This window comes from Hominiventricola sp. (assembly GCF_057604405.1).
This window is the reverse complement of sequence record NZ_DBLYVB010000001.1, coordinates 287,117-402,459: the sequence shown is the minus strand read 5'-3', so window position 1 is coordinate 402,459 and position 115,343 is coordinate 287,117. Positions and strand designations below refer to the sequence as shown.

The 115,343-nt window shown below is 46.5% G+C and carries 110 protein-coding genes, 2 tRNA genes and 2 pseudogenes (2 of these 114 running past the window's edge); 100 read left to right on the top strand and 14 right to left on the bottom strand.

Going from position 1 to position 115,343, the window contains the following annotated elements:
- The 20 genes from cbiD to ACZMB2_RS01820 form a co-directional block, all read left to right on the top strand.
- Positions 1-532 carry the 3' end of a cobalt-precorrin-5B (C(1))-methyltransferase CbiD gene (gene cbiD / locus ACZMB2_RS01915; RefSeq protein WP_487595257.1) on the top strand. The gene continues 644 nt to the left of window position 1, outside the view, so only the last 532 of its 1,176 coding nucleotides appear in the window; the start codon falls outside the window, past its left edge; the stop codon is at positions 530-532.
- Positions 529-1,584: a cobalt-precorrin 5A hydrolase gene (locus tag ACZMB2_RS01910; RefSeq protein WP_487595256.1), complete on the top strand. Its 1,056-nt coding sequence runs from the start codon at positions 529-531 to the stop codon at positions 1,582-1,584. Before cbiD ends, ACZMB2_RS01910 begins: the two co-directional genes overlap by 4 nt.
- Positions 1,585-1,587: 3 nt before the next feature.
- Positions 1,588-3,660, top strand: coding sequence for a precorrin-6A reductase (gene cobK / locus ACZMB2_RS01905; RefSeq protein ID WP_487595255.1), 2,073 nt, complete (start codon positions 1,588-1,590; stop codon positions 3,658-3,660).
- The gene (locus tag ACZMB2_RS01900) at positions 3,657-5,030 is read left to right on the top strand and encodes a cobyrinic acid a,c-diamide synthase CobB (RefSeq protein ID WP_487595254.1); all 1,374 of its coding nucleotides are present in this window, start codon (positions 3,657-3,659) and stop codon (positions 5,028-5,030) included. The genes cobK and ACZMB2_RS01900 overlap by 4 nt, the downstream gene beginning before the upstream one ends.
- Entirely contained in the window at positions 5,024-5,563 is a 540-nt protein-coding gene (locus ACZMB2_RS01895; protein WP_487595253.1) for a bifunctional adenosylcobinamide kinase/adenosylcobinamide-phosphate guanylyltransferase, read from the top strand. The genes ACZMB2_RS01900 and ACZMB2_RS01895 overlap by 7 nt, the downstream gene beginning before the upstream one ends.
- On the top strand, positions 5,560-6,324 hold the full coding sequence (locus tag ACZMB2_RS01890) for an adenosylcobinamide-GDP ribazoletransferase (RefSeq protein ID WP_118769325.1): 765 nt from the start codon (positions 5,560-5,562) through the stop codon (positions 6,322-6,324). Before ACZMB2_RS01895 ends, ACZMB2_RS01890 begins: the two co-directional genes overlap by 4 nt.
- On the top strand, positions 6,321-6,701 hold the full coding sequence (locus ACZMB2_RS01885; RefSeq protein WP_118769326.1) for a bifunctional adenosylcobinamide kinase/adenosylcobinamide-phosphate guanylyltransferase: 381 nt from the start codon (positions 6,321-6,323) through the stop codon (positions 6,699-6,701). Before ACZMB2_RS01890 ends, ACZMB2_RS01885 begins: the two co-directional genes overlap by 4 nt.
- On the top strand, positions 6,694-7,311 hold the full coding sequence (locus ACZMB2_RS01880) for a histidine phosphatase family protein (RefSeq protein ID WP_487595252.1): 618 nt from the start codon (positions 6,694-6,696) through the stop codon (positions 7,309-7,311). The genes ACZMB2_RS01885 and ACZMB2_RS01880 overlap by 8 nt, the downstream gene beginning before the upstream one ends.
- Positions 7,287-8,255, top strand: a complete 969-nt coding sequence (cbiB, locus tag ACZMB2_RS01875) for an adenosylcobinamide-phosphate synthase CbiB (protein WP_487595251.1) — start codon at positions 7,287-7,289, stop codon at positions 8,253-8,255. The genes ACZMB2_RS01880 and cbiB overlap by 25 nt, the downstream gene beginning before the upstream one ends.
- On the top strand, positions 8,243-8,776 hold the full coding sequence (locus ACZMB2_RS01870) for a cob(I)yrinic acid a,c-diamide adenosyltransferase (RefSeq protein WP_118769329.1): 534 nt from the start codon (positions 8,243-8,245) through the stop codon (positions 8,774-8,776). The genes cbiB and ACZMB2_RS01870 overlap by 13 nt, the downstream gene beginning before the upstream one ends.
- On the top strand, positions 8,776-9,693 hold the full coding sequence (locus ACZMB2_RS01865; RefSeq protein ID WP_487595250.1) for a radical SAM protein: 918 nt from the start codon (positions 8,776-8,778) through the stop codon (positions 9,691-9,693). The genes ACZMB2_RS01870 and ACZMB2_RS01865 overlap by 1 nt, the downstream gene beginning before the upstream one ends.
- Positions 9,690-11,243 carry an ABC-F family ATP-binding cassette domain-containing protein gene (locus ACZMB2_RS01860; protein ID WP_487595249.1) on the top strand — a complete coding sequence of 518 codons (1,554 nt, stop codon included), beginning with the start codon at positions 9,690-9,692 and terminating at the stop codon, positions 11,241-11,243. Before ACZMB2_RS01865 ends, ACZMB2_RS01860 begins: the two co-directional genes overlap by 4 nt.
- Positions 11,244-11,337: 94 nt before the next feature.
- Positions 11,338-12,360: a UDP-glucose 4-epimerase GalE gene (gene galE, locus ACZMB2_RS01855; protein WP_487595248.1), complete on the top strand. Its 1,023-nt coding sequence runs from the start codon at positions 11,338-11,340 to the stop codon at positions 12,358-12,360.
- Between the two features lie 33 nt (positions 12,361-12,393).
- Positions 12,394-12,717: a PTS sugar transporter subunit IIB gene (locus tag ACZMB2_RS01850; protein WP_487595247.1), complete on the top strand. Its 324-nt coding sequence runs from the start codon at positions 12,394-12,396 to the stop codon at positions 12,715-12,717.
- A 224-nt stretch (positions 12,718-12,941) separates the two neighbouring features.
- Positions 12,942-13,598 (top strand): signal peptidase I, encoded by a 657-nt coding sequence (gene lepB, locus ACZMB2_RS01845; RefSeq protein WP_487595246.1) that lies wholly within the window; start codon positions 12,942-12,944, stop codon positions 13,596-13,598.
- A 17-nt stretch (positions 13,599-13,615) separates the two neighbouring features.
- Positions 13,616-17,380, top strand: coding sequence for a SpaA isopeptide-forming pilin-related protein (locus tag ACZMB2_RS01840; protein ID WP_487595245.1), 3,765 nt, complete (start codon positions 13,616-13,618; stop codon positions 17,378-17,380).
- 57 nt (positions 17,381-17,437) lie between these two features.
- Positions 17,438-18,862 carry a SpaH/EbpB family LPXTG-anchored major pilin gene (locus ACZMB2_RS01835; RefSeq protein WP_487595244.1) on the top strand — a complete coding sequence of 475 codons (1,425 nt, stop codon included), beginning with the start codon at positions 17,438-17,440 and terminating at the stop codon, positions 18,860-18,862.
- Between the two features lie 85 nt (positions 18,863-18,947).
- Positions 18,948-19,730, top strand: a complete 783-nt coding sequence (locus ACZMB2_RS01830; protein ID WP_487595243.1) for a class C sortase — start codon at positions 18,948-18,950, stop codon at positions 19,728-19,730.
- A 10-nt stretch (positions 19,731-19,740) separates the two neighbouring features.
- Complete coding sequence (locus tag ACZMB2_RS01825; protein WP_487595242.1) at positions 19,741-20,481, top strand: hypothetical protein; 741 nt, start codon at positions 19,741-19,743, stop codon at positions 20,479-20,481.
- Positions 20,468-21,058: a sortase gene (locus ACZMB2_RS01820; RefSeq protein WP_487595241.1), complete on the top strand. Its 591-nt coding sequence runs from the start codon at positions 20,468-20,470 to the stop codon at positions 21,056-21,058. Before ACZMB2_RS01825 ends, ACZMB2_RS01820 begins: the two co-directional genes overlap by 14 nt.
- 37 nt (positions 21,059-21,095) lie before the next feature.
- Here the strand turns inward: ACZMB2_RS01820 and ACZMB2_RS01815 are convergent, their stop codons facing one another.
- Entirely contained in the window at positions 21,096-22,736 is a 1,641-nt protein-coding gene (locus ACZMB2_RS01815) for an ABC-F family ATP-binding cassette domain-containing protein (RefSeq protein WP_487595240.1), read from the bottom strand.
- A gap of 349 nt (positions 22,737-23,085) precedes the next feature.
- Between ACZMB2_RS01815 and ACZMB2_RS01810 the strand changes: the two genes are divergently transcribed.
- The 10 genes from ACZMB2_RS01810 (at position 23,086) to glgA (ending at position 32,986) form a co-directional block, all read left to right on the top strand.
- Positions 23,086-24,081, top strand: a complete 996-nt coding sequence (locus tag ACZMB2_RS01810) for a C-terminal binding protein (RefSeq protein WP_487595239.1) — start codon at positions 23,086-23,088, stop codon at positions 24,079-24,081.
- A 27-nt stretch (positions 24,082-24,108) separates the two neighbouring features.
- Positions 24,109-24,786, top strand: coding sequence for an RraA family protein (locus tag ACZMB2_RS01805; protein ID WP_487595238.1), 678 nt, complete (start codon positions 24,109-24,111; stop codon positions 24,784-24,786).
- 18 nt (positions 24,787-24,804) lie between these two features.
- On the top strand, positions 24,805-25,839 hold the full coding sequence (locus ACZMB2_RS01800; RefSeq protein ID WP_487595237.1) for a TRAP transporter substrate-binding protein: 1,035 nt from the start codon (positions 24,805-24,807) through the stop codon (positions 25,837-25,839).
- Positions 25,840-25,892: 53 nt separating this feature from the next.
- Positions 25,893-26,375 carry a TRAP transporter small permease gene (locus ACZMB2_RS01795; protein WP_487595236.1) on the top strand — a complete coding sequence of 161 codons (483 nt, stop codon included), beginning with the start codon at positions 25,893-25,895 and terminating at the stop codon, positions 26,373-26,375.
- Positions 26,375-27,658, top strand: a complete 1,284-nt coding sequence (locus tag ACZMB2_RS01790) for a TRAP transporter large permease (protein WP_487595235.1) — start codon at positions 26,375-26,377, stop codon at positions 27,656-27,658. The genes ACZMB2_RS01795 and ACZMB2_RS01790 overlap by 1 nt, the downstream gene beginning before the upstream one ends.
- Before the next feature lie 17 nt (positions 27,659-27,675).
- Positions 27,676-28,689 (top strand): 2-dehydro-3-deoxygalactonokinase, encoded by a 1,014-nt coding sequence (locus ACZMB2_RS01785; protein WP_487595234.1) that lies wholly within the window; start codon positions 27,676-27,678, stop codon positions 28,687-28,689.
- A 3-nt stretch (positions 28,690-28,692) separates the two neighbouring features.
- Positions 28,693-29,994 carry a nickel pincer cofactor-dependent isomerase, group 22 gene (locus tag ACZMB2_RS01780; RefSeq protein ID WP_487595233.1) on the top strand — a complete coding sequence of 434 codons (1,302 nt, stop codon included), beginning with the start codon at positions 28,693-28,695 and terminating at the stop codon, positions 29,992-29,994.
- Between the two features lie 18 nt (positions 29,995-30,012).
- Positions 30,013-30,693 (top strand): FadR/GntR family transcriptional regulator, encoded by a 681-nt coding sequence (locus ACZMB2_RS01775; RefSeq protein WP_487595232.1) that lies wholly within the window; start codon positions 30,013-30,015, stop codon positions 30,691-30,693.
- 15 nt (positions 30,694-30,708) lie between these two features.
- Entirely contained in the window at positions 30,709-31,368 is a 660-nt protein-coding gene (locus ACZMB2_RS01770; RefSeq protein WP_487595231.1) for a bifunctional 4-hydroxy-2-oxoglutarate aldolase/2-dehydro-3-deoxy-phosphogluconate aldolase, read from the top strand.
- A 166-nt stretch (positions 31,369-31,534) separates the two neighbouring features.
- Positions 31,535-32,986, top strand: coding sequence for a glycogen synthase GlgA (gene glgA / locus ACZMB2_RS01765; protein WP_487595230.1), 1,452 nt, complete (start codon positions 31,535-31,537; stop codon positions 32,984-32,986).
- A gap of 864 nt (positions 32,987-33,850) precedes the next feature.
- Here glgA and ACZMB2_RS01760 read toward each other — a convergent pair.
- A tRNA-Thr gene (locus ACZMB2_RS01760) sits at positions 33,851-33,923 on the bottom strand.
- A gap of 244 nt (positions 33,924-34,167) precedes the next feature.
- Between ACZMB2_RS01760 and ACZMB2_RS01755 the strand changes: the two genes are divergently transcribed.
- From ACZMB2_RS01755 to ACZMB2_RS01710, 10 genes are all read left to right on the top strand, one after another.
- A complete protein-coding gene (locus tag ACZMB2_RS01755; protein ID WP_487595229.1) occupies positions 34,168-34,944 on the top strand; it encodes a formate/nitrite transporter family protein in 777 nt (258 codons plus the stop codon).
- Positions 34,945-35,080: 136 nt separating this feature from the next.
- Positions 35,081-36,457 carry an argininosuccinate lyase gene (gene argH, locus ACZMB2_RS01750; RefSeq protein ID WP_487595228.1) on the top strand — a complete coding sequence of 459 codons (1,377 nt, stop codon included), beginning with the start codon at positions 35,081-35,083 and terminating at the stop codon, positions 36,455-36,457.
- Between the two features lie 124 nt (positions 36,458-36,581).
- Positions 36,582-37,667, top strand: a complete 1,086-nt coding sequence (asd, locus tag ACZMB2_RS01745; protein WP_487595227.1) for an aspartate-semialdehyde dehydrogenase — start codon at positions 36,582-36,584, stop codon at positions 37,665-37,667.
- 148 nt (positions 37,668-37,815) lie between these two features.
- A complete protein-coding gene (gene recA, locus ACZMB2_RS01740) occupies positions 37,816-38,919 on the top strand; it encodes a recombinase RecA (protein WP_487595226.1) in 1,104 nt (367 codons plus the stop codon).
- Positions 38,834-39,367: a regulatory protein RecX gene (locus ACZMB2_RS01735; RefSeq protein WP_487595225.1), complete on the top strand. Its 534-nt coding sequence runs from the start codon at positions 38,834-38,836 to the stop codon at positions 39,365-39,367. Before recA ends, ACZMB2_RS01735 begins: the two co-directional genes overlap by 86 nt.
- Before the next feature lie 112 nt (positions 39,368-39,479).
- Complete coding sequence (gene rny, locus ACZMB2_RS01730) at positions 39,480-41,027, top strand: ribonuclease Y (protein ID WP_487595224.1); 1,548 nt, start codon at positions 39,480-39,482, stop codon at positions 41,025-41,027.
- A gap of 91 nt (positions 41,028-41,118) precedes the next feature.
- Entirely contained in the window at positions 41,119-41,913 is a 795-nt protein-coding gene (proC, locus tag ACZMB2_RS01725; RefSeq protein ID WP_487595223.1) for a pyrroline-5-carboxylate reductase, read from the top strand.
- A 52-nt stretch (positions 41,914-41,965) separates the two neighbouring features.
- On the top strand, positions 41,966-42,502 hold the full coding sequence (locus tag ACZMB2_RS01720; RefSeq protein WP_487595222.1) for a hypothetical protein: 537 nt from the start codon (positions 41,966-41,968) through the stop codon (positions 42,500-42,502).
- A 67-nt stretch (positions 42,503-42,569) separates the two neighbouring features.
- A complete protein-coding gene (locus ACZMB2_RS01715; protein ID WP_487595221.1) occupies positions 42,570-43,451 on the top strand; it encodes a tyrosine recombinase in 882 nt (293 codons plus the stop codon).
- A 98-nt stretch (positions 43,452-43,549) separates the two neighbouring features.
- A complete protein-coding gene (locus ACZMB2_RS01710; RefSeq protein ID WP_487595220.1) occupies positions 43,550-46,615 on the top strand; it encodes a gamma-glutamyl-gamma-aminobutyrate hydrolase family protein in 3,066 nt (1,021 codons plus the stop codon).
- A 67-nt stretch (positions 46,616-46,682) separates the two neighbouring features.
- On the opposite strand, the gene ACZMB2_RS01705 is transcribed toward ACZMB2_RS01710, so the two are convergent.
- Positions 46,683-47,711, bottom strand: a complete 1,029-nt coding sequence (locus tag ACZMB2_RS01705; RefSeq protein WP_487595219.1) for a 3-deoxy-7-phosphoheptulonate synthase — start codon at positions 47,709-47,711, stop codon at positions 46,683-46,685.
- A gap of 277 nt (positions 47,712-47,988) precedes the next feature.
- The gene (locus ACZMB2_RS01700; RefSeq protein ID WP_487595218.1) at positions 47,989-49,476 is read right to left on the bottom strand and encodes an oligosaccharide flippase family protein; all 1,488 of its coding nucleotides are present in this window, start codon (positions 49,474-49,476) and stop codon (positions 47,989-47,991) included.
- A gap of 476 nt (positions 49,477-49,952) precedes the next feature.
- Between ACZMB2_RS01700 and ACZMB2_RS01695 the strand changes: the two genes are divergently transcribed.
- From ACZMB2_RS01695 to mnmA, 4 genes are read left to right on the top strand one after another with little or no spacing between them, the layout of a single operon-like run.
- Positions 49,953-50,417: an RrF2 family transcriptional regulator gene (locus ACZMB2_RS01695; protein WP_118769347.1), complete on the top strand. Its 465-nt coding sequence runs from the start codon at positions 49,953-49,955 to the stop codon at positions 50,415-50,417.
- A 6-nt stretch (positions 50,418-50,423) separates the two neighbouring features.
- Positions 50,424-51,614 carry a cysteine desulfurase NifS gene (nifS, locus tag ACZMB2_RS01690; RefSeq protein ID WP_487595217.1) on the top strand — a complete coding sequence of 397 codons (1,191 nt, stop codon included), beginning with the start codon at positions 50,424-50,426 and terminating at the stop codon, positions 51,612-51,614.
- A gap of 47 nt (positions 51,615-51,661) precedes the next feature.
- Positions 51,662-52,099, top strand: coding sequence for a Fe-S cluster assembly scaffold protein NifU (nifU, locus tag ACZMB2_RS01685; RefSeq protein WP_118769349.1), 438 nt, complete (start codon positions 51,662-51,664; stop codon positions 52,097-52,099).
- 1 nt (position 52,100) lies between these two features.
- Positions 52,101-53,180 (top strand): tRNA 2-thiouridine(34) synthase MnmA, encoded by a 1,080-nt coding sequence (gene mnmA / locus ACZMB2_RS01680; RefSeq protein WP_487595216.1) that lies wholly within the window; start codon positions 52,101-52,103, stop codon positions 53,178-53,180.
- Between the two features lie 63 nt (positions 53,181-53,243).
- Here the strand turns inward: mnmA and ACZMB2_RS01675 are convergent, their stop codons facing one another.
- Positions 53,244-54,050 carry a histidinol-phosphatase HisJ family protein gene (locus tag ACZMB2_RS01675; protein WP_487595215.1) on the bottom strand — a complete coding sequence of 269 codons (807 nt, stop codon included), beginning with the start codon at positions 54,048-54,050 and terminating at the stop codon, positions 53,244-53,246.
- 212 nt (positions 54,051-54,262) lie between these two features.
- Between ACZMB2_RS01675 and gap the strand changes: the two genes are divergently transcribed.
- The 15 genes from gap (at position 54,263) to rseP (ending at position 69,018) form a co-directional block, all read left to right on the top strand.
- Positions 54,263-55,276 (top strand): type I glyceraldehyde-3-phosphate dehydrogenase, encoded by a 1,014-nt coding sequence (gene gap, locus ACZMB2_RS01670; protein WP_487595214.1) that lies wholly within the window; start codon positions 54,263-54,265, stop codon positions 55,274-55,276.
- Between the two features lie 89 nt (positions 55,277-55,365).
- Positions 55,366-56,589 carry a phosphoglycerate kinase gene (locus ACZMB2_RS01665; RefSeq protein WP_487595213.1) on the top strand — a complete coding sequence of 408 codons (1,224 nt, stop codon included), beginning with the start codon at positions 55,366-55,368 and terminating at the stop codon, positions 56,587-56,589.
- 39 nt (positions 56,590-56,628) lie between these two features.
- Positions 56,629-57,378: a triose-phosphate isomerase gene (gene tpiA, locus ACZMB2_RS01660; protein WP_117497228.1), complete on the top strand. Its 750-nt coding sequence runs from the start codon at positions 56,629-56,631 to the stop codon at positions 57,376-57,378.
- A 75-nt stretch (positions 57,379-57,453) separates the two neighbouring features.
- Entirely contained in the window at positions 57,454-58,305 is an 852-nt protein-coding gene (locus ACZMB2_RS01655; RefSeq protein WP_487595212.1) for an aldo/keto reductase, read from the top strand.
- 127 nt (positions 58,306-58,432) lie between these two features.
- The gene (gene gpmI / locus ACZMB2_RS01650) at positions 58,433-59,971 is read left to right on the top strand and encodes a 2,3-bisphosphoglycerate-independent phosphoglycerate mutase (RefSeq protein ID WP_487595211.1); all 1,539 of its coding nucleotides are present in this window, start codon (positions 58,433-58,435) and stop codon (positions 59,969-59,971) included.
- Between the two features lie 13 nt (positions 59,972-59,984).
- Positions 59,985-61,346 (top strand): SH3 domain-containing protein, encoded by a 1,362-nt coding sequence (locus tag ACZMB2_RS01645; RefSeq protein ID WP_487595210.1) that lies wholly within the window; start codon positions 59,985-59,987, stop codon positions 61,344-61,346.
- Between the two features lie 69 nt (positions 61,347-61,415).
- Positions 61,416-62,720 (top strand): phosphopyruvate hydratase, encoded by a 1,305-nt coding sequence (eno, locus tag ACZMB2_RS01640; RefSeq protein ID WP_487595209.1) that lies wholly within the window; start codon positions 61,416-61,418, stop codon positions 62,718-62,720.
- A 73-nt stretch (positions 62,721-62,793) separates the two neighbouring features.
- Positions 62,794-63,375 carry a Maf family protein gene (locus tag ACZMB2_RS01635; protein ID WP_487595208.1) on the top strand — a complete coding sequence of 194 codons (582 nt, stop codon included), beginning with the start codon at positions 62,794-62,796 and terminating at the stop codon, positions 63,373-63,375.
- Between the two features lie 21 nt (positions 63,376-63,396).
- The gene (gene dtd, locus ACZMB2_RS01630; RefSeq protein WP_118769357.1) at positions 63,397-63,846 is read left to right on the top strand and encodes a D-aminoacyl-tRNA deacylase; all 450 of its coding nucleotides are present in this window, start codon (positions 63,397-63,399) and stop codon (positions 63,844-63,846) included.
- An 88-nt stretch (positions 63,847-63,934) separates the two neighbouring features.
- Positions 63,935-64,630 carry a UMP kinase gene (pyrH, locus tag ACZMB2_RS01625; protein WP_118769358.1) on the top strand — a complete coding sequence of 232 codons (696 nt, stop codon included), beginning with the start codon at positions 63,935-63,937 and terminating at the stop codon, positions 64,628-64,630.
- A 15-nt stretch (positions 64,631-64,645) separates the two neighbouring features.
- On the top strand, positions 64,646-65,200 hold the full coding sequence (gene frr, locus ACZMB2_RS01620) for a ribosome recycling factor (RefSeq protein ID WP_487595207.1): 555 nt from the start codon (positions 64,646-64,648) through the stop codon (positions 65,198-65,200).
- Positions 65,201-65,313: 113 nt separating this feature from the next.
- Positions 65,314-66,009, top strand: a complete 696-nt coding sequence (gene uppS / locus ACZMB2_RS01615) for an undecaprenyl pyrophosphate synthase (RefSeq protein ID WP_308458875.1) — start codon at positions 65,314-65,316, stop codon at positions 66,007-66,009.
- A complete protein-coding gene (locus ACZMB2_RS01610; protein WP_487595206.1) occupies positions 66,006-66,815 on the top strand; it encodes a phosphatidate cytidylyltransferase in 810 nt (269 codons plus the stop codon). Before uppS ends, ACZMB2_RS01610 begins: the two co-directional genes overlap by 4 nt.
- A 27-nt stretch (positions 66,816-66,842) precedes the next feature.
- On the top strand, positions 66,843-67,985 hold the full coding sequence (locus tag ACZMB2_RS01605; RefSeq protein ID WP_487595205.1) for a 1-deoxy-D-xylulose-5-phosphate reductoisomerase: 1,143 nt from the start codon (positions 66,843-66,845) through the stop codon (positions 67,983-67,985).
- Between the two features lies 1 nt (position 67,986).
- Positions 67,987-69,018 (top strand): RIP metalloprotease RseP, encoded by a 1,032-nt coding sequence (gene rseP, locus ACZMB2_RS01600; protein ID WP_487595204.1) that lies wholly within the window; start codon positions 67,987-67,989, stop codon positions 69,016-69,018.
- A 168-nt stretch (positions 69,019-69,186) separates the two neighbouring features.
- On the opposite strand, the gene ACZMB2_RS01595 is transcribed toward rseP, so the two are convergent.
- From ACZMB2_RS01595 to ACZMB2_RS01580, 4 genes are all read right to left on the bottom strand, one after another.
- The gene (locus ACZMB2_RS01595; RefSeq protein WP_487595203.1) at positions 69,187-70,461 is read right to left on the bottom strand and encodes an SLC13 family permease; all 1,275 of its coding nucleotides are present in this window, start codon (positions 70,459-70,461) and stop codon (positions 69,187-69,189) included.
- 111 nt (positions 70,462-70,572) lie between these two features.
- Complete coding sequence (locus ACZMB2_RS01590) at positions 70,573-71,481, bottom strand: LysR family transcriptional regulator (protein WP_487595202.1); 909 nt, start codon at positions 71,479-71,481, stop codon at positions 70,573-70,575.
- Positions 71,482-71,734: 253 nt separating this feature from the next.
- Positions 71,735-72,502: an ATP-binding protein gene (locus ACZMB2_RS01585; RefSeq protein WP_487595201.1), complete on the bottom strand. Its 768-nt coding sequence runs from the start codon at positions 72,500-72,502 to the stop codon at positions 71,735-71,737.
- A complete protein-coding gene (locus ACZMB2_RS01580) occupies positions 72,499-72,840 on the bottom strand; it encodes a hypothetical protein (RefSeq protein WP_487595200.1) in 342 nt (113 codons plus the stop codon). Before ACZMB2_RS01580 ends, ACZMB2_RS01585 begins: the two co-directional genes overlap by 4 nt.
- On the opposite strand from ACZMB2_RS01580, the gene ACZMB2_RS01575 reads away from it, so the two are divergent.
- The 10 genes from ACZMB2_RS01575 (at position 72,834) to ACZMB2_RS01530 (ending at position 82,998) form a co-directional block, all read left to right on the top strand.
- Positions 72,834-73,397 carry a TetR/AcrR family transcriptional regulator gene (locus ACZMB2_RS01575; protein WP_487595199.1) on the top strand — a complete coding sequence of 188 codons (564 nt, stop codon included), beginning with the start codon at positions 72,834-72,836 and terminating at the stop codon, positions 73,395-73,397. The two genes, ACZMB2_RS01580 and ACZMB2_RS01575, sit on opposite strands and share 7 nt — an antisense overlap.
- A 101-nt stretch (positions 73,398-73,498) precedes the next feature.
- Complete coding sequence (locus ACZMB2_RS01570; protein ID WP_487595198.1) at positions 73,499-74,140, top strand: GNAT family N-acetyltransferase; 642 nt, start codon at positions 73,499-73,501, stop codon at positions 74,138-74,140.
- Positions 74,141-74,598: 458 nt separating this feature from the next.
- Positions 74,599-75,699 carry a redox-regulated ATPase YchF gene (gene ychF / locus ACZMB2_RS01565; RefSeq protein WP_487595197.1) on the top strand — a complete coding sequence of 367 codons (1,101 nt, stop codon included), beginning with the start codon at positions 74,599-74,601 and terminating at the stop codon, positions 75,697-75,699.
- A 145-nt stretch (positions 75,700-75,844) separates the two neighbouring features.
- Positions 75,845-76,726 (top strand): prolipoprotein diacylglyceryl transferase, encoded by an 882-nt coding sequence (gene lgt, locus ACZMB2_RS01560; RefSeq protein WP_487595196.1) that lies wholly within the window; start codon positions 75,845-75,847, stop codon positions 76,724-76,726.
- The gene (locus ACZMB2_RS01555) at positions 76,716-76,865 is read left to right on the top strand and encodes a hypothetical protein (protein ID WP_487595195.1); all 150 of its coding nucleotides are present in this window, start codon (positions 76,716-76,718) and stop codon (positions 76,863-76,865) included. Before lgt ends, ACZMB2_RS01555 begins: the two co-directional genes overlap by 11 nt.
- Before the next feature lie 218 nt (positions 76,866-77,083).
- The gene (mraZ, locus tag ACZMB2_RS01550; RefSeq protein ID WP_487595194.1) at positions 77,084-77,515 is read left to right on the top strand and encodes a division/cell wall cluster transcriptional repressor MraZ; all 432 of its coding nucleotides are present in this window, start codon (positions 77,084-77,086) and stop codon (positions 77,513-77,515) included.
- A gap of 10 nt (positions 77,516-77,525) precedes the next feature.
- A complete protein-coding gene (gene rsmH, locus ACZMB2_RS01545; protein WP_487595193.1) occupies positions 77,526-78,461 on the top strand; it encodes a 16S rRNA (cytosine(1402)-N(4))-methyltransferase RsmH in 936 nt (311 codons plus the stop codon).
- 32 nt (positions 78,462-78,493) lie between these two features.
- The gene (locus ACZMB2_RS01540; protein ID WP_487595192.1) at positions 78,494-78,982 is read left to right on the top strand and encodes an FtsB family cell division protein; all 489 of its coding nucleotides are present in this window, start codon (positions 78,494-78,496) and stop codon (positions 78,980-78,982) included.
- Between the two features lie 66 nt (positions 78,983-79,048).
- Positions 79,049-81,193: a peptidoglycan D,D-transpeptidase FtsI family protein gene (locus tag ACZMB2_RS01535; protein ID WP_487595191.1), complete on the top strand. Its 2,145-nt coding sequence runs from the start codon at positions 79,049-79,051 to the stop codon at positions 81,191-81,193.
- Between the two features lie 50 nt (positions 81,194-81,243).
- Positions 81,244-82,998 (top strand): peptidoglycan D,D-transpeptidase FtsI family protein, encoded by a 1,755-nt coding sequence (locus ACZMB2_RS01530; protein ID WP_487595190.1) that lies wholly within the window; start codon positions 81,244-81,246, stop codon positions 82,996-82,998.
- Positions 82,999-83,004: 6 nt separating this feature from the next.
- Here the strand turns inward: ACZMB2_RS01530 and ACZMB2_RS01525 are convergent.
- Positions 83,005-83,075, bottom strand: a tRNA-Gly gene (locus ACZMB2_RS01525).
- Between the two features lie 120 nt (positions 83,076-83,195).
- On the opposite strand from ACZMB2_RS01525, the gene mraY reads away from it, so the two are divergent.
- The 9 genes from mraY (at position 83,196) to sigE (ending at position 92,072) form a co-directional block, all read left to right on the top strand.
- The gene (gene mraY / locus ACZMB2_RS01520) at positions 83,196-84,152 is read left to right on the top strand and encodes a phospho-N-acetylmuramoyl-pentapeptide-transferase (RefSeq protein WP_487595298.1); all 957 of its coding nucleotides are present in this window, start codon (positions 83,196-83,198) and stop codon (positions 84,150-84,152) included.
- A 64-nt stretch (positions 84,153-84,216) separates the two neighbouring features.
- A complete protein-coding gene (locus tag ACZMB2_RS01515) occupies positions 84,217-85,299 on the top strand; it encodes an FtsW/RodA/SpoVE family cell cycle protein (RefSeq protein ID WP_487595189.1) in 1,083 nt (360 codons plus the stop codon).
- Between the two features lie 44 nt (positions 85,300-85,343).
- Positions 85,344-86,627 (top strand): UDP-N-acetylglucosamine 1-carboxyvinyltransferase, encoded by a 1,284-nt coding sequence (gene murA / locus ACZMB2_RS01510; protein WP_487595188.1) that lies wholly within the window; start codon positions 85,344-85,346, stop codon positions 86,625-86,627.
- A gap of 23 nt (positions 86,628-86,650) precedes the next feature.
- A complete protein-coding gene (locus ACZMB2_RS01505) occupies positions 86,651-87,388 on the top strand; it encodes a cell division protein FtsQ/DivIB (RefSeq protein WP_487595187.1) in 738 nt (245 codons plus the stop codon).
- A 126-nt stretch (positions 87,389-87,514) separates the two neighbouring features.
- Positions 87,515-88,654: a cell division protein FtsZ gene (gene ftsZ / locus ACZMB2_RS01500; protein WP_487595297.1), complete on the top strand. Its 1,140-nt coding sequence runs from the start codon at positions 87,515-87,517 to the stop codon at positions 88,652-88,654.
- Between the two features lie 100 nt (positions 88,655-88,754).
- Positions 88,755-89,624, top strand: a complete 870-nt coding sequence (locus tag ACZMB2_RS01495) for a quinate/shikimate dehydrogenase (protein WP_487595186.1) — start codon at positions 88,755-88,757, stop codon at positions 89,622-89,624.
- A gap of 22 nt (positions 89,625-89,646) precedes the next feature.
- A complete protein-coding gene (gene aroD, locus ACZMB2_RS01490) occupies positions 89,647-90,405 on the top strand; it encodes a type I 3-dehydroquinate dehydratase (protein ID WP_487595185.1) in 759 nt (252 codons plus the stop codon).
- A 135-nt stretch (positions 90,406-90,540) separates the two neighbouring features.
- Entirely contained in the window at positions 90,541-91,320 is a 780-nt protein-coding gene (locus tag ACZMB2_RS01485) for a sigma-E processing peptidase SpoIIGA (protein WP_487595184.1), read from the top strand.
- A gap of 11 nt (positions 91,321-91,331) precedes the next feature.
- Positions 91,332-92,072, top strand: a complete 741-nt coding sequence (sigE, locus tag ACZMB2_RS01480; protein ID WP_487595183.1) for an RNA polymerase sporulation sigma factor SigE — start codon at positions 91,332-91,334, stop codon at positions 92,070-92,072.
- 6 nt (positions 92,073-92,078) lie between these two features.
- Here the strand turns inward: sigE and sigG are convergent, their stop codons facing one another.
- Together sigG and ACZMB2_RS01470 are read right to left on the bottom strand one after the other, a co-directional pair.
- A complete protein-coding gene (gene sigG / locus ACZMB2_RS01475; RefSeq protein WP_487595182.1) occupies positions 92,079-92,855 on the bottom strand; it encodes an RNA polymerase sporulation sigma factor SigG in 777 nt (258 codons plus the stop codon).
- A 75-nt stretch (positions 92,856-92,930) separates the two neighbouring features.
- The gene (locus ACZMB2_RS01470; protein WP_487595181.1) at positions 92,931-93,197 is read right to left on the bottom strand and encodes a PRC-barrel domain-containing protein; all 267 of its coding nucleotides are present in this window, start codon (positions 93,195-93,197) and stop codon (positions 92,931-92,933) included.
- 106 nt (positions 93,198-93,303) lie between these two features.
- Here ACZMB2_RS01470 and nrdR point away from each other — a divergent pair, with 106 nt between their 5' ends.
- The 9 genes from nrdR to scpB all read left to right on the top strand — a co-directional run bounded on the left by nrdR (position 93,304) and on the right by scpB (position 101,594).
- Positions 93,304-93,753: a transcriptional regulator NrdR gene (gene nrdR / locus ACZMB2_RS01465; RefSeq protein ID WP_487595180.1), complete on the top strand. Its 450-nt coding sequence runs from the start codon at positions 93,304-93,306 to the stop codon at positions 93,751-93,753.
- Positions 93,754-93,865: 112 nt separating this feature from the next.
- Positions 93,866-94,423: an elongation factor P gene (efp, locus tag ACZMB2_RS01460; RefSeq protein ID WP_118769380.1), complete on the top strand. Its 558-nt coding sequence runs from the start codon at positions 93,866-93,868 to the stop codon at positions 94,421-94,423.
- 70 nt (positions 94,424-94,493) lie between these two features.
- The gene (gene alaS / locus ACZMB2_RS01455) at positions 94,494-97,133 is read left to right on the top strand and encodes an alanine--tRNA ligase (protein ID WP_487595179.1); all 2,640 of its coding nucleotides are present in this window, start codon (positions 94,494-94,496) and stop codon (positions 97,131-97,133) included.
- A 131-nt stretch (positions 97,134-97,264) separates the two neighbouring features.
- Positions 97,265-97,441: a 30S ribosomal protein S21 gene (rpsU, locus tag ACZMB2_RS01450; protein ID WP_021737899.1), complete on the top strand. Its 177-nt coding sequence runs from the start codon at positions 97,265-97,267 to the stop codon at positions 97,439-97,441.
- 126 nt (positions 97,442-97,567) lie between these two features.
- Positions 97,568-98,053, top strand: coding sequence for a divergent PAP2 family protein (locus ACZMB2_RS01445; RefSeq protein WP_487595178.1), 486 nt, complete (start codon positions 97,568-97,570; stop codon positions 98,051-98,053).
- Positions 98,054-98,172: 119 nt separating this feature from the next.
- The gene (locus ACZMB2_RS01440) at positions 98,173-99,399 is read left to right on the top strand and encodes a D-alanyl-D-alanine carboxypeptidase family protein (protein WP_487595177.1); all 1,227 of its coding nucleotides are present in this window, start codon (positions 98,173-98,175) and stop codon (positions 99,397-99,399) included.
- A 42-nt stretch (positions 99,400-99,441) separates the two neighbouring features.
- Positions 99,442-100,257, top strand: a complete 816-nt coding sequence (locus ACZMB2_RS01435; RefSeq protein WP_487595176.1) for a metallophosphoesterase — start codon at positions 99,442-99,444, stop codon at positions 100,255-100,257.
- Positions 100,258-100,260: 3 nt separating this feature from the next.
- Entirely contained in the window at positions 100,261-101,004 is a 744-nt protein-coding gene (locus ACZMB2_RS01430) for a segregation and condensation protein A (RefSeq protein ID WP_487595175.1), read from the top strand.
- Between the two features lie 20 nt (positions 101,005-101,024).
- Positions 101,025-101,594 carry an SMC-Scp complex subunit ScpB gene (gene scpB, locus ACZMB2_RS01425; RefSeq protein WP_487595174.1) on the top strand — a complete coding sequence of 190 codons (570 nt, stop codon included), beginning with the start codon at positions 101,025-101,027 and terminating at the stop codon, positions 101,592-101,594.
- A gap of 3 nt (positions 101,595-101,597) precedes the next feature.
- On the opposite strand, the gene ACZMB2_RS01420 is transcribed toward scpB, so the two are convergent.
- Positions 101,598-102,770, bottom strand: a complete 1,173-nt coding sequence (locus tag ACZMB2_RS01420; RefSeq protein WP_487595173.1) for a D-alanyl-D-alanine carboxypeptidase family protein — start codon at positions 102,768-102,770, stop codon at positions 101,598-101,600.
- Positions 102,771-102,965: 195 nt separating this feature from the next.
- Between ACZMB2_RS01420 and ACZMB2_RS01415 the strand changes: the two genes are divergently transcribed.
- From ACZMB2_RS01415 to rpsA, 10 genes and pseudogenes are all read left to right on the top strand, one after another.
- Positions 102,966-104,402: an acyl-CoA carboxylase subunit beta gene (locus ACZMB2_RS01415; protein WP_487595172.1), complete on the top strand. Its 1,437-nt coding sequence runs from the start codon at positions 102,966-102,968 to the stop codon at positions 104,400-104,402.
- Positions 104,403-104,417: 15 nt separating this feature from the next.
- Positions 104,418-105,230, top strand: a complete 813-nt coding sequence (locus tag ACZMB2_RS01410) for an OadG family transporter subunit (protein WP_487595171.1) — start codon at positions 104,418-104,420, stop codon at positions 105,228-105,230.
- Positions 105,231-105,253: 23 nt separating this feature from the next.
- A complete protein-coding gene (locus ACZMB2_RS01405) occupies positions 105,254-105,628 on the top strand; it encodes a biotin/lipoyl-binding carrier protein (RefSeq protein ID WP_487595170.1) in 375 nt (124 codons plus the stop codon).
- A 26-nt stretch (positions 105,629-105,654) separates the two neighbouring features.
- Entirely contained in the window at positions 105,655-106,806 is a 1,152-nt protein-coding gene (locus ACZMB2_RS01400; RefSeq protein ID WP_487595169.1) for a sodium ion-translocating decarboxylase subunit beta, read from the top strand.
- A 41-nt stretch (positions 106,807-106,847) separates the two neighbouring features.
- Complete coding sequence (locus tag ACZMB2_RS01395; RefSeq protein WP_487595168.1) at positions 106,848-108,260, top strand: oxaloacetate decarboxylase subunit alpha; 1,413 nt, start codon at positions 106,848-106,850, stop codon at positions 108,258-108,260.
- 59 nt (positions 108,261-108,319) lie between these two features.
- Entirely contained in the window at positions 108,320-108,868 is a 549-nt protein-coding gene (locus tag ACZMB2_RS01390; RefSeq protein WP_487595167.1) for a shikimate kinase, read from the top strand.
- 55 nt (positions 108,869-108,923) lie between these two features.
- Positions 108,924-110,153 carry a BaiN/RdsA family NAD(P)/FAD-dependent oxidoreductase gene (locus ACZMB2_RS01385; protein WP_487595166.1) on the top strand — a complete coding sequence of 410 codons (1,230 nt, stop codon included), beginning with the start codon at positions 108,924-108,926 and terminating at the stop codon, positions 110,151-110,153.
- Between the two features lie 15 nt (positions 110,154-110,168).
- Entirely contained in the window at positions 110,169-110,825 is a 657-nt protein-coding gene (gene cmk, locus ACZMB2_RS01380) for a (d)CMP kinase (RefSeq protein ID WP_487595165.1), read from the top strand.
- A pseudogene (gene ispH / locus ACZMB2_RS01375) lies at positions 110,816-111,668 on the top strand (4-hydroxy-3-methylbut-2-enyl diphosphate reductase). Before cmk ends, ispH begins: the two are co-directional and overlap by 10 nt.
- Positions 111,649-112,728, top strand: a complete 1,080-nt coding sequence (gene rpsA, locus ACZMB2_RS01370; RefSeq protein WP_487595164.1) for a 30S ribosomal protein S1 — start codon at positions 111,649-111,651, stop codon at positions 112,726-112,728. Before ispH ends, rpsA begins: the two are co-directional and overlap by 20 nt.
- A 142-nt stretch (positions 112,729-112,870) precedes the next feature.
- Here rpsA and ACZMB2_RS01365 read toward each other — a convergent pair.
- Positions 112,871-113,056: pseudogene (locus ACZMB2_RS01365) on the bottom strand (NAD(P)-binding domain-containing protein); the annotation flags it as partial.
- A gap of 145 nt (positions 113,057-113,201) precedes the next feature.
- Between ACZMB2_RS01365 and ACZMB2_RS01360 the strand changes: the two are divergent.
- The 3 genes from ACZMB2_RS01360 to ACZMB2_RS01350 form a co-directional block, all read left to right on the top strand.
- Entirely contained in the window at positions 113,202-114,062 is an 861-nt protein-coding gene (locus ACZMB2_RS01360) for a YitT family protein (RefSeq protein ID WP_487595163.1), read from the top strand.
- A gap of 20 nt (positions 114,063-114,082) precedes the next feature.
- Positions 114,083-114,595: a transcription repressor NadR gene (locus ACZMB2_RS01355; protein WP_487595162.1), complete on the top strand. Its 513-nt coding sequence runs from the start codon at positions 114,083-114,085 to the stop codon at positions 114,593-114,595.
- Between the two features lie 144 nt (positions 114,596-114,739).
- Positions 114,740-115,343 carry the 5' portion of a DnaJ C-terminal domain-containing protein gene (locus ACZMB2_RS01350; RefSeq protein ID WP_487595161.1) on the top strand. Its footprint extends 395 nt past the window's final position, so the window shows 604 of its 999 coding nt (coding positions 1-604); its start codon is at positions 114,740-114,742; its stop codon lies beyond the right edge, outside the window.

Here is a 115,343-nt window from a genome sequence, read left to right as displayed (position 1 = left end):
GGAGTATCTTCTGGTGGTGCCGGGCAATTACGGGATTGATTTTCTGGAGCAGTACGGACATGGATTGGACCTCAATGATGCTGTGAAATGCAGTAATTTTGTAGGCGAGGCATTGGATGCAGCCGTGGAATTCGGAGCAAAAGGTGTACTGCTGGTGGGCCACATCGGTAAATTTGTGAAGCTGGCGGGGGGCATTATGAATACCCATTCCCATAATGCGGATTCCCGCATGGAGCTTCTGACGGTCCATGCGGCACTTTTAGGAGCCCCCACAGAACTGCTTCAGAAGATGATGGAGTGTGTGACCACCGATGATGCATTAAAATATCTGAAAGAAGCGGGGCTGTTGAAGCCTGTTATGGACAGAATTATGGAGCGGATGGAGTTCTATGTCAATCACCGGACCCAGAGCTGTATCGAGCTTGGCGTCATTACCTTTTCCAATGTATTCGGAATTCTGGGACAGACTTCCAAAGTGCCGGATCTGGTGGAAAAAATCGGACATCAAAAGGGAGGACAGGCAGATTCATGAAAGCGGGAATCATCTGTTTTACGGAGCATGGAGTTTTGCTCGCTGAGCAGCTGGTAAATGGACTGGATGCTCACGGAATTCTATGTGAGGCATGGCTTAAGAAGAAAGAATACCGGTCAGCGCTGCCTGTGGAGGTAGCGTTTCTGGAAGGAACCCTGTCAGAATGGACGGCGGAGCAGTTCCGTTCCAAAGACCTTCTGATTTTTATCGGCTCCACGGGAATTGCCGTGCGGAGCATTGCCCCTTACGTGCAGAGCAAGAAGACAGACCCGGCGGTGATCGTGGTGGATGAGCAGGGACGGCATGCCATCTCTCTTCTGTCCGGCCATATTGGCGGAGCCAATGAACTGACCCTTCTGGTGGCAGAGCTTACCGGAGCGGAACCGGTGATTACGACGGCAACGGATCTTCATGGAAAATTTGCAGTGGACGCATTTGCGGCGAGGAGAAATCTGTATATGGATTCCATGCCTGCAGCGAAGGAAATTGCAGCAGCACTGGTGGATAATCTGAAAGTCGGCATGTGGAGCGCATTTCCGATAACCGGTGTAATTCCACCGGAACTGGACACGGAAGGGGAAGAGCCGCTGGGATTTTCCATAGATGTGCAAAAGACCAGCCCTTTTGAGAAGACGCTTCATCTGGTGCCGAAGGCAGTGGTGCTGGGAATTGGGTGTAAAAGAGGAACAGAGAGGTCGGTCATCCAGGAACTGGTGGAAGAAGTGCTGGAGGTCAACGGTATTTTCAGGGAAAGTATCTGTAAGATCGCTTCCATAGATCTGAAAAAAGACGAAACAGGGATTCTGGAGCTGGCGGAAAGCTATCAGGTTCCCTTTCTCACCTATCCCGCAGAGGAGCTGAAAAAAGCAGTGTGTGAAGACGGATTTGCAGAGTCAGCTTTTGTAGAATCCGTTACCGGAGTGGGAAATATATGTGAGCGTTCGGCCCTTCTGGCGGCAGGGGTACAGAAACTCCTGATTCCCAAGACGGCGAGAAATGGCGTGACAGTAGCAGCAGCTGTGATGGATCTGACCATCTGTATGGAGGACTAGCGTATGAGACCAGTGATTATATTTGCAGGAACAACAGAAGGAAGAAAATTGTCAGAATATCTGGCAGTGAGAAAAGTTCCGGTGACCGCCTGTGTGGCAACGGAATATGGAGAGACCCTCCTGACGGAAACGGAATACCTGAAGGTGCATGCCGGGCGGATGGACGAGGCAGCCATGGGGCAGTTTTTTGAGGAACAAAAGACGGAGCTGGTAGTGGATGCAACCCACCCCTACGCGGCGGTCGTGTCGGAAAATGTGGCAGCAGCCTGTAAAAAAGCAGGAGTGGAATATCTCCGCCTGATTCGGGAGTCCAGTACTTCTGAGACGGAAGATGCGGTTCTGGTGGATTCCGTGGATGAGGCGGTGAATTTCTTAAAAGAGACCGAAGGAAATATTCTGGCGACCACAGGGAGCAAGGAGCTTTTTAAATATACGGTGATTCCGAATTATGAGAGCCGGGTCTTTGCAAGGGTGCTGTCCACTGCGGAAGTGGCATCAGCCTGTGAAAAACTGGGATTTGTGGGACGAAATCTCATCTGTATGCAGGGACCCTTCAGCGAGGCATTGAATGAAGCCATGTTAAAGCAGTTTGACTGCCGGTATCTGGTCACTAAGGAGACGGGGAAAGCCGGTGGTTACGAGGAAAAGGTAGAGGCGGCAAAGCGTGCCGGAGCAAAACTGGTGCTGGTGGGACGCCCTCCGGAGCAGAAAGGCTTTTCCTATGACCAGGTGGTGGAGATGCTGAATGTGCGGTTCGGACTGGAACCGGAGCAGAAGGAAGCTGCCGGAAGTCATGTGCCGGGAGCACTGGAGAAACGGGCAGAAGAGTCAGGTGCCCGTCGTCAGGTGACTCTTATTGGCATCGGTATGGGCACTGCAGAAGGAATGACGGTGGAAGCAGCAGAAGAGATCCGGAAAGCAGATCTGCTTATCGGAGCCAGACGGATGCTGGACGCTGTACAGACGAAGGGCGCAGATCCGGCCTTTTATGAAGGCAAACAGGAGTTTGCAGCCTATGAGCCCCGGAAGATCGCCGATTATCTGGAGCTTCATCCGGAATATGGACGTGCGGTGATTCTGCTGTCCGGAGATATTGGATTTTACAGTGGGGCAAAGAAGCTTTATGAGGTGCTGGATCCTCAGAATTATGAAGTGAAAAGTCTGTGCGGTATTTCTTCCGTGGTATATTTCTGCGGAAAGCTGAAAACCTCCTGGGAAGATGTATGTCTTCAAAGTACCCATGGACGGAGTGCGAATCTTATAGGGGCTGTGAAAGCCCATGAGAAGACATTTACGCTTCTGAGTGCTCATGGAAGTGTGGAAGGACTGTGTAAAGAACTGAAGGAATATGGTCTCACGGATGTGACCCTTTATATTGGAGAGAGACTTGGCTACCCGGAGGAAAAGATCACCACTGGAACGCCGGAAGAACTGGAACAGGGAAGTTACGATGACCTTTGTGTGGCTCTCATTGAAAATTCCCACCCCTTCAAGGGAATCCGCTCCTGCGTGGAGGATGAAGAATTCCTGCGGGGCAAAGCGCCTATGACCAAGAGTGAGATCCGAAGTCTTTCCGTAGCAAAACTGCATCTGGAAAAAGATTCCGTGGTCTATGATGTGGGAGCAGGTACCGGTTCCGTGACCATTGAGCTGGCACTGGCTGCTGCAGATGGAATGGTTTATGCTGTGGAACGGAATCAGGAGGCGTGTGATCTCATTGAGCAGAACAAGCGGAAGTTTGGGACACCGAATATTGAGGTGATTCACGGACTGGCACCGGAGGCCATGGAAGATCTGCCCGCACCGACCCATGCCTTTATCGGCGGTTCTGCCGGTAACTTAAAAGAAATTCTGGAAAGCCTGCTGGCAAAGAATCCGAAGATCCGTGTGGTGATCAATACAGTGACGCTGGAGACCATCGGGGAAGTGACGGAGTGCTTAAAAGATCTGCCGCTGCTGGAGGAAGAGATCGTTTCCGTCAGTGTGGCGAAGGCGAAGAAACTTGGAAGCTATCATCTCATGATGGGACAGAATCCGATTTACATTATTACCTGCAGGGGGGCTGTGAAAGAGTGAAAAGACACATACCGAGAATCCTTCTGACCGCACCGGCCAGCGGAAGCGGCAAGACTCTGATTACCTGCGGGATTCTGCAGGCACTGGTGAACAGAGGGATGAAAGTAGCATCCTTTAAGTGTGGACCAGATTACATTGATCCGATGTTTCATGGAAGGGTCATTGGAACCCGGTCAAGAAACCTGGATACCTTTTTTACAGATACAGAGACCACCCGCTATCTCTTTGCAGAAAATGCATCGGACTGTGATATTGCCGTGACAGAAGGGGTTATGGGATATTATGACGGTCTGGGAGGTATCCGCACGGAAGGAAGCACCTATGATGTGGCGGCTGCCCTTGCCATACCGGCGGTACTGATTGTCAGCTGCAGGGGAGCCAGTCTTTCTATTCTGGCCATGATCAAAGGATTTCTGGAATACCGGCCAGACAGCCGGATCAAAGCCGTGATTCTGAATCAGATTTCTCCCATGATCTACGGGCAGTTGAAGCCCCTCATGGAAGAGGAACTGGGTGTGAAAGTACTTGGCTATGTGCCGAAGCTTACGGATCTTAATCTGGAAAGCCGTCATCTGGGACTGGTACTGCCGGGAGAGATCGAAGCCTTGAAGGAAAAGCTGAACCGGCTGGCAGCTGTGCTGGAAGAGACGCTGGATCTGGATGCCTTCTGCACACTGGCAGAAGACACGGAAGAACTGACCATACAGGTACCGGAGATACCGGTATTAGAAGCACCGGAAAAAATACGGCTGGCAGTGGCGGCAGATGATGCCTTCTGCTTTACGTACCAGGATAATCTGAAGCTTTTGGAAACCATGGGTGCAGAGCTTGTCTTTTTCTCGCCCCTTCAGGATAAAAAGCTGCCGGAAGAGGTGGATGGCATGATTTTAAGTGGTGGTTATCCGGAACTTCATGCAAAGACCTTGAGCGAAAATCACTCTATGAGAGAAGCCATCAGAAAAGTGATCGAGGATGGTATGCCCTGTATCGCGGAATGCGGCGGTTTTCTCTATCTTCACCGGGAGCTGGAAGGACAGGACGGTGTGTTCTATCCTATGGCAGGAGTATTGGATGCGAAGGCCTACAGGACGGACCGGCTGGGACGTTTTGGATATATTACCTTGACGGCAGAGGAAGACCAGCTTCTGGGAAAAGCAGGGATGAAAATTCGCGGACATGAATTTCATTACTGGGACAGTGAGCAGTGTGGAAAGAGTTTTCATGCGAAGAAACCAGTGGGAAAACGGGAATGGGACTGTGTGAACAGCAGTAAATCCCTGTATGCGGGATTCCCCCATCTCTTTTTCTGGTCCAACCCTGAGGCAGCTTACAAATTTTTAAAGAAATGTGAGGAATACCACGGATGTTAATGATGGTGACCGGAGGAAGCGGTAGCGGAAAATCAGAATTTGCGGAGTCGCTGGTAACCGGACTGGCGGACGGTCCGAATCTCTATATTGCAACCATGTTCCCCTTTGACGAGGAATGCCATAAGCGGATTGCAAGGCACCGGGAAATGCGGAAAGATAAGGGATTTGATACACTGGAGTGTTACACAGGGTTAAAACATGCAGATGTGTCTGGTTATCATACGGTGCTGCTGGAATGTATGTCCAATCTGACCGCCAATGAGATGTACCAGGAGAAGGGCAGCGGGGATCACTGCGTGGAGGAGATTCTTGCAGGAATCCGCCATGTAAAGGAACAGTGCCGGAATCTCATTATTGTGACCAATGAGATTTTCTCGGATGGAATGGACTACGACGAGGAAACCAGGCGGTATCAGAAGTATCTGGGAGAGATCAATGTCCGGATGGCTTCCATGGCGGATCTGGTGGCAGAGGTGGTATATTCCATCCCGCTGATTCATAAGGGAGACTTAAACGAGGTGTTTGGACGATGAAGAAAGTATGGAACAGTTTTTTAATTTCCTTTGCCATGTTTTCCAAGATTCCCGTGCCGCGGGCAGACTGGGATAAGGAAAATATGAAATATATGATCTGCTTCTTTCCGGCCATCGGTGTGATCATCGGTCTGCTGGAATGGGGTTACGGATGGGTGGCAATGAAGCTCGACTTTGGAAGCCTGATGCGGGCAGCAGGTTTTGTGCTGATTCCGCTCATTGTGACCGGAGGCATTCATCTGGATGGATTTCTGGACACGGTGGATGCCCTCAGCTCCTATCAGCCCTTGGAGAAAAAACTGCAGATCTTAAAGGATTCCCATGCAGGCGCCTTTGCCATTATTATGGGATGTGCTTATTTTACATTAGGACTGGGTGTATGGAGTGAGATGAAGACAGAGCTTCTGCCGGTGATGGCGGTGGCTTTTGCCCTGTCCCGGGCTTTAAGCGGACTGGCTCTTTCTACCTTCCCGAAGGCGAATAAGAGCGGATCTCTTAGCATGTTTTCTGATGCGGCCCAGAAAAAGATCCTGCTGGGGACACTGACCCTGTGGATTCTTGCCTGTGGGGCAGCGGCCCTTTGGCTGAATCCGGTGATCGGAGGAATTATGCTCCTGACCCAGGCAGCAGTGTTCTGGTATTACCATCATGTAGCCATGAAGGAATTTGGCGGAACGACGGGAGATATTGCAGGATTTTTTGTACAGGTATGTGAACTGGCATGTGCCTGTACGGTGATGCTGGGAGGAAAATTATTATGATTCTGGTGACAGGCGGATGCTTTCAGGGAAAGACAGATTATGCGTGTGAGACCTTTCACATTGCAAAAGAAGAAGCAGCAGATGGCATGGACTGCCCGATGGAAGCCATCTATGAGACAAAGCTTCTCTATCATTTTCATGAGTATATCAAACGGTGTATGGAAGCGAATCAGGAACTGGATCTTGAGGAGCTGGAAAGACGGAATCCGGACATTGTGCTGGTGACCAACGAACTTGGTTATGGGGTGGTTCCCATTGACAAATTTGACCGGGCTTACCGGGAGAAGACCGGAAGAGTCTGCTGTCAGGCGGCAAGGAGGGCATCAGAAGTACACCGGGTAGTCTGCGGAATCGGGACGGTGATCAAGCATGGCTGAACTTATCCTGATCCGGCATGGTAAGACCGCAGGAAATCTGCTGGGCCGCTATATCGGCAGCCGGACCGACGAACCCTTATGTGACGAAGGAAGAGAAGGACTTGCGGGAAAGCAGCTGCCGGAGGTAGAACGACTCTATGTCAGTCCCATGAAGCGGTGCGTGGAGACGGCAGAAATCCTCTGGCCGGGATTTGACCGGAAAAAAATGCAGAAAGTGACGGATCTCCGGGAATGCGATTTTGGAGACTTTGAAAATAAGAATTATAAAGAACTGTCCGGAAATGGGGACTATCAGGCGTGGATCGACAGCAATGGCACGCTGCCCTTTCCAAATGGCGAGTCCATGGATGCCTTCAAGAGCCGGTGTCTTGAGGCCTTTGCCCGGATTGTAGAAGAAGTGTCCGGGGCAGAGCAGGAATGGATCGCTTCCGGGAAGACCGGGATATTCCGGGCAGGAATTGTGGTGCATGGCGGCACTATTATGGCAATCTTGGAACAATACGGCTATCCAAAGGCTGCTTATTTTGACTATCAGGTAAAGAACGGCTGCGGCTACAGGCTGACGCCGGTGGAGGGAACAAGGTTATGGAATTGTCTTTGCTTGCAGTAATCCTGGGATTTATCCTGGACCTCATAGTGGGAGATCCCCACTGGCTTTATCATCCCATTCGTCTGGTGGGACATCTCATCAGCGGACTGGAGAAGCTGCTTCGGAGAATTTTCCCGAAGACGGAACAGGGAGAGCTGATCGCAGGAGGATTCCTGCTGGTGCTGACGGCTGGAATTACCACGGCTGTTGCCTGGGGACTTCTCCTGGCGGCAGGTCTGGTGCATCCCTGTCTGAGATTTGCGCTGGAAGTCATCATGTGCTACTGGGTACTGGCGACCAAATCCCTGAAGACCGAGACCATGAAAGTCTATGACGCACTGAAAGAGGGGAACCTTAAGAAAGCCCGCTTCGCTGTATCCATGGTAGTAGGACGTGACACCGAGGTACTGGATGACATCGGCGTGACCAAGGCAGCTGTGGAGACGGTGGCGGAAAATGCTTCCGACGGCGTGATCGCACCCCTTCTTTTTCTTATGATCGGCGGTGCGCCCCTGGGATTTTTCTATAAGGCAGTCAATACCATGGATTCCATGGTGGGCTATAAAAATGATAAATATCTCTATTTTGGCCGTGCGGCGGCAAAATTTGATGATGTGCTGAATTATATTCCGGCCCGGCTGTCGGGCATGCTGATGTGCGGGGCGGCAGCTTTCTGCGGCATGGATTCGAAAAATGCCTGGAGGATTTATCGGAGAGACCGGTACAATCACAGCAGTCCCAATTCTGCCCACACAGAAGCCACGGCAGCAGGAGCCATGCATATTCAGCTGGCCGGAAATGCTTATTATTTTGGAAAATTATATGAGAAGCCAACGCTGGGGGATCCGGACCGCCCGGTGGAATATGAGGATATTCCGAGGGTGAACCGGCTGCTTTATGCAACAGCAATACTGTCACTTGTGGTCTTTGGATTGGTGAAAGGAATCGTATTATGGCTCATTTAAAGAAAGGCTGTCTGCAGATCTATTGTGGAGACGGAAAAGGAAAAACCACGGCTTCCGTGGGACTGGCGGTCCGTGCGGCCGGCACCGGCATGAAAGTCTATTTCTGCCAGGTGATGAAGGACGGACGATCCGGTGAGGTGGAGATGCTGAAAAAACTGGGCGTCAACTACCATTGCTGTGGGGAGCGGCTGGGATTTTTCTGGAATATGACGGAGGAGCAGAAGGCAGCAGCTGCCAGACTCTATAATCAGCTGTTTGATGAGGCGGTGAAGACCGCCGCAGAGGAAGACTATGATCTTCTGGTCATTGACGAATTTATAAGTGCCTACAATCACGGATTTATTGATCAAAAGAAAGCCCTGCATTTCTTTTTAAACAGACCGGAGCATCTGGAAGTGGTTCTGACCGGAAGAGAGCCAGGAGAAGAACTGCTGGAACTGGCAGATTATGTGACGGAGATGCGGAAGGTGAAGCATCCCTTCGATCAGGGCATCCCGGCGCGAAAGGGAATCGAATTATAGTGGACAGAACAGAATTATACAGGAACTGTCGTCTCTGCCCCAGAGAATGTAAAGTAGACCGGAGGGCAGGAAAGACCGGATTCTGCGGCATGACCTCCGAAGTGATGGCAGCCAGGGCAGCCCTTCATTTCTGGGAGGAGCCCTGTATTTCCGGAACAGAAGGATCAGGCGCTGTCTTTTTCTCCGGCTGTACCCTTCGCTGTGTCTTTTGCCAGAATCACGAGATCGCAGCGGGAGCGGTAGGAAAGCCGGTGACGGAAGAGCGCCTTTCCCGGATTTTTCTGGAATTACAGGAAAAAGGCGCCAATAATATCAATCTGGTGACAGCCACCCAGTTTCTGCCGACAGTGATTCCGGCATTACAACATGCGAAAAAGATGGGACTTACCATTCCCATTGTCTATAACACCGGTGGCTATGAAAAGGTGGAAACACTGCGCCTTCTGGAAGAACTGGTGGATATCTGGCTTCCGGACTGCAAATATCGGAGTGCAGAACTTGCGGCACGCTATTCCCGTGCGGCGGATTATCCGGAGACGGTGAAGACTGCCCTGGCAGAGATGGTGCGGCAGACGGGTGCCCCCCTGTTTGACAGGCGTGGTATGATGAAAAAAGGCGTCATTGTCCGGCACCTGGTATTGCCGGGCTGTGTATCCGACAGCAAGGATGTGCTGGAGTATCTGTGGGATACCTTTGGAAACCAGATCTATGTGAGCATTATGAGCCAGTACACGCCGCTGCCCCATGTGGCGGCCTATCCGGAGATCAACCGGAAGGTAACGGACGAGGAGTATGAAGAAATTGTAGACTATGCCCGCTTCCTGGGAATGAGCCAGGTGTACATTCAGGAGGGCGGCTGTGTGGGAGAAAGCTTTATCCCCCCATTTAATTATGAAGGAATAGAGAGGAACGTATGAGTATTTTAAATGTTGAACACTTAAGCCACGGATTTGGCGACCGTGCTATTTTTCAGGATGTATCTTTCCGTCTGCTCAAAGGTGAGCATATCGGTCTTATCGGAGCCAATGGCGAGGGAAAATCCACATTTATGAGCATTATCACCGGGAAGCTGCAGCCGGATGAGGGAAAAGTAGAATGGTCCAAAAATGTGCGCGTCGGCTATCTTGACCAGCACACGGAACTGAAAAAAGGTATGACCGTCCGGGAGACACTGGCATCGGCCTTTTCTTTTCTCTTTGAACTGGAAGAGCAGATGAACCAGATGTATGACAAGATGGCAGAGGCCACCGACGAAGAGATGGCTTCTTATATGGAAGAAACGGGCGTGATCCAGGAACTATTGTCTGCCCATGATTTCTATATGATCGATGCAAAAGTAGAGGAAGTAGGACGGGCGCTGGGTCTTGCAGACATCGGACTGGACCGTGACGTGACGGAGTTGAGCGGCGGTCAGAGAACGAAGGTACTGCTGGGCAAGCTTTTACTGGAAAAGCCGGATATCCTTCTTCTGGACGAGCCTACCAACTATCTGGATGTGGAGCATATTGAATGGCTGAAGCGGTATCTCAATGAGTATGAAAATGCATTTATCCTCATTTCCCATGACATTCCCTTCCTCAACAGCGTGGTCAACCTGATCTACCACATGGATAATCAGCAGCTGAACCGCTATGTGGGTGACTATGATAAATTCCAGGAAGTTTATGCGGTGAAGAAGGCACAGCTGGAAGCAGCCTACAACCGGCAGCAGAAGGAAATCGCACAGCTGAAAGATTTCGTGGCGAGAAATAAGGCAAGGGTTTCCACCAGAAATATGGCCATGTCCCGCCAGAAGAAGCTGGATAAGATGGATGTGATCGAACTGGCAGCGGAGAAACCGAAGCCGGAGTTTCATTTCAAAGAGGCACGGGTGCCGGGCAGATACATTTTCCAGACGAAAGAGCTGGTGATCGGTTATGACGAACCTTTGTCAAAGCCCCTCACTGTGGAGATGGAACGGGGAGAGAAGCTGGTCCTCACCGGTGCCAACGGAATCGGTAAGACAACGCTTCTGAAAAGCATTCTGGGCCTGATCCCGGTACTTTCCGGAAGTGTGGAGCTGGGTGATTATCTGGAGATCGGATATTTTGAGCAGGAGATGAGTCAGGATATCGCCACCACCTGCTTGGAAGAGCTGTGGCAGGAATTTCCGGTATTTACCCAGTATGAAGCACGTTCAGCGTTGGCAAAGTGTGGTCTGACTACCAAACATATCGAGAGCCGTGTGAAAGTATTAAGCGGAGGTGAGCAGGCCAAGCTGCGCCTCTGCAAGCTCATCAACCGGGCAAGCAACCTGCTGGTTCTCGACGAGCCCACCAACCATCTGGATGTGGATGCCAAAGACGAACTGAAACGTGCGTTGCAGGAATATCGTGGAAGCATTCTCATGGTGTGCCATGAGCCGGAATTCTACGAAGGTCTGGCAACCAAGGTATGGGACTGCAGTCAGTGGACGACAAGGGTGTAAAGGCAGAATCCATGTTTGCCAATCCCTGTAAATTGTGCTACACTAATTAAGTTAAGGTTACTTTTTCTATTAAACTCAAGTGAGGTAAAAATCGATGAAAATTTTAGTGACTGGTGGTGCCGGATATATCGGAAGCCACACATGTGTGGAACTGCTGAACAATGGCTATGAAGTAGTGGTTATGGATAACCTGTACAATGCAAGCGAGAAGGCAGTTGAGAGAGTACAGCAGATCACGGGAAAAACTTTAAAATTTTATAATGCCGATATGCTGGACCAGCCGGCGATGGACAAGATTTTTGAGGCTGAGAAGCCGGATGCAGTCATTCATTTTGCAGGATATAAAGCAGTAGGAGAATCCGTGGCAAAACCGATCGAGTATTATCACAATAATATGACCGGAACCCTGCTTCTCTGTGATACCATGAGAAAACACGGATGCAAGAATATTATCTTCAGTTCCTCTGCAACTGTATATGGTGATCCGCTGCAGATTCCGATCAGTGAGGAATGTCCGAAGCAGAACCCGACCAATCCCTACGGACAGACCAAGACCATGCTGGAGCAGGTGCTGATGGATATCCATCGTGCAGATCCGGAGTGGAATGTTACCCTGCTTCGTTACTTTAATCCGATTGGTGCTCACAAATCCGGTCTCATCGGAGAGGACCCGAAGGGAATTCCGAACAACCTGCTTCCCTATGTGGCACAGGTAGCCATCGGAAAACTGAAATGTGTCGGTGTCTTCGGAAATGACTACGATACGCCGGACGGAACCGGTGTACGTGACTACATCCATGTAGTAGACCTGGCAAGGGGCCATGTAAAAGCACTGGAGAAGTTCAAAGAGAACAAAGGAGTTCTGATTTACAACTTGGGTACCGGACACGGATACAGCGTACTTCAGGTGATCGCAGCCTTCAGCAAAGCATGCGGAAAAGAGATTCCCTATGAGATCAAACCCCGCCGTGCAGGAGATATTGCCACCTGCTACTGCACACCGGCAAAAGCAAAAGCAGAGCTTGGCTGGGAAGCAGAGTACGGTATTGAGGAGATGTGTGCCGATTCCTGGAGATGGCAGTCACAGAACCCCAACGGATACAACGATCAGGAATAAAGAGCAGACTGCAGGATGAGGGATGGGAAAAGAATGAAGATCGTATTGGTGTGTTATTCCGGGAGCTCAGCCAGTATACTGAGAGACCGGATGCTTGCCTGGGCCAGAGACAATCTGGTGAATGCGGAAGTGGTTGTCTCTTCTCTGGCAGGACTCGATTACGACAAGGAAGATGCGGACATCATACTGGTTGGACCCCAGGTGCGTTGTGCCCTTGGCAGCGTGAGAGAGCGGGTGGCACGCCACATTCCGGTCATGGCGGTGGACACCCGTGACTATGGAATGGCAAAAGGCGACCGCGTCATGCAGGATGCCATGGAAGAAATCAAACGGTATCACGAACAGATGCCGAAGTAAAAACATACCGGCTTTTAGAAGATCAGGGAAACTGACGACTGAAAGCCGGTATTTTTTTGTGCAAAAATGCAGTTAAGGATTGGTAATAATAGATAAAAATATAAGGAAAATTTTGTTAACTATTCAATTTCTGAATGATTGAAAATGAAGACAGAGTGTGGTAGCATAAAGAAAAGAAATAGCTGGAAACGTTTCCACCCTATGAAAATTAAAGGGAGAATGCTATGAAAGACAATGAATTGCACAAGCTTAGCAGAGAGGAACTGTTGGAGCTGCTGCTTGAGGAGACAAAGGAAAATCAGAAGAATCCGGAAGAGGATGGGCCTACAGCCGATCAGATTTCTGAGGAATTGCATAGAGTCAGATACCGTTCCCGGTATCTTGCAACGCTTCGCAGCACCATAAGCACGTTGATTGTGGTGGCAGCGGTGGCAGTGCTGGTGGCGACCATCTGGATACCGGTCCTGCAGATCTATGGGTCCTCTATGACGCCGACATTGCAGGAAGGAGATGTCATCGTATCCCTGAGAGGCTCAAAATTCGAAAAGGGAGATCTGGTGGCATTTTATCTGGGAAATAAAATTCTGGTGAAGCGGTGCATTGCCGGACCAGGGCAGTGGGTGGATATCGATGAGGATGGCAATGTCTATGTGGACGGTACACAGCTGGATGAACCCTATCTGACAGAAAAAGCCTTCGGGGACTGTAATATCGATCTGCCCTATCAGGTGCCGGATAACCGGTATTTCTGTATGGGGGATCACCGTTCCACTTCTGTGGATTCCCGGCACACGGAAATTGGGTGTGTATCGGAAGAACAAATCGTTGGGAAAATCGTATTTCGTATCTGGCCATTATCTGGCTTTGGAATGCTGCAATAAAAGGGAGGGCAGAGAACATGAGACCAGATGTATTTCATGAGGCAGGCAAATATACAGAGAAACATCGGAAAAAAAGGCGGTGGTACAGAATATCCGCCTCGCTGGCAGCTGTGGTTGTATTTTGTACGGTTTATCTGTTAATGATGCCGGCTGTTACCTTGGAAAGACAGAGTGACCTTTTGGAAGAGACCCAGAGGGAGGCCTGTCAGACCGCAGAAGAATATGAGGCGGAAGAAGCAGCGGATCCGGAAGTGGGCGAGAACCCGGCCCCGGAGGATGCTCAGGAAGGCGAGGCTCCGACTCCAGAAGCGACCCCGGGAGGAGAAACTCCGGACCCGGAAGGAGAGACTCCGAATCTGGAGGCAGATCCGGAAAAAGGAGAGACCCCGCCCCCGGAAGAAACCCCGGAAAAAGGAGAGACCCCGAACCCGGAAGAAGCTCCGGAGGGAGAGACCCCGAACCCGGAGAAAGGTCAGAAAAAAGGAGAGATCCCGACCCCGGAGGAAACCCCGGAAGGAGAGATCCCGAAGCCGGAAGGAACTCAGGAAGAAGAGACCCTGCTCCCGGAGCAGCCAGAGAATCCGGAACTGTCAGAAAATGCGGAATTACCTGCAAGCCCGGAAATGCTTCAGGAAGCTACAACGGAAACAGAGGAAGAGGAATTTGTTCTGACTGCCTGTACGGAAAGCGGAATCAAGGTGACCGTTACGGGAATGAGTAGTGCGCTGCCCTGTCCGGCAGAGGAGATCACGGTAACTGCAGAAGAGAAGGACACCGAAACGGAAGAGGACCAGCTCTTCCCGGATCCGATGGAGGAAGAGCAGGAATCGGAGCTGATCGGGAAATATCTGTTGGACATCACCCTGAAGCACGGGGAGGAAGAGATCGAGCCAACGGGTCCTGTGAAGGTCACCTTCAGTGGACTCCAGGTGGAAGGCTGTGATCCGAAGATCTATCATATTGATCCGGAAGAACAGGAAGTCACCGATATGGAAGTGGATACGGAAGAAAATGGTGATATGACCATAACAACGGATCACTTTTCCCTCTATCAGATCGAGCTCCGGGCAACGGAAGCAGTGGCAGAGACGACACCGGGAACCTTAAAAGGGTATATAGGAAATAATGTATTTAAAGATGGCGGTACATTCGTTTTGGAGGGTGATGCCTTTACAGCAGAGGGTGGAAGCCAGGCTAACTTAACCATTAGCCAGGATACAATCATTGATCTGGAGGGGCATAAGCTGACGATCAGTCAACCAGGTCAGCAGTTTGAGATACAACAAGGGGCAACCCTTACCATTCTGGATTCAGCCACTAAGGATTCAGCCGCAGCCGACAAAATCGTTGCAACGGAGTCAGGTTCATCAAAATTGTACGGAAATGCTGCCACTCTGGAGGATAATGGGACACTGACCTATTATATTACCAGATCTGCTCCTAAGAATGATGGAACAGGGACAAGAGAAACGCTGGAGAAGCATGAGCTGGATTTAACAAATACAGGAATCATTGAGAACAGCGCTGATGCGGGTGGTGATCAGATATTCTGGGTAAATGGTGGAACCCTGAACCTGGAGAGTGGTGTCCTGAGAAACAAAGCGGATAACAAACGTCTGGTATGTGTAAGCGGTGGAGCGTTCCAGATGTCCGGCGGCTATATTGTGGGAGGAAAACGCAATGAGGGAGGCGGTGTTTATATCAGCAATAATGGCACCATGAAGATGAAGGCCGGTGTGATTGCAGCAAACAAATCAAATCTTGGCGGAGGAATCTATGCAGGAGGCGGCACACTGGATTTATCTGGCGGTGTAGTAACCGGTAATCAGGTAGTTAAATCATCTAGCTGTGGCAGTGGTGGAGGAATTTTTGTTACCAATGCGACATTGAACTTATCAGATGAAGCATATGTTACCAATAATATTTTACAACAATGTAATTGCCCAGAAAATGATGTGAATAATACGCATGGCGGCGGAGGCATTACCATTGGAAATGGCTCCACGATGAATATGTTTGGTGGTTATGTGACGGGAAATGATGCCTGGCTGGCCGGCGGAGGCATTTATGCGGGATTTTGCGATAATCCCATTACATTTGCCATGAGTGGCGGAACCATTGCCGGAAACCATGTAGAGAAAGGAGAAGGCGGCGGACTTCGAATTGCCGGTAGAACCAATGGCGTCATCAAGGCTGATAATAAGATTTATATTACCAACAATAAGACAGAGACCCCGGATGACTGGGGCGGCGGAGGCATTTTTGTTCAGCATAAAGGAACGCTGAATATCACCAACGCCTTGATCACAGAGAATTCTGCCGGTGGCTTTGGAGGCGGAATTGCAGTATGTCCTACCGGTGAGACACTGATCGTCCATTCAGAGGGTGGAGCAGTTTATGATAATCATGCCGAGGGAACAAACATGTCCGGAGGTGGACATAATAAAACCTATGACACTGACTTGGCAAAAGCAAGTAAAGTATTTAGGGAGAATGGTTATCAGGACTTCTTCTGTGTACGCAGCAAGGATGACGCAAACAACGAAGTATCCCTTGTGACGGGTGAAATGCTGGGAGACGGAGCAGCCAACTGGGAGGGAAGCTGTGACGAGCAGCCGGTGAAGATCAGTAAGAGCGGCTACGCAGCAGCGAAATACCTGTTTGGTCTGACTTCACATCCGGATGCTGATGCAATTGCTTCTGCCAAAAAAGCCGCAAATGTAATCATCAGCGGCAACCATTCCAATATCCATGGCGGCGGTATCATGACGAATGGTGGACTGATTCTTGGAACAATAGAAGAAAATATAGTATCAGAAACTCCGAGTCTTAATATTTCCGGAACGAAAGTCCTTCTGAAGGATGGAGCACCACAGAGAAGTGAACGGAATTTTGACTTTCAGTTAACAGATGAGAATGGAAATGTTGTTGGAAAGGCTACCGCAGATCCTTCCACGGGTGTATTTACAATTTCACCAGATAAAACGTATATGAAGGAAGGAAAAAATGTTTATTACCTCAGTGAGGTTCAGGATAATAGAGCTGGCGTGGAATATGATACGGCGAAATATAAAATTGAGGTTCAGATTACTAAGAATACGACCACTCTTCTTGGAGTAGACTTTGTCAGCTATAAGGTTAGCCCGGAAACGGTAACGGTAACGAAAGTAGAAGATCCATCCTCGTCAGTTTCGTTTGCTGGCACATTAAATGCAGATGGTTCTTACTTACTGCAAATTAAGGACCCCGCCTTTACCAATACCATGACAACACCGCTGGCGCTGAAACTTGTCAAAACGGACAAGGATAACCCAGCAAAATATTTGCCAGGCGCAACATTTAAGCTGCAAAAAGCAGATGGAACAACGCTGCCAGATGCGACGACAAATGATGATGGAGAAGCAACGTTTTCTGGCATTGAAAAGAATACCATCTATTATCTCTATGAGACAGTACCTCCGACAGGTTATATGACAGCAGGTCCCTGGATTCTGGAGATACAAGATAATACAGGAACCTTTTATCCGGCGCAAGTAAAGGCGGATGGCACATTAGAAAAAACAGCGGATGCGGGAACGGGGACTCCGTTCAACGTTATGTCTGAAGATACCATTGTACTGGAGATGAAGATCAGCGATCAGTCCTGGGGTTATAAGCTTCCGGACACCGGAGGGTTGGGAACAACCGGATATCGGACAGGCGGTCTTGCACTGGTGGTCTGTGCACTGGCCTGGAAGTATATCCTTACGAAGCGAAGAAAGGAGGACGAGATCTCTTCCTAATGCGCAGGTAGAGCTGATTCATATTTCAATAAAAATATCAAGAAGGGGAATAAAAAAATGAAATCTGTGAAAAGAATTAGCAGCTTATTGCTGGCGCTGCTCATGATTCTGACCATGTCAGTTACCACATTTGCAGCAGGAACAACAGGAACAGGAACTATTACCATTGACAACCCAGTGCAAGGAAAGACCTATACCGCTTATAAAATCTTTGATGTTGTTTATAGCGGGGATAAACAGGCATATTCTTATACGATTGATAGAGAAAGTGAGTGGTTCAGTGCCGTACAGAGCTATGCAGACGATGAAACCAAAGGTTTGACACTTACACCGGTGACTGGAACGACTACATATATTGTTGAAACAGGAAGCGCATTTAGTGTATCCGATTTTTCAAGTGCGCTGCAGAAGGTGGATACTTCCAGAAAAACTGAGGGAAAAACTCTTACCGATGACGGATCTGGAAAAGCATCTGTTTCCAATCTCGATCTTGGCTATTATTTTGTTACCAGTGGGTCCGGAGCGCTTTGCAATCTGACCACAACCGACCCTAATGTTACGATCCATGATAAGATGAATGTTCCCTTTAAAAAGACAGAAGATAAAACTTTTGCGGATGTAGGTGATAAAGTTACTTATACCATCACCGGTAAAGTACCGGAGTATGCAGGATTTAGCTCCTATACTTATCTGATTACAGATATCATGAGTGATGGTCTGACTTTTAACCAAGAAAGTGTTAAAGTAATGGTGGGCAGTGTAGATAAAACTACTGACTGTACAATCGAAAAAAATGTTGGCAGCAACCCTAATAAATTTACCGTGTCCATTCCGGTTATGACTGAAAAATATAAAGTGGGTGCGGAGATTAAAGTTACCTATACTGCAACCCTCAATGAAAAGGCAGTTGCTATAATTTCAACGAATAAGGCAACTTTGACATACAGCAACAACCCGACTGACAGTATAGAGACAACGACAACACCTTCACAGGAAAAGAAAGTTTACAGCTCCAAGATCGAGATTGCTAAATATGAGACAGGTAACGAGAGTAAAAAACTGTCAGGTGCTGAATTTGTATTATATAAGAAAGTGGATTCCAACAAGAAATATTACAAATGGAATGCTACGGATAAGAAAGTGGAATGGGTAGAAGTAACCGACGCAACGAAAAAAACAACAGACGATAAGGGTGCTGCTTCCTTCGATGGTCTGGCAAATGGTACCTACTATCTGGAAGAGACCAAAGCTCCAGAAGGATATAATCCCCTGAGTGCTCCGCTGGAGATTGTGGTAGCAGGTAGTGATACTGATTCTGGCAAACTGACTATAAAGGAAGGGGTAGCGAACAGTACAGGAGACCTTCTTCCCTCCACTGGCGGCATGGGTACCACGTTCTTCTATGTGATTGGTGGAATTTTTGTACTGGCATCTGTGGTATTGCTGATTACGAGAAAACGTATGGAGAAGGTAGAGAAATAAGTACGGCTGCCGGGGAGTTCTCCTCCCCGGCATGCAGTTGCAGGGAGAACCCTATATGCGAAAACATTTTACTAATTTTATATTGATGTTCATATTATTTGTAGGGCTGTCCCTGTTGCTGTATCCGACAGCAAGTGATTACTGGAATTCCCATCATCAGACCCGGGCAATCACAACTTATGCAGACAATGTGGCGGCACTGGATCATGCCCGGTATGAGGAGCTTCTGAAGGCTGCAAGACAGTATAATGAAAAGCTGGCTTCCCAGGAGCCCCATTACCGGCTTTCCGAAGAAGAAAAAGAGGAATACGAGAGTACTCTGGAGGTATCGGATACTGGAATTATGGGATATATCGAAATCCCTGAGATTGATGTGAAGCTTCCTATTTATCATGGAACAGATGATGCAGTCCTGCAGACGGCGGTCGGTCATCTGGAGTGGACCAGCCTTCCGGTGGGAGGCGAAAGCACCCATTGTGTCATATCCGGACATCGGGGGCTGCCAAGTGCAAAGCTATTTACCAGCCTTGATAAGTTAAGAGAGGGCGATACCTTCCTTTTAAGAGTCTTAGATGAGGTACTTACCTACGAGGTGGATCAGATTCTGATTGTGGAGCCCCAGGATACGGAAGCGCTCCAGATAGAAGAGGGAAAAGACTACTGCACCTTAATGACCTGCACGCCCTATGGAATCAATACCCACCGGCTTCTGGTCCGGGGACACCGGATCGAAAATGCAGAGGAGGCAAGGGAAATCCGTGTGACTGCGGATGCGATGCAGGTGGATCCGTTTCTGGTGGCACCTGTTGTGGGCGTTTTGCTGCTGCTCATAGTTCTCCTGGCATCCCATTGCCGTAGGAAGAGATAGGAGGAATTCGATGAAAAAATATTTGATATCCGTATTGATGGTATGTTGTCTGCTGCTTTATCCGTCAGTAGCTGTTTTGGCACATGAGATTCCGGATCCTGCAAAAAACGGACACTGCAGTATCACCGTTCAGATGGTTTACGAAGGAAAAGCAGTTTCCGGAGGCTCCCTTGCCCTGTATAAAGTCGGAGAGGTATCGGAAAAGGATGGAAACTATCGTTTTACACCGGTCGATGAGATCAAAGATGAGATTTCTTCTTTTGAGGATCCTGGTTCCGCAGAACTGGCAGAAAAGCTGGCATCTATGGAAAAGAAACTTCCAGTAGTGAAAAATGCTTCCTCTGTGGAGATTGGAACAGATGGTACAGCCCTTTTTTCGGATCTGGAATTTGGACTGTATCTGGTGGTACAGAAGACGGCAGCACCAGGCTATGAAAAGATTCTGCCCTTTCTGACCGGTGTTCCATATGCAGAGGACGGAGTTTATCAATATGATAGAACGGGGACACCGAAGACGAAGTTACAGCAGAAGGAAAGACCGGAAAAGCCCGCTTCCCGTCCTTCTTCTTCCCATTCCGGAACGACGGGGACGACGGGAACGACAGACACGGCATCCCCTGCTCCGGCAGAAGGAAAGCTTCCCCAGACCGGACAGCTGTGGTGGCCGGTACCGGTACTGGCAGCTGCAGGACTGGTTTGTATTGGAATTGGAATAAAACGCCGTAAAGAGGTTGAAAATGAAACAGAATAAAGGAAATGTCTGGATCTGTACAGGGCTGCTGCTGATAGCGGCAGCTCTTTTACTTTTCTGCAACAATCAAATCGAAAATCTGCATGCGCAGAAATCGGTCAGGAAGGTGATGGAGGAGATAAGCGCCAAAGCTCCCAAGGCAGAATCAAAGGAGGTTCCTGTTTATCCGGTCGATGAGGAGCAGGAGATGCCGGTGGAGACGATCGATGGAAAAGATTATATTGGGGTTTTGAGTATTCCGTCACTGGGATTGGAGCTGCCGGTGCTTGGCCAGTGGAATTATCCGGATCTGAAAAAGGCGCCCTGCCGGTATGCCGGTTCTCTCTATCAGGACAATCTGATTATCTGCGCCCATAATTATGATGCCCATTTTGGAAGGCTGAAAACGCTGCAGACAGGGGATGAAGTCACCTTTGTCGATATGGATGAAAATGTAGTGGTATACAAGGTTGTGGAAATGGAAATTCTGAAACCGACAAATATCGAAGAAATGGAAGCGGGGGACTGGGATCTGACCCTGTTTACCTGTACCAAGGGAGGCAGAACCAGAGTAACCGTAAGATGCGTCAGAGAATAGATAAGGGAGTGTCGTTATGACACTCCCTTTTGTGATCTTAGTTATCGTCTTCGTCTTCTTTGCTGTTGCTGTAGACGGTTCTCTTTCTTGCCATCTCATCGCTTTCCAGATACTCATCATAGGTAGTGATCTTATCGATGATGGAACCATTCGGCAGAATCTCGATGATTCTGTTTGCGGTGGTCTGTACGATCTGATGGTCACGGGAGGAAAAGAGAAGTACTCCCGGGAATTTAATGAGACCGTTGTTCAGAGCGGTGATGGACTCCATATCCAGATGGTCAGTCGGCTCGTCCAGAAGCAGGACGTTGGCGCCGGAGATCATCAGCTTGCTGAGCATGCAGCGGACTTTCTCTCCTCCGGACAGGACGCGGACTTTCTTCACGCCGTCTTCGCCGGCGAAGAGCATACGTCCCAGGAAACCACGGACATAAGTAGCATCCTTGATCTCGGAATACTGGGTCAGCCAGTCCACGATGGTATCGTCGTTATCGAATTCCTGCGTATTATCCTTCGGGAAATAGGACTGGGAAGTGGTGATACCCCATTTGTAATTTCCCTCGTCCGGCTCCATCTCTCCGGAGAGAATACGGAACAGAGTGGTCTTTGCGAACTCGTTGCTTCCTACGAAGGCAACTTTGTCGTCGTGTCCCAGAATGAAGGATACATTGTCCAGAACCTTTACACCATCAATAGTCTTGGAAATGCCTTCTACGGTCAGTACTTCATTTCCGATCTCACGGTTCGGGCGGAAATCAATGTAGGGATATTTACGGCTGGAAGGACGGATCTCATCCAGCTGGATTTTCTCCAGGGCTTTCTTTCTGGAAGTAGCCTGTTTGGATTTGGAAGCATTTGCGGAGAAACGGGAGATGAAGTCCTGTAACTCTTTGATCTTCTCTTCCTTTTTCTTGTTTGCCTCCTTCATCTGACGGATCAGCAGCTGGCTGGACTCATACCAGAAATCATAGTTTCCGGCATAGAGCTGAATCTTGCCATAGTCGATATCAGCGATGTGGGTACATACTTTATTTAAGAAATAACGGTCATGGGATACGACGATGACGGTGTTCTCAAAGTTAATCAGGAACTCCTCAAGCCATGCGATCGCATCCAGATCCAGGTGGTTGGTCGGCTCGTCCAGAAGCAGGATGTCGGGATTTCCGAACAGTGCCTGAGCAAGCAGGACTTTGACCTTCTGGGCACCGATCAGGTCTTTCATCATGGAATAGTGAAGCTCCGTCTCAATTCCCAGACCATTTAACAGGGTAGCGGCGTTGGATTCTGCTTCCCATCCATCCATGTCTGCAAATTCGCCTTCCAGCTCGCTGGCGCGGATACCGTCTTCATCGGTAAAATCTTCTTTTGCATAGATGGCGTCTTTTTCTTTCATGATCTCATAGAGACGTTCATTTCCCATGATGACAGTATCCATAACGGTATACTCATCATATTTGAAATGGTCCTGTTTTAAGAAAGACAGACGCTGTCCCGGCGTGATCACGATCTCACCGTTGGTGCTGTCCAGTTCTCCGGAGAGAATCTTCAGGAAGGTGGACTTTCCGGCACCGTTGGCACCGATCAGACCATAACAGTTTCCCTCGGTGAATTTGATATTCACATCTTCAAAGAGGGCCTTTTTTCCAATACGTAAGGTCACGTTGTTTGCACTAATCATATTCAAACCTCATAATTACAGTAATTTCATGTCTTTAAGCCACGATTTCCATTATTACATGAATGACGGGTTTTTTCAAGAAAAATAATGAAAAAACCTGGATTATAAAGAGTTTATTGCATTTTAAAGCTAAAATAAAAAACATTTAAAAGTCATCAGACAAATAAAATATACAAAAGATAATACAAATTTAAAAATTGTATTAAAAATAGACAAAAAGAAATTGTATATAGAGATGAAAATATACATAATATACAAAAAGATGTTTACATTTGTAGAATTATCTGATATTTTAAAGAAAACAATATATTGTTTATGAAAAAAGATATGACAAATGGGAGAAGGAAACATGGGAAAAAAATTTAAGGTATATATCAGTGATTATGATTATGCCGACAATGAGATCGAAAAAAGTGTATTGGAACCGATTGGGGCGGAGGTTATCGGGCTGAAAGACAACACAGGAAAGACACTTCCGGAAAAAGCCGCGGATGCAGACGCAATCATCCAGCAATATGCGAAAATTCCGCGCAGTACAATCGAGCAGCTGAAGAATTGTAAGATCATTGCACGGTATGGAATTGGTGTAGATATTGTAGATGTGGATGCAGCATATGAACATGGAATGGTTGTAACTAATGTTCCAGATTATTGCCTGGATGAGGTGGCAGATCAGGCAGCAGCATATTCTATGATGCTGATGAGAAATCTTCCATTCTATAATGCCAAGGTGCATGATGGAAGCTATCAGTGGCAGGATTGGAGAGTTCCGATTCGCAGATGCAGAAATGCAAGATATGGATTCCTGGGATTTGGAAGAATTGCACAGAACCTTGCACGGAAAATGGCAGCCTTTGGATTTGAACTGATTTCCAGTGATCCATACGTATCTGAAAGCTATATGCGAACTTTTGGGGTGAAAAAGGTAGATCAGAAAGAACTGTTTTCTACATCCACAGTGGTATGTGTTCTGACACCATATATGGAATCTACACATCACATCATTAATGAAGAAACTCTTCGCATGATGCAGCCAGACAGCTATCTGGTAGGGGTAACCAGAGGAAAATGTGTGGATAATCAGGCTCTGTATAAAGCATTAACAGAAAAGTGGATTGCAGGAGCAGCGCTGGATGATCCGGAAGAGGAACCGATGAAAATGAAAATGTGGACACCGAAAGACAATCCATTGTTTACTCTGGATAACTGCTTCTTTACACCACATACGGCTTACATCAGTCGGGAAGCATTGGATGAATGCCGTCATATCGCAGCAGAAAATGTAAAAGCCGTGTTATTGGGAGAAAAACCGTTGAATCCGGTGTATCCATCAAAAAAGAAATAAACGTTATGAGAGAAGGAGAAGAAAGTTATGAAGTGTATTGTAAATCCGAGACCGGAGATTGACGAGAATCTGGTAAAACCTTTCCGCGAGATGGAGGATGTCTATTCTATATCCTGTGTAGTTGGAGATGCAATGGAACGTGATCAGGTAATGCGGCATGATATGAAACCAAAAGCAGCAGATAAGAAAATTATCGGACCTGCAATTACTGTAAAATTGACAGCTGGTGATATTGTAGATTGTCTGAGAGTATTTGAACTGGTGAAACCGGGAGATGTCGTAGTAATTGATGCATTTGGTGAGACAGAGACTTCTATTTGGGGAGGACTGATGTCCGGTATCGCTAAAAATGCAGGTGTGGTAGGTGCAGTTATTGACGGAAGTTGTCGAGATACGGATGAAGCAAAGATGCTGGAGTTTCCTATTACTGCGAAAGTAAGCGGACCAAGAGCGGCACATACTGCATATTCAGGACGAAAAGAACCGATAGAAATCAATGTACCGGTGTGCTGTGGAGGCGTTATTGTAAATCCGGGTGATTTGATTGTAGCTGATGAGATTGGTGTTGCTGTAGTTCCGTATAATCGACTTGCAGAGATATATCCTATTGCAAGAGAACAGGCAGATAAAGAGATTGAAACTAGAAAAGAAATCCTGAAGGGTGCAGGTGTGGACGAACTGTTGGCAAAGTTTGGCCGGATTTAAAAATTGTGGGGGTACAATATGAAGGTATTTAAAAAATTTGTAGTAACAGCAGTGACAGCAGCAATGGTATTAGGAATGACAGGTTGTGGAGGAAGCTCTGATGGAGGAAGTGCGAATGCATCTACAGATGGGGTAATTACTTTGAAGATTGCACATGGAGCAAGTGAGACTTATCATATGCATCGTGCGATAGAAAAATTTAAAGAGATTGTAGAAGGAACAGGACAGTTCCAGGTGGAAATTTATCCTGCTCAGCAGTTTGGGTCAGATGGAGAAATGATTGAAGGTGTGAAGACAGGTGATCTTACCATGGCAGTTTCGCCAAGTTCTTATTTAACAGAAGAATTACCGTCCATGAGCCTGATTGAACTTCCGTATGTATATCCAAACAGAGAGACAGCCTGGGCGGTATTGAATGGAGAATGGGGGCAGAAAGAACTGGATGATCTGGAAGCATCCGGACTGCACGGATTGGGCTACATGGAAAATGGAATGCGCCAGCTTACCAACAACAAAAAAGAGATTCATCAGCCGGAAGATTTAAATGGAATGAAACTTCGTACCATGCAGGTGCAGGCGCATGTGGATTTCTGGAATAGCTTGGGGTGCTCTGCTGAGGGCTCTCCATTTTCAGAACTGTATACCAATTTAAGCACAGGTGTATTTGATGGAGAGGAAAATCCGATTGCACATATTTATTCCCAGAAGTTCTATGAGGTCCAGAAGTATATTACCATTTCTGACCATGTATTTACCGCGTACGTTCCAGTGGTTACGGTAGATTTCTGGAACAGCCTTTCCGAAGAACAGCAGACGATTATCAATGATGCGTTTAAAGAAGCTTATAATTATCAGATGGAGCTGGTAGAAAAGGAAGAACCAGAAGAGTTGGAAGAGATGGAAGCAGCAGGCTGTGTGGTAACCAAGCTTACAGATGAAGAAAAACAGAAATTTATCGAAGCGGCTCAGCCTACACTGCAGAAGTATAGAGAAATTGTAGGCGCAGATGTTTATGATGAATTTACAGCAGCAGTAGAAGCAGCTCAGAAATAGTCCTTAAACGGCTGCCGCATCTGGCGGCAGCCGATAAAAACAAGGAGGCAGAAATGAAATTTATACACTGGTTAAATGATAATTTCGAGAAGTACGTTTGTGTAGCAATTTTTATGATATTTACTGCATTTATGGCAATTAATGTGGTCATGAGATATGTTTTTAAAAGTGCAATTCCATGGGCATCAGATCTGGTACTTTTTTTATTTGTATGGTTTGTATGGTTTGCCATTAGTTTTGGATTTAAGGCAGGTTCGCACGTAAATGTAACAGCAGTAACCGGACTTTTACCGAAAAAAGTACAAAAGATATTAAGTGTTTTATGCTATCTGGTGGCTCTTGCAGGATTTGCATATATTTTTATTTTTGGCATTCGCCTGTTGTTTGACAATTCGGTAGTGGGAAAATATGGTCTGTTGATTAAATATCCTATGTGGAGTCTGTATCTGGCCACACCGGTTGGGGCAGCCTGCAGTATTGTGAGAATCGTGCAGATTTTAGTTCATTTGATTCGTAATGGAGAGGAGACGAAATAATGGGAGCAGCGGTACTGTTTTTATCTTTGTTGGTTATGATATTGTGCGGAATGCCGATTGCTATTTCACTGGCCATGTCTTCGGCATTGACGATTTTACTGTTTGGAACGGCAACACCGATGCTGCAGGTTCGTTCGATTGTAACTGCGGTAAGTTCGTATCCGTTACTTGCAATTCCACTATTTATTCTGGCAGGAGATCTGATGTATACAGGCGGTTTGTCTAAACGTCTTGTCAGAATGGCTGATGTCTGGCTGGGATCTGTAAAGGCCAGTCTGGCTTATGCAACCGTAGCAGCATCTACTTTTTTTGCAGCAATTTCTGGTTCAGGTCCTGCAACCGTAGCGGCTATCGGATCAAATGTGGTTCCAGAAATGGAAAAGAGGGGGTATCCGAAGGATTACAGCACCGGTCTGGCAGCGGCGGCTGGTATTGTGGGAGTTCTGATTCCGCCAAGTATCCCTTTTGTTATGTATGGAATTTCTTCAGGAGCTTCTGTCAGTACCTTATTTATGGCAGGAATTATTCCGGGACTTTTATTTTCTATTGCTTTCTGTATAGTGGCTAGATTTTTGTACAGCAAAAGAAATATTCAGTGTGAGGCTCACAAGTTTGACTTGAAGGAAGCACTGGTGGCAACAAAAGATGGAATTTGGGCAATTTTAGCTCCGATCATTGTATTGGGAGGCATTTATGGTGGATTCTTTTCGCCGACAGAAGCAGCTGCAATTTCCGTAGTTTATGCGATTTTTATCGGGTTTGTGGTATATCGGGAAATGACCTGGAAGACATTGGTGGATGCTTTCGTAAAGAGTACGAAGACTACAGCTACCTGCATGGGTTTGGTTGCTTTTGCTTCTACTTTTGGAAGACTTCTGACGTTAATGCAGGTGCCGAATGATCTGGCAAGATTTATTTCGGGTATTTCTTCCAATAAATATGTAATTTTGCTGCTGATCAATGTATTTTTGATTTTTGTGGGTATGTTTATGGAAACTGTAGCATCCATTATCATTCTGACACCGATTTTACTGCCCGTAGTGACAGGATTTGGTGTAGATCCGATTCAGTTTGGAGTTATGCTTACTGCTAATCTGGCAATAGGTTTCTGCACACCGCCTCTTGGAGTGAATCTGTTTGTGGCAAGTGGAATTAGCGGCTTGAGTGTGGAAAAAATTACAAAAGCTATTGTGCCATATCTGGTGGTGATGTTGGTGATTCAGCTTCTAATTACGGTAATTCCACAGCTTAGCATGGTTCTTCCTTCATTATTGATGGGATAAAAGAAAAGGAAAAGATAATGAAAACATATGTGATTACATTGGATACAGGAACGACAAATACGAGAGCGTATCTTTGGACAATTTCTGGAGAACTGGAGGGAATAGAGCGTTGTGAGGCCGGAGTTCGTGATACAGCGAAGAGTGGAACAAACACTTTTCTAAAGAATGAAATACGGAAATGTCTGGAAAATCTGGTGAAAAATAATAAGACGGATTTTGAACAGGTAGAGGCAGTGTTTGCTTCAGGAATGATTACTTCTAATGTGGGAGTTCTGGAAGTTCCACATTTGACTGCTCCGGTTTCGGCAAAACAGTTTGTGGAAAATGTATATCGTGCAGAGATGCCAGAATTATGTCCTGTACCGATCTTTTTTATCCGGGGACTCAAAAATACAATAAAAGACTGGAATTGCTTGGATGGAATGGATATTATGAGAGGAGAAGAAGTGGAAACACTTGCGCTCCTGGAGAACTGTCCATGTGGAAAAAAATATGTCTTTGTGTTGCCTGGCTCCCATACAAAATTTGTGTTTGTAAATGAACGGCAGGAAATAACAGCATGTCTGACTTCGATGACAGGAGAACTTCTGGAAGTGTTGAGTAAAAATACGATTCTTGCAGATGCAGTAGAGCGGACATTTGCTTCTAAAGAGGATTATTGTCGGGAAGCAGTACTGGAAGGCTATCGGACGGCGAAAAGGCAAGGTTTTGGCCGGGCAGCTTTTCTTACCAGAATTTATCGGATGTTTGGTGCCGGACAGAAGAAAGAGCGAAGCTGGGCATCCAGTTATCTTTTGGGAACTGTACTGTATAATGATGCAGCAGCATTACGAAGCATGCAGGATGAAGTAAAAGGTGCGGAAGGAATTATAGCGGGAAAAGCACCTTTCCTGAATGGATTGTTGGATGTATTGCAAGAGGATGAACTTTTGGAAAGCGTTCGTCCGTATGAGGCGGAAGATCATATTCCGTTATCTGCAAAAGGAGCATTTTCAGTAGCGAAGGCTTGGTTACGGAAAGCAGAGGTATAAAGGTTGAAACGTGAAATAAATGTAAATTTTGGAAATCTTCTGGATGATATAAAAATTCCAAAAATGTATGCAGTACGTCAGAATTTTGAAAAGCGTAGAATTGAAAATATTCAGGAAGAAACCAGAAAACAACTGGAAACTGTGTTTGGTGAAACAGATTTTGCAGGCAAAAAAATTGCGGTAACAGCTGGCAGCAGAGGAATTTCTCATAGTGTAGAAATTTTACGGACAATTTTGGATTTTTTGAAAGAAAAGGGAGCGAAACCATTCATTGTGCCATCCATGGGAAGCCATGGAGGAGGTACTATGCAGGGGCAGTTGGATGTACTTTCACATCTGGGTATTACACCGGAAAGTATGGGAGTGCCATTCGAACCTTCCATGGAGACTGTAGAGCTGGGAAACCTCTCCTGCGGGCTTCCTGTGTATTTTTCAAAAGAAGCGTATGAGTCTGATGGTGTATTCATTATGAATAAAGTGAAGCCTCATGCGGACTTTAAAGGAGAGCATGAAAGCGGTCTGGTGAAAATGCTTGCAATAGGTCTTGGTAAACATAGAGGCTGTGCGAGCCTCCATAAGCTAGGATTTGCAAATTTTCCGTGGGCACTTCCGGAAGCTGCAGAGTTGATATTAGAGAAAGCTCCAATCATCGGCGGAATCGGAATTGTGGAAAATGCATATGATGAACCGATGATTTTGGAAGCAGTTCCGGCTGCATGTATTATGGAGCGTGATAAAGAATTATTGAAGCTGGCAAAGAAAAATATGCCAAAAATCAAAGCACGGAAACTAGATGTGCTGGTTATTGACGAGATAGGAAAGAACATCAGCGGAGAAGGTATGGATCCGAATGTAACAGGAAGACCTGGTTCTTATTTGAATGAAGGTTTTGATTCCATTCAGATAAAACAGATTGTAATTCTGGGGACTACGCCGGAAACTGCCGGAAATGGAGCCGGAATTGGAATGGCAGACATTACGACGGTAAACTGTGTGAGAGGTTTGGATTTAGGCGTGATGTATACGAATTCTATTACAGCGGGAATTCTCGGTCCATCCAGATTGCCAGTTATTTTGAACAGTGATCTGGAAGCAATAAAAACAGCCATTATGCTGACCTCTTCGCTGGCGGAAGATAAAGTAAAGGTTATGAGAATTAAAAATACGCTGAATCTGGATGAAGTGTGGGTATCAGAAGCTCTGAAGATGGAGTATGAACAGATGGAGGATGCCGAGATTTTGGGGGAAGTGGAACTCTCTTTTGATACAGAAGAGAAAATGAGCAGGAGCTTTGCTCATCAATAAGCATAAAAGAGGTAAACAATGGGATATACAAAAAAGGCAACAGACATTGTCTACGCATTTATTAAAGACAAGATAGAAAAGAACGAATGGAGATCGGGAGATCGCATTTATACAGAAGCAAGATTGCGGGAAGAACTGGGTGTCAGCCGTGTGGCTGTTCGACAGGCTATCAGCAGGCTGGAATCGGCTTCTGTACTGTATTCTATTCAGGGATCCGGAACCTATGTGCAGGATCCGAGAATGCTGGATGATATGGATCTGGGACTGGATTGTGTAGAGTATGAAGATGTCATCAGCATTCTGGAATATCGTAAATACTATGAATGCGGAAATATTGCCCTCTTTATAAAATATGCGGATGAAGGGGATATTGCGGAACTGGAAAGCTGCTATAATCGAATGAAAAATTGTGGCGGGGATATGCAGGAGTTTTATACGGCGGATTATGAATTCCATGAAGTGCTTGCAAAAGGAACAAAAAAGGAATTTGTATATCGTATTACAAAATCGATCAGTAAAGCATTGATCCGACATCACGAAAAGGTAAATTTGGGTGTTGGACCAGATATTGGACTGGAATATCATAAATATATTCTGAAATATGTGAAGGAAAGAGATGTGGAACTTGCTACTCTCTATATGAGAAAACATATGGAGGAAACAATACATAGGATGGAAGAAAACAGAAGAAAGCAATAATCGGGAGAAAGTAGTATGATGGGAAGAGATAAAGTTCTCGATATGATTTATCAAAATAAAATCATTGCGATTATCCGTGGAGTGAGTCAGGAAAATATAGAAGATGTAATACAGGCACTTTTGGATGGCGGCGTCAATATGGCGGAAATTACATTTGATCATACGGACGAAATAAAGCGGGAAGAGACGCTTAATAGTCTGAGAAAAATTCAAAAGAGTTTCGGAGAAAGAATTTGTCTGGGAGCAGGTACAGTGCTGACGGAGAAAGATGTAGAAGATGCATATCAGGCAGGAGCGGATTACATGATTTCACCAAATACAAACGAAGCTGTAATTCGAAAAACAAGAGAACTTGGAATGGTGTCAATACCTGGAGCCTTTTCACCAAGCGAAATAGTGATGGCATATCAGGCGGGGGCGGATATTGTAAAGCTGTTTCCGGCGGCGTTGATGGGAGTAGAATATATCAAAGCGCTGATGGGACCACTACATCATATTCCTATGTCTGCAGTTGGAGGAGTTACACCAGAGAGTATTAAGGATTTTGTGAAAGCAGGAATTTGCTGCTTTGGAATTGGTAGTAATCTGGTCAGTGCAAAGAATGCTGAAGCAGGTGATTTTACGGCTATTACAAATTCGGCAAGACAATTTCACATGGCGGTGGAAGCTTTGTAAAAGGCAAAATACGAATATGTAGCAGGAGGTGTGAATGATACATCTCCTGCGTTGTATTTTTGCCGCCCATTTTCTTTAAAATAATGAAAAATCCCTTTTGAAATGAGTCGGATTATGATATGATATTTACAACAGAATTTTCTTATCTTGTGGGAGGGGCTCTTATATGAAGAAAATATTATTTGCGGCTTCCGAATGCGTGCCGTTTATCAAAACAGGGGGACTTGCGGACGTATGTGGAGCGCTGCCAAAGGGATTTAATAAGGATGAGTGGGATGTGCGTGTGGTAATACCGAATTATACCTGTATACCGGATGAGTTCAGGAATAATTTCAAGTATATCACACATTTTTATATGGGAACCGGTTCTTATAATCCAGGTGCCCACGTAGGTGTCATGACGTATGAATATGAAGGGGTTACCTTCTATTTCATTGACAATCTGGTATATTTCGGAGGTTCCAGACCCTATGGGGATTTCCGGACAGATATTGAAAAATTTGCCTTCTTTGATAAGGCGGTATTATCCATTCTTCCCATCGTTGGATTCCGCCCGGATCTGATTCACTGCCATGACTGGCAGACCGGACTGATTCCGGTTTATCTGAAGACAGAGTTCGCAGCCGGTGAATTTTACCAGGGTATCAAGACGGTCATGACCATCCATAACTTAAGATTCCAGGGTATCTGGGATATCGAGACCATGAAGGGTTTGACCGGTCTGCCGGATTATGTATTTACACCGGATAAGCTGGAGTACAAGAGGGATGCCAATATGCTCAAAGGCGGACTGGTGTACGCGGATTATATCACGACAGTCAGTGAAACCTATGCCCAGGAGATCCAGACACCGGAGTACGGCGAGGGAATGGATGGCCTGTTGTCCGCAAGACATATGGATCTTAGAGGAATTGTCAATGGTATCGACTATGATATCTGGAATCCGGAGACCGACGCGAAGATCCAGGATCATTATTCCATCAAAGATTTTAAGAAGGGCAAAGCAGCCAACAAGAGAGCCCTGCAGGAAGCACTGGGCCTGACGGTAGATGAGAATAAGATGATCATCGGTCTCATTTCCCGCCTGACGGATCAGAAGGGTCTCGACCTGATTGCGGAAGTGATGGAACAGATCGTGGATGATAATACCCAGTTTGTGGTGATTGGTACCGGAGACGAGCGGTATGAGAATATGTTCCGGCACTATGCATGGAAATATCCGGATAAAGTATCTGCCAATATTTATTATGCAGATGAGATGTCCCACAAGCTCTATGCGGCAGCGGATGCGTTCCTTATGCCGTCGGCATTTGAACCCTGCGGACTGACCCAGCTCATCTCTCTTCGGTATGGAACACTTCCGATTGTACGTGAGACCGGCGGCCTGAAAGATACCGTAGAACCCTACAATGAGTATGAAGGCAAAGGAACCGGATTCTCCTTTACCAATTATAATCCATGGGATATGATGGAAGTCATCAACTACGCAAAATATACCTATTTCGTACACCGCAAAGAATGGGACGAGATGGTAGAACGTGGCATGAAGAAAGATTTCTCATGGGATGCATCCAGATATAAATACGAAGGAATCTACTCCTGGCTGATTGGCTGGTAGGATTTCTGTATGGTTTTATGCAACCGGAGGCCGGACGATGGACTTCGCCCACTTGTGAAATATTTTGTGTGAAGGCAACACTTCTCTCGAAGCTGATCCATTTGGGTATATGGAATGTTCGTGCCTCTCCATGCCCAATATTTGCAGTGAAAAAAATATTTTTCGCTATATAGTTTCAGAAATTAAAAAAATTGGACATATAGAGATTTTTATGCATCTTTTGCCCTAATTTTCTGGGCATCTGATATCACAGATTTTCTATATGTCCAAATCAAATAACAAGACTTGTTTTTATAGAATTTTCGCGTGTCTGCACTGCCTGATTGGGCAAAAAATAACTTTTATTTTCTATCTGCCCTACAAAATAGAAAATGACTATTAAAATCACACAAAAAGGACTGATACAGAACAGATGACTCCATCTATTCTGCATCAGTCCCTTTGCTTGTAAGAAAAAAGTAGATAATCTAGTCTGTATGTGTTATTATTGATATGTTACCGCCTCCTAGACTGGTACGGAAGGGAGGTGCTTTATAGTGGAACATATTTGTTCATTTCTTGTCGCTGTCGCGGCTGGTGTAGCCTGCCACTACATCTGCAAATAGTTGGATAGCGACAAATAGCCGGTAACCAGCCTATGGATTAAGCCACCATACCAAAACGGAATAGAAAAGCCCCGGAGATACCGCTCCGGGGCTTTTCGTTTGCGCTGCTTCATAGTGGAAACAATTTGCTCATTTCTTGCCTAGCCAATTGTGGTCTAGTTGTATCTCTTAGCCTATCGGCATTATAACATATGCAATTTTTCTTTGCAATATTCTTTTTAAAAAGAAAAAGTCCTGAAATTCAGGACTTCTCAAAGTAAGCTCCCGACCGGATTCGAACCGGTGACCTACGCATTACGAGTGCGTCGCTCTACCTGCTGAGCCACGGAAGCATCGATTGCATTCAGCAACAAAAGTTATTATATCTTATGGTAGAAAAAAAGTAAAGTGCTTTTTGAAAAAATTTGGGATTCTGGTTTTGGGGATGAAAAATCAGATAATGGTTTCCTACAATGTGTACAATCACACATGGGGAAAAGTATGTTATTATAATAACAATCTTTGAAAGATATGGGATGATACAGATAAAGAAATCTGCGACAGCAAGGGACGGAAAAACATAAACAGATAGGAGAGATGATGATGTTTCGTGATGAATTCAATAGTGTATGCAATGCGGCAAAAGGAAAGATGGAACTTCTTAACAACAACCCAGCTGGTTATTTTATGTCAGCCATGGTGGCAGGCGCCTTTATCACTCTTGGCGGATTTGTAACGTTTACCCTCGGCTCGATTCTGACGGCAGCGGGATGTACGATTACAAAAGTGATTATGGCGTTTTCCTTTGCGTCTGCACTGAGTCTGGTGGTTATGGCAGGAGCGGAGCTTTTTACAGGTAATAACTTTGTAATGGCAGCGGCTTCTTTCAAAAAAGAAATATCTTGGCTTGACACTCTGAAATTGTGGGTTGTCTGTTATCTTGGAAACTTTGTGGGAGCGGTGATCCTGGTAGCGTTGTTCCAGCTTGGAGGAGTTCCGAAGGGAGCTACCGGTGAATATTTTGCAACGATTGCAGCCGGAAAGATGGGCGGAACCGCATCGGCCTTATTCTTTAAAGGAATGCTTTGCAATATGCTGGTATGTCTGGCAGTCTGGTGCTGCACCAAGCTGAAGACGGAATCCGGAAAGCTGATCATGATTTTTTGGTGCATTTACATATTTATGGCATGTGGATTTGAACACAGCATTGCAAATATGAGCGTGATGGCAGTTGGACTGTTAAATGGAGCAGGAGTGGAAGGTGTTTCTATTGCAGGATATTTTCACAATCTCCTGTGGGTAACCCTTGGAAATGTGGCAGGAGGTGCCCTTCTGGTGGCGTTCCCATACTATATCATCCAGAAAGAAAAATGACAGTAACTTCTATATTGAGTCCCATATAAACCCGGGGCGTCGGTCCATAAGACCGGCGCCCCGCTCTTGTGTAGGAAGATTCTTTGTGATAAAATGAACTGTAATTTGTAGAAAAAACCGGAAAGGAAGAAGAACCATGGCACAGTTATGGGGCGGACGTTTTACGAAAGAAACCGATCAGCTGGTATATCGTTTTAACGCATCTATTTCATTTGATCAGAAATTTTATAAACAAGATATTCAGGGCAGTATGGCACATGTCAAAATGCTTGCAAAACAGGGAATCCTGACAGAAGACGAAAAAGAACAGATTTTAAAAGGACTGGAAGGAATCCTTGCTGATGTGGAATCCGGAAAACTGGAGATCACAGATAAGTATGAGGATATCCACAGCTTTGTGGAGGCAAACCTCATTGACCGGATTGGAGATGCAGGAAAGAAGCTGCACACCGGAAGAAGCCGGAATGACCAGGTGGCGCTGGATATGAGACTTTATACAAGAGATGAAGTGAAGGAGACAGACGAGCTGGTAAAGGGTCTTCTGAAAGTACTGCTTCGCATCATGGAGGGAAATACCGAGACCATCATGCCGGGATTTACTCATCTGCAGAAGGCACAGCCCATTACACTGGCCCATCATATGGGCGCTTATTTTGAAATGTTCAAAAGAGACCGTTCAAGACTTCATGATATTGCAGAACGCATGAATTACTGTCCCCTGGGTGCCGGTGCACTGGCAGGAACCACCTATCCGCTGGACCGCGACTATACAGCAGAACTGCTTGGTTTTTACGGCCCGATGCAGAACAGCATGGATGCCGTATCTGACAGGGATTATCTCATTGAATATCTGTCTGCCATGTCCACCATTATGATGCATCTGAGCCGTTTTTCTGAGGAAGTGATTATCTGGAACAGCAACGAGTATCAGTTTGTGGAGATTGACGACGGATACAGCACCGGAAGCTCTATTATGCCCCAGAAGAAGAATCCGGATATTGCAGAGCTGGTACGCGGTAAGACCGGACGTGTCTATGGTGCCCTCATGTCTCTTCTGACTACCATGAAAGGCATTCCGCTGGCTTACAATAAAGATATGCAGGAAGATAAAGAGCTGGTATTTGACGCGATCGACACCACCAAAGGCTGCCTTGCCCTGTTTACCGGCATGATGGATACCATCAGCTTCCGCAAAGACCGCATGCAGGAAAGTGCAAAGAAAGGCTTCACCAATGCCACAGACGCAGCTGACTATCTGGTAAACCATGGCGTGCCCTTCCGGGATGCCCATGGAATCGTAGGACGGCTGGTACTCCGCTGCATTGCAGAAGGAAAATCCCTGGATGATCTGACCCTTGAGGAGTACAGAGAAGAAAGTCCGGTCTTTGAAAATGACATTTATGATGCGATTTCCATGGAGACCTGTGTGAACCGCCGTCTGACCATTGGCGCGCCGGGCAAGGAGGCAATGGAAAAAGTCATTGCAGGTTATAAAGAGTATCTGGAGGCATAATGGCATAAATTTTCAAAAAAGGGTTGCTTTTTTGAAAGAAATCCTGTACTATTTCATAGAAATGACAAATGTGCGTCATACGCGGACACACAGGGCGCGCATAAGATAAGAGGAGAATGAGAAAATGAGTGAAAAGTTGAAAGTAGGTATCCTTGGTGGAACTGGTATGGTAGGCCAGAGATTTATCTCCCTTCTGGAGAATCATCCGTGGTTTGAGGTGGTAACGATTGCAGCAAGTGCACGTTCCGCAGGCAAGACATACGAAGAAGCCGTAGGAGGCCGCTGGAAAATGGACACTCCTATGCCGGAGGCAGTGAAAAAGATCGTTGTCATGAATGTCAACGAAGTGGAAAAAGTAGCAGCAAGTGTTGATTTCGTATTCAGCGCAGTGGATATGTCCAAAGACGAGATCAAAGCCATTGAGGAAGCTTATGCAAAGACCGAGACTCCGGTTGTCTCCAACAACAGCGCACATCGCTGGACTCCGGACGTTCCGATGGTAGTACCGGAGATCAACCCCCAGCATTTTGATGTGATTGAGTTCCAGAAAAAACGTCTGGGAACCAAACGTGGATTTATTGCAGTAAAACCGAACTGCTCCATTCAGAGCTATGCACCGGTTCTTACCGCATGGAAAGAATTTGAGCCCTATGAAGTAGTAGCTACGACCTATCAGGCAATTTCCGGAGCAGGAAAGACCTTCAAGGACTGGCCGGAGATGGTAGGCAACATTATCCCCTATATTGGCGGCGAGGAAGAAAAATCCGAGCAGGAGCCCCTTCGTATCTGGGGACACATTGAGAATGGTGTGATTGTAAAGGCAGAAGAGCCGAAGATCACCTGCCAGTGTATCCGTGTTCCGGTACTGAACGGACATACCGCAGCGGTATTTGTAAAATTCCGCAAGAACCCGACCAAGGAAGAGCTGATCGACCGTCTGGAGAAATTCAGTGGATTCCCGCAGGAGGCAGGACTTCCGAGCGCACCGAAGCAGTTCATCCGTTACATGGAGGAGGACAACCGTCCGCAGGTTCAGCTGGATGTCAATTATGAGAACGGAATGGGAATCTCTGTAGGACGTCTTCGTGAGGACAGCATCTACGATTGGAAATTCGTAGGACTTTCCCACAATACGGTACGTGGTGCAGCTGGTGGAGCAGTGCTTTGTGCAGAGACTCTGAAAGCAAAAGGATATATTACAAAGAAATAAGAGCAATCAGCCAGAAATCCTGTCTGACCGTGGAATATGGTCAGGCAGGATTTTTTTTCTTGACAATCCCATGTAAATAGGATAGGATAGAAAGCAGGGAATCGAACAAAAGTTCGTATTGTGAAATTCGATGATAAGGAGATATTTCATGGGAAAAGAAGATAAAATGCAGAATGGAAAAGCTGCTGGGAAAGAAGAAAAGTTAAAAGCACTGGATGCAGCCCTTTCTCAGATTGAAAAGCAGTACGGAAAAGGTTCTGTCATGAAGCTGGGAGATCAGTCCAGCCGCATGCAGGTGGAGACGGTGCCGACCGGATCCTTAAGTCTTGATATTGCCCTGGGAGCAGGCGGTGTTCCGAAGGGACGTATTGTGGAGATCTATGGACCGGAGTCCAGTGGTAAGACGACGGTAGCACTCCATATGGTAGCGGAAGTACAGAAGCGCGGCGGCATTGCAGGATTTATCGACGCAGAGCATGCGCTGGATCCGGTTTATGCGAAGAATATCGGCGTGGATGTGGATAACCTTTATATTTCCCAGCCGGATAATGGAGAGCAGGCTCTGGAGATTACCGAGATGATGGTTCGTTCCGGAGCAGTGGATATTGTGATTGTGGACTCTGTAGCTGCACTGGTTCCGAAAGCAGAGATTGACGGTGATATGGGTGATTCTCATGTAGGTCTGCAGGCTCGCCTCATGTCCCAGGCACTGAGAAAACTGACCTCCATTGTCAGCAAGACCAACTGTATCGTAATCTTTATCAACCAGCTCCGTGAGAAGATCGGCGTTATGTTCGGTAATCCGGAGACGACTACCGGTGGACGCGCGCTGAAGTTCTATGCTTCCGTCCGTCTGGATGTACGCCGTACAGAGGCACTGAAGCAGAGCGGAGAGGTGGTAGGTAACCATACCCGCGTCAAAGTTGTAAAGAATAAGATTGCACCGCCCTTCAAAGAGGCAGAGTTTGATATTGTATTCGGAAAGGGAATCTCCACAGACGGAGATATTCTGGATCTGGCAGCGGAATGTGGGATCATTGCCAAGAGCGGCGCTTGGTATGCCTATAATGATGCGAAGATCGGACAGGGACGGGAGAATGCAAAGCAGTTCCTTCATGACAATCCTGAGATTCGCGATGAAGTAGAGATGAGGGTCAGAGAACATTATGGATTACCGGTACCGGAAGCATTCCGAAAAGCAGAAGACGGAGCAGCAGGAGGAAGCCTGGAGCTCACAACTCCGGAAAGCTAAGATTAAGGCACTAAAGATTCTGGAACGGATGGATCGGACGGAAGCCCAGCTTCGGGAAAAGCTTCTGCAGGCAGAGTTTTCTCCGGAACTGGTGGAGGAAGCAGTTGCCTATGTGAAAAGCTTTGGCTATATCGATGATGAGCGTTATGTTCGTAATTATATCGAATACCGTTCCTCGCAGAAGAGCCGGAGACAGCTGGAGCAGGAGCTTCAGTTTCGAAAGGGAGTATCTCCGGAGCTGATTCAAAAGGTATATGAAGAACTGGAACCTGCGGATGAGAAAATTATCATCCGCAGGTTTCTTGAAAAGAAGAAGTTTGCAGGGACTGCCACAGAGGAAAAAGTCCGTCAGCGGCTTCTGGCAGGTCTTCTGAGAAAAGGTTTCCGGATGGGAGATATACTGTCTGTGATGAAAGAAGACAGATGGGATCAGGCTGCCGATTTGTAAAACAAGTTGCACAAAAGGAAACACACAGCACTTGACATAATTGTAAAAACAGTTTAAAATTTATGATGTTGTGTATGTACAATGAAAATTAAATAAGGAGGTGCTCCTGTATATGGTTCCGATCATAATAGCAGTTCTGGTCGCAGTTGTTCTGACCGCAGCTATTACCTGGCCGTGTGCAATTGGCTACCGTAAAAAAGTAGTGGAAGCCAAGCTTGGTAATGCAGAAGACAGAGCTAGAGAGATCGTAGACGAAGCGCTGAAAGCAGCAGAAACGAAGAAGCGTGAAGCAATGCTGGAAGCAAAAGAAGAGTCTATGAAGACCAGAAACGAATTAGAGAAAGAGACCAAAGAGCGCAGAGCAGAGCTGCAGCGTTATGAGCGCCGCGTCCTTGCAAAAGAGGAAACTCTTGATAAGAAGACGGAAGCGATTGAACGCAAGGAAGCAAGCTTCGCAGCACAGGAAGAACGTCTTGCAAAGAGACGTGCGGAAGTGGAAGAGCTTTCTGCAAAGCGTGTACAGGAACTGGAACGAATCTCAGGTCTTACCTCCGAACAAGCAAAAGAATATCTTTTGAAAACAGTTGAAGACGATGTGAAACATGAAACTGCCAAGCTGGTAAAAGAGCTGGAGAGCAGGGCAAAAGAGGAAGCAGGCAAAAAGGCGAAAGACTATGTTGTTACCGCCATTCAGAAATGCGCAGCCGACCATGTGGCTGAGACAACGATTTCTGTAGTGCAGCTTCCCAATGACGAAATGAAGGGACGTATCATTGGCCGTGAGGGACGGAATATCCGTACTCTTGAGACCCTGACTGGTGTGGATTTGATTATTGATGATACACCGGAAGCAGTGATTCTGTCAGGATTTGATCCGATACGGCGTGAAGTTGCCCGTATCGCATTGGAAAAACTGATTGTTGACGGTCGTATCCACCCGGCAAGAATTGAAGAGATGGTGGAGAAGGCCCAGAAAGAAGTTGACACAATGATCCGCGAGGAAGGTGAAGCAGCAACCCTGGAGGTTGGTGTTCACGGAATCCATCCGGAACTGGTACGTCTGCTTGGACGTATGAAATTCCGCAGCAGCTATGGTCAGAATGCTCTGAAGCATTCCATCGAGGTTGCTCATCTGTCAGGTCTCCTGGCCGGTGAAATCGGTGTTGACGTTCGTCTGGCAAAACGTGCCGGACTGTTACATGATATTGGAAAATCCATCGATCATGAGATGGAAGGATCCCATATTCAGATCGGTGTAGAATTATGTAAGAAGTATAAGGAATCAGCTACAGTGATCAACGCAGTTGAATCACATCATGGTGATGTAGAGCCTACTTCCCTGATCGCCTGTATCGTACAGGCAGCAGATACCATTTCTGCTGCACGTCCGGGCGCGAGAAGAGAGACACTGGAGACTTATACCAACAGATTAAAACAACTGGAAGATATTGCGAACTCCTTTAAGGGAGTTGATAAATCTTTTGCTATTCAGGCAGGTAGAGAGGTTCGTGTTATGGTAGTTCCGGACCAGGTAGATGACGCAGAGATGGTATTATTGGCAAGAGACATATCCAAACAGATCGAAGCGGAACTGGAGTACCCTGGTCAGATTAAGGTCAATGTAATTCGCGAAAGCAGAGTTACAGATTACGCCAAATAATGACGAAAGATTGAAAAGATAACAAAGAGGATGTCGCGTATGCGGCATCCTTTCTTTGAATTCTTATTCAAATCCAGAGGAGGACAGCAGCATGGAGAAAATTGGTTTTATTGGAATGGGCAATATGGGAAAAGCAATTTTGCACGGGGCATTAAAAGAGTTTCCCCGGACAGATTTTGTATTTTCGGCAAAGACGGAGGAGACAAAGAGGAAGGTTTCCGAAGAATTAGGAGTAGCGGTTGCAGATTCGAATGCGGAGTGCGCAAACCGTTGTAAATATCTGATTCTGGCAGTGAAGCCTCAGTTCTATGACGAGGTGTTCAATGCGATCCGCTATATGGTGACTCCGGAACATGTGATTATTTCCCTGGCACCGGGAAGAACCATTGATCAGCTGAAGCTGAATCTGGGAACGGACAAGAGGATTGTCCGTGTAATGCCCAACACACCGGCTATGATCGGTGAGGGAATGACGGGTATCAGCTGCAGGAAGGAAGAATTTTCGGAAGAAGAGCTGACAGTACTGTCTCGAATTTTTGCTTCCTGTGGAAAGGCAGAATTTATCGAAGAGCGGCTCATGAATGCGGTGGTCTGCGCCAGTGGCAGCTCCCCGGCCTTTGTCTACATGTTTATTGAGGCGTTGGCAGATGGGGCGGTGCGCTGCGGTATGCCGAGAAAACAGGCATATGTCTTTGCGGCCCAGGCGGTGAAGGGTTCCGCTTCCATGGTGCTGGAAAGCGGAAAACATCCGGGCGAACTGAAAGATCAGGTATGCAGCCCGGCTGGCACTACCATCGAGGGTGTGGCTGCCCTGGAAGCAGCCGGATTCCGGAATGCAGTGTTAAAAGGCTGTGAGGCAGTTTATAAAAAATGTACCGAAATCTGATCGGGTGATAATGGGCCTTCTCTTTTCATATAATGAAAGAGGAGGTCTTTTTATGCGTGGATGGGTGAATGACCGATATTTACTGCTTTTGTTTGCGGGTCTGATTCTGGGAGTGGTGCTGGTGCAGACATGCCAGAAATCCATGCTTCCAGGAATTTTTGGGACTTATTTTCTGAGTCAGTATGCAAATTTGAAAATTGATACTCTTCGTCTGCTGAAGTATACGGGGAGTTACCGGGCAGGGCAGTATTTGTTTGTAGTATGCTGCGGAGCTATGCCTATGGCACCGGCGGTGATGGGAGTGCTGTTGCTGGTGCTGGGAATGGTGATGGGAACCATGCTGAGTATTTCAACAATCCAATTGGGAATAAAAGGAATTCTTATTTGCGTGGCAGGTGTGCTTCCTCAGATTTTTTTCTATCTTCCTGCCTTCGGTTGGGTGCTGTTATGGATTACCTATCACGGAAACAGTCGAAAGAAGTATTTGTTTCTGGCTGCGGCAGGCAGCCTGTTCCTGTTATTTGGAATTTTAAGTGAAACCTGTATCAATCCACCGCTGTTACAGCAGCTTTTACGGAAAATCTCATAAAAAAGATTGAAATTCGGGAATTTCTTCGCTATACTGTAACCATCTTTAGGTAGTTTGGGGTAACATTATGGATGAAGAAATTCGACTTTTTACGGGATATCTGGAAGAGATAAAGAAGTTGTCCCGTAATACGGTCATGTCATATCATGGCGATCTGGCCAAGATGGCAGTATATATGAAAGAACAGGGGATTACCTCGACAGCTGATATCCGTGGAACGACGCTGAACGCTTATGTACTGCATATGGAGAAAAATGGAATGTCGGCGGCCACCATTTCCCGCTACATTGCTTCTATGAAAGCTTTTTTTGAATATCTGGTAAGGGAACGGATACTGGACGAGGATCCGTCTTTTTTTCTGAAACCTCCAAAAGTGGAGAAAAAGCTTCCGGGAATTTTGACAGTGGAAGAGATGGAGCATCTTTTGGAACAGCCGTCAGGAAATAATCCAAAAGGAATGCGGGACAAGGCTATGCTGGAGCTTCTCTATGCCACTGGCATGAGAGTCAGCGAACTGGTCCATCTGGAAGTGGAGGATGTGAACCTTCGTTTTGGCTGGATTATCTGCCGGGAGAACGGCAAGGAGCGGATGATTCCTTTCGGGGGAACGGCCGGAAAGGCACTTCAGATGTATCTGGATAAGGGACGGAATACCTTCCTGAAAAATGAAGAGGATCATTTGCTGTTCTTTAACTGTTCCGGAGCGCCTATGAGCAGACAGGGATTTTGGAAAGTGCTCAAAGGCTATGCTTCCAGAGCCGGAATTGAGAAGGATATTACACCGCGGATGTTTCGTCATTCCTGTGCGGCCCATATGGCAGCAGGCGGAGCCGGACTTCAGATTATCCGGGAAATGCTGGGACATACGGATATGGCTGCCACACAGATTTATGCGGAATTTCAGCCGGGAATTACAACTGAGTACCGAAAAGCTCATCCGAGAGGCTGAGAATGGTAAGAAATACTGCAAAGGCGCAGAAGCTTATTAGGAGCTTTTGCGCCTTTTTGGGTGTATAAAATACTTAGAATACGGAAGGGGATAGGAAGATGGAACAGCATAAATCGTTGATTTCCACAAAGGCCGATACATTATTTGCACTGCGAAGCCTGATTCATAAATCGACCATTGAAGAAATGTATATTCTTCATGTCCGGGATTACCAGATGGACAAGCTGGAAGTCTGTCATGAAATTATGGATCAGTTCCGGGGGCGGAGGATCGTGGTCCGGAGTTCTTCGTCGGCGGAGGATTCGTTCCAGCGTTCCAATGCAGGCCACTATAAAAGTATTCTGGATGTGGATTCTTCCAGTGAGGGGGAGATTATCGCAGCGGTGGATGCGGTTATTGCCTCTTATCGGAAGGATATCTCCAATCTGGCAGAGGAACAGGTGCTGATTCAGTGTCAGGCATTGAATGTAGCCTGCAGCGGCGTGGTATTTACCAGGGATATTCAGAACAATAAGCCCTACTATCTGATTAACTATGATGAGACCGGATCAACAGACAGTGTTACCAGCGGCTCTGCGGGACGGATGATGAAGGTGGTCCGCAATGTGGATGAAAATACGCTGGATACACCCTGGAAAGAGCTTTTAAAGGCGGTTCGGGAACTGGAGCACATTATGGAGGGGCTGGCTCTGGATATTGAGTTCGCCATTGATAAAGAGAACAGGATTATTCTGTTCCAGATGCGTCCCCTTGTGGCAAGTTACAAACAAGGCAGCAATTATGATGACCCAGCGTTTTTTTATCTGCTGGAAAATGCAGCGAATATGTATCTGCAGCATAAAAATGTGATCACGGGAGAACCCATGATGATGTCAGATATGGCATTCTGGAATCCGTCGGAGATCATTGGAACGAATCCGCGGCCGTTAGACTATTCCCTTTACCGGGCCATTATCACTCATCAGGCATGGAATCAGGGAATTGTCAAGCTGGGCTTCCGGAAACTCTCAGAAGACCTGATGCATCGGATTGGAAATAAGCCATATATCTGTCTGGAATATGCCTTCTATTCCCTGATTCCCCAGCGTGTGCCGGAAGAGCTGGCGAAAAGGCTGATCCATTACTATCAGAATGCACTGCGGCACAATCTGACAGCTCATGATAAGATTGAATTTGAAATCGTATTTTCCAGCTACGATTTTGGAACGGAACAGAGAACCAGAAAATTACTGGATTTCGGATTTTCGGAGCAGGACCGGACAGAACTTCTGGAAAGCCTGAAGGCGGTAACAGAACACGCCATCACGGAATTTGACCGGATTCTGGAAGAAGACTTGAACAGCTTAAAAAAACTGGAAGAAATCCGAAAAAAAGAGGAAGAGCTTCTTCATGCCGGATCGGCAACCATCCATCAGATCATGCAGGCGGTGCAGAGTCTTCGTGCCGGTTTGCAGCATTATGGAACCCCCCAGTTTGCGCGCCAGGCCCGGATGGCATTTATGGCAAGAGCTTTTCTGCGGAGTCTGACGGAAAATGGACCCAAAGAGCAGGAGAAAAGCGGAGAAAAGACCTGGTTTACGCAGGAAGATGCAGACGCTTTCATGCAGTCCATTTCCACGGTCTCTACAAAGTTTGAGAAGGATTTCCGGGCATTTTCCATGGACGAGATCAGCCGGACGGAATTCAATCAGAAATATGGTCATCTTCGTGTGGGAACCTATGATATTCGCACGGAACGTTATGATCAGATGAATTTCCGCCCGTGTCCCTCCAAGTCCCAGAGAAAAGTGACACCGAGGGAAGATGCATTGGATTCGGTCCGTCTTACCCGGGCGATTGAGGAAGCTGAACTTCATGTGACCTGGGAGCAGCTAGTCCATTTTATCCGTCATGCCATCGAACAGAGAGAATATTTTAAATTTGAGTTTACAAAATCATTAAGCCTGATTCTGGAACTTCTGGTACGGGCAGGAACGATCATGGAAATTGCCAGAAATGATCTGTCCTGGCTGGAAATCGAAGACTTTCAGCTGCCCCAGTATATGAGCCTGGATGAACTGAAAGACCGGATGGAAGAAAAAATTGTCAGAAGACACCGGAAATATCAGGAGTTCCGGGAACTGTATCTGCCGGAGGTGATTCTGAACCGGCAGAGCCTGAATGTGGTGGAAGTCTATGAGGCAAGACCTAACTTCATTACCACGAAAAAGGTGGAAGGAGAGGTTGTACTGCTGGATGAAGAACCGGATGCGGATATCCATGACAAAATCGTAGTGGTTCCGAAAGCGGACCCTGGATACGAGTGGGTATTTACCAAAGGAATCAAAGGATTTATCACCCGATTTGGCGGTGCAGCGTCCCATATGGCCATCCGCTGTGCAGAATTTGAGATTCCGGCGGCCATTGGATGCGGTGAGAAGATTTACCATTATGTATCTTCTTTGAGTTATTTAAGTCTTGACTGCCGGGCAGGAAAGATCGAGGAAGGAATCCAATACCGGAATCTGAGTGCCCTCATTACCCAGAGAGAAGGCGTGAACCAATATGGTGACCCGGTGGATATTCTGGAGTCCGGCTATGTGCGGTTCTATGAACTGCTGGGCTTTATCCCGAAGACCATTTCCAATTTTACGAAGAATGTGGAGATGATTTTCAATAAGAAGAGGGATCTCCTCATTGTAGTGGGGGGAGGTTCTCTGCCGCCATCGATGTATGACCGCCCCCACGAAGATGAACTGCAGCCCAACCGTGACCGGATGGAGGAGCAGGTGATCCACTACTGTGTGGCCCATGGCATTCCTATTATTGCCACCTGCCGTGGTATGCAGTACATTAATGTCATGTTTGGCGGAAAGCTCTGGTATCACCCCAAGCTTCCAGTGACCAGAACGAGGGGAATGGATCATCAGGTGTGGCTTGTGAAAGAACAACGGAATATCTGGGTCAACAATTACCATTCGGACTGCATCTATGAGGAAGGGCTGGCGCCCTGCTTCGAGCCACTGGCCATTGACCGGGAAAATCATGTGGTGGAAGCCTACGGATCCGATGAAATGAAGATTCTGGCACTGCAGTGGCACCCGGAACGCCGGTTTGAAACAGCCAATGCCTACGAAGAGACAAGGAAAATTGTACTGGATTTTATTCAGAAACATGTGAAATAATGAGGAATAGAAAAGAAGCTTCATGCCGTAAAACGGCGTGGAGCTTCTTGAGAGTTCTGACTTGATTTTAGCAGGTCTCTGCAATCTCGAAGAGAAGACGCTCAGTCTTCTCCCAGCCAAGGCAGGGATCGGTGATGGATTTTCCATAAACATGATCATGGATCTTCTGGCTGCCATCTTCGATGTAGCTCTCGATCATCAGCCCTTTGACCAGTTTGTGGATGTCGTCGCTGTAACGGCGGCTGTGAAGTATTTCTTTTGCAATACGGATCTGCTCCAGATACTGCTTGTTGGAGTTGGAGTGGTTGGTATCAACCACGCATGCCGGATTCTTCAGGTTCTTCTCTGCGTACAGCTCACAGAGCAGGCGGAGATCTTCGTAGTGATAGTTCGGAAGTACCTGTCCGTGCTTGTTGACAGCACCGCGGAGTACGGTGTGAGCAAGGGGGTTGCCGGAGGTGTCGACATCCCATCCTCTGTAAATAAAGGAGTGAGCATGCTGAGCAGCAACAACAGAGTTGAGCATTACGGTCATATCACCGCTGGTCGGGTTCTTCATACCTGCCGGTACGTCAAAACCGCTGACGGTCATACGATGCTGCTGATCCTCTACGGAACGGGCACCGACTGCCACATAAGAAAGCAGATCTGCCAGATACCACCAGTTTTCCGGATAGAGCATCTCATCTGCTGCGGTAAGTCCGGTCTCCTCAATGTTGCGGATGTGAAGTTTACGGATGGCAATGAGACCTTCCAGAAGGTCCGGTGCTGCTTCCGGGTCCGGCTGATGAACCATTCCCTTGTATCCTTCACCGGTCGTTCTCGGCTTGTTGGTGTAGATACGCGGAATGATGATACATTTGTCTTTGATCTGCTCCTGAATCGGAACCAGGCGGTGCAGATAATCCATAACAGCCGTCTCGTTGTCAGCGGAACAAGGTCCGACGATAATCAGAAAACGGTCGTCTTTTCCGGTGATAACATCGGCGATTTCTTTATCTCTCTGTGCTTTTAACGCTGCACATTTCTCGGAAAGTGGGTACATAGCCTTGATTTCCTTCGGGATTGGCAGCTTTTTGTTAAATGTGAATCCCATAACAGTCTCCTTCGTGTGTTTGCTTACTGCGATACATTATAATATAGTTTTTTACGGTTGTAAATACATTACTTTGACGCTTTGACGTAAAAAAGTGAACGCCAAGACAGTTCACCCGCAGCCGGACGAGTCAAAGTGACAGGCTGTGAAGAGGAACCGCTCGCGCTAAGTCCTCGATCCAGCGGTACTAACACTCGAATGTCGCTGACCGCTCGTTCTCGTGAAGTACCGGGACTGCGGACGTTCCCTTCACAGGCTGTCACTTCTGCACGTCCTGTTATCGGCGCATTGTCAATGGACGCAGCAGCTTCCAGATACCAAAGAAAAATAAAAGGAGCAGGTATCCAAGACACATCAAAGCAATTTGTAGGAACAGGCCGAAGATACTGGCAGCGGGTTTTAGCATATGAATTCCTCCCATAGATAAGAGTATGGCGGCAGCAGGTTTCAATACATAGGCATCAAGACCGATGGAGGGCGTGACATAAGATGCAACGGAGCGGATGCCCAGAAAGGACAGGAGAAGTTCACCTGCCAGAATGCCCCACAGAACGCCCTGAATGCCGGTAAAGGGAACGAAAAGGACGATGCAGAAAATCCGTACCAGCAGGGCAGCCAGCTGATTAAAAAAAGTAACCGGGGTTTTTCCGAGTCCGTGAAGGATGCTGCTTAAGTTGCCGGACAGATAAAGGAACGGGCAGATCCATGCCAGGGTCTGTAAGAATTCTCCAGCCAGCGGCTGATGGAAGCATAGTGTTCCCAGCTCTTTTCCAAAGCGCAGAAAAATACCCATGCAGAGAATACCGATGCTCATGCCGAAGAGCAGAGTATATTCGATGGCCTGGGAGATTTTTTGCATATTCCCTTTTGCCTGCTCCTCAGATACTACCGGCAGTAACATAGCGGATAAAGAAGAGGTGACTGCGTTTGGAAAGAGCAGGAAAGACAGGGACATACCGGTGAGAATGCCATACAGACTTAGAGCTTCTGTGGAAGAGAGACCGGATTGCCGGAGCGACAGAGGAATCAGGACCGCTTCCACACTTTGAAGTAAAGTCAGACTGACACGGCTGGCGGTGACAGGAATAGACATGGTGAGCAGCGTCCGGCACCGGTGAAAACAGGCGGACAGGCTGGAGGGCAGCAAAGTCTTATTGGCAGCAAAGGTGAATATGAAAAGAACTGATGCGATTTCTCCGGTGAGCAGACCTGCAGCGGCGAGCATGGGAGTAATTTCCATACCTTCCTGCAGGAAAATGTGATAAAGAAGCCAGACAGAACCAATTCTGACAGCCTGTTCTGTAAGCTGCGAAAAGGCAGGAAGAGATGCATTTTTCCGGCCAAGGCAGAACCCGCAGAAACAGCCGTGAAAGCCGGCCAGGGGAATGGTGGCTGCCAGAATTTTTAAGAGGGGAGCACATCGTGTCTCATGGAGCAAAGTAAGGGCAATGAAATCAGACCTGGTCCAGAGGAAAAGACCGATAACCAGGGATGAGGTCAGTGTCAGAAAGAGCCCGGCCCAGAGATAATCCGATTGCTCATGACCGCGGGAGCGGGCCGTGAAACGGGAAATAGCCACTTCAAGACCGGAGGAAGTCAGGGAATGACAGACGGCAAATACGGGGAAAATAAGCTGATAGATGCCCATCCCTTCCGCACCCAGAGCCTGTGCCAGGAATATCTTATAAAAGAAGCCTAAAAATTTAATCAAAAGACCAGAGATGGTCAGGATCAGGGTACCCTGAAAGAAGGAGAAAGATCGCATAGATAGTACTTCCGATACAGTTTACAGGAAATAAGCTGGAAGGTGGAAATAACTCACTGTGAAAGGAACGTCCGCAGTCCCGGTACTTCCTGAGAATGAGCAGCAGGCGATATTCGAAGGTTAGTACCGTTGGATCGAGGACTTAGCGCGAGCGGTTCCGCTCACAGTCTGTTATTTCCACCTGTATGCATAACTGTGAACTGTAACGAGGTTCCTTTTTTCTAAAATATATGTAACTATTCAGAACCCCATTCGCAAAATCGCTGCTGCGCAGCTTTACTTTTGCTCATGTGGTTATTTCGCCATATAAAACTGCTTATCTGCCTGAATGCAAGCATTCGCAGAACGCAGTTTTGCATGGCTCTGAATAGTTACAAAATATATTCCGAATGAGTGCTTGACAGAACGTAACTGGAATGATATTATCAACAATGAAATCCGACAAAAATACTCGGAATTAGAACGGGGTGATGATTATGAAGCTGTCTACAAAAGGACGCTACGGTCTTCGCGCCATGATAGATCTGGCATTGTATTCGGAAAAAGAACCGGCATCAATAGCAAGTATTGCAGCCAGACAACACATATCGGAGAGCTATCTGGAGCAGCTCATTGCGAAGCTTCGGAAGGCAGGCCTGGTTACCAGCGTGCGCGGTGCGTGCGGCGGTTATGTACCGGGACGTCCGGTGGAAGAGATTTCCGTGGGAGATGTGCTCCGTGCACTGGAAGGGAATCTTGACCCGGTGGAATGCCCTGGCATCCAGAACAGCAGCGGATGTGACGGTTCTGATGTGTGTGTGACAAAATATGTATGGCAGCGGATTAACGATAGTATCAATCGGACAGTGGATGAGATAAAACTGAGCGAACTGCTGGAAGAGAGCAGGGCGGTACAGAAGAAAAGTCAGATTCCAGGATCATGTTGTGAAAAAAAGGAGTGATTGGATATGAGCGAAGAGAAGAAGCTTATTTATCTTGATAATGCGGCAACAACCAAAACAGCGCCGGAAGTAGTGGAGGCAATGCTTCCTTATTTTACAGAAATGTATGGTAACCCCTCCAGCGTTTACAGCTTTTCCCAGAAGAGCAAAGAAGCCATTACAGCAGGCAGAGAGAAGATTGCAAAGACTCTGGGAGCAAATCCGGAGGAGATCTATTTTACCGCTGGCGGCAGCGAGTCTGATAACTGGGCGCTGAAAGCAACTGCTGAGGCATACAAAGAGAAAGGAAACCACATCATTACCACGAAGATTGAGCATCATGCCATTCTTCATACCGGCGAGTGGCTGGAGAAACATGGTTTTGAAGTGACCTATGTGGATGTGGATGAATTTGGTAAAGTAAAACTGGATGAGCTTGAGAAGGCAATCCGCCCGACCACCATTCTGATCAGCGTAATGTTTGCAAACAACGAGATCGGAACCATCCAGCCGATCAAAGAGATTGGTGAGATTGCGAAGAAACACGGCATTCTGTTCCATACAGATGCAGTGCAGGCATATGGACAGCTTCCTATTAATGTAGACGAACTGAACATTGATATGTTAAGCTCCAGCGGACACAAACTGAACGGACCGAAGGGAATTGGTTTCCTGTATATCCGTAAAGGCGTGAAGATCAGAAGCTTTATTCACGGCGGAGCGCAGGAGAGAAAGAGACGTGCAGGTACTGAGAATGTGCCGGGTATCGTAGGATATGGCGTGGCAGCAGAGCGGGCGGCAAGAACCATGAAAGAGCGTACTGCAAAAGAGATCGAACTGAGAAATCATCTGATCGACCGTGTGCTGGCAGAGGTTCCCTACACCAGACTGAACGGACACAGAACTGACCGTCTGCCGAACAATGCAAACTTCAGCTTCCAGTTCGTAGAGGGTGAGTCCCTTCTGATCATGCTGGATATGGATGGTATCTGTGGTTCCAGTGGCTCTGCCTGTACATCAGGATCTTTGGATCCGTCCCATGTTCTTCTGGCCATCGGACTGCCCCATGAGATCGCCCATGGCTCTCTGCGTCTGACCTTAAGTGAGGAGACTACCCTGGAAGACATTGACTATGTAGTAGAGTGCATCAAGAAGATCGTGGCAAGACTGAGAAGTATGTCTCCGCTTTATGAGGACTTCATGAAAAAACAGAAATAAGATCGACAGTCTAGTCGGCGGAGTATTTTAGAAAAGAGGAAAAAGATATGTATAGTGATAAAGTAATGGATCATTTCCAGCATCCGAGAAACGTAGGAGAGATCGAGAATGCCAGCGGAGTTGGTACCGTAGGAAATGCAAAATGCGGCGATATCATGAGAATTTATTTTGATATCGATGAGAACCAGATCATCCGTGATGTGAAATTCAAAACCTTCGGCTGCGGCGCTGCAGTTGCAACCAGCAGCATGGCAACAGAGCTGGTAAAAGGAAAGAGCATCTATGAAGCTCTGGAAGTTACCAATAAAGCAGTTATGGAAGCACTGGACGGACTTCCGCCTGTAAAAGTACACTGCTCCCTGCTGGCAGAGGAGGCAATCCATGCAGCACTGTGGGATTATGCAGAGAAGAACCACATCAAGATTGACGGACTGAAGAAACCGAAGTCTGACATTCATGAGGGAGAAGAAGAGGAAGAATACTAAAATGGAGAAAAAGAAGGTCGTTGTCGGAATGTCCGGCGGCGTAGATTCTTCCGTGGCGGCCTGGCTTCTTCAGAAGCAGGGTTATGAAGTATGGGGCGTTACCATGCAGATCTGGCAGGATGAAGATCCGGATCAGGTGGAGGCAAATGGTGGATGCTGTGGCCTCTCTGCGGTAGACGATGCCAGAAGAGTAGCGTCCAGACTGGAGATTCCCTACTATGTGATGAACTTCAAGCAGGATTTCAAGGAGCGGGTCATCGACTATTTTATGGACGAGTACTTAAAAGGCCGTACACCCAATCCCTGTATCGCCTGTAACCGCTATGTAAAATGGGAATCTCTGCTGAAGCGCAGTCTTGATATCGGAGCAGACTATATTGCAACCGGTCATTATGCACAGATTGAACACCTGCCCAATGGCCGGTATGCCATTAAGAATTCTGCCACAGCAGCAAAGGATCAGACCTATGCTCTTTACAATCTGACCCAGGAGCAGCTGTCCCATACATTGATGCCGGTAGGAGCTTATACAAAGGATCAGATCCGTGCCTTTGCAGAAGAGGCGGGGCTTCCGGTGGCTCATAAGCCGGACAGCCAGGAGATCTGTTTTGTGCGGGACGGGGACTATGCTCATTTTATTGAAGAAAATTCCGGCAGAAAGATTCCGGAAGGTAACTTTGTGTGGGAAGATGGCAGAGTCATCGGAAAGCATAAAGGAATCACTCATTACACCATCGGCCAGCGGAAAGGACTTGGACTGGCCATGGGCCGGCCGGTAGTGGTAACGGAGATTCGCCCGGAGACGGGAGAAGTGGTGATCGGAGAGGCAGATGCGGTATTCAGCACTATACTTCGCGCTAATCGTTTGAACTGGATGAGCATTCCGGAACTTGACGGAGAAAGGCGTTTTCTTGCCAAGATCCGTTATAATCACAGTGGTGCCATGTGTACCGCGCGGATGGTGGGAGAAGACGAAGTGGAATGTGTCTTCGACGAGCCGGTTCGTGCAGTGACACCGGGACAGGCAGTGGTATTCTATGATGGAGAGTACGTAGCCGGAGGCGGCACCATTATCAAATAGTAATGAAAAATCCTCTGAGGAAGAGATTCTTCAGAGGATTTTTTTGCGTGCTTTACATAGGAATTATAACGGCAATTCCGTGGGAATCCGGTTTTTGAAGATAAAGTAGGATGAAAATCCGCAGGAACGGATCAGTTCTGCTGCTCTGTCGAACTCATAGGCCAGATAGTTAGGTTCGTGGGCATCGGAGCCAAGGGTGATGATTTTGCCGCCCAGTTCTTTGTAACGGCGGATAATTTCCGGGCAGGGATTTGTTGTTCCCAGCCCATATTTAAAACCGCCGGTATTGACTTCCAGACCGATATCTTTCTTTACCAGATATTTCAGAATCGCATCCAGAATTTCCTGATACTGTGCATAATGGTAATCCCGGTTCTGATTAGGACCGTAGCGTACAACGTAATCCAGATGGCCCAACGTATCGAAGTTACAGTAAGCTTCCAGATTCTGCAGGCAGCATTCAAAATATTCCATATAACCTTCCTTTTCTTCCCGGCCTTCAAAATAAGAAGGATAGTAAGGATCCTTTCCATTCACCAGATGGATGGATCCAATGACAAAGTCAAAGGGGTAGGAAAAGATCAAGTTGTGGTGACGTTTGTTTAAATAAGGCTGCAGTCCCAGCTCAATCCCAATGTTCAGATCAATTCTGTCCTGATAACGGGAACGCAGGGCGGTAAGCTGCTGGAAATACAGTTTGGGGTCAAATTCAAAACACAGACCGTCCTCCACATAGTCGTAATCCATATGATCCGTCAGGCACAGATGCGCCATATGGAGATCAAGAGCATGCTCAATTACGGACTCAGGAGAAGCGCTGGAGTCACCGGAAAAAGAAGTATGTACATGACAGTCAGATAAAATATTCAAAGGAAATTTCCTCCTGTGTAAATCATTCTTTCCCAATGATAGAGGATTATGATCATAAAGTAAAGAAAGAAAATAGAGAATCTTTTCAATTAGGTATTGATATTTTTGGACAAAGCAGTTAAAATAAGTAACGGTTGATGATCTTTTAACAATCATAGTAAGAGTTAAAGGATCAGAAATTTATCATTTTCAACTTTTAGGAGGAATTAATCATGGCAGTAAAAGTAGCTATCAATGGATTCGGACGTATTGGCCGTCTGGCATTCAGACAGATGTTTGGCGCAGAAGGATATGAGGTTGTAGCAATCAACGACCTTACTTCCCCGAAAATGCTTGCTCATCTTCTGAAATACGATTCTTCTCAGGGTAAATACGCTCTGGCTGATACCGTATCTGCAACCGAAGATTCCATCATCGTTGACGGAAAAGAGATCAAAATTTATGCAAAAGCTAACGCAGCTGAGCTTCCGTGGGGAGAGATCGGCGTAGATGTAGTTCTGGAGTGTACCGGATTCTACACCTCTAAAGAGAAAGCTTCTGCTCATATCGCTGCAGGCGCTAAGAAAGTTGTTATCTCTGCTCCGGCTGGAAACGATCTGCCGACTATCGTATACAATGTAAACCATGAGACCCTGACCAAAGAGGATACTGTTATTTCCGCAGCTTCCTGTACCACCAACTGCCTGGCACCGATGGCAAAAGCTCTGAACGATCTGGCTCCGATCGAGTCCGGTATTATGTGCACCATCCATGCTTACACTGGTGATCAGATGATCCTTGACGGACCGCAGAGAAAAGGCGATCTGAGAAGAAGCCGTGCAGGCGCAATCAACATCGTTCCGAACAGCACTGGTGCTGCAAAAGCAATCGGTCTTGTTATTCCGGAACTGAACGGCAAACTGATCGGTGCTGCTCAGCGTGTACCGACCCCGACCGGATCTACCACTCTTCTGTTCGCAGTTGTAGACAAAGCTGTAACCAAAGAAGAGATCAACGCAGCTATGAAAGCAGCAGCTACTGAGTCCTTCGGATACAACGAGGATGAGATCGTATCCAGCGATATCGTTGGTATGAGATTTGGTTCTCTGTTCGATGCTACCCAGACTATGGTTTCCCCGCTTCCGGATGGAAAGACCCAGGTAGAGGTTGTTTCTTGGTATGATAACGAGAACTCCTATGTTTCTCAGATGGTTCGTACTATCAAATATTTCGCTGAGTTAGCATAAGCCTAGCAAAACGATTTTAAGACCTCAAAAGGTCCGGTCTTCAGGACCGGACCTTTTTTTAATCCAGAAAGAAATGGAGGCATTTTCAAATGTCATTAAATAAGAAATCTATCGATGATATCAACGCAAAGGGCAAACGTGTCCTGGTTAGATGCGATTTCAACGTTCCGCTGAAAGATGGCGTGATCACAGATGAGACCCGTATCGTAGCAGCACTTCCGACCATCAAAAAGCTCATCGCTGACGGAGGAAAAGTAATTCTCTGCTCCCATCTTGGAAAAGTAAAGAATGGCCCGAACGAGGGAGAGTCCCTTGCACCGGTTGCAAAACGTCTTTCCGAGAAACTTGGCAAAGAGGTTGTATTTGTATCCGATTATCATGTAACCGGAGAGGCAGCTACCAAAGCTGTTGAGAACATGAAAGACGGAGATGTAGTTCTTCTTCAGAATACCCGTTTCCGTGGTGCAGAAGAGACCAAGAACGGTGAGGAGTTCAGCAAAGAGCTGGCTGACCTGGCTGACATCTATGTATGTGACGCATTCGGATCTTCCCACAGAGCACATGCTTCTGTTGCAGGCGTAACCAAATTCATCACCGCAAAAGGCGGACAGAATGTAGTTGGATACCTGATGGAGAAAGAGATTAACTTCCTTGGCAACGCTGTAGAGAACCCGGTTCGTCCTTTCGTTGCTATCCTTGGCGGTGCAAAAGTTGCTGATAAGCTGAACGTAATCTCCAACCTTCTGGAGAAATGCGATACCCTGATCATCGGCGGCGGAATGGCTTATACCTTCCTGAAAGCACAGGGCGCAGAAGTTGGTACTTCTCTGGTAGATGATACCAAACTGGATTATTGCAAAGAGATGATCGAGAAAGCTGAGAAGCTTGGAAAGAAACTGCTTCTTCCGGTAGATACTACCATTGCAGCAGCATTCCCGAACCCGATCGACGCTGAGATCGCTGTTGAGGTTGTTGACAGCAAGGCAATCCCGGCTGACAAGATGGGTCTGGATATCGGACCGAAGACTGCTGAGCTTTATGCAGAGGCAGTAAAATCTGCTAAGACCGTTGTTTGGAACGGACCGATGGGTGTATTTGAGAACCCGATCCTTGCAAAAGGAACCATCGCAGTTGCAAAAGCACTGGCAGAGACCGATGCTACTACCATTATCGGTGGTGGAGATTCCGCGGCAGCAGTCAACACTCTTGGATTTGGCGATAAGATGAGCCATATTTCCACCGGTGGCGGAGCTTCCCTTGAGTTCCTGGAGGGCAAAGAGCTTCCGGGCGTTATGGCAGCAGACGATAAATAGAATTAGCATTGATATATATTTTTTAGGAGGAACATAACAATGGCAAGAAAGAAAATTATTGCTGGAAACTGGAAAATGAACATGACTCCCAGCGAGGCAGTAGAACTGGTAAACACTTTAAAGCCGCTGGTAGCTACTGAGGACGCTGACGTAGTATTCTGCGTACCGGCTATCGATATCATCCCGGTTATGGAAGCTGCAAAAGGTTCCAACATCCAGGTTGGTGCAGAGAACATGTACTTCGAGGAGAAAGGTGCTTACACCGGAGAGATTTCCCCGAACATGCTGACTGATGTAGGTGTAAAATATGTTATCCTTGGACACTCTGAGAGAAGAGAGTACTTCGCAGAGACCAGCGAGACTGTTAATAAGAAAATGCTGAAAGCATTTGAGCACGGCCTGACCCCGATCATGTGCTGTGGCGAGACTCTGACTCAGAGAGAGCAGGGCGTTACCATGGACTTCATCCGTCAGCAGGTTAAGGTTGGTTTCCTTGGTGTAACTGCAGAGCAGGCTAAGACCGCAGTGATCGCTTACGAGCCGATCTGGGCTATCGGAACCGGAAAGACCGCTACTACTGAGCAGGCTCAGGAAGTATGCAAGGGCATCCGTGAGTGCATCGCAGAGATCTATGATGAGGCAACTGCAGAAGCTATCCGTATCCAGTACGGCGGATCTGTAAACGCTGCAACTGCTCCGGAACTGTTCGTACAGCCGGATATCGATGGCGGCCTGGTAGGCGGCGCTGCTCTGAAACCGGACTTTGGAAAAATTGTAAACTGGAAATAATTCATTGCAGAAATGAAGTGAGAGGGAGAGAAGGCGTTTGTCTTCTCTCTCTTTGCATAAAGAAGAGGAATGAAGATGGAGAATTATTTTGTACTGTCAAATGGCGTGAAAATGCCGAAAATTGGATTTGGTACGTATAAGAGCACTGACGGAAGTGATGAACGGGTGATCGGTCAGGCATTGGAGACTGGATATCGTCTTCTGGATACAGCAGCTGCTTATAAAAATGAAGAACAAGTAGGAAAAGCCATGGCCCGGAGTGGCATTTCCCGAAAAGAGATCTTCCTTACCTCGAAAGTATGGAAGACCAATCTGGGTTATGAGAATACGAAAAAAAGCTTTCAGGAGTCTCTGGAAAGGCTGCAGACAGATTATTTGGATCTGTTTCTGCTGCACTGGCCAAAACCGGATCCGGAATCTGCAGACTGGAAAGAACTGGACCGGGAGAGCTGGAGAGCCCTGGAAGAATTATATAAAGAAGGAAAAGTACGGGCCATTGGTGTCAGCAATTTTCTTCCCCATCATCTGGTAAATATTCAAAAGACAGCAGAGATTCAGCCGATGGTAGATCAGCTGGAATTACATGTGGGTTATTTGCAGGAAGCCGCAGTTGCTTATTGCAAAGAGCATCAGATTCTGGTACAGGCCTGGAGCCCCTTGGGCAGAAGAAGAATTATGGAACAGGAGCAGGTACAGAAGATGGCTGAGAAATATCAGGTATCAGCGGCTCAATTTTTGTTAAGGTTTCTCTTGCAGCTGGGAATTGGTGTGATTCCCAAGGCATCAGTGCCGGAGCGAATGGGACAGAATCTGGAATTGCCGGAATTTACCATTGAAGAGGAAGATCTCTGGTTTCTGCGGGGACTGCCCCAGATGGGATGGTCAGGAGAACATCCGGATCTGCCAAGGGTTCCGGCACAGCAGTGAAAAAAGTCTGAAATCGTGTTGTGATTGCTTGCATGTTGCGCGGACTTCATGTACAATGACATATGGCTGGTTACAGGCTTGTCCTGAAGACAGGCCTCTAAAGATAGATGATAAAGGAGATAAAAGAATGAGTAAAAAACCAACAGTGTTGATGATTCTGGACGGTTATGGACTGAATGACAGAAAAGATGGAAATGCCATTGCGGAGGCAGCTACCCCGGTAATGGATCAGCTGATGAAAGAATATCCGTTTGTAAAAGGAAATGCCAGTGGACTGGCAGTAGGTCTTCCGGACGGACAGATGGGTAACTCCGAGGTAGGACATATGAATATGGGCGCTGGCCGCATTGTATATCAGGAACTGACCAGAATTACCAAAGAGATTCAGGATGGTGATTTCTTCAAGAATGAAGCACTTCTGACTGCTATGGAGAATGCGAAGAAGAATAATTCTTCCCTTCATCTTTATGGATTGCTTTCCGATGGCGGCGTGCATAGTCATATTACGCATCTGTATGCGCTTCTCGAAATGGCAAAACGTGAAGGGCTGGAGAAAGTTTTCGTTCACTGCTTCCTGGATGGCCGTGATACTCCGCCTGCATCCGGAAAAGATTTTGTAAAACAGTTAAGTGATAAGATGAAAGAGATCGGCGTTGGTAAGATTGCTACCGTTATGGGCCGCTATTATGCAATGGACCGTGATAATCGCTGGGATCGTGTAGAGCTGGCTTACAAGGCACTGACCAAAGGAGAAGGCGTTCCGGCAGAGTGCCCGGTATGCGCAGTGGCAAATTCCTATAAAGAAGAAGTTCATGACGAATTTGTAAAACCGAGTGTTGTAATGGAAGACGGCAAGCCGGTAGCAACCATTCAGGATAAAGATTCCGTGATTTTCTTCAACTTCCGTCCGGACCGTGCAAGAGAGATCACCAGAGCCTTCTGTGCAGATGAGTTTGACGGATTCGCAAGAGAGAAGAAGCTGGATCTGACCTATGTATGTTTCACTCAGTATGATGCAACTATCCCGAATACCATCATTGCATTTAAGAAAGTTGAGCTTCACAATACCTTCGGCGAATATCTGGCTGCCCATGGTAAGACCCAGGCCCGTATTGCCGAGACAGAGAAATATGCACATGTTACCTTCTTCTTTAATGGTGGTGTAGAGCAGCCAAACAAGGGAGAGGACCGTATCCTTGTAAAATCTCCGAAGGTTGCAACCTACGATCTGCAGCCGGAGATGAGCGCTTACGAAGTATGCGATCGTCTGTGCGAAGCAATCCGTTCCGACAAATACGACGTGATTATTATTAACTTTGCAAACCCGGATATGGTAGGTCATACCGGAGTAGAGGCAGCAGCAGTGAAGGCAATCGAAGTAGTTGATGAGTGCGTAGGAAAAGCAGTTGCAGCACTGAAAGAAGTGGATGGACAGATGTTCATTTGCGCAGACCACGGAAATGCAGAGCAGCTGGTAGATTATGAGACTGGTGAGCCCTATACCGCACATACCACCAACCCGGTTCCGTTCATTCTGGTAAATGCAGACCCGGCATACAAGCTGCGTGAGGGCGGATGCCTGGCAGACATTATCCCGACTCTTCTGGAGCTGATGGGAATGGAACAGCCTGCAGAGATGACAGGAAAATCTCTGCTTGTAAGATAAGGTAGGAGTTTTTATGATACTTGAGATGAGACGCGCCCTGGAAGAACTGGGAAAAGGGGAACATCAGGGATACCGTAAGTTGTATGATGCAACATATGAAGAAGTATACTGCAGAAACCTGATGATTCTTCAGGATGAAAAGCAGACCGCAGATTTTATGGAGACCTTTTATGCTGCGTTCTTTGAAAATGCAGGAACCATGGCAATTCCGGAGCAGCCGGAACACTGGTTCTGGCAGAAATATTATCAGGAAATGCGAAAGAATTATCATCAGCTGCTCAGTGCACAGGTAAAAGGCCAGCACTGCGGAAAGAGCACACTGGCAGCAGTTCCGGCAGCGCTGCCGCTTCTGCACAGAATTCTTCTGATGATGTCTTTCCAGGATGAATTTTCCGGCAAAGAGATTTCTGAGATTTTCGGACTTCCGGAGGAAAAAATAGAGTCAGAGCTTGGAAAGGTGAAAAACCTTCTGCCGAATCTGACAAAGAATCAGCCGGAAAGAGAAACTGTTTACACCAGTGACTGGAGAATACTGATTGCAGCAGCTTTTCGCCAGGTATTGACTGCGGAATCTGACCAGTGGGTAGACGGCATCTATGAGCGTGCAGCAAACGCAGCAGGTGTAAAGGCGGAGGAGACTTCTGCCAAAGAGGATGATTTTGATTACTTTGTGGCAGATGTAGAAGTAGAGCCTGAGAAGCCGAAGAAGAAAAAGGCTGCTCCGGTAGTAGAAGAGCCGGAAGAGGATGACGAGGAAGAAGACGCCGACGACGAAGACGAGGATGATGAGGACGACGAAGATCTCGACGACGAAGACGACGAGGATGACGAAGATGAGGATGACGACCGTTATGACTGGGATCTGGAAGATGATAACAAGAAAATGGTCATTATCGGTGTCATTCTTGCATTAGTTATTGTGGCAATTGTTGGTTTTGGTGTGAAAACATTTCTGGACAAAAGCAAAGGAAATGATGCATCTGTGACAACGGAACAGGAAGCAGAGGATGACCAGGAGGGCGATGCAGAACTGGTGATTCGCGGAGATGGCGACAGCAGCTCTGATGACAGCAGCGAGGCTGAGAATCAGCAGACAGAAGAGGCGGATTCTTCTGAGGAGGAAACTCCAGAAGAAGAACAGCCGGCGGAAGAAGAACCTGCAGAGCCGGAGACTGTAACCATGAAGGTAAGCGCAAGCTCTGTTAATGTCCGCAGTGAAGCGAGCACGGACAGCAGCATTGTAACCAAAGTGACCAACGGTGAGACGGTGGAGGTTGTAGGTGATGCATCTCAGGAGTGGGTACAGATCCGCTGCACTGAGCAGGATGGAAAAGAAGGCTATGTGAAGTCTGAGTTCCTGACTGCAGCTGAGTAGTTCAAACCGGAATAGAAGCAGAAGAACCTGCTCATACTATCAAAAACAGTATGAGGAGGTTCTTTTTTTATGAATCTGTATCTGCCAATCACTTATATTTACGCAAGAGAAATCCTGGATTCCAGGGGGAATCCTACGGTAGAAGCGGAAGTTATTCTGGACGGCATCCATAAAGGCCGGGCGTCGGTTCCTTCAGGGGCATCTACCGGGCGGTTTGAAGCAGTGGAGCTGCGGGATGGGCAGGAGCGGTTCCTTGGACTGGGCGTGGAGAAAGCCATTTCCAATGTGAATACAAAGATTGCCAATGTACTGCTGGGAGAAAATGCCTTGAATCAGGGGTATATTGACCATCTGCTGATCGATGCGGATGGTACGGAAAATAAGTCCAACCTGGGAGCAAACGCCATTCTGGCGGTGTCTGCGGCGGTGGCGAAAGCAGCGGCAGCAGCCCTTGGCGTGCCTCTTTATCAGTATCTGGGAGGCGTGGGGACGGACGTCATGCCGGTTCCCATGATGAATGTCTTAAATGGAGGACGTCATGCGGCCAATTCCCTGGATTTTCAGGAGTTTATGATTATGCCGGTGGGTGCCTGCTGTTTCCGGGAAGGACTGCGCATGGGAGTGGAAGTGTATCACAAACTGAAACTGCTGCTTGCAAAGGAAGGCCTTTCAGCAGCGGTGGGAGATGAGGGCGGATTTGCCCCGGATCTGAAAAATGCAGAGGAAGCATTCTGGTATCTGAAAGAGGCTGTGGAAGAAGCAGGATATGAACCGGGAACGGATTTTGTATTTGCCATGGATGCGGCAGCCAGTGAACTGGTGAGTGAGAAGAGTGGCCGGTATGAATTTCCGGGCGAGGCGAAAGAAGGAGGTCATCTGGTGAGCAGAAGTGCAGAAGATCTCATTGATTATTATGAAGCGCTGGCAGAAAAATACCCACTGGTATCTGTGGAGGATGGTCTGTCGGAAGATGACTGGGACGGCTGGCAGCTTATGACAGAACGGTTAGGCGGGAAGCTTCAGCTGGTGGGGGATGATCTCTTTGTGACGAATACAAAACGTTTGGCCTGCGGGATCCAACTGGGAGCAGCCAATGCGATTTTGATTAAACTCAATCAGATTGGTACGCTGACAGAATCTCTCAATGCGATCCATATGGCACACAGGGCTGGTTACCGGACAATTATTTCCCATCGAAGTGGAGAAACCTGCGAGAGCTTGATTGCAGACCTTGCTGTGGCGGTTGGTGCCGGACAGATTAAGACAGGGGCACCCTGCCGGGCAGAGCGGACGGAGAAATATAACCAGCTGCTGCGGATTCAGGAGGAACTGGGAGAACTGGCTTCCTACCGGAACCCTTTTGCAAAAGAGTGACAGATTATAGATTGCAATCCAGGCCGGGAATTGGTACACTGAATAGCGGTAACAGTTACGAGGAGAAAAATCTATGAGAAACATCATACTTGCTTCCGGCTCACCGAGACGGAAAGAACTGCTGGCACAGGTCGGAATTTCTTTTGAGATCGTGAAAGCAGAGGGAGAAGAAATCATTAATACCACGGTACCGGAGGAGGCAGTAAAGGAGCTGTCCCGGCAGAAAGCACGGGAAGTGGCAGCACGGACCGACGGAGATGTGGTGATTGGTGCAGATACGGTAGTGGTGGCAGATCATGAAATCCTGGGAAAACCAAAGGATCAGGAGGACGCTGTGCGGATGATCCGGATGCTGCAGGGACGGACCCATCAGGTACTGACCGGAGTGACGGTTATTTTGCGGGATGGAGCCAGGAAAAAAGAGATCTGTTTTGCAGAGACTACTCACGTGCATGTTTATCCCATGACAGAAGAACAGATCCGGGATTATGTGGCAAGTGGAGAACCTATGGATAAGGCCGGTGCTTACGGCATCCAGGGACTGTTTGCGGCTTATGTGTCCGGCATTGAAGGTGATTATAATAATGTGGTAGGGCTCCCGGTAGGGCGGCTCTACCAGGAGGTGCTGGCAGCAGGCATCGATCTTAGAAAATAAGGAAACATAAGGAGACAGAAGATGAGATTTGTAGTACAGAGAGTAACCCATGCATCCGTAACCGTAGACGGCAATGTCATTGGAAAGATCGGACAGGGATTTATGGTGCTGATCGGCGTGTCTGATGAGGACACAAAAGAGACCGCAGATAAAATGGTGAAAAAACTGCTGGGACTCCGCATTTTTGAGGACGAGAACGGCAAGACCAATCTGGATATACATACAGTAGGCGGAAGCCTCCTTTTGATTTCCCAGTTTACCCTGTATGCGGACTGTAAGCATGGCAACCGTCCCAGCTTTATCAAGGCAGGTAAGCCGGACATGGCAAATGAAATGTATGAATACATCATTGCAAAGTGCCGGGAACAGGTAGAAACTGTGGAGACCGGGGAGTTTGGCGCAGATATGAAGGTGGAGCTTTTAAACGATGGACCCTTTACTATTCTTCTTGATTCCGATCAGCTTGCATAAATGGGGAATCTATGGTAAAGTGTTGACAGAGTAAGCGGACGGTGAAAGTATGCAAACTGTACCGCAAAGAAACAGACAGAGGTGCTATATGAAGCGTGTATTACTGAAACTGAGCGGTGAGGCTCTCGCAGGGGAGAAGCACACCGGTTTTGACGAGGCGACCTGCGTACAGGTGGCAAAACAGGTAAAGGAAGTCTGCGACAGCGGCGTGCAGGTAGGCGTAGTTATCGGCGGTGGCAACTTCTGGCGCGGAAGAACCAGCGAGAACATCGACCGTACCAAATCCGACCAGATCGGAATGCTGGCAACGGTTATGAACTGCATTTACGTGTCCGAGATTTTCCGCAGTGTCGGCATGAAGACGAAGGTATTTACTCCGTTCACCATGGGACCCATGGCAGAGATGTTTACCAAGGATGCAGCGGTAGAGTGTCTGGAGAAGGGCGTGGTAACCTTCTTCGCAGGTGGAACCGGACATCCGTATTTCTCTACGGATACCACGACAACCCTCAGAGCCATTGAGATTGAAGCAGATGTCATTCTGCTGGCAAAAGCAGTGGACGGTATTTATGACAGCGATCCGAAGCTGAATCCGGATGCAAAGAAATATGACGAGATTTCCATCCAGACCGTCATCGATCAGAAGCTTGGAGTGATGGATCTGACTGCTTCCATTATGTGTATGGAGAACAAGATGCCCATGATGGTATTCGGGTTAAATGAAGAGAACAGCATTGTGAATACATTAAAGGGAAAATTTTCCGGAACGAAAGTAACGGTTTAAAGGGAGGACTTATTCATGGACGAGAGATTACAGGTATATGAGAGCAAAATGACCAAATCCTTTGATGCACTGGGAAGAGATCTGGCAGCTATCCGTGCAGGACGTGCCAATCCGCATGTGCTGGATAAAATTAAAGTAGATTATTACGGAACACCGACCCCGCTGCAGCAGGTTGGAAATATTTCTGTTCCGGAGGCAAGAATCATCCAGATTCAGCCGTGGGAAAAGAAAATGATCAAAGAGATCGAGAAAGCCATCATGACTTCTGAGCTTGGCATCAATCCGACCAACGATGGTTCTTCCATCCGTCTGGTATTCCCGGAGCTGACAGAGGAGCGCAGAAAACAGCTTGCAAAGGATGTAAAGAAGAAAGGTGACGAGGCAAAGGTTGCCATCCGTAACATCCGCCGTGATGCAAACGAAGCATTTAAGAAGATGAACAAGAACAATGAGCTGACTGAGGATGACCAGAAAGATCTGGAGACCAAGGTGCAGAAGATGACGGACAAATATATTGCCGACATCGACAAAGCCATTGAAGAGAAGACAAAAGAGATTATGACCGTATAAGGCATGCGGTGAGGGAGGCTGCTGTCGGAATGGAGAAAGTGTGGGAAATATTGAGCTTTCTTCCCGGCGGCAGCCTAAAATACGTTTTAAGGAAATGTGGAGGATGAAATAATATGAAGATTCCGCAGCATGTAGCCATTATTCTGGACGGCAACGGCCGCTGGGCAAAGGCAAAGGGAATGCCCCGTAATTACGGACATGTCCAGGGTGCAAAAAATGTGGAGAGAATCTGTGAAGAAGCATATAATATGGGGATTAAATATCTGACGGTCTATGCTTTTTCCACGGAGAACTGGAAGCGCAGCAAGGATGAAGTGGATGCCCTTATGACACTGCTCCGCAATTATATGAAAACCTGTGTCAAAACAGCAAAGAAGAATCATATGAAAGTCCGCGTCATCGGTGATAAGACCGGACTGGCACAGGATATCCAGGACAGCATTGCAAAACTGGAAGAAGAGTCCAAAGATCAGGACGGATTAAATTTTACCATTGCCATCAACTATGGAAGCCGTGATGAGATCCGCAGAGCCGTGACGAAGATTGTGGAGGAAGGTATCCGTCCGGAGGATATTACGGAGGAGACGATTTCTGACCATCTGGATACGGCAGGCATCCCGGATCCGGATCTTCTGATCCGTACCAGCGGAGAGCTGCGTCTTTCCAATTACCTTATGTGGCAGCTGGCGTATACGGAATTTTATTTTACAGATGTGCCGTGGCCTGATTTTAACAAGGCAGAACTGGAAAAAGCCATTGAAAAATATAACGGCAGAGATCGTCGTTATGGGGGAGTGAAGGAAGAATGAAATCATTTTTAACCAGACTGGGAAGCGGAATCCTTCTGGTGGCAATCATTTTGGTGACTGGTGCCTATGGCAGCTGGCCTCTTTGGATTGCGGTGACGCTGGCCGGCTTTGTGGGACTGCATGAATTTTACCGGGCAGTGGATATTCAGAAAAATGATCTGCTCTGGTGGATTGGTATGATCGGAACCGTTATGTGGGCATTTATAGAGTGGATTGTCTGCGGAGGAGATCTGGCATGGAAAGAAAATCTGTGGATGACTCTGGTTATTACCCTGATGCTGTTTCTGGCTGTTTATGTATTTTCTTTTCCGAAGTATGATACCCGGAAGATTACGGAAGCCTATTTTGGAATTCTGTATGTGCCGGTCATGTTGAGTTTTATTTACCAGACCCGGATGCTGGAGGATGGCTTTCAGCTGGTATGGCTTATTTTCTTAAGCGCCTGGGGCTGTGATACCTGTGCCTACTGCACCGGTGTGCTCATTGGCAAACACAAGCTGGCGCCGGTGTTAAGCCCGAAGAAATCCATCGAAGGTGCCGTAGGCGGCGTGGTGGGCGCTGCCCTTCTTGGTGCTCTGTTCGGTGCACTGGCAGAGGGAGATCCGGGACTTTATGCGGTAATCTGTGGAGTCGGCGCGGCTGCCTCCCAGATCGGTGATCTGGCAGCTTCTGCGGTGAAGAGACAACATGATATCAAGGATTATGGAACCCTCATCCCGGGACACGGCGGTATTCTGGACCGGTTTGACAGCGTTATTGTGACCGCGCCCATGATTTACATTCTGGCATTATATTTTAACCATTAATTGGAGATTCTACAGGAGAGAAGAACGATGAAGAAAGTAGCAATATTAGGTTCCACCGGTTCCATCGGTACCCAGACCCTGGAAGTGGTACGGGAGAACGGAGATCTTCAGATTACCGCACTGGCAGCAGGCGGCAACGTTGATCTGATGGAAAAACAGATCCGGGAATTTCATCCGGTTCTGGCGGCTATGTGGACCGAGGAAAAAGCAAAAGAATTACGGGATCGGGTAAAGGATCTTCCGGTAAAAGTCGTATCCGGTATGGATGGACTTCTGGAAGTGGCAACAGACCCGGCATCTGAGATTCTGGTAACGGCTATCGTCGGTATGATCGGTATCCGTCCGACCATTGCAGCCATGAAAGCGGGAAAAGACATTGCGCTGGCAAATAAAGAGACTCTGGTAACCGCAGGACACATTATCATGCCGCTGGCAGAAGAGTGTCATGTGAAAATTCTCCCGGTGGACAGCGAGCACAGCGCCATTTTCCAGTGCCTGAACGGTGAGCATAAGGATCAGCTGAAGAAGATTCTTCTGACGGCATCCGGCGGCCCGTTCCGCGGAAAGAAAAAAGAAGAACTGAAAAATGTCCAGGTGGAGGACGCACTGAAGCATCCCAACTGGTCCATGGGAAGAAAGATTACCATTGATTCGGCAACTCTGGTCAATAAGGGACTGGAAATGATGGAGGCCCGCTGGCTCTTTGGTGTGGAGCCAAAAGATATTCAGATTGTGGTACAGCCGAAGAGTATCATCCATTCCATGGTAGAGTTCGTGGACGGCGCGGTCATCGCGCAGCTTGGCACACCGGATATGAAACTTCCGATCCAGTATGCCCTGTATTATCCGAACCGCCGGCATCTGCCGGGAGATCGTCTGGATTTCTGGACACTGAATCAGATTACTTTTGAGAAGCCGGATATGGAGAACTTCCCGGGACTGAAGCTGGCCTTTAATGCAGCGGCAGCAGGCGGCACTATGCCGACAGTCTACAATGCAGCCAATGAGCGTGCAGTTGCCAAATTCCTGGATCGCAAGATCGGTTTTCTGGATATTCCGGAAATCATCAGAAGCTGCATGGAAGAACATAAAGTGACAGAGAATCCGACAGTAGAGCAGATTCTGGAGACAGAAGCGGCAACCTATGAACTGATTGAGAGCAGGTGGTAGATTGAGTATCATTTTTGCACTGATTATTTTCAGTGCCCTTGTGCTGTTCCATGAGTTGGGACATTTTCTCCTGGCGAAGCGGGGCGGGATTGCGGTGACGGAATTTTCCCTTGGCATGGGACCAAGACTGTGGAGCCATGAGTGGGGTGGAACCCGGTATTCTCTGAAGCTGCTTCCATTTGGCGGTTCCTGCCTGATGGTGGGAGAGGATGGAGACAGCGACGAAGAGGGATCCTTTGGAAGTGCTTCCGTCTGGACCCGGATTTCCGTAGTGGCGGCAGGTCCCATCTTTAACTTTATCCTTGCCTATCTGATGGCCATGATCATTGTGGCAGGAGTGGGTTATGACAGTACCGTAATCAATGTCATCCCCGGTTCCGCAGCGGAAGCAGCCGGCATGGAGGATGGTGACCAGATCACCAGTATCGGCGGCAGTCACACTTTTCTGTACAGGGAAGTAAGCCTCTACAGTACCCTTCATCAGGGACAGACCGCAGAAGTAACCTACAAAAGAGACGGCGAGAGCTACAAAGTGACTCTGACGCCGCTTCAGAGTGAAAATGGAGCTTACCTCTATGGATTCTCCAAATCTGTTTACCGGGATAAAGGAAATGTGTTCCAGGTGTTCGGCTACAGTGGGGCGGAAGTCCGCTACTGGATGAAAGCCACGGTGGAGAGCCTGTCCATGCTGGTGCGCGGACAAGTGGGCTTAAATGAAATGTCCGGTCCGGTTGGCATCGTGGATGCCATCGGTGAGACTTATCAGGAATCCCGTCCGGATGGCTGGTTCTATGTGGCTATGAATCTGCTGATGATGGCAATTCTCCTAAGCGTCAACCTGGGGGTCATGAACCTCCTGCCCATTCCTGCGCTGGATGGCGGACGGCTGGTCTTTCTGATTATTGAAGCTATCCGTGGAAAGGCACTTCCGACGGAGAAAGAGAGTATGGTACATTTCCTTGGTTTTGTATTTCTCATGGGATTGATGGTGCTGATTCTTTTTAATGATGTGTATAAGATTTTTTTAAGATAAGAAATGAAAATGAGAGCGTCTGCGGGTAACCGCAGGCGTTTTTTGCTCAAAGTGTGTGCTGATAATGTATTTCTAGTATCGAATGGAAGAAGGAATCTGGTGGGATATAAGAAGAGGTGAAATAAAACGGGACTTTTTGTAGTCCCGTTTTGTGTATAAGAAAAATTTTTAATAAAAAGGAAACATTATAGGCATTAAAAAGATCGTTATTACGGCAAGAATAAGTGCCAGAGGAGTTCCACATTTCAAGTAGTCTTTAAAAGTATAACCACCTGGTTCAATAATCATGATCTGACACGGTGCAGCCATTGGTGTCATAATGGAGATACAGCTTGCAGTAAGTACACCGACAACCGCTGCTCTTGGATCAATTCCTATTTTGAGACATGCAGATGTAACCAGAGGAATAAAAATAGTCAGGGTTGCCAGATTTGACATTACCTGTGTCAAAAGGAAAGGAATTGTAAAAAATACCGCCATTATAATATATGGATTTGTTGCATTTCCGAGAAGGTGGATCATAAGGTCTGCTACCAGATCGCCGGCACCGGTTACTTTAATTGCATCGGAAAGAGCAAGCACTCCGGCAAATAAAAAGATAGTCGGTTGATGGATGGATTCCAGTGCTTCTTTTTCTGAAAGTACTCCACTAAGTACAAGAAGAACTGCACCAATACAGGCTATCAGGTACATTTTGACACCAATTACATTTTCAAAAAGCATCAAAATAATAGTTGCTAAAACGATAATAAGTGCAATTTTTTCTTTGAAAGGATCTAATTTGTCAGAGCCGTTTTTATTATGTACACTGTCATCAAATTTACTGTTGTCTATATCTGGCATTAATTTAGAACCGAAGAAGACCATGTAAGCAATTGCTACTATGAGCAGCGGAATTCGTGCAATGGTAAAATCCCATACATGTAATGAATGAGGGGCACCGCCTTTCATCATAATATCATTCCATGTCATATTGCTGGCACCCTGACCGAGAAAAGTCATGGAAGTAGCAACATTTGCACATGCCATTGCGGGAAAAAGTAATTTGCTCCGGCTTGTCCCGATATCGTTAGCGATTCCGACAAGGAGCGGAATCATGATGGCTGCAGTTGCAGTTGCATTTGTAATGCAAGCCAGAAGCGAAGCTGCCAGACAGGACAAAAAAATCAGCATACGCGGATTTTCCTTATAGCGTATTACAAGATTTTGTGCATGGTCAATCAGGCTCGTTTTTGTGAGTCCGGCACCAATAACAAACATGGCGACAAACATGATGACATTGGTGTTAATGAATCCACTGAATGCTTCAGCAGGTGTGCGAACCTTGGTAATTATAAGGGCAAGAATAATACCTGATGAAATTACAGAAAAGGGGATTTTACCGGTTGCAAAAGCGATGATAGTAACAAGTAAAATAAGCAAAGTAATCTGCAATGGTGTCATTGTTTTTCTCCTATTATATATGATAATTTTTTAACATTATTATAATTGTATAATAGAGAAGATATGAAGTACAGTTCATTATTTTCAAAATATATGTAGTTTAAATTGATATTATTTGACGTAGTTACGGATAATCTGACTTAGTATCTGTATTTCTTTACAGAAAATATTATCTTTCATATAAATCAGATTTAATTCCGTATGTAAAGGATGCTCACCAATAGAAAGAGGACGAATCCTGTCTGAAAAAATATTATTAAAGATCATATGGTCAAGTGTGATCATGACAGCCTGATTGAGAGCAACACAGGTAAGTCCTGTTCTGGTTCCACTAATCTGATATTTAATATTTGGCATTAAATGACTATCAGCATAAAGAGCATCTGCTTTCTGACGAAATGAAGTTCCAGGAAGTAACATTACATTTTCTGCCTTGGCACACTCTTCCATATTGATCCATGGATAAAGGAAATCCTTCCGGGGATGGGCTTTTTTTATGAGTGGATGATTTTTTCCTACTGCAATCACTGTTTCGCAGGTTTTGATGAGAGAGTATTTGTAATCGGAATTCCGGTTATCGGTTGTGGTCAGGATTACATCCGCTTTCTGCTTTTGCAGCATTTTCATCAAATCTGCGGAAGGATGTTCTTGCAGAATAATTTTTATTTCGGGACAGTTCCTCTGAAATTCCGGAAGCACTTTGTCGAGGACAACTGTAGAAAAAGATGGCTGCACACCAATACGGATGACTTTGTGACTGACATTGGAAAAATGCTGCATTTGCAAGTCTAGTTCCAGCTGGAGTTTTTCGATTTCTTCACATTTTTGAATATAGTATTTTCCGGCTTCAGTTGGCACAAAACGCTTTCCGATTCGATGAAATAAAAGTACGCCCAGTTCAGTTTCTCTTGTCTGGACAAATTTACTTAAAGCAGAGGGCGTAATGTAGAGCTTGTTTGCGGCTTTGGTAATTCCACCACAGCGTCCGACTTCCAGGATATAGTGTATGTTTTTGTCCATGAAAATGAAAATTCCTTTCAAAGTTGTTGTCTTAAAAATCATAGCGCACAAACCGGTAAAAAAGCAACCCTTATATCTACGCTGTAATATTAATGTATTTTTTTATCATCGGGAAACATATTATCAGTTCCATGTAAAACATCAAAATAGATGAATTATCTGTTCAAATCGGCAGAATGTAGATTTCGGATAAACGGAGCCTCTTTCTCGCGTCAGCGGTGTAAGAGGCTCGCACCAGCGGTGCGCTGTCCGTTTATTGCTTGTTTATAGGTTCCATATTTCGCATATTTTTGCCGTTCATTTCCAGACGGTAAGCTCCGCTGAGTAAGCGTGCAAGGCACGCTTCTGCGTAGGTATGATCCTGAAACATATCATACCAGGAAGATACCGGAAACTGAGAAATCACAAGGATGGATTTGTGGGGATCCCTGCTATCAAATACCTCAAACAGGTTACGGCACTTATTTACATCCATGCTCATTAATCCAAAGTCATCAACAACAAGCAGATCATATCCGGCATAGATTGACAGTTCTTCCTGATAGTTGTCCAACTTTTCAGCCTTGGATAATTCGTTTATCATCTGGCTTGCTTTTATATACCTGGCTGTTTTGAACTGGCGCAGGGCACAGATACTTAACGCATTAGCAAGATAGCTCTTACCGGAACTGGTCTTTCCTGTGATGACAAGATTTTTGCCTTGTTCGATCCATTCACATTTAGAAAGTTCCTCTATGATGTGTGCATCTAACTGTCGTTCTGGATGATAAATGGTGTCATCCAGATCCGCAGCAGGATATTTAAGAGTGGCCTTTTTTATAAAGCGGTTCAGCTTCTTGGTATACCGCAGATTCCATTCGGCATCGACAATACGTTGAATTTTTTCTCTGAACGGAAGAAGCTCTGCGTTCGGATCGGCCAGTACCTCTTCCAATGCCTCTGCCATTCCGGAGAAGCGCATACTTTTCAGTTTATTACAGATTTCATAATCCTCTATGGAAAGTGAAGGCTTATCGATCATTGATACTCCTCCTTTCCGCGCAGGTTACTGTGTTCCGGAAGCTTATATACAGAACCTTCAGAAAGATTGTTCTTTTCGTTTTTCAAAAGTTTTTTGAAATAGGAATACCTGCAGGCATTGCTTTCCACACATATTTTTGCGATGTCCTCTAGTATCAGTTTCGGGAAGTCTTTACACATATGCAGGATGCCATTGCAGCTGTTGTATGCCTGCTCTTCGTGCTGTGGTGCAAGTAATACCGTATCAATAAGCTTCGCCATATATGGAACGATACTGGTAGCCCAGCGCCTGTAGTAAGCACCATCTTTTGAATTGACTTCTTTGTAATATTGTGGCATTGCATCTGTTCGCCAGAGATGGTTACGAGGCTGTCTCAGTCAGCCAGATAGCAGGAGAACTTGATATGACAAAAGGGGCATTGTACCGTCATTACAAAAGCAAAAGAGATATTTTTGACTGTATTGTACAACGTATGGAGCAGCAGGATGGTGAACAGGCAGGAGAATATGATATGCCACAAGAGGATAAAGAGAAAATGCCTGAAAAGTATGAGACAGTATCATTGGATGATTTTGTGGAATACAGCAAGTCCATGTTTGAATACTGGACAGAGGATGATTTTGCATCATCGTTTCGGAAGATGCTGACAATAGAGCAGTTTCGCAGTGAAGAGATGCAGAATTTATATCAGCAATATCTGGTATCCGGACCGGCAGACTACGTGAAGGATCTGTTCAAAAATATGGAAATAAAAAATCCGGAAGAGAATGCAGTTAAATTTTATGCAAATATGTTTTTCTATTATAGTGTATATGATGGAGCAACAGATAAGACGAAAGCAAAATGTCAGTTTAAACAGATGATGGACAAAATTGTAGAAGAAATGAAGCAGTAATATAAGAGCCAGACGCTTAAGACGCAGAGCTGTTAATTCTGATACTGAAAAATCAGGATTATCGGTTTTTATCATAGTTTTTAAGAGAGGACATAAAAGAAATGGAAAAAAGTAATATTATGATTCGTTTAGAGAAAAAGGAAGAGTATCAGAAAGTAGAAAATCTGGTAAGAGAAAGTTTTTGGAATGTGTATCGTCCGGGATGCCTTGAGCATTATGTATTGCATCAGCTCAGAAATGATCCGGAATTTGTTCCGGAACTGGATTTTGTGATGCTTCTTAAAGAAAATGATGAAGATGGTAAGCTGATTGGTCAGAATATGTTTATGAGAACGAGTATTAAATCGGATGATGGAAGATATATTCCAATTATGACGATGGGACCAATCTGTATCAAGAATGAATATAAGCGGAAAGGATATGGGAAAATCCTGCTTGATTATTCATTGGAGAAAGCAGCAGAGAATGGCTGTGGAGCACTATGCTTTGAAGGAAATATTGATTTTTACGGTAAGAGTGGATTTAAACTGGCAAGCGAGTATGGTATCCGATATCATGGATTGCCGGAAGGGGAAGATGCATCATTCTTTTTGTGTAAAGAACTTGTACCGGGGTATCTTAATGGGATTACTGGAGAGTATGCAACACCAGAAGGCTATCTTGTAGATGAGCAGGAGGCAGAAGAGTTTGATAAGCAGTTTCCATATAAAGAGAAAAAGAAACTGACGGGACAGTTATTTTAGCGAAGTGGTTCGTGAATATCCGCTTCACATGCAGAGAACAGGAGGAAAAAAATGTAATGAAAAAGTATTTGATGGAACAGAACAGGAAACAGAAATAGTTCCGCGCCAGTTCCTGTTTCACGTCGCCACAACAAGCTTTTTTACGTGAAATGGGCCAGAAACGGGCTTCGTTGGCTGATAGTTCCACATTTTTCAAAAAAGGCAGGAAATTTTTTGGCAAGTTGGGTGCAGAGATCCACGTCCCGGTCCGGGACACATAACCCCAGAGCCCACGCCCGAACCCGGTCAATAAAGTGCGGAACCCCAGAACCACCTCTTTCCAAACCCACAGGGATGTGCTATAATATAATGCTGTATCGGGCAAATCCAGCCAGGATTTGCCCGAGCTGTGTAAGGAAAGAAAGAGAAAGGCAGAATATCCTGAAAACCAGGAATTTCTGAACAAGGTAATTGATAGCATGAAATTAGGTATCGTCGGACTTCCAAATGTAGGAAAAAGTACATTATTTAATTCTCTGACCAAGGCAGGAGCGCTGTCTGCAAACTATCCCTTTGCAACAATTGATCCGAACGTTGGCATCGTATCTGTTCCGGATGAGAGAATTGTAAAACTGGGCGAGCTGTATCATACAAAGAAAGTAACACCGGCTACCATTGAATTTGTAGATATTGCAGGTCTGGTAAAGGGTGCCAGCAAAGGTGAGGGACTTGGCAACCAGTTTCTGGCAAATATCCGTGAGGTAGACGCCATTGTTCATGTGGTACGCTGCTTCGAGGACCCGAATATCATTCATGTGGATGGTTCCATTGATCCGGCAAGAGATATTGAGACGATTAACCTGGAGCTGATCTTCTCTGATATCGAGATTCTGGACAGAAGAATTTCCAAGATCGGAAAACAGGCAAAGATGGATAAAACCTATGCCAAAGAACTGGAACTGGTAGAGGCTGTCAAAGCGCATCTGGAAGAGGGCAAGATGGCAAGAACCTTTGAGGTGCCTGATGATGAAGACGATCAGCTGTGGTTTAAGAATTACAATCTTCTGACTGCAAAACCGACGATCTATGCAGCCAACGTAACAGAGGATGATCTGGCAGATGACGGAGCTTCCAATCCACACGTAGCAAAAGTAAGAGAGATGGCAAAAGAAGAAGGCGCAGAAGTATTTGTCATCTGTGCACAGATTGAGCAGGAACTCTCTGAACTGGATGAGGATGAGAAGAAAGAATACCTGGAGGATCTGGGTGTAGAGTCCAGTGGACTTGACAAACTAGTGGCAGCAAGCTACAGCCTTTTGGGACTGATCAGTTTTCTGACTGCAGGAGAAGATGAGTGTCGTGCATGGACGATCAAGAAAGGTACAAAGGCACCGCAGGCAGCAGGTAAGATTCATACAGATTTTGAACGCGGATTTATCAAGGCAGAGGTTGTGAACTATCAGGATCTTCTTGATAATGGAAGCCTTTCCGCAGCGAGAGAAAAGGGAATCGTCGGCATGGAAGGAAAAGATTATGTGGTTAAAGACGGTGATGTGATTCTGTTCCGCTTTAATGTATAAACAGTTACCGGGAACGGAGTATGGTTGAGCTTAACTGTAAATGTCGAAAAATGTCGATAGAATCCGGTTGCAAAAGATTCGTGCAGAAACTAAAATAAAAGCATGAATCGTACCGGGCGATTCATAAGGAAAGGATTACTCATCGATGAACATGTCAATTAACTTTCCGCATCTGGGGATATACCTGGATCATGTGGGAAAATTCATTTCTGTGTTCGGCTTTCCGGTTGCGTACTATGGAATTATCATGGGATGCTCCATTTTGTTAGGATTGTTTCTGGCAGAGAGGGAAGCAAAGCGGACGGGACAAAATCCGGACACATATACAGATCTGGTGATCTATGCCATTGTGGTCTCCATTATTTGTGCACGGGCATATTATGTGATTTTCTCATGGGACAACTATAAGGACAATCTGCTCAGCATTTTTAATCTGAGACAGGGCGGAATCGCGATTTATGGAGCTGTGATCGGAGCTGTGCTGACAGTCTTTGTGTACAGCCGTGTGAAAAAGCAGTCTTTTACACTGATGCTGGATACGGCATGTATCGGACTGGTTGCAGGTCAGATACTGGGACGCTGGGGTAATTTTTTTAACAGAGAAGCCTTTGGCGGATATACGGACGGGCTGTTTGCCATGCAGCTTCCTGTTAGTGCAGTGCGTGCACATGAGATCACTGAGCAGATGTGGGAACATGTGCAGATCATCGGAGGAGAGCAGTTTATACAGGTACATCCGACTTTTTTGTACGAGTCACTTTGGAATCTGGTCGTGATTTGTTTTCTCTACTGGTACCGGACGCGAAAAAAATTTCAAGGTGAAGAGTTCCTGATGTACCTTCTGGGATACGGAATGGGACGTATCTGGATTGAAGGCCTTCGGACAGATCAGCTTCAGATCGGGGGGACAGGCATCCCTGTTTCACAGCTTCTGGCAGGTGTCCTGATATTGTTTTCTCTAGCTATGATTATAAGGGGAAGAAATCGTTTGAAAACAAAGGAACTGACAGAGAAGAATGAACATTAAACAGGCAATTGAAGAACAGCGTAGTGTGTTGGACAAAATGGCGGAGAATGCCACTCATCTGACAGAACTTCTTGAGGAGGCCAGAAAAATGGACCGCCTCATAGAAGCATACGAAACGGAAGTACACACAACTGCATAAGGACAAAAAATGCCGTGGAGCAGATAAATGCTCCACGGCATTTTTTTGGAAAAATTCCGAAAAATGGAAGCTGAAAATCATAAGAAATTCTTAAGATTGTATTGATTTTTGGAAAGATAGGGGGTATTATTAACAAGTAAGTGGAGAAAAGTGGTGCATAATGGTTCCTAAGTGGAATAAAGTGGAGGAACCGACAGTGCGAAAGAGGGTGAAGACGCATGTTCATGGGCGAGTACAGACATACGGTAGATCCCAAGGGCAGGCTGATTGTTCCCTCCAAGTTCCGCGAACTGCTTGGTGCAGAATTCGTCGTGACAAGAGGACTGGATGGCTGTCTTTTTGTGTATCCTATGGATAGCTGGGAAGCCTACGTGGCAGACCTGAAAAAACTTCCCCTTACAGACAAAAATGCCCGGCTTTTCATGCGTTTTATCGTGGCAGGAGCCACTACCTGCGAGCTGGACAAGCAGGGACGAATTTTACTTCCTGCAACCCTTCGTGAATTTGCAGGACTGGAAAAGGATGTACTGTTAGCCGGAATGCTGGATCATATTGAGATCTGGAATGAGGAACGCTGGAAAGAAAATGCAGATTTTGGTGATATGGACATGATTGCCAGCCATCTGAATTATTTGAACAACAAGGAGTGAGTACAGACACATGGAATTTAATCATTATTCTGTCATGCTACATGAGACTATCGAAGAACTTCATATTCAGCCTGACGGAATCTATGTGGATGGGACGCTCGGGGGCGGTGGACATGCATATGAGGTCTGCAGCCGCTTATCGGATCGGGGTCATTTTTATGGAATTGACCAGGATGCAGCGGCAATTCAGGCAGCAGGGGAACGGCTTTCTGGTTTCGGGGAGAAAGTGTCTATTATCCGAAGCAATTACTGCCAGATGGTGCAGGAGCTGAAAACCAGAGGTGTTACCGGAGTAGACGGAATTGTTCTTGATCTGGGAGTGTCTTCCTATCAGCTGGATGAAGCGGACAGAGGGTTTACTTACCGGGAAGATGCGGCGCTTGATATGCGGATGGATCAGCGGCAGGATAAAACAGCGAAAGATATTGTAAACGGTTACAGCGAGATGGAGCTGTTCCGGGTTATCCGTGATTACGGAGAAGATAAATTTGCAAAAAATATTGCCAAACATATTGTACAGGCAAGAGAGAAGAAACCAATCGAGACCACAGGAGAGCTGGTAGAGATTATCAAGGCTGCAATTCCGGCAAAGATCCGGATGCAGAAAGGCCATCCGGCCAAGCAGACATTTCAGGCCATCCGGATTGAGCTGAATCGGGAACTGGAAGTGTTGAGGGATTCACTGGATGACATGATTGATTTCCTGAATCCAGGTGGAAGACTGTGTATTATCACTTTCCATTCTCTGGAGGATCGAATAGTAAAAAATGCATTTCGGAAAAATGAACATCCATGTACGTGCCCGCCGGATTTTCCGGTATGTGTATGTGGAAAGGTTTCCAAAGGCAGAGTGATAACAAGAAAGCCTATTCTTCCGGGAGAGAGGGAGCTGGAAGAAAACAGCAGGTCAAAAAGTGCCAAGCTGAGGGTTTTCGAAAGGGCATAAAATAAAAGAGTGATATGGGAGGAATACGGCATATGTCCACAGGAAGAAGACGTGGAGTGATAGAAGGTAATACTGTACGGAAGATACAGCCATCACAGCGGCCATATATTGAGCAGCATCCGCAGAGAAATGTACGGCATCATGCAGAAAAGGTATCTTATGTAAATATTCTGTATACCATCTTTCTGGCGGCAGCGGCCTGTATGGTTTTGTGGTCCTGCGTGAATTATTTACAGCTGCAGGCGGAGACGACCAGCCGGATGAAACATATTGCATCACTGGAGACGCAGCTGGAAGATCTGAGAAAAGAAAACGATGACCATTATACGAGAATTATGACTTCCGTAGATCTGGATTATATCAGAGATGTAGCCATTAACGAACTGGGCATGGTGTATGCCGGACCGGATCAGGTTGTTCTGTATGATAATGGAACAGATGACTATGTAAGACAGGACGGAGATATCCCATCAGATCATTCCAGTCTGAAGGATAAGGTTCTTGGAAAAGATGGAGAATAGGAGTATTCAGTGTCGACACGCAGAAGACATCATCATTTGACGAGAAGACAGAAGATAACTTTAAAAATGAAACGTAAATTAGCACTATTATTTGTCGTAATAGTGCTGATTTTAGTTGGAATTATTGTACGTCTGGTTTATATTAACCGGGTGAGCGGAGAACAGTATACGAAAAAAGTTCTTGCACAGCAGGATACCAACAGTACGACACTTCCCTACAAACGAGGAGATATTTATGACCGGAACGGCACTGTGCTTGCCACCAGTGAGAAAGTATACAACGTGATTCTCGATCCGGGTGTCCTGTGGGAATATCATGATGAAGATCCGGAAAAGGATTATCTGGAACCAACTCTTCAGGCATTGGTAGAATGTTTTGAGATGGATCGGTCTGAACTGGACACCATTATGTCAGAGAAGAAGAACAGCCATTATGTGATGCTGAAAAAAGAACTGACCAAGGACGAGGTACAGTCTTTTGAGGATAAGCAGAATGAGAAGGATGACAAAGGGAATAAAGTCAACCGAATAGAAGGTGTCTGGCTTCAGGATACTTATATCCGTCGTTATCCTTACGACTCTCTGGCATGTAATGTCATTGGTTACACTGTATCCGGAAATGTGGGGCAGTATGGTATTGAGCAGCAATATTCCGACACTCTGAATGGGGAGGACGGAAGGAGCTATAATTACCTGAATGAGGATCTGGAGCAGGACAAAACAATAAAAGCAGCAGTGGACGGAGAGAGTGTTGTTTCCACTGTTGATGTAACCCTGCAGAAAATCGTGGAAAAAGCAATTGACGATTTTCAGGAAAAATATACAAATGCAGCCCGCGAGGGGGATGGAAGTAAGACGGCAGCAGCCATTATGATGGATCCTAATACAGGTGAAGTGCTGGCCATGGCGAGCAACCGCCGGTATGATCTGAATAATCCTTATGATGTGGTGGCAAATGGACTTTATTCGGAAGAAGATGCAGCAAATCTTTCAGAAGAAGACCGGTTAAATGCGCTGAATGAACTGTGGAGAAATTTCTGTGTCAGTGATACTTATGAGCCGGGTTCTACAGCAAAACCAATTACGGTGGCAGCAGCGCTGGAGACAGGAGTCGTACATGATGGAGATACCTTCCTGTGCGATGGAAATCAGACCGTCGGTGGACACACCATCTGGTGCGCAAAGAAGATAGGGCATGGTATTATTGATCTGGAAGGCTCATTGAAATTCTCCTGTAATGACGCTTTGATGCAGATTGCAGCGAAACTGGGAGAAGAAAACTATTCCAAATATCAGAACTTGTTCAATTTTGGTTTGCGGACAGGCATTGACCTTCCGGGAGAGGCAAGAACAGACAGCCTGATTTATTATCCGTCAGATACGGCACCCAGCGAGAATCTGATTATGGGTTCTACAGACTTGGCGACCAATTCTTTTGGGCAGAACTTTAACGTGACGATGATTCAGATGGTATCTGCATTTTCTGCGACCATTAACGGAGGCTATTATTACCAGCCCCATGTGGTGAAAAAGATTCTTTCCAGTGATGGTGGTACGATAAAGAATGTGGAACCGGTGCTTTTGAGAACACCTATTTCCACGAAGACATCAGCACTGATCCGTCGTTATTTGTACAACACTATGTATGGCCCGCAGGACGCCAATGGAAATAATGCGACTGGACGCAATGCCAGAATTGCCGGATATGCCATGGGTGGTAAGACCGGTACCGCAGAGAAGATTCCGAGGGATAAGACGAATTATGTGGTTTCCTTTATTGGATTTGCACCGGTGGATCATCCGCAGGTAGTGCTTTATGTGGTTGTGGATGAACCGAATGCAGTAAAGCAGTCCACCAGTTCCTTCGCGCAGGAAATCTGGAAAAATATTATGAAAGAAGCGCTTCCGTACCTGAATATTTATCCGACAGAGGAAATTCCGGATGATATGAAGGATGAGGTGGAAGCGGAGCAGAAGGCAGCGGAGGAAGCTGCGGCAGCAGAAGAATCTTCTGAAGAACCGGAAGATCAGCAGGAAGAAGGCACGGTGGTGGATCCCCAGACAGGAGAGACAGTGACTATGCCGGATCCGGATACTGTTGATCAGGCGGATGATTCTGTTCTGGGAGATTCTCCGGTCAATGAAAATCTGGTGGATACCCAGCCGGAAAATGCGACAGAAGAGCCGCAGGATGATAATCCAACGGAATAGAATGACCGAATAACTATAAAAAGCATTTCATAGAATAGATCTGAGAATCTATGCTGTGGGGTGCTTTTTTGTATTGTAAAACCTTTCATAGAAAGAAAATTTTGATCGTGTTTGGCGTGTGCGTGTTCAGCTTTTTTGCGCTGGCAGGGAGACTTGGCTATCTGATGATTTTTGAATCTGCCTATTATCAGCAGCTGGCGAAAGATCTTCATGAGAGGGAGCGGAGTATTAAAGCGGCCAGGGGCCGGATCATTGACCGGAATGGAACCATTCTGGCAGATAACCGGACTGTCTGCACGATTTCTGTCATACACAGTCAGGTAAAAGAACCGGAACAGATCATTCAGATGCTGACGGAGGAGCTGGGACTTTCGGAAGAATGGGTACGAAAACGAGTGGAAAAGGTCAGTTCCATTGAACGGATCCAGTCTAATGTAGAGAAAGAGATCGGGGATCGGATCCGAAATTATGGCTATGAGGGAGTCAAAGTGGATGAGGATTTCAAACGGTATTATCCTTATGGCGAATTGGCGTCCAAGGTGCTGGGATTTACGGGAAGCGATAATCAGGGGATTATCGGCCTGGAGGTAAAATACGAGGATTATCTGCAGGGAATTCCGGGCACGATTCTGACCCTTACCGATGCAAGAGGAGTGGAGATTGAAAATGCCAAAGAAAACCGGGTAGAACCGGTGGCAGGAAACGATCTGGTGGTGAGCCTTGATTATAATATCCAGTCTTATGCTCAGCAGGAGGCACTAAAAGTCATGGAATATAAACAGGCAGACTATGTGTCCATTCTGGTCATGAATCCGCAAAACGGAGAAATCTATGCCTGTGTCAACGTACCGGAATTTGATCTGAATGATCCGTTTACACTGCCGGAAGATATGGATATTTCCTCCATGACCGATCAGGAAAAGCAGGATGCCAGAAATCAGATGTGGAGAAACCAGTGCGTCAATGATACTTATGAACCGGGATCCACCTTTAAAATCTTTACCTCCTCGGCAGCGTTGCAGTCAGGAACATCCACTTTGCAGGATCAGTATTACTGCCCCGGCTATAAAATTGTGGAAGACCGGCGGATCCGCTGCCATAAGGCGGGCGGCCATGGCGCGGAAGATTTTACCCATGCGATGGAAAATTCCTGCAATCCGGCCTTGATGACGATGGGTTTAAAAATGGGATCCAGGATGTTTTATCAGTATTTCAATGACTATGGGCTGCTCACAAAGACGGGAATTGACATTCCGGGCGAGGCGTCCACCATTATGCATCAACTGGAAAATATCGGGGAAGTGGAGCTGGCAACCATGACCTTTGGACAGTCTTTTCAGATTACGCCGGTGCAGCTGGCAGTGATGGCGGCATCGGTGGTGAACGGAGGACGAAGAGTGACACCGCATTTTGGGGTTGCCATCCAAAACCGGGAAGGCAAGGTGTTAAAAGAACTGGAGTATCCGGTGACGGAAGGAATCGTATCGGAGGAAGTCTCCGGACAGATGCGGGAAATTTTGGAAAAGGTAGTGTCGGAAGGGTCCGGGCATAAAGCCTATCTGGAAGGCTACCGGATTGGCGGAAAGACAGCAACTTCCCAGACACTGCCAAGAAGTGCTCACAAATATATTTCTTCTTTCCTGGGGTTTGCTCCGGCGAATGATCCCCAGGTGCTGGCAGTGTGCATCGTTCATGATCCCCAGGGTATCTACTATGGTGGAACCGTCTGCGCACCGGTGGTAAAAAATATCTTTGCCAATATTCTGCCGTATCTGGGGATAGAAAAAGAACTAGAAAAAGAATAAGAAAAAAGCAGGTAAGGGGAGTCGAACCCCCCTCCTCAGCTTGGGAAGCTGATGTTCTACCGATGAACCATACCTGCAGGATATTTTATATATTACACCTGCCTTGGGCAAAAAGCAAGGAAAAAAGAGGTTGATAATTCACTACGGAAGACGTATACTTCAAAAAGAACGAATGAATGAAGAGGTGTAAGAGAATGATGGATGTAAAGATTGCCCTTCCAGTACTGATTTCTTTTGCGATCAGTGCAGCGGCAGGTCCGATTGTGATTCCGATTTTAAGAAAGTTAAAGGTGGGACAGACGGTCAGGGATGATGGCCCCCAGACTCATCTGAAGAAAAATGGAACACCGACCATGGGTGGTGTGATTTTCCTTCTGGCAGTGCTGATTACGTCACTGATCTACGCGCCCCAGTATCCGAAGGTAATTCCGGTGCTCTTTATGACGGTGGGATTTGGAATTGTTGGTTTTCTGGATGATTTTATCAAAGTCGTGCTTCATCGGTCAGAGGGTCTGACGCCGGGACAGAAGATGGCAGGCCAGCTGGTGGTGACAGCCGTATTTGCTTATTATATGGCAAAGATTTCGGATGTGGGACTGACACTGAAGGTGCCGTTTTTCCCGAATATCAGTCTGAATCCCGGATGGTTATCCATTCCGCTTCTGTTCTTTGTTGTCATTGGAACGGTAAATGGAACTAACTTTACGGATGGACTGGACGGACTGGCTGCCAGTGTAACCGTGATGGTTGCAGTGTTTTTCTCGGTGGTAGCGTTGGGAACCAATGCAGGCATTGCGCCGATTACCCTTGCGGTTGTGGGAGGTCTTCTTGGATTCCTGCTCTTTAACGTGTATCCGGCCAGCGTGTTCATGGGAGATACCGGTTCTCTGGCATTGGGAGGATTTGTAGCATCCACAGCTTATATGATGAATATGCCGCTGTTTCTTCTGCTGGTAGGTATTATCTATCTGGTAGAAGTGCTCTCTGTTATGATTCAGGTGACTTATTTTAAGGTGACTCATGGAAAACGGTTTTTCAAGATGGCACCTATTCATCATCATTTCGAAAAATGCGGCTGGTCTGAGACCCGTGTAGTGACGGTGTTTTCGATTATTACTGCGTTGTGCTGCCTGGTAGCACTGGCAGGAATTTAAGTTCTGAAAGAAAAAAAGATGCATAAACTGGTTAGAGAATTCCTTTTTGCGAAAGGCGGAAGGCATGGATAAGCAAAAAGTCGATAAGGGACTGCTGCTCCTGATTCTGGCGCTTACCATTTTCGGACTGGTGATGCTCTATAGCACGAGTGTATATAATGGCAGGGTCAAATTCGCAGACCCTGCCTATTATTTAAAAAAGCAGTTTTTTGCCACCAGTATTGGCTGGATGGTCATGTATCTGACTTCTCTTGCAGATTACCGGCGGCTGATCCGGCTGGCAGTTCCTGTTTATGGATTGTCTCTCGCACTTTCCACAGCAGTGTTGTTTATTGGAGATGCATATAACGGTTCCAGAAGATGGCTTTCTCTGGGGCCGTTTTCTTTTCAACCGTCGGAATTCGCGAAGCTTACGGTGGTATTGCTGCTGTCCTTTCTTATCAGCCGGAAGGAAAAGCAGATGAAATCCTGGAAGCAGATGTTCCTGACCATCGCGTCGGTTCTTCCTATTGCGGGGCTGGTTGGGACTAACAATTTGAGTACCGCAATTATTATTCTTGGTATTGCAGTGATTCTTGTATTTGTGGCAAATCCGAAGTTTCTTCCGTTTATCGGGCTGGGGCTCTTGGGAATCGTGTTTGCCGGAATTTTTTTAAGTGTAGAATCCTACCGGCTGGAACGGATTGCCATCTGGAGAAATCCGGAGCTCTATGAAAAAGGTTATCAGACGATGCAGGGACTCTATGCCATCGGCTCCGGCGGTATTTTCGGTGTGGGACTGGGGAAAAGTATGCAGAAACTGGGATTTGTGCCGGAAGCCCAGAACGACATGATTTTTTCGATTATCTGTGAAGAGCTGGGGCTTGCAGGAGCCTGTGGTGTTATTTTGCTGTTTGGATTTCTGATCTGGAGATTGATGGTCATTGCCACCCACATCCAGGACCTGTCTGGTACTTTACTGGTGACCGGTGTCATGGGACACATTATGATTCAGGTTATTTTAAATATTGCGGTGGTCACCAACACCATTCCCAACACGGGCATTACGCTGCCGCTCATCAGTTACGGTGGTACTTCGGTGGTCTTTCTGCTGATGGAAATGGGGCTTGTGCTAAGTGTGTCCAGAGAGATGAAAAAGGAACATTGACAGGCAGATGGTGCATATCATAGTATATAGCAGCTGACCTGTTGATGGGTCCGGAGGATATGGATGTGGGTGAAGAAAAACTGTATGTCAGAGGACCTCAGAGAATGCAGGGGGAATTGCTGGTGCAGGGGTCAAAAAATGCGGTACTCCCGATTCTGGCGGCCACGCTTCTGGGAAAAGGAGTGTTCATTCTGCATCACTGTCCCAGAATTACGGATGTGGAACATATGCTGGAGCTGTTGGAAGAGACTGGCTGCAAAGTAAAAAGAGAAGGCCACATGTTGATTCTTGATACCAGAGATGCAGAAAAATGGAAGATCGAAGGGAAAGGCGCGGGAAAGATGCGTTCCACCGTTAATCTGTTGGGAAGTATCCTTGGCAGTATGCATCAGGTGGAAATTCCCTATCCTGGCGGCTGTACCATTGGCAGGAGACCCATTGATTTGCATTTAAAGGGAATGGAGCAGCTGGGAGCGGTATTTGAACGAAAAGAACATACTCTTTGCGGACGTGCAGAGAATCTTCAGGGGGCAGAAATCTATCTTGATTTTCCAAGCGTAGGAGCTACGGAGAATATTCTGCTGGCTGCAGTGACGGCAAAGGGGCAGACCATGATTCATGGAGCGGCCATGGAACCAGAGATTGTGGAACTGGCAGAATTTCTCAGAAAAATGGGAGCCCGTATTCAAGGGGATGGAACGCCGGTCATTTCCGTGGAGGGAAGGGATACACTCTATGCGGCAGAGTATATTGTTCCGTCTGACCGGATTGTGGCAGGTACGTATCTTTTGGGGACAGTGCTTACAGGTGGAGAGACAAGGCTTCTGAATGTTCAGGTGAATCATCTGGGAACATTACCGGAACTTTTGGAAGAACTTGGGGCGGATGTGGAGACTGATCCGGGCAATCACTGGATATCCGTAAATATGAACCGTTCGGTCCGTCCGGTTTCCTATCTGACAACAGCTCCATTTCCAGGGTTCCCAACGGATCTTCAGTCAGTGCTTATGGCAGTGCTTGGAAAATCGACCGGTTTCAGTTTTCTGGAAGAGAAAATTTTTGAAGCACGCTTTCAGGTGGTGCCGGAGCTTCAGAAAATGGGAGCGAATATTCAGGCGGGAGGAGCTTTTGCCCTCATCGAAGGGGTGAAAACTTTTTACGGTGCAGACCTGGAAGCAAAAGAATTAAGAGGTGGCGCAGCCCTTGTTATGGCGGCTCTGGCCGCGGAAGGGGTAAGTTCGGTTAGTGGAATGGAATTTGTACAACGGGGCTATGAAGATTTATGTGGGGATTTAAAAAATCTGGGAGTTGTGGTAAACTACTCATAACCTAAGTGATTGAAGGAAAAAACATGGCAGGAAACAGATCAGAAAAGAGATATTGGAAAGGAATGATACTGGCAGGGGCAGTACTGGCGGTGGTTGTGGTGCTGCTTTTGTCCGTGTTTGGCGTTTTTCGGGTACGGGAAGTGACCATTACCGGAAATGAATATTATACAAAAGAACAGGTGGCAGATTTTATTGTAGGAGAAGGACTGCAGCGGAATACACTGTATCTCTACATTCGTTACAATTACATGGAACATCCGGAGATCCCGTTTATTGATACCTTCGAAGTAAAGATCGATTCCCCCAGCAGTATTACGATCCGGGTTTATGAGAAAAACATTGTAGGGTATGTGCAGTATCTGGGAAAAAATGTGTATTTTGATAAAGATGGTATCGTGGTAGAAAGCTCTGACCAGGTCATGGATGGAGTCCCTATGATCAAAGGACTTTCATTTGACAGCCTTACCATGCATCAGGCGCTGACCGTAAAGGATCCGGAGATTTTCCAGACCATTTTGAGAATTACTCAACTGTTGGACAAGTATGATTTGAATCCGGATGAAATACGGTTTGGAAACGGTTCGGAGTTGTATTTGAAACTGGAAGATGTGACAGTGGCATTGGGAACAGGGGATTATTTGGATGAAAAAGTATCACGGCTGAAAAAACTGGAGGCAGATCTGGAAGGAAAATCGGGAACTTTGCATATGGAAAATTATACCGATGAGAGTACTCACATTTCATTGGAAGCATCCAAGTAAAAAAAAGAGAATTCATGCAAAAAAAATCAAATTTATGGTTGCTTATTTACATAAAAAAAGCTATGATATATTGTAAGATTGCGTGGGATACCGTGTTTGAAGGAGGATTTGACCTTGTTGGAAATCATGACGAATGAAATGGAATCTGCTGCGCGTATCATCGTTGTAGGTGTGGGCGGAGCAGGTAATAATGCTGTAAATAGAATGGTAGAGGAACAGATTGGCGGAGTCGAGTTTATTGGAGTCAATACGGACAAGCAGGCACTGAAGCTTTGCAAAGCTCCGACAGCGATTCAGATTGGTGATAAACTGACCAAAGGTCTGGGCGCTGGCGCAAAGCCTGAGATCGGCGAGAAGGCTGCAGAAGAGAGCATCGAAGAGCTGAAAGAGGCAATTCAGGGTGCAGATATGGTATTTGTTACCTGCGGTATGGGTGGCGGTACCGGTACCGGAGCAACCCCGGTACTTGCAAGAGCGGCAAAAGAGATGGGAATTCTGACAGTCGGCGTGGTAACGAAACCGTTTCGTTTTGAAGCAAAACAGCGTATGAATAACGCACTTATGGGTATAGAAAAGCTGAAAGAAGCAGTGGATACCCTGATTGTTATTCCGAATGACAAACTTTTGGAGATCGTAGATCGCAGAACTACTATGCCGGAAGCACTGAAAAAGGCAGATGAAGTACTGCAGCAGGCAGTACAGGGTATTACGGATCTGATTAATCTGCCGGCACTGATCAATCTGGATTTTGCAGATGTTCAGACGGTCATGACTGACAAGGGCATTGCTCATATTGGTATTGGTACCGCAAGAGGTGATGATAAGGCACTGGAGGCTGTAAAACAGGCAATTACCAGCCCGCTGCTTGAGACTACGATTGCAGGTGCAAGCCATGTTATCATCAATGTATCCGGTGATATTTCCCTGATTGATGCCAATGATGCGGCAAGCTACGTACAGGAGCAGGTAGGCGAGGATGCGAACGTTATCTTTGGAGCTATGTACGATGCAACCAACACAGATGAAGTCAGCATTACAGTCATTGCAACCGGTCTGCAGGAGAGTGGTACGAAATCCGTTCTTCCGGGATATCGTCCGGCAGCAGCACAGAAGCCGGCAGCAGGTACAGGGACCGTACCGACTGCAGCAGTAAAACAGAAAATGACCATGCAGCCGCTTCCTGGGCTGAAGAGCTTCAAGAAACCGGAGAGCACTGTGGAAGAGCAGGAGATCAAGATTCCGCAGTTCTTCCAGAAAAACAGATAAGTTTACGGAAAAGTTGTGAAAAACAGCGGACCGTCTATGGCAAGAATACGTGCTGTATCCCTTTCCATAGGCGGTTATTTTTATATGGAGGAAACAAACCATGAATGGAGTACCAATTACAGGACATACAGGATTGACCTGCCTTTTAGGCAGTCCGGTGGCACACAGCGTGTCTCCGGCCATGCATAATGAATCTTTCCGGTATCATGGGCTGGATTATGTATATCTGGCTTTTGATGTGCCTCCGGAAGAATTCGAAACGGCAGTGGACGGCCTGATTGTCATGAATGCAAGAGGATGGAACTGTACCATGCCGCACAAACGGAGCATGTTTGAGCGTGTGAATATTCGTTCCAAAGAAGCGGAACTCATTGGAGCCGTGAACACGGTGGTACAGGAGAATGGTGTGCTGACCGGATACAATACCGATGGAAAAGGTTATATGCGGGCGGTGGAAGATGCCGGATTTAACATTATCGGCAAGAAGATGACCATTCTGGGAACAGGGGGAGCGGCGGCTTCCATTATTGCCCAGGCGGCACTGGACGGGGTATCGGCCGTTGATGTCATCGCCAGAAAAGGTCATTCCTGGGGAGAGACGGAGAAAGTGGTGAATCGCGTCAATGCAGCAACTGACTGCAAAATTCAGATGTTTGAACTGGCAGACGAAGTACAGATGCGAAAGAGTATCGGAGAAAGTGGAATTCTGGTTAATGCTTCTTCTGTAGGTATGAGTCCTCATGAGGATGATTGTCTGGTTCCGGATCCGGGATTCCTTCATCCGGAGTTGATTGTATCAGATGTTATTTATAATCCCCGGAAGACCAAGCTCCTTTCCATGGCAGAGAGCGTGGGATGCCCGTTCTTTAACGGTATGTACATGCTGCTCTATCAGGGAGCCTATGCATTTACCCTGTGGACCGGCAAAGAAATGCCTATCGGTCTTGTGAAAGAAAAGTATTTTACCTAAATCATACCGGGAGGAACAACACATGAAACGAACATTTGGACTGGGGCCAAGCGGAACGGTTATGGGCGAGGGAAGGCCGAAGATCTGCGTGCCCATTGTAGCAGAGACGAAAGAAACTATCCGGGAAAAAGCGGAAGAGATCAGCAAACTTCCAGTGGAAGTAGTAGAATGGCGTGCGGATTTCTATGAGGAAATCTTTACAGAGGGAAAGCTGGAAGAGATTCTTGCCATGCTTCGACAAATTCTGAAATCCCAGGCAATTCTTTATACGTTCCGAAGCGCCGGGGAAGGCGGGCAGAGGACCATAGATAAGGAGACGTACTATCAGCTTAACGAACGGGCAGCAGCCTGTGGTTTTGCAGATCTGGTAGATGTGGAGGCTTTTATGGATGAAACCCGGACGGAAAACCATATTCGAAAACTGGAAGAACTGGGAGTACATACGATTGCATCCAATCATGATTTTGTGGCAACTCCGGCATCGGAGGAAATGCTGCGCCGTTTGAAACGTATGGAAGAGATGGGAGCGGCAGTGGCAAAGCTGGCTGTGATGCCGGGATGTCCGCAGGATGTTTTGAACCTCCTGCAGGTAACGCTGACTGCATCAGAAACGCTGGAAATTCCGGTGATTACCATGTCCATGGGAAAAACGGGAATCATAAGCCGGATCAGCGGGGGGGTGACCGGATCAGCCATTACCTTTGCAGCAGTGGGAGATATATCTGCACCGGGACAGATTCCGGTGGAAAAGATGAATGAATTTCTGAATATCCTGTCATAATTAGTCGCCGGATTTTCCGGCGGCTTTTCTTTGTCATTTTCTGGCGGTAATCCAGTCCATATCTTAACAGTAAACGACAAAATTTCAGAAGCCTTCCTCCTATAATGGTGGCAACCATAAGAAAGAGGGAAGCAAGTGTACTATGAAGTAGATGTGGATCTTCTGTTTCTGGAAAATCTGTGGATGAATATCATCCTGCTATTACTCACGGCATGGTGCTGCAGGCTGCCGGTCATATTCCGGCGGATTCTCCTGTCGGCTGTGTTAGGAAGTGGGGGAGCCTGCGTTATGACTGTATATTCTGCGGCTCTGAGCAGTGCTGCGTATTTCTTTTGCATGCTGGTGCTTTCTGCGGCTATGACAGCCATTGGACTGCCTGGGAAAAAAAGGTTTCTGCTGGCAGCGGTGGGGCTTTATCTGGAAGGATTTGCACTGGGCGGTATCTTACGATTCCTGAAAATGCTGGATCCTTTTGGCGGAACACACATTTGGCTGGCAGAAGGGATAAGTGCAGTGATATTGCTGATTCTGGAAGGATTTCTCAGAAGCCGAAGAAAGAAAGCCAGTCTTTCAAAGGAGACCATGCTGTACTGCGGTGTCAGGAGAATTCAGGTGCATGCCTGGTATGATACGGGAAATGGATTGTACGATCCGTTTAACGGAAAACCAGTCAGTATTCTGGAACAGAGCTGTATGGAACAGCTGCTGGCAGGCAGGGAACAGAAACGGATTCCACGGAAGATTCCTTACCGGACCATTGACCGGGAAGGAGTTCTGGATGTGTACATACTGGATGCCATGGAAATTGGCGGTCCGGAAGAACAGATTCGGATTGAACGGCCAGAGGTGGCCTGCATGCCGGAGAAGATCGGCTCCTGCCAGCTTCTGCTTCACAGAGACCTGCTCCCCTCGTAAGAGGAGGCAATATGATCATCAAAGTTACCATACCCAATCAGATTCAGTTGAAAGTAGCACCGAAACTCAGAAGCATGTTTTTTGCACAGAAAGGGGAAATCCATTATATAGGGGGCGCGGAGATCCTTCCGGCGCCGTTTAATGCAGAGGAAGAAAGCCGGGCGATTATGGGGTTGGAGACGGAGCAGGAAGCCCAGGCGAAAGCCTCACTCATTGAGCATAATCTTCGTCTGGTTGTCTACATTGCCAAAAAATTTGAGAATACCGGAGTGGGTGTGGAAGATCTGATTTCCATTGGAACGATCGGTCTTATTAAAGCCATCAATACCTTTAATAGAAATAAAAATATCAAGCTGGCTACCTATGCCTCCAGATGTATTGAAAATGAGATTCTTATGTATCTGCGCCGGAACAGCAAAATAAGGATGGAAGTGTCCATTGATGAACCGTTGAATGTGGACTGGGATGGCAATGAGCTTTTGCTATCAGATATTCTGGGAACAGATGCAGACATTATTTACCGCGATCTGGAAAATGAAGTAGAGCGGAAACTTCTGCGGAAAGCTTTGGAGAAACTGTCCGGAAGAGAAAAAAAGATTATTGAACTCCGTTTCGGATTGAACCAGCCGGCAGGACGGGAAATGACTCAGAAGGAAGTGGCAGACCTTATGGGAATTTCCCAGTCCTATATTTCAAGACTGGAGAAAAAGATCATCAGCCGTCTGAAAAAGGAAATTGTAAAATACGAGTAAAATGGATTATTTTAAATAACCGCGCATGGTTTTTAGGGCATTTTTTTCCAGACGGCTCACCTGGGCCTGGGAAATATGGATTTCTTCGGCAACTTCCATCTGAGTTCGGCCTTCAAAAAAGCGAAGATTGATAATATGGTGTTCCCTGGGGGTAAGCTTTTTCATAGCTTCCGTCAGGGAAAGATTCTGTACCCAGTTTTCTTCTTTATTTTTCTTGTCACTGATCTGATCCATCACATACAGAGTATCACCGCCTTCCGTGTAGACCGGATCATAAAGACTGATGGGACTTTGTATGGCATCCAGAGCGTAGACAATCTCTTCAGCAGGAATGTCAATGGCTTCGGCAATCTGCTGAATAGTGGGTTCCTGCGAGGATTCCCGGGAAAGCATCTCTCGCGTATAAATGGCTTTGTAGGCGATATCCCGGAGGGAGCGACTGACCCGGATGCTGTTATTATCCCGAAGATACCGCCGGATCTCACCTATGATCATGGGTACTGCATAAGTAGAAAAGCGCACATCCAGCGTGCAGTCAAAATTATCAATGGCCTTCATAAGCCCAATGCATCCGATTTGAAAAAGATCGTCCGCATTTTCGTTACTGGAGGAGAAGCGTCTGATAACGCTTAAGACCAGACGGAGATTTCCTTTGATGTACAGTTCACGGGCTTCTTTATCCCCTTTCTTAATTCGCTCAAATAAAAGTGTTTTTTCTTCATTGGTGAGAAGCGGAAGTCTTGATGTGTTGACTCCGCAGATTTCCACTTTATTCATAACCATGGGACCGCCTCCTGCAAGTTTCGGGTTTGTTAAAAAGGATTTCCCAAAACCATATGGTTATGCAAAAGAATTGGGTTAATGCCAGAATTTTCTTGGGGCGAGTATTTCTTCTATGCAGACTTCCACCAAAATGATATCGGGACCGATCTGACAGATTTTTTTCCATGGAATGACATATTCCTGATCTGGTCCCAGAAGTCCGCAGAGGCGAAAAGGTCCTGGCACCACGATGGCACAGATGCAGCCGTTTTTTGGATCCAGAACCAGGTCACTGACTCTTCCCAGCCGTTTGCAGTCGCAGCGGTTTATGACATCTTTTTCTTTTAATTCACAAAAATGCATGGAGATCAAAACCTTGTTTTTAGTGTCAGTTTATGCGCTGGCGTTCGTTGACATTCTCTTGGTTTCTGGTATATACTGGACGAAAGAAAAAAGGAGGGATTCTCACATGAAATGTCCGTTTTGCGGAAAAGATAACACCAGAGTCATTGACTCAAGACCTGCGGATGACGGAGATTCCATTCGACGCAGAAGAGAATGCGATGAATGCCACAAGCGGTTTACCACTTATGAAAAAGTGGAGACGATTCCCATGATTGTGATTAAGAAGGACAATAACCGGGAAACCTATGACCGTTCTAAGATAGAAGGCGGTGTATTTCGGGCCTGTCACAAGCGTCCCATTTCCACAGCCCAGATCGAAGCCATGGTGGATGACGTGGAGGCGTGCATTTTTAATAAAGAAGAGCGGGAGATTTCCAGTGAGAAGATTGGGGAGCTGGTCATGGAAAAATTAAAGGACCTGGATTCCGTTGCTTATGTGCGTTTTGCATCTGTTTACAGAGAATTCAAGGATGTAAACACGTTTATGGATGAATTAAAGAAGATTTTGGAATAGAATATGAAAAAAATTCTTATAAAATAGTTGAAATGATCGTGGAAGTATTATAAAATGAGTTAAAGTGAGGGGATTGTGCTATCCCCTTTGTAACATAAGGAGGACGAACATAATGATTTCAGCAGGAGATTTTAGAAATGGTGTTACCCTTGAGATCGAGGGCAACGTTTATCAGATTTTGGAGTTCCAGCATGTAAAACCGGGTAAAGGTGCTGCATTCGTAAGAACCAAGCTTAAGAATATCATCAACGGCGGTGTGGTTGAGAAGACTTTCCGTCCGACTGAGAAATTCCCGGCAGCACGTATTGACCGTGTAGACATGCAGTATCTGTACAGTGATGGAGATCTGTATCATTTCATGAACGTAGAGACTTTCGACCAGATCGCACTGAACAGCGATGATGTTGGAGATTCCCTGAAGTTCGTAAAAGAGAACGAGATGGTTAAGATCTGTTCTCATAACGGAAATGTATTTGCAGTAGAGGCTCCGCTGTTTGTAGAGCTTGAGATTATTGATACTGAGCCGGGATTCAAAGGTGATACTGCTACAGGTGCTACTAAACCTGCAACTGTAGAGACTGGAGCAGTTGTAAACGTACCGCTGTTCGTAGAGCAGGGCAACAAGATTAAGATTGACACCAGAACCGGTGAATATCTGTCCCGTGTATAAGGAAAACTGAGAAAGAATTTTCTGAAAGACCTGGATGAGAATCCGGGTCTTTTGACAGGAGGAAAAGAAAGTGAAAGAATACGGCGTAAACGAGCTCCGGAGAATGTTTCTGGATTTCTTCGAGAGCAAAGGCCATCTGAAAATGAAGAGCTTTTCACTCGTTCCGCATAACGATAAGAGCCTTCTTCTGATTAACTCTGGTATGGCACCTCTGAAGCCTTACTTTACAGGAGCAGAGATCCCGCCGAGACGACGGGTAACCACCTGCCAGAAATGTATCCGTACAGGTGATATCGAGAATGTAGGAAAGACCGCACGTCACGGTACCTTTTTTGAAATGCTTGGTAACTTTTCTTTTGGAGATTATTTTAAAGATGAAGCAATTCACTGGTCCTGGGAATTCCTGACTGAGGTGGTCGGACTGGATCCGCAGAGATTATATCCGTCTGTATATCTGGAGGATGATGAAGCATTTGACATCTGGAATAAAGAGATCGGTATTCCCAAAGACCGCATTTTCAAATTCGGCAAAGAAGATAACTTCTGGGAGCATGGCGCAGGCCCCTGCGGTCCCTGCTCTGAGATTTACTATGACCGTGGAGAAAAATACGGCTGCGGCAAACCGGGCTGTACCGTAGGATGTGACTGTGACCGTTACATGGAGATCTGGAACAACGTATTCACCCAGTTCGATAATGACGGACACAACAACTACACGGAGCTGGTACAGAAGAATATCGATACCGGTATGGGTCTGGAGCGTCTGGCAAGCGTTGTTCAGGACGTAGATTCCATTTTCGATGTAGATACGGTTCGTGCACTGAGAGATAAAGTATGTGAGTTTGCACACTGTGAATATCATAAGGATGATGTAAAAGACGTCTCTATCCGTCTGATTACCGATCATATCCGTTCCGCAACTTTCATGATTTCCGATGGTATCATGCCGAGCAATGAGGGACGCGGTTATGTACTCCGCCGTCTGATCCGCCGTGCAGCACGTCACGGACGTCTTCTTGGAATTGAAGGAAAATTCCTTGCAAAACTGTCTGAGACCGTGATTGAGGGATCTAAAGACGGATATCCGGAGCTGGAAGAAAAGAAAGAGTTCATTTTTAAAGTTCTGAATCAGGAAGAAGATAAGTTCAACAAGACCATCGACCAGGGACTTTCCATTCTGGCACAGCTGGAAGAGGAGATGAAGACAGCCGGTGAGAAGACTCTGTCTGGAGAGAATGCATTCAAATTATACGATACTTACGGATTCCCACTGGATCTGACAAAAGAGATCCTGGAGGAAAAAGGTTTCGCTATTGACGAAGACGGATTTAAAGCATGCATGGAAGAGCAGCGTACTAAGGCCCGTTCTGCCCGTGAGGTGACCAACTACATGGGAGCAGATGCGACCGTATATGATGAGATCGATGCAGCTGTTACCAGTGAATTCACCGGATATGACCGCCTGACTGACGAATCCAAAGTAACCGTTCTGACCACGGATGCGGAGATCGTGGAAGCACTGACTGACGGTCAGGTAGGAACCATCTTCACGGAGAAGACTCCGTTCTATGCTACCATGGGTGGTCAGGAAGGAGATAAAGGTATCATTACCTTTGGCGACGCGCAGTTCCAGGTAGAGGATACCATCAAACTGCTGGGTGGTAAGATCGGCCATGTAGGACGTATGACCAAAGGCATGATCAAGACCGGCGATGTGGTTACTCTGAAAGTAGACGCTGCAGGCCGTGCAGGCACTTCCAAGAACCACAGTGCAACTCATCTGCTGCAGAAAGCACTGAAGACTGTTCTGGGAAGCCATGTTGAGCAGAAAGGTTCCCTGGTAACTCCGGACAGACTTCGTTTTGACTTTGCTCACTTCCAGCCGATGACTGCTGAGGAGATTGCAGAGGTAGAGAAACTGGTCAATGAGAAGATTCAGGAAGCTCTTCCGGTAACGACTCAGGTTATGGACATCGAGGAAGCAAAAAAGAGCGGTGCAATGGCATTATTTGATGAGAAATACTCTGAGAAGGTACGTGTAGTATCCATGGGAGATTTCTCTAAAGAGCTGTGTGGTGGTACTCATGTAGCAAATACCAGTGCAATTACTGCATTTAAACTGGTATCCGAGTCCGGCATCGCAGCAGGTGTACGTCGTATTGAGGCACTGACCGGTGACGGCGTATTCAAATATTATAAAGAGCAGGAAGAAGAGCTTGCAAAAGCAGCAAAACTTCTGAAGACCGCTCCCCAGTCTGTATGTGAGAAGATCGAACATCTGTACAGCGAGATCAAATCCCTGCAGGCAGAGAATGATGCTTTGAAGAGCAAAGCTGCCAAAGATGCACTTGGCGATGTTATGAATCAGGTGCAGGAGATTAAAGGGGTCAAACTTCTGGCTGCGAAACTGGAAGGTGTGGATATGAATGGTCTGCGCGACTTAGGTGATCAGCTGAAAGAGAAGCTTGGCGAAGGTGTGGTTGTACTGGCATCTGTCAATGATGGTAAAGTAAACCTGATGGCAACCGCCACTGATGAGGCCCAGAAGAAAGGCGCTCATGCAGGCAACCTGATCAAAGCAATTGCCGCACTGGTAGGTGGCGGCGGTGGTGGACGTCCGGGTATGGCACAGGCAGGAGGAAAGAATCCGGCCGGTGTAGATGATGCCATTAAAGAGGCTGCAAAAGTAGTAGAAAGCCAGATTAAATAAAAAATGCAAAAAAACAGAAAAAACTGTTGACAAAACGGGATAAGGTGCATATAATTTTAGCAGTGCAATAAAATACCCAGACAGTTGTATTCTGCACAATACACAACTGGAGGGAGGTTAGGTGTGATACTATGTCAAATGTAATCGTTAAAGAGAACGAGACTTTGGATAGCGCATTGCGTCGTTTCAAAAGAAACTGTGCAAAGGCTGGAATCCAGCAGGAGATTCGTAAGAGAGAGCATTACGAGAAGCCGAGCGTAAAGCGTAAGAAAAAATCCGAAGCAGCTAGAAAGCGTAAATATAATTAAGGATTGTGCAGTGATGCCTTGACTGTAAAGTCAAGGCATTTCTTAGTTAATGCGCTGCCGGCAGAGAATTTCGTAATAGAGATTTTTATTTATAAAGCCAATCAAGAAAAGTACAGGAGCAAAAGAATGGGGGACTTTTTTACAGCGCTGACCAATAACAAAGTGTTGGTCTGCGGAATTTCAGGCTGGGCCATTGCCCAGGTGCTGAAAACAATGATTTATGCAATGCTCCACAGGGAGATCCGTTGGGAGCGCATGGTCGGGGATGGAGGTATGCCAAGTGCTCATTCGGCGACTGTCAGTGCCATGGCCACATCAGCAGGAATTCTTTATGGGTTTGGCGGCTTTGAGTTTGCGATTGCCTGCATGATGGCAATTATTGTCATGCATGATGCCATGGGCGTCCGTATGGAGACTGGAAAACAGGGCAAGATCCTAAATGAAATGATCGATTTTTTCCGTACCGAAGGATTCGTGGAAGCCTTTAAGAAAAACGATAAGATGTACGAGTTCTGGGAAGCAAGTCTGAAAGAATTTGTTGGACACACACCGCTGCAGGTTGCAGCAGGATGTATTTTGGGAATCTGTGTGGCCTGTCTGATGCTTATGTAATATAAATAGAAGATGACCGAAGCCGGAAAATCAAAAAGGTTTTCCGGCTTACTTTATGCATATTTTTCTGCTTTTTTACTACACATAGAGTAAAAGAACTATGAGGTGATACTCTGAAAATGTGGAAGCGGGCGGCAGCATATCTGATGATATTGCTTCTGGTATTAAAGCCTACAGCTGTATGGGCGGCGGAAGATCAGAAGCAGGAAGAGACGGAGGTACCGGAGGAAAGCCGGACACAGGAAGACCGGGAATTAAATCAGGTGGCGGCAGAGGTGTCGGCACCCCATGCGCTTTTGATGGAAGTTTCCACAGGAACGGTACTGATGGAAAAAGCAGCGGATGAGAAAGTCCATCCGGCCAGTGTGACGAAAATTATGACCCTTCTTCTCATTCTGGAAGCACTGGAGGATGGGAAAATTGCGCTGTCTGATATGGTGACGGTATCGGAACATGCGGCATCCATGGGTGGTTCTCAGGTATATCTGGAACCGTATGAAAAACAGACGGTTGAGACCCTTCTGAAATGTATTGCAGTAGCGAGCGCCAATGATGCATGCGTGGCCATGGCAGAGCATATCAGCGGCAGTGAGGGGGATTTTGTAAAACAAATGAATGCCCGGGCGGAAGAATTGGGCATGTCAAATTCCCATTTTGTTAACTGCTGCGGTTTGGATGCAGAGGAACATTTGACAACGGCCAGGGATGTGGCACTTATGTCCCGGGAGCTTTTACGAAATCACCCGCAGATTCACGAATATTGTACGATCTGGATGGAAAATATTACCCACCAGACAGCAAGAGGATCCTTTGAATTTGGATTGACTAACACCAATAAACTGATCCGGCAGTATGAATATGCGACCGGCCTGAAGACTGGTTATACCAGCGTGGCGGGATTCTGTGTGTCTGCCAGTGCCAAAAAAGAGAATATTGAGCTGGTTGCTGTGATTATGGGCGGTGCAGACAGCAAAAGCCGTTTTCAGGATGCGGTGACACTTTTGAACAGCGGGTTTGCCTGCTGCAGCCTTTATACGGATGAGAACAGGGTTGCTTTACCGAAAATCCCGGTAAAAGGAGGCGTAGAGGGACAGGTCGAACTTCAATATGCAGATGAATTTTCTTATGTATCTACAGATGGGAGCAATTTGTCCCAGGTGGAGCGGGTGCCGAAGCTTCCGGAAGAGGTAACGGCTCCGGTGGAGAAAGGTGACAGGATCGGCAGCATGGTCTATGTGCTGAACGGCAGAGAGATTGGTTCTACGGAACTTCTGGCGGCGGACACGGTGGAACGGGCTGCTTACGGAGACTACATAGGTCAGGTGTTCCGCATCTTTTTGTTGTAAACCAATTGCAGAACTGCCGGAATTTATGCTATGATAAACTTTATGGAAAAGAGAAGAAAACTGGAGACAGTACGATATACGATTAAAAGTGAAAAACTGCCCCGGAAAATGCGTCCTCTGAAACTGGTTATGCTGGCGGATCTCCATGACCGGTTATGGGGGGAGCATCAGCAGTTTCTGGCAGATAAAATAGAAAAATTGCAGGGAGACCTGGTGCTGTGTGCGGGAGATATGCTGATTGCGGAAAAACATGCAGCCATGGATCATGCGGTACAGCTTTTTGAAGAATTAAAGAAGCGAAAGATTCCGGTAATCTGTGGAAATGGGAATCATGAGTCACGTATGCGGCAATGCCCGGAAACATACGGAACGCAGTATGAAGTTTACAGCCGCAGACTGACAGAGTGCGGCGTGAAAATTCTGACAGATGAGTCCATGGATTTTTCCTGGGGAGGGCAGAAAATCCGAATTTATGGATATGAGCTTCCACTTTCTTTTTATAAAAAGTTTCGGCAGCCGCCTTTTGAAGGACAGGATCTGCGGGAAAAATTCGGAATACCTGATCCTGAAGTTTTTCATATTCTTCTGGCACACAACCCGGTTTATTTTGATACTTATGCAGCATGGGGGGCAGATCTGACACTTTCCGGACATCTGCATGGAGGCATTATAAGAATCCCGGGAATTGGAGGATTGATTACACCCCAGGCCCAGCTGTTCCCAAAATATGACAGAGGACTGATCTCCGTCAATGGAAAATATATGGTAGTCAGTGCGGGACTGGGAGAACATACAGTGCCCATCCGTATTTTTAATCCACCGCAGCTGATTTTGATTACCGTGGAAGGAAACGCATAGAAAATGGCATTGTCGGTAAAGATTGAGAGCTTTGAAGGTCCGCTGGATCTTCTGCTCCATCTCATAGATGTAAATAAATTCAATATTTTTGATATTCCCATTGTGGAGATTACAGCGCAGTATATGGAATATCTGAAAGCCATGGAGACGGAAGACTTAAATGTCATGAGTGAATTCCTTGTCATGGCGGCCACCCTTCTGGAGATCAAGGCGAAGATGCTGCTTCCGGCTGAAGTGGATGAGGAAGGCGAGGAGATTGATCCCAGAGAGGATCTGGTACAGAAACTGCTGGAATATAAGATGTACAAATATATGTCCTATGAGTTAAGAGACCGTTTGTCGATGTCGGGACATGCTCTTTATAAAGGTCCTACGATTCCGGAGGAAGTGGCAAAATACGAGCAGCCCGTGAATCTGGAAGAATTGGTAGGGGATCTGACATTAACCCGGCTGAATGCAATTTTTCAGGGACTCATGCGGCGCCAGACGGAGAAAATTGACCCGATTCGAAGCAAATTCGGGCGGATTGAGCAGGAAGAAGTCAGTCTGGATGAGAAGATGGTTTCTGTCAGGGAGTATGCAAGCCAACACAGCACCTTCCGTTTCTCTTCGCTTATGAAGGAACAGAAGGGAAAGATTCAGATGATTGTAACATTTCTTGCAATTTTGGAACTTATGAAGACAGGAGAGCTTCTGGTAGTACAGGAGCAGTTGTTTGACGATATGTTGATTACCTCACAAATTTGATGAGGCGGGAGGATACGGATTTGGAGCTGGAAAAGATCGAAGCGGCGGTGGAAGCCGTGTTATTTGCCATGGGAGATGCAGTAAGCGTGGACAAACTTGCCGCTGCCATTGGTCATGACACAGAGACGACAAGAAAGCTGGTGCATCAGATGATGGACCGTTATAATAGCCGGGAGGGCGGACTGGAGATCATTGAACTGGAGGATTCCTTTCAGCTCTGTACCCGGAAGGAATATTATGATACGTTGATTAAGGTGGCAAAACAGCCGAAAAAATATGTGCTGACGGATGTGCAGCTGGAAGTATTGTCTATTGTGGCATACAAGCAGCCGGTGACCCGTCAGGAGGTGGAGAAGATCCGAGGTGTGAATTCTGATCATGCCCTGAACCGTCTGGTGGAATATGGACTGGTAGGGGAAGCAGGACGTCTGGATGCACCTGGACGCCCGATTCTCTTTGGAACGACGGAAGAATTTCTGAGAAATTTTGGCGTACGTTCTACGGAGGAGCTGCCGTCTATTCAGCCGGATCTGATGGAAGAGATGAAGAGCGAGGCAGAGGAAGAAGTACAGTTGAAACTGAATCTTTGACAGTTAACTTCCAGGAAAGGTTCCGGCAAGCCATAAAGAAACAGTTTGGTGGAGCCGGAAGCGGAAATCAATAGAGGATACCTGTCCGGTGCTGACAATGGGGAAGAGATCCAGAACAGTGCCGTTGACATAGTAAATAACGGTTCCCACCAGCTGACCGGCCTGTACTGGGGCTTCCAGCGAAGAAGGGAGTAATACGTCCATGGTAAAGGAGTCCTGATCTGACAGAAGGAGCTCCTTTTTTTCTGTCTTTACAGAGAGAAATACCTGATCAGACTGTCCGTTGGTGACTGCGATGGGATCAGGCAGAAACAGATTGGTACCTACGGATTCGGGATGAAAGTAGGTGAGGCCGTAGTTCATCAGCTTTTGGGTGTCAGACCATTTCCAGGTGCGGTTGCTGGGCCAGCCGCAGGCCAATACGACTGCGATGAGCCGCCGCCCGTCCCGTTCCAGTGCGCCTGCATAGCAGTAACCGGCCCCGTTGGTGAAACCGGTCTTTCCTGTCAATGCGCCCTCCATCATATGAAGAAACGCATTTTTATTGTTGACGGTGAAATGACGGGTACCGGAGAGATCTGAAAAAGACCAGGAAGGCTCTCTGGTGATGGCAAGAAAATCTTCCCGTTCCATGCAGGCGCGCATAATGCGGGCGAGATCTTCGGCTGTGGTGGAATGCACGCCGGATTCATCCGAAGCATCAAGACCATTAGGGGTAATAAAGTAGGTGTGATAGCAGCCAAGATCCCGCGCTTTCTGGTTCATCATGGCGGCAAAAGCTTCTACGCTTCCGCCCACATGTTCCGCAATGGCCACAGCAGAGTCGTTGTGGGATTCCAGCATAAGAGAATAACATAGGTCTTTCAGCCGGTATTGCTCGCCTTCTCTTATGTGAAGCTTTACTTCCGGCATGGATGAAGCATAAGAAGAGATGGTAACTGTATTTTCCGGATTTGCATTTTCCAGGGTGATCAGAAGCGTCATGATTTTTGTAGTGCTGGCCATGGGAAGCTGTTCGGTTCCGTTTTTTTCAAAGAGAATCCGGCCGTTATTTGCGTCCATCAGTACAGCGGAGCGGGCATAGAGATGGTCCGGTGCTTCCGCAGCAAGAGAGGGAAGCGCACAGAGAAGTAAAAGACACAGAATAAGGAAAAAAAGTCGCCTTAACACGTTCATAAACAACTCTTAAAAATGGTTTTGGTGTAATGTATGAATTTGCCGGCCTGTCTCATACAACTTTCAGTAAAAATGTGAAAAACTTGTCAATTCTGGTTTGCATTTACAAAAATGTCTTGAAAAATCCCCGTCAAATTGTTACAATTATCCTCGGCAGAAATTGGTTTAACTATAAATATATGTGGAGGACGAAAAATGAGTAGTACAGCACAGAACTTGGCAAGCAGCAGAATTGCAGCACTGCTTGACGAGAACAGTTTTGTTGAAATCGGCGCTGCAGTAACTGCACGTGCTACCGATTTTAACATGAACAACACAGACACCCCTTCTGACGGAGTTATTACCGGCTACGGTGTCATCAACGACAGTCTCGTGTATGTATACAGTCAGGATGCTTCCGTTCTTGGAGGTTCCATGGGTGAAATGCATGCAAAGAAGATTAGCAGAATCTATGATATGGCTATGAAAATGGGCGCTCCGGTCATCGGTCTTGTTGACTGCGCAGGTTTAAGACTGCAGGAAGCATCTGATGCACTGAACGCTTTTGGAGAGCTTTATATGAAACAGGCACTGGCATCCGGTGTGGTTCCGCAGATTACAGCTGTATTCGGCAACTGCGGCGGCGGAATGGCAGTAGCATCTGCTATGTCTGATTTCACTTTCATGGAGTCTAAGAAAGCAAAATTATTTGTAAACGCTCCGAACGCACTGGCAGGCAATGATGGTTCCAAATGTGATACCGCATGTGCAAAATTCCAGAGCGAGGAAGTTGGTATCGTAGACGTTGTGGCAGAAGAAGCAGAACTCATTGCTCAGATCCGTGAGCTGGTATCCATGCTCCCGGCTAACAACGAGGATGATCTTTCCTATACTGACTGCGAAGATGATCTGAACAGAGTATGTGCAGATCTGGAGGCTTCCGCAGCAGATCCGGCAATTGCACTGCCGATGATCTCTGATGACGGAGTTTTCTTTGAAACCAAAGCAGAGTACGGAAAAGATATGGTTACCGGATTTATCAAACTGAACGGAACGACCGTTGGTGCAGTAGCAAACCGTTCCACTCTGTATGATGAGGACGGCAACGCAGTAGAGCAGTTTAACGCAGAGATGTCCGCAAGAGGATGTGAGAAGGCAGCTTCCTTCGTAAAATTCTGTGATGCATTCAATATCCCGGTGCTGACCCTGACCAATGCAGCAGGATTCAAAGCAACCAAATGTACCGAGAAAAAGATTGCAAAGGCAGCAGCAGCCCTGACCGCAGCATTCGCTGAGGCAGATGTACCGAAGGTAAACGTTGTAACCGGAAAAGCATTCGGAAGCGCTTATGTTACCATGAACAGCAAAGGTCTTGGTGCAGATATCGTTTACGCTTGGCCGAACGCTCAGATCGGTATGATGGATGCCAAGATGGCAGTCAAAGTAATGTATCCGGAAGCAGATGCAAAAGAGCTTCGTGAGAAAGCAGCTGCATATGCAGAGCTTCAGAACAGTGTAGCATCTGCTGCTAAGAGAGGATATGTAGATACCGTAATCGATGCTCAGGACACCAGAAAATATGTCATCGGCGCATTTGAAATGCTGTTTACCAAGAGAGAAGACAGACCGGGCAAAAAACACGGAACCGTTTAAGCGAGGTGAAGGCAAATGAGACAGAATTATAAAAAGACTCTTGCAGCAATGGTTCTTGGTGTATCTGTTCTCGGACTGACTGCTTGTGGCAGCACTGCAACAGTAGCAGATGAGATTACATACGATCAGTCCTATCTGCAGTCTGTGGCTGACTTCCTGGTAGCAAACTGGGACGGCATGACGGATGAGCAGATTGACAGTTATGCAACCATGGATGCAGAGGATGCACAGGATCTTCTGGATGGTTACAGCCTTCCTTTCACACCGGAAGCTTTTACTACCGCGTTTTCCGGTTATGAAGGAAATGAGGAAGAGCTGGGTGCTTACGTATCCACTGATGGATATGAAGTAAGCGTAGACAAGGATGAGATTACTCTGGTAACCCATCTGACCTATGAGAACCGTACCGCAGATCTTAGCATTGTATTTAATAAAAAGAGTGTTGCACAGAGTGTAACACTGGATCCCAATTACAGCCTTGGAGAGATTCTTGAAAAGGCACTGATGAATACGATCCTTGGTATGGGTACCGTATTCAGTGTATTGATTTTCATCAGTCTGATTATCTACTGCTTTAACTTCATTCCGGTAATCCAGAAGAAGTTCGGCAAAAAGAAAGAGGACGAAAAAGCAGCAGCTCCGGCTCCGGCAGCAGCTCCTGCAAAAGAAGCAGCACAGCCTGCAGCTGTTGAAGAAGAGACAGTTGATGAGGGCGAGCTGGTAGCAGCAATCACCGCAGCAATCTGTGCATACACTGGAAGCTCTTCCGATGGATTCGTTGTACGTTCCATCAGACGTGCGGATTCTGCAAAATGGAAAAGAGCTTAGTGGAATATAGGAGGAATTGAAAAATGAAGAATTATACTATTACCGTAAATGGCACTGTATATGAAGTAAGCGTAGAAGAGGGTGGCGCAGGAAGCGCTCCTGTACGTGCAGCAGCTCCGAAAGCAGCACCGAAGGCAGCTCCGGCACCGGCAGCAGCTCCGGCAGCACCGGCTGCAGCAGCTGGATCCGTTGAAGTAACTGCTTCCGTTCCGGGTAAAGTATTCAAGATTGAGGCTAATGCAGGTGCATCTGTAAAAGCTGGTGATCCGATCGTAATCCTGGAAGCTATGAAGATGGAGATCCCGGTAGTAGCTCCGGAAGATGGAACTGTTGCCAGCATCAATGTTGCAGTTGGCGATGCTGTAGAATCCGGTGACGTATTGGCTACTATGAACTAAGACAATAAATCATTGGAGGTTACAACATGAGCTACATTGCTGATACTTTAGGGAATCTCCTGCATCAGACAGCATTTTTCAACCTGACATGGGGCAATTATGTCATGATTCTGGTTGCGTGTGTGTTCCTTTATCTGGCTATTGCCAAAGAATTCGAGCCGCTTCTGCTGGTTCCGATTTCTTTTGGTATGCTGCTGGTAAATATTTATCCTGACATTATGCTTTCCTTTGAGGATTCTGCCAACGGAGTCGGCGGTCTTCTCTACTATTTCTACAAACTGGATGAGTGGGCAATTCTTCCGTCCTTGATTTTCATGGGCGTAGGTGCCATGACTGACTTCGGTCCGCTGATCGCTAACCCGAAGAGTTTCCTTCTGGGTGCAGCAGCACAGTTTGGTATTTTCGCAGCTTATCTGGGAGCTATGCTTCTTGGATTCTCTGATAAGGCAGCTGCAGCCATCTCCATCATTGGAGGTGCTGACGGTCCGACCTCTATCTTCCTGGCAGGTAAACTGCAGCAGACGGCGATCATGGGACCTATCGCAGTAGCGGCATATTCCTATATGTCTCTGGTGCCGGTTATCCAGCCGCCTATTATGAAATTCCTGACGACTGAGAAAGAGCGTAAGATCAAGATGGAGCAGCTTCGTCCGGTTTCCAAACTGGAAAAAATTCTGTTCCCGATCATCGTTACGATTATCATTTCCCTGATTCTGCCTACCACAGCTCCGCTGGTTGGTATGCTGATGCTGGGTAACCTGTTCCGTGAAAGCGGTGTTGTTCGTCAGCTGACTGACACTGCATCTAACGCTCTGATGTACATCGTTGTTATTCTCCTTGGTACTTCCGTAGGAGCTACCACCAGTGCAGAGGCATTCCTGAATGCTGATACACTGAAAATCGTTGCTCTTGGTCTGGTTGCATTTGCATTTGGTACCGCAGCAGGTGTTCTGTTCGGTAAACTGATGTGCAAGCTGACGGGAGGAAAGGTAAACCCGCTGATCGGTTCCGCAGGTGTATCTGCAGTACCGATGGCAGCACGTGTATCCCAGAAGGTTGGTGCTGAGGCAGACCCGACCAACTTCCTTCTGATGCACGCAATGGGACCGAACGTAGCAGGAGTTATCGGTACTGCAGTTGCTGCAGGTACCTTCATGGCTATCTTTGGAGTATTCTAAGCTGCTGACTGAAGTGAATATTATGTAGGAGGAATCATAAAATGACAGAAATCGCTAAAAAGCCGATTAAAATAACAGAGACTATTCTGCGTGATGCACATCAGTCTCTGATCGCTACCCGTATGAGCACTGAGCAGATGCTTCCGATCATCGAGAAACTGGATGATGTTGGATATCATTCTCTGGAGTGCTGGGGCGGAGCTACTTTCGATGCATCCTTACGTTTCCTGAAAGAGGATCCGTGGGAGAGACTTCGTAAAATCCGTGCAAGAGCAAAGAAAACCAAACTGCAGATGCTGTTCCGTGGACAGAATATCCTGGGATATCGTCCGTATGGTGATGATGTAGTAGAGTATTTCGTACAGAAATCTATTGCAAACGGAATTGATATTATCCGTATTTTTGACTGCCTGAACGACCTGCGTAACCTGCAGACCGCTGTTAAGGCAGCTAACAAAGAGGGAGGACATGCGCAGGTAGCTCTTTCCTATACTTTAGGAGATGCTTACACTCTGGAGTACTGGACTTCCATGGCAAAACAGATCGAAGAGATGGGTGCAAACTCCATCTGTATCAAGGATATGGCTGGTCTGCTTCTGCCCTACAAAGCAACTGAGCTTGTAAAAGCACTGAAAGAGACCGTTGATATTCCGATTCAGCTGCATACTCATTACACCTCCGGTGTTGCTTCCATGACTTATCTGAAAGCTGTTGAGGCTGGTGTAGATGTCATCGACTGTGCAATGTCTCCGTTTGCTCTGGGAACTTCCCAGCCGGCAACTGAGGTTATGGTTGAGACCTTCAAAGGAACTCCCTACGATACCGGTTATGATCAGAAGCTTCTGGCTGAGATTGCTGACTACTTCAGACCGATGCGTGATGAGGCTCTGGACAGCGGTCTGCTGAATCCGAAGAACCTTGGTGTTAACATTAAGACTCTTCTGTATCAGGTACCGGGTGGTATGCTTTCCAACCTGACTTCCCAGCTGAAAGAGCAGCATGCAGAAGACAAGTTCTACGACGTACTGGAAGAGGTTCCGCGTGTACGTAAAGACCTTGGTGAGTGCCCGCTGGTTACTCCGTCTTCTCAGATCGTTGGTACTCAGGCAGTATTCAATGTTATCATGGGTGAGCGTTACAAGATGGTAACCAAAGAGACCAAAGACGTTCTTTCCGGAAAGTACGGAAAGACTGTAAAACCGTTCAATCCGGAAGTACAGAAGAAGTGCATCGGAGATAGCGAGATCATTACCTGTCGTCCGGCAGACCTGATCGGCAACGAGCTGCCGAAGCTGGAAGCTGAGATGGAGAAATACAAACAGCAGGATGAGGATGTTCTGTCCTATGCACTGTTCCCGCAGGTTGCTACTGACTTCTTCAAATATAGAGAAGCACAGCAGACCAAAGTAGATGCAAACGTTGCAGATACTAAAAACGGAGCTTATCCGGTATAATTATTGAAACTGAAAGGTTCCGGCCCGCAGATTTTTTGCGGATCGGAACTTTTTTTGTTATGAAGACGGAGAAGAAACAGATGGATCAGTTTAATATTTTTCTAATTGGATTTATGGGAACTGGGAAAACGACCATTGCGAACTGTCTCAGCAGAAAACTGGACAGAAAAGTGGTGGAGATGGATCAGATCATTGCAGAACGTGCGGATATGAGTATTTCCGACATATTTAAAACATATGGAGAACAGCATTTTCGTGATCTGGAGACAGACCTTTTGGTGGAAATGCAGTCTGGTGTACCGGTGATCGTATCTTGCGGCGGAGGAACTCCTCTGAGAGAATGTAATGTGCGGGAAATGCGAAAAAATGGACGGATTGTACTTCTTACGGCAAAACCCGAGACAATTTTGGAGCGAGTAAAGAACAATCACGATCGACCATTGCTTGAGGACAATAAAAATGTTTCTTATATTAAGGAGCTATTGGAGCAGCGTCGTGAAAAGTATGAGGCTGCCGCAGATTTGATAATAGAAACAGATGAAAAAACAGCAGACCAGATTTGTGAAGAAATGTTGAGTCGTCTAAGGAAAGACATCTCAGAACATTGACAAACCTTCCTATAGATAGTAGAATCTCCTTGTATTTTAAGGAGATTCTTTTTTTATGGAAAAAATTGCGATTATCGGCGGCGGAGCCGCCGGAATGATGGCTTCCATTTTCGCGGCAAGACGGGGAGCGGAAGTACATGTGTATGAAAAAAATGAAAAGACCGGAAAGAAGCTGTATATCACAGGAAAGGGCCGGTGTAATCTGACCAATGCATGCGATATGGAAGAACTTCTGGAGAGCGTGAAGAGTAATAAGAAGTTTCTGTACAGCGCATTTTATGGATTTACCAATGAAAATGCCATGGATTTTTTTGAAAAAGAAGGGCTTAAATTAAAGGTAGAACGCGGAAATCGTGTATTCCCGCTGTCAGACCGTTCTGCAGATGTACTGGATACTTTGAGAAGATCCATGAAACAGGCAGGGGTCCGGATACATCTGAATGCGGAAGTAAAAAAAGTGCTTAAAAATGATACAGGATTTACTCTGCAGCTGGCGGACGGCACGAAAGATACCGCAGATAAAGTGATCGTTGCAACCGGAGGTATTTCTTATGAGAGTACCGGTTCTACAGGCGATGGTTATCGGTTTGCAGAAGAGTTTGGACTGAAGGTAACAGAATGCTGTCCGTCGCTGGTACCTTTTAATGTGCGGGAAGATTGGGTGAAGGAACTGCAGGGACTTTCATTGAAAAATGTCTCAATATTGATAAAAGACGGGAAAAAGAAACTTTTCAGTGACTTTGGAGAAATGATGTTTACTCATTTTGGAGTGACTGGACCGTTAATTCTGACAGCCAGCAGTGTCTGTGCCAGAAAAATCCGGGAGAAAGAGGTAAAGCTTTATCTGGATCTCAAACCAGCACTGACAAAGGAACAGCTGGATGCGAGAATTTTAAGAGAGTTTGACGCCAATGCCAACAAGCAGTTTCGAAATGTATTGCCGTCCTTCCTGCCGTCCAAACTCGTATCGGTCATGTATGAACTGTGCGGAATTGCACCGGAAAAGCGGATTCATGATATAACAAAGGAAGAAAGAGAGCGTTTTCTATCTTGTTTAAAAGAACTGGAATTGACCGTAACAGGCTTAAGAGGATATAATGAGGCTATCATTACAAAAGGCGGTGTGTCTGTGAAAGAGATTGATCCGTCCACCATGGAATCAAAAACGGTTCCGGGACTTTATTTTATCGGCGAGGTGCTGGATCTGGATGCGGTAACCGGTGGATTCAATCTGCAGATTGCCTGGTCTACGGCAGTAGCCGCAGCCAATGCTGCTACAGAATAAATGGGGGAAAGACAGATGAGTTATAATATTGCTATTGACGGACCGGCAGGAGCCGGAAAAAGCACCATTGCAAAACTGGTTGCAAAAAAGCGCGGATTTATTTATGTGGACACGGGCGCCATGTATCGTGCCATGGCATTGTATCTTCTGAGAACCGGAGTGGATACGTCTGATAGGGCTGCGATCGCAAAAGCCTGCCAGAATGCGGATATTTCCATTGCTTACCAGAAGGGGGAGCAGGTTGTCCTTTTAAATGGAGAGAATGTAAATGCCTACCTGAGAACCGAAGAGGTGGGAAATATGGCCTCCGTCTCCTCTGCGGTGCCGGAAGTCCGGAAGAAACTGGTAGAGTTGCAACAGGAGCTGGCAGCCAAAGAAGACGTGGTAATGGATGGTCGGGATATTGGAACCGTTGTGCTTCCCAAAGCGGATGTAAAAGTCTATCTGACCGCCAGTACCCATACCAGAGCCATGAGACGTTTTCTGGAACTGCAGGAAAAGGGACAGGTGGCAGATCTTGAGAAGATTGAGGCTGACATTGCAGACCGCGATTACCGGGATATGCACCGGGAGACTTCCCCCCTTCGTCAGGCGGAGGATGCTGTTTTAGTGGATTCTTCCGAGATGACCATTGAACAGGTGGTAGAAAGGATTCTTTCATTATGCAGGTAACAGTGGCAAAAAGTGCAGGATTCTGTTTCGGTGTACAGCGGGCGGTAGACACGGTCTATGAGCAGGTGGAAAAAGGAATTCGTCCAATTTATACCTATGGTCCCATTATTCATAATGAAGTGGTTGTGCAGGATCTGGAAGAAAGAGGAGTCCAGGTTCTGGAAGGAAAAGAAGATCTGGGGCAGCTGACGGAAGGAACCGTCATTATCCGGTCCCATGGTGTAGGGAAAGAAATTTATGATCTGATCAGTGCCAAAGGATTAAACTGTGTGGATGCTACCTGCCCCTTTGTGAAAAAAATCCATCGTACTGTGGAAAAAGAAAGTGCAGCAGGACGTCAGATTATTATTATTGGAAATGACAATCATCCGGAAGTAGAAGGAATTAAGGGATGGTGCCATCATCCGGCTCTGGTCATTGAATCCGCAGAGCAGGCAGAGGCACTCAATCTGCCGGAAGGAACGAAGGTCTGCATCGTGTCACAGACGACATTTAACTACAAGAAATTTAAAGATTTAGTTGAAATTCTTGACAAAAAGAGGTATGATAGGATTGTTGTAAATACAATTTGCAATGCGACGGAAGAGCGGCAGACAGAAGCGCGTCAGATTGCAGGTAAAGTAGATGCCATGATTGTGATTGGCGGCAGCCACAGTTCAAATACGCAGAAGTTATTTGAAATTTGTAGAAAAGAGTGTGAGAATACTTACTATATACAGACAGTTCATGACCTGGATTTAGAAGTATTACGATCTACTGGGCTCGTAGGTATTACAGCAGGGGCTTCCACCCCAAAGAAAATTATTGAGGAGGTTCAAAAACGATGTCAGAATTAAGTTTTGAACAGATGCTGGAAGATTCATTAAAAACTATCAGAACAGGAGAAGTCGTAGAGGGTACGGTCATTGATGTCAAAGAAGATGAGATCATCTTGAACATAGGATACAAATCCGACGGTATCGTATCCCGTAACGAGTATACTAACGTACCAAATGCTGATCTGAGAACTATGGTCAATGTTGGCGACAAGATGGAAGTGAAAGTGCTGAAAGTCAATGACGGAGAGGGTCAGGTTCAGCTTTCCTATAGAAGAGTTGCAGCTGAAAAAGGCAGCAAGAGACTTGAGGAAGCATTTGAAAATAAAGAAGTGCTGACTGCAAAGGTTTCTCAGGTACTGGATGGCGGTTTAAGCGTTGTTGTGGATGAGACCAGAATCTTTATCCCGGCAAGCCTTGTATCCGACACCTATGAGAAGAATCTTGCAAAATATGCAGATCAGGAGATTGAATTCGTAATCACAGAGTTCAATCCGAAGAGAAGAAGAATTATCGGTGACAGAAGACAGCTTCTCGTAGCTAAGAAAGCTGAGATGCAGAAAGAGCTGTTCGAGCGCATCCACGAGGGAGACGTTGTAGAAGGAACCGTTAAGAACATTACCGATTTCGGTGCATTTGTAGACCTTGGCGGAGCAGATGGTCTGCTTCATATTTCTGAGATGTCCTGGGGACGTGTTGAGCATCCGAAGAAGATGTTCAAAGTTGGCCAGAAACTCAATGTCCTGATCAAAGAGATCAGAGATACCAAGATTGCTTTAAGTCTGAAATTTGATGATACCAACCCGTGGCTGAATGCTGCTGAGAAATATGCAGTAGGCAACGAGGTAGAGGGAACGGTTGCTCGTATGACTGACTTTGGTGCATTCGTAGAGCTGGAGCCGGGTGTTGATGCACTGCTTCATGTATCTCAGATTTCCAGAGAGCATGTAGAGAAACCGTCTGATGTACTGAAGGTTGGACAGGTGATCAAAGCAAGAGTTGTAGATTTCAACGGTGAGGATCGCAAGATCAGCCTGAGCATGAAAGCTCTGGAAGCCCCGGTTGAAGAGGCAGCTGAGGAAGAGTAATTTGACTCTTCAGTAAATCATGAATAAAAAGAAGGGTATGCAGTTTGGCTGCATACCCTTTTTAGGTGCTGTGATTTCTAAAACTTAAAAACTTAATTTTCTTTTGTCTCTTCGTAATATTTGATCAGTGCCTGAGTTCCCATATCACCGCATCCCGCCTGTCTGCGCATTCTTTGATAGAATCGTGAAAAATAGCGCCTTCGCTGATCACATCCTCGACTTTGGATTTGATCCTGGCATAAATGTGCAGTTCAAATCCGGCTTTCATAAGATTGCGTACCATGGATTTTCCCATAATACCTACACCGACAAAACCAATGGTTTTCACAGAATCAGGCCTCCTCAAAACAAGAATTTTCTTTATTTTAGCACAGGCAGAATTCAGATACCAGAGTGAAAGGAAAGTCTTGCGGGAAAGGCCGGAGTATGGCATGATAATAAAAAGAACATAAGAAAGGTTGGGGAAAACATTCATGAAAATGAATTGGAAAGAGGATGTCAGAAGATTTGTGATTGTCTGTCTGGCAGCGGTGATCATGGCATTGAATATTAAGACATTTGTAAGAACCGGCGGTCTTTTTCCGGGAGGAGCGACGGGACTCACAATCCTGATTCAGCGTTCTGCCAGAATGTTTTTTCATATAGAAGTACCCTATACACTGGTAAATGTGATCTTGAATGCCATTCCCGTGTATATCGGATTTCGGTATATTGGAAAGAAGTTTACTGGTTATTCCTGTCTGATGATTTTACTGTCCGGTATTCTGACGGATTTACTTCCAGGTTATTCTATTACATCGGATACCCTGCTCATCAGTATTTTCGGAGGCATTATCAATGGTTCTGTTATGAGCCTCTGCCTCTTTGGAAATGCTACCACCGGCGGAACGGATTTTATTGCAATTTTTCTGTCAGAGCGGAAAGGAATGGATGCTTGGAACCTGGTACTGGGTCTCAATGTGTTGATTCTTGCAGTGGCGGGTCTTCTGTTCGGCTGGGACAAGGCGTTGTACTCCATTATTTATCAGTATGCGTCCACTCAGGTACTACATACACTGTACAAAAAATACCAGCAGCAGACCCTCTTTATTGTGACGAATCATCCGAGGGCGGTCTGTGATGCAATTTCCCAGGTAAGTCATCACGGAGCTACCATTTTGCAGGGAGAAGGGTCCTATGAACTGGAGGAACGGAACATGGTGTACTCTGTGGTTTCCAGTGCAGAGAGCAAGCATGTGATCAAAGCGGTGCGGGAGGTGGACGAACACGCGTTTATCAATGCGATTAAAACATCCCAATTGTCAGGAAGATTCTATCAGAAACCAGAAGATTAACAGGAAAAGAGGCGTTTTACATGAGCGAAGGGGAGAAAAGACGGGCACAGATCCTGGAAATTTTAAGAGAAAGAGAGCAGCCGGTATCCGGAACGGACCTGGCGGGCAGACTCCATGTGAGCAGACAGGTGATTGTACAGGATGTGGCGCTCTTAAGAGCAGAAAATAAAGAAATCATGTCTACTTATAAGGGATATGTGATGCCATCTGTGGAAAAGCAAAGGGGCTGTGTCCGGGTGTTCCGGGTAAATCACGCAACAGAGGAAACTCTGGATGAGCTTCAGACGATGGTGGACTTTGGAGGAACGGTTCTGGATGTATTTGTGGAACATCCACTGTATGGTCAGATTCGTGCGGACCTGATGGTGCATAACCGGTTGGAAGTGGGACAGTTTGTGGCAAGAATGAAAGATTGCGGAGCACATCCGTTGAATATGCTGACCGATGGATGGCATTATCACACTGTGACAGCGCCGTCGGAGGAGCATCTCGATCTGTTGGAGGCGGAGCTTCGTAAAAAACACTATCTGTGAAAAGTATATGAAATTACCTCCAGGTGCTTGAAAAAGTAAAATATATGTGTTATAGTTCAACTAGAACATAGAAAATTAGAATCTCCCGGCCCAGTGGTCGGGATTTTATAAAGCCGGTAACGGCTGCACCAGGAGGTGGCTGATATGAAAAAAGATTATTATGAAGTGCTTGGAATTCAGAAGAGTGCCGATGAAAATGAAATAAAACGTGCATATAGAAAATTAGCGAAGAAGTATCATCCGGATACGAATCAGGGAGATGAACAGGCAGCAGAAAAGTTCAAAGAGATTAATGAAGCCTATGATGTCCTTGGAGATGAAAAAAAGAGAAAACTCTATGATCAGTATGGGTTTGCTGCTTTCCAGGAAGGATTTGATCCGGAAGCATATAAACGTGCTTCTTCCGGCGGTTTCCACGGAGGCTTCGGTCAGGGCGGTTTTGGTCAGAGTGGTTTCGGCCAGGGCAGCAATTATCAGGAATTTCATTTTGAAGGCGGTGATATGGGCGATATTTTCGGTGACATGTTCGGAGATATGTTCCATGGACGTGGAAACGGTGGATTTCGTCAGCAGAGCTATCGCATGAAAGGAGAAGATCTTCATGCAGATGTACAGGTGGGATTTGATGATGCCATATTTGGCTGTGATAAGGTGATTCATTTAAACAGTCAGGATGGTTCCGGCAGACCACAGTCTCTGCAGGTGCACATCCCGGCAGGCATTGATGAGGGTAAAAGTGTGCGGCTGA

Excerpts from the sequence above, each read along its gene's own strand:
- ACZMB2_RS01910 (WP_487595256.1), top strand. The coding sequence starts at position 529 with ATGAAAGCGGGAATCATCTGTTTTACGGAGCATGGAGTTTTGCTCGCT.
- cobK (WP_487595255.1), top strand. The coding sequence starts at position 1,588 with ATGAGACCAGTGATTATATTTGCAGGAACAACAGAAGGAAGAAAATTG.
- ACZMB2_RS01895 (WP_487595253.1), top strand. The coding sequence starts at position 5,024 with ATGTTAATGATGGTGACCGGAGGAAGCGGTAGCGGAAAATCAGAATTT.
- ACZMB2_RS01890 (WP_118769325.1), top strand. The coding sequence starts at position 5,560 with ATGAAGAAAGTATGGAACAGTTTTTTAATTTCCTTTGCCATGTTTTCC.
- ACZMB2_RS01885 (WP_118769326.1), top strand. The coding sequence starts at position 6,321 with ATGATTCTGGTGACAGGCGGATGCTTTCAGGGAAAGACAGATTATGCG.
- ACZMB2_RS01880 (WP_487595252.1), top strand. The coding sequence starts at position 6,694 with ATGGCTGAACTTATCCTGATCCGGCATGGTAAGACCGCAGGAAATCTG.
- cbiB (WP_487595251.1), top strand. The coding sequence starts at position 7,287 with ATGGAATTGTCTTTGCTTGCAGTAATCCTGGGATTTATCCTGGACCTC.
- ACZMB2_RS01870 (WP_118769329.1), top strand. The coding sequence starts at position 8,243 with ATGGCTCATTTAAAGAAAGGCTGTCTGCAGATCTATTGTGGAGACGGA.
- ACZMB2_RS01860 (WP_487595249.1), top strand. The coding sequence starts at position 9,690 with ATGAGTATTTTAAATGTTGAACACTTAAGCCACGGATTTGGCGACCGT.
- galE (WP_487595248.1), top strand. The coding sequence starts at position 11,338 with ATGAAAATTTTAGTGACTGGTGGTGCCGGATATATCGGAAGCCACACA.
- ACZMB2_RS01850 (WP_487595247.1), top strand. The coding sequence starts at position 12,394 with ATGAAGATCGTATTGGTGTGTTATTCCGGGAGCTCAGCCAGTATACTG.
- lepB (WP_487595246.1), top strand. The coding sequence starts at position 12,942 with ATGAAAGACAATGAATTGCACAAGCTTAGCAGAGAGGAACTGTTGGAG.
- ACZMB2_RS01840 (WP_487595245.1), top strand. The coding sequence starts at position 13,616 with ATGAGACCAGATGTATTTCATGAGGCAGGCAAATATACAGAGAAACAT.
- ACZMB2_RS01835 (WP_487595244.1), top strand. The coding sequence starts at position 17,438 with ATGAAATCTGTGAAAAGAATTAGCAGCTTATTGCTGGCGCTGCTCATG.
- ACZMB2_RS01830 (WP_487595243.1), top strand. The coding sequence starts at position 18,948 with ATGTTCATATTATTTGTAGGGCTGTCCCTGTTGCTGTATCCGACAGCA.
- ACZMB2_RS01825 (WP_487595242.1), top strand. The coding sequence starts at position 19,741 with ATGAAAAAATATTTGATATCCGTATTGATGGTATGTTGTCTGCTGCTT.
- ACZMB2_RS01820 (WP_487595241.1), top strand. The coding sequence starts at position 20,468 with ATGAAACAGAATAAAGGAAATGTCTGGATCTGTACAGGGCTGCTGCTG.
- ACZMB2_RS01815 (WP_487595240.1), bottom strand. The coding sequence starts at position 22,736 with ATGATTAGTGCAAACAACGTGACCTTACGTATTGGAAAAAAGGCCCTC.
- ACZMB2_RS01810 (WP_487595239.1), top strand. The coding sequence starts at position 23,086 with ATGGGAAAAAAATTTAAGGTATATATCAGTGATTATGATTATGCCGAC.
- ACZMB2_RS01805 (WP_487595238.1), top strand. The coding sequence starts at position 24,109 with ATGAAGTGTATTGTAAATCCGAGACCGGAGATTGACGAGAATCTGGTA.
- ACZMB2_RS01800 (WP_487595237.1), top strand. The coding sequence starts at position 24,805 with ATGAAGGTATTTAAAAAATTTGTAGTAACAGCAGTGACAGCAGCAATG.
- ACZMB2_RS01795 (WP_487595236.1), top strand. The coding sequence starts at position 25,893 with ATGAAATTTATACACTGGTTAAATGATAATTTCGAGAAGTACGTTTGT.
- ACZMB2_RS01790 (WP_487595235.1), top strand. The coding sequence starts at position 26,375 with ATGGGAGCAGCGGTACTGTTTTTATCTTTGTTGGTTATGATATTGTGC.
- ACZMB2_RS01785 (WP_487595234.1), top strand. The coding sequence starts at position 27,676 with ATGAAAACATATGTGATTACATTGGATACAGGAACGACAAATACGAGA.
- ACZMB2_RS01775 (WP_487595232.1), top strand. The coding sequence starts at position 30,013 with ATGGGATATACAAAAAAGGCAACAGACATTGTCTACGCATTTATTAAA.
- ACZMB2_RS01770 (WP_487595231.1), top strand. The coding sequence starts at position 30,709 with ATGATGGGAAGAGATAAAGTTCTCGATATGATTTATCAAAATAAAATC.
- glgA (WP_487595230.1), top strand. The coding sequence starts at position 31,535 with ATGAAGAAAATATTATTTGCGGCTTCCGAATGCGTGCCGTTTATCAAA.
- ACZMB2_RS01755 (WP_487595229.1), top strand. The coding sequence starts at position 34,168 with ATGATGATGTTTCGTGATGAATTCAATAGTGTATGCAATGCGGCAAAA.
- argH (WP_487595228.1), top strand. The coding sequence starts at position 35,081 with ATGGCACAGTTATGGGGCGGACGTTTTACGAAAGAAACCGATCAGCTG.
- asd (WP_487595227.1), top strand. The coding sequence starts at position 36,582 with ATGAGTGAAAAGTTGAAAGTAGGTATCCTTGGTGGAACTGGTATGGTA.
- recA (WP_487595226.1), top strand. The coding sequence starts at position 37,816 with ATGGGAAAAGAAGATAAAATGCAGAATGGAAAAGCTGCTGGGAAAGAA.
- ACZMB2_RS01735 (WP_487595225.1), top strand. The coding sequence starts at position 38,834 with ATGGATTACCGGTACCGGAAGCATTCCGAAAAGCAGAAGACGGAGCAG.
- rny (WP_487595224.1), top strand. The coding sequence starts at position 39,480 with ATGGTTCCGATCATAATAGCAGTTCTGGTCGCAGTTGTTCTGACCGCA.
- proC (WP_487595223.1), top strand. The coding sequence starts at position 41,119 with ATGGAGAAAATTGGTTTTATTGGAATGGGCAATATGGGAAAAGCAATT.
- ACZMB2_RS01720 (WP_487595222.1), top strand. The coding sequence starts at position 41,966 with ATGCGTGGATGGGTGAATGACCGATATTTACTGCTTTTGTTTGCGGGT.
- ACZMB2_RS01715 (WP_487595221.1), top strand. The coding sequence starts at position 42,570 with ATGGATGAAGAAATTCGACTTTTTACGGGATATCTGGAAGAGATAAAG.
- ACZMB2_RS01710 (WP_487595220.1), top strand. The coding sequence starts at position 43,550 with ATGGAACAGCATAAATCGTTGATTTCCACAAAGGCCGATACATTATTT.
- ACZMB2_RS01705 (WP_487595219.1), bottom strand. The coding sequence starts at position 47,711 with ATGGGATTCACATTTAACAAAAAGCTGCCAATCCCGAAGGAAATCAAG.
- ACZMB2_RS01700 (WP_487595218.1), bottom strand. The coding sequence starts at position 49,476 with ATGCGATCTTTCTCCTTCTTTCAGGGTACCCTGATCCTGACCATCTCT.
- ACZMB2_RS01695 (WP_118769347.1), top strand. The coding sequence starts at position 49,953 with ATGAAGCTGTCTACAAAAGGACGCTACGGTCTTCGCGCCATGATAGAT.
- nifS (WP_487595217.1), top strand. The coding sequence starts at position 50,424 with ATGAGCGAAGAGAAGAAGCTTATTTATCTTGATAATGCGGCAACAACC.
- nifU (WP_118769349.1), top strand. The coding sequence starts at position 51,662 with ATGTATAGTGATAAAGTAATGGATCATTTCCAGCATCCGAGAAACGTA.
- mnmA (WP_487595216.1), top strand. The coding sequence starts at position 52,101 with ATGGAGAAAAAGAAGGTCGTTGTCGGAATGTCCGGCGGCGTAGATTCT.
- gap (WP_487595214.1), top strand. The coding sequence starts at position 54,263 with ATGGCAGTAAAAGTAGCTATCAATGGATTCGGACGTATTGGCCGTCTG.
- ACZMB2_RS01665 (WP_487595213.1), top strand. The coding sequence starts at position 55,366 with ATGTCATTAAATAAGAAATCTATCGATGATATCAACGCAAAGGGCAAA.
- tpiA (WP_117497228.1), top strand. The coding sequence starts at position 56,629 with ATGGCAAGAAAGAAAATTATTGCTGGAAACTGGAAAATGAACATGACT.
- ACZMB2_RS01655 (WP_487595212.1), top strand. The coding sequence starts at position 57,454 with ATGGAGAATTATTTTGTACTGTCAAATGGCGTGAAAATGCCGAAAATT.
- gpmI (WP_487595211.1), top strand. The coding sequence starts at position 58,433 with ATGAGTAAAAAACCAACAGTGTTGATGATTCTGGACGGTTATGGACTG.
- ACZMB2_RS01645 (WP_487595210.1), top strand. The coding sequence starts at position 59,985 with ATGATACTTGAGATGAGACGCGCCCTGGAAGAACTGGGAAAAGGGGAA.
- eno (WP_487595209.1), top strand. The coding sequence starts at position 61,416 with ATGAATCTGTATCTGCCAATCACTTATATTTACGCAAGAGAAATCCTG.
- ACZMB2_RS01635 (WP_487595208.1), top strand. The coding sequence starts at position 62,794 with ATGAGAAACATCATACTTGCTTCCGGCTCACCGAGACGGAAAGAACTG.
- dtd (WP_118769357.1), top strand. The coding sequence starts at position 63,397 with ATGAGATTTGTAGTACAGAGAGTAACCCATGCATCCGTAACCGTAGAC.
- pyrH (WP_118769358.1), top strand. The coding sequence starts at position 63,935 with ATGAAGCGTGTATTACTGAAACTGAGCGGTGAGGCTCTCGCAGGGGAG.
- frr (WP_487595207.1), top strand. The coding sequence starts at position 64,646 with ATGGACGAGAGATTACAGGTATATGAGAGCAAAATGACCAAATCCTTT.
- uppS (WP_308458875.1), top strand. The coding sequence starts at position 65,314 with ATGAAGATTCCGCAGCATGTAGCCATTATTCTGGACGGCAACGGCCGC.
- ACZMB2_RS01610 (WP_487595206.1), top strand. The coding sequence starts at position 66,006 with ATGAAATCATTTTTAACCAGACTGGGAAGCGGAATCCTTCTGGTGGCA.
- ACZMB2_RS01605 (WP_487595205.1), top strand. The coding sequence starts at position 66,843 with ATGAAGAAAGTAGCAATATTAGGTTCCACCGGTTCCATCGGTACCCAG.
- ACZMB2_RS01595 (WP_487595203.1), bottom strand. The coding sequence starts at position 70,461 with ATGACACCATTGCAGATTACTTTGCTTATTTTACTTGTTACTATCATC.
- ACZMB2_RS01590 (WP_487595202.1), bottom strand. The coding sequence starts at position 71,481 with ATGGACAAAAACATACACTATATCCTGGAAGTCGGACGCTGTGGTGGA.
- ACZMB2_RS01585 (WP_487595201.1), bottom strand. The coding sequence starts at position 72,502 with ATGATCGATAAGCCTTCACTTTCCATAGAGGATTATGAAATCTGTAAT.
- ACZMB2_RS01580 (WP_487595200.1), bottom strand. The coding sequence starts at position 72,840 with ATGCCACAATATTACAAAGAAGTCAATTCAAAAGATGGTGCTTACTAC.
- ACZMB2_RS01570 (WP_487595198.1), top strand. The coding sequence starts at position 73,499 with ATGGAAAAAAGTAATATTATGATTCGTTTAGAGAAAAAGGAAGAGTAT.
- ychF (WP_487595197.1), top strand. The coding sequence starts at position 74,599 with ATGAAATTAGGTATCGTCGGACTTCCAAATGTAGGAAAAAGTACATTA.
- lgt (WP_487595196.1), top strand. The coding sequence starts at position 75,845 with ATGAACATGTCAATTAACTTTCCGCATCTGGGGATATACCTGGATCAT.
- ACZMB2_RS01555 (WP_487595195.1), top strand. The coding sequence starts at position 76,716 with ATGAACATTAAACAGGCAATTGAAGAACAGCGTAGTGTGTTGGACAAA.
- mraZ (WP_487595194.1), top strand. The coding sequence starts at position 77,084 with ATGTTCATGGGCGAGTACAGACATACGGTAGATCCCAAGGGCAGGCTG.
- rsmH (WP_487595193.1), top strand. The coding sequence starts at position 77,526 with ATGGAATTTAATCATTATTCTGTCATGCTACATGAGACTATCGAAGAA.
- ACZMB2_RS01540 (WP_487595192.1), top strand. The coding sequence starts at position 78,494 with ATGTCCACAGGAAGAAGACGTGGAGTGATAGAAGGTAATACTGTACGG.
- ACZMB2_RS01535 (WP_487595191.1), top strand. The coding sequence starts at position 79,049 with ATGAAACGTAAATTAGCACTATTATTTGTCGTAATAGTGCTGATTTTA.
- ACZMB2_RS01530 (WP_487595190.1), top strand. The coding sequence starts at position 81,244 with ATGCTGTGGGGTGCTTTTTTGTATTGTAAAACCTTTCATAGAAAGAAA.
- mraY (WP_487595298.1), top strand. The coding sequence starts at position 83,196 with ATGGATGTAAAGATTGCCCTTCCAGTACTGATTTCTTTTGCGATCAGT.
- ACZMB2_RS01515 (WP_487595189.1), top strand. The coding sequence starts at position 84,217 with ATGGATAAGCAAAAAGTCGATAAGGGACTGCTGCTCCTGATTCTGGCG.
- murA (WP_487595188.1), top strand. The coding sequence starts at position 85,344 with ATGGGTCCGGAGGATATGGATGTGGGTGAAGAAAAACTGTATGTCAGA.
- ACZMB2_RS01505 (WP_487595187.1), top strand. The coding sequence starts at position 86,651 with ATGGCAGGAAACAGATCAGAAAAGAGATATTGGAAAGGAATGATACTG.
- ftsZ (WP_487595297.1), top strand. The coding sequence starts at position 87,515 with ATGACGAATGAAATGGAATCTGCTGCGCGTATCATCGTTGTAGGTGTG.
- ACZMB2_RS01495 (WP_487595186.1), top strand. The coding sequence starts at position 88,755 with ATGAATGGAGTACCAATTACAGGACATACAGGATTGACCTGCCTTTTA.
- aroD (WP_487595185.1), top strand. The coding sequence starts at position 89,647 with ATGAAACGAACATTTGGACTGGGGCCAAGCGGAACGGTTATGGGCGAG.
- sigE (WP_487595183.1), top strand. The coding sequence starts at position 91,332 with ATGATCATCAAAGTTACCATACCCAATCAGATTCAGTTGAAAGTAGCA.
- sigG (WP_487595182.1), bottom strand. The coding sequence starts at position 92,855 with ATGGTTATGAATAAAGTGGAAATCTGCGGAGTCAACACATCAAGACTT.
- ACZMB2_RS01470 (WP_487595181.1), bottom strand. The coding sequence starts at position 93,197 with ATGCATTTTTGTGAATTAAAAGAAAAAGATGTCATAAACCGCTGCGAC.
- nrdR (WP_487595180.1), top strand. The coding sequence starts at position 93,304 with ATGAAATGTCCGTTTTGCGGAAAAGATAACACCAGAGTCATTGACTCA.
- efp (WP_118769380.1), top strand. The coding sequence starts at position 93,866 with ATGATTTCAGCAGGAGATTTTAGAAATGGTGTTACCCTTGAGATCGAG.
- rpsU (WP_021737899.1), top strand. The coding sequence starts at position 97,265 with ATGTCAAATGTAATCGTTAAAGAGAACGAGACTTTGGATAGCGCATTG.
- ACZMB2_RS01445 (WP_487595178.1), top strand. The coding sequence starts at position 97,568 with ATGGGGGACTTTTTTACAGCGCTGACCAATAACAAAGTGTTGGTCTGC.
- ACZMB2_RS01440 (WP_487595177.1), top strand. The coding sequence starts at position 98,173 with ATGTGGAAGCGGGCGGCAGCATATCTGATGATATTGCTTCTGGTATTA.
- ACZMB2_RS01435 (WP_487595176.1), top strand. The coding sequence starts at position 99,442 with ATGGAAAAGAGAAGAAAACTGGAGACAGTACGATATACGATTAAAAGT.
- ACZMB2_RS01430 (WP_487595175.1), top strand. The coding sequence starts at position 100,261 with ATGGCATTGTCGGTAAAGATTGAGAGCTTTGAAGGTCCGCTGGATCTT.
- ACZMB2_RS01420 (WP_487595173.1), bottom strand. The coding sequence starts at position 102,770 with ATGAACGTGTTAAGGCGACTTTTTTTCCTTATTCTGTGTCTTTTACTT.
- ACZMB2_RS01415 (WP_487595172.1), top strand. The coding sequence starts at position 102,966 with ATGAGTAGTACAGCACAGAACTTGGCAAGCAGCAGAATTGCAGCACTG.
- ACZMB2_RS01410 (WP_487595171.1), top strand. The coding sequence starts at position 104,418 with ATGAGACAGAATTATAAAAAGACTCTTGCAGCAATGGTTCTTGGTGTA.
- ACZMB2_RS01405 (WP_487595170.1), top strand. The coding sequence starts at position 105,254 with ATGAAGAATTATACTATTACCGTAAATGGCACTGTATATGAAGTAAGC.
- ACZMB2_RS01400 (WP_487595169.1), top strand. The coding sequence starts at position 105,655 with ATGAGCTACATTGCTGATACTTTAGGGAATCTCCTGCATCAGACAGCA.
- ACZMB2_RS01395 (WP_487595168.1), top strand. The coding sequence starts at position 106,848 with ATGACAGAAATCGCTAAAAAGCCGATTAAAATAACAGAGACTATTCTG.
- ACZMB2_RS01390 (WP_487595167.1), top strand. The coding sequence starts at position 108,320 with ATGAAGACGGAGAAGAAACAGATGGATCAGTTTAATATTTTTCTAATT.
- ACZMB2_RS01385 (WP_487595166.1), top strand. The coding sequence starts at position 108,924 with ATGGAAAAAATTGCGATTATCGGCGGCGGAGCCGCCGGAATGATGGCT.
- cmk (WP_487595165.1), top strand. The coding sequence starts at position 110,169 with ATGAGTTATAATATTGCTATTGACGGACCGGCAGGAGCCGGAAAAAGC.
- rpsA (WP_487595164.1), top strand. The coding sequence starts at position 111,649 with ATGTCAGAATTAAGTTTTGAACAGATGCTGGAAGATTCATTAAAAACT.
- ACZMB2_RS01360 (WP_487595163.1), top strand. The coding sequence starts at position 113,202 with ATGAAAATGAATTGGAAAGAGGATGTCAGAAGATTTGTGATTGTCTGT.
- ACZMB2_RS01355 (WP_487595162.1), top strand. The coding sequence starts at position 114,083 with ATGAGCGAAGGGGAGAAAAGACGGGCACAGATCCTGGAAATTTTAAGA.